The 115,343-nt window shown below is 63.5% G+C and carries 93 protein-coding genes, 1 other RNA gene and 2 pseudogenes (2 of these 96 cut by a window edge); 64 read left to right on the forward strand and 32 right to left on the reverse strand.

The window, feature by feature from the left end:
- From AC07FD_RS12440 to AC07FD_RS12465, 6 genes are all read right to left on the reverse strand, one after another.
- On the reverse strand, window positions 1-6 hold the 5' portion of the coding sequence (locus tag AC07FD_RS12440; RefSeq protein ID WP_477226931.1) for a sulfate ABC transporter substrate-binding protein. 1,023 nt of this gene lie to the left of the window's left edge; 6 of the gene's 1,029 nt are visible here — the first part of the coding sequence; the start codon lies at window positions 4-6; the stop codon falls past the left edge of the window.
- Between the two features lie 223 nt (window positions 7-229).
- On the reverse strand, window positions 230-1,333 hold the full coding sequence (locus tag AC07FD_RS12445) for a TIGR03032 family protein (protein ID WP_478350099.1): 1,104 nt from the start codon (window positions 1,331-1,333) through the stop codon (window positions 230-232).
- Window positions 1,334-1,413: 80 nt separating this feature from the next.
- Window positions 1,414-5,703: a beta strand repeat-containing protein gene (locus AC07FD_RS12450; protein WP_478350100.1), complete on the reverse strand. Its 4,290-nt coding sequence runs from the start codon at window positions 5,701-5,703 to the stop codon at window positions 1,414-1,416.
- Between the two features lie 167 nt (window positions 5,704-5,870).
- A complete protein-coding gene (locus tag AC07FD_RS12455; RefSeq protein WP_478350101.1) occupies window positions 5,871-6,593 on the reverse strand; it encodes a M15 family metallopeptidase in 723 nt (240 codons plus the stop codon).
- Between the two features lie 18 nt (window positions 6,594-6,611).
- A complete protein-coding gene (gene pbpC, locus AC07FD_RS12460) occupies window positions 6,612-8,702 on the reverse strand; it encodes a penicillin-binding protein 1C (protein ID WP_478350102.1) in 2,091 nt (696 codons plus the stop codon).
- A 108-nt stretch (window positions 8,703-8,810) separates the two neighbouring features.
- The gene (locus AC07FD_RS12465) at window positions 8,811-14,291 is read right to left on the reverse strand and encodes an alpha-2-macroglobulin family protein (protein ID WP_478350103.1); all 5,481 of its coding nucleotides are present in this window, start codon (window positions 14,289-14,291) and stop codon (window positions 8,811-8,813) included.
- A 272-nt stretch (window positions 14,292-14,563) separates the two neighbouring features.
- Here AC07FD_RS12465 and AC07FD_RS12470 point away from each other — a divergent pair, with 272 nt between their 5' ends.
- The 6 genes from AC07FD_RS12470 (at window position 14,564) to AC07FD_RS12495 (ending at window position 29,146) form a co-directional block, all read left to right on the forward strand.
- Window positions 14,564-16,492 carry an autotransporter assembly complex protein TamA gene (locus AC07FD_RS12470; RefSeq protein ID WP_478350104.1) on the forward strand — a complete coding sequence of 643 codons (1,929 nt, stop codon included), beginning with the start codon at window positions 14,564-14,566 and terminating at the stop codon, window positions 16,490-16,492.
- A 3-nt stretch (window positions 16,493-16,495) separates the two neighbouring features.
- Window positions 16,496-22,552 carry a translocation/assembly module TamB domain-containing protein gene (locus AC07FD_RS12475; RefSeq protein ID WP_478350105.1) on the forward strand — a complete coding sequence of 2,019 codons (6,057 nt, stop codon included), beginning with the start codon at window positions 16,496-16,498 and terminating at the stop codon, window positions 22,550-22,552.
- 264 nt (window positions 22,553-22,816) lie between these two features.
- Window positions 22,817-24,469: an ABC transporter substrate-binding protein gene (locus AC07FD_RS12480; protein WP_478350106.1), complete on the forward strand. Its 1,653-nt coding sequence runs from the start codon at window positions 22,817-22,819 to the stop codon at window positions 24,467-24,469.
- 219 nt (window positions 24,470-24,688) lie between these two features.
- Window positions 24,689-25,723 (forward strand): ABC transporter permease, encoded by a 1,035-nt coding sequence (locus tag AC07FD_RS12485; protein ID WP_478350107.1) that lies wholly within the window; start codon window positions 24,689-24,691, stop codon window positions 25,721-25,723.
- Between the two features lie 12 nt (window positions 25,724-25,735).
- On the forward strand, window positions 25,736-26,893 hold the full coding sequence (locus AC07FD_RS12490; protein WP_184874997.1) for an ABC transporter permease: 1,158 nt from the start codon (window positions 25,736-25,738) through the stop codon (window positions 26,891-26,893).
- Between the two features lie 60 nt (window positions 26,894-26,953).
- Window positions 26,954-29,146, forward strand: a complete 2,193-nt coding sequence (locus AC07FD_RS12495; RefSeq protein ID WP_478350108.1) for a dipeptide ABC transporter ATP-binding protein — start codon at window positions 26,954-26,956, stop codon at window positions 29,144-29,146.
- Window positions 29,147-29,180: 34 nt separating this feature from the next.
- Here the strand turns inward: AC07FD_RS12495 and AC07FD_RS12500 are convergent, their stop codons facing one another.
- Window positions 29,181-29,771, reverse strand: coding sequence for a transglycosylase SLT domain-containing protein (locus AC07FD_RS12500; protein WP_478350109.1), 591 nt, complete (start codon window positions 29,769-29,771; stop codon window positions 29,181-29,183).
- A 217-nt stretch (window positions 29,772-29,988) separates the two neighbouring features.
- On the opposite strand from AC07FD_RS12500, the gene AC07FD_RS12505 reads away from it, so the two are divergent.
- Both AC07FD_RS12505 and AC07FD_RS12510 read left to right on the forward strand, forming a co-directional pair.
- Window positions 29,989-31,527 (forward strand): trimethylamine methyltransferase family protein, encoded by a 1,539-nt coding sequence (locus AC07FD_RS12505; RefSeq protein ID WP_478350110.1) that lies wholly within the window; start codon window positions 29,989-29,991, stop codon window positions 31,525-31,527.
- A gap of 57 nt (window positions 31,528-31,584) precedes the next feature.
- Window positions 31,585-34,011, forward strand: coding sequence for a GcvT family protein (locus AC07FD_RS12510; RefSeq protein ID WP_478350111.1), 2,427 nt, complete (start codon window positions 31,585-31,587; stop codon window positions 34,009-34,011).
- A gap of 103 nt (window positions 34,012-34,114) precedes the next feature.
- On the opposite strand, the pseudogene AC07FD_RS12515 reads toward AC07FD_RS12510, so the two are convergent.
- Window positions 34,115-34,506 (reverse strand): annotated as a pseudogene (locus AC07FD_RS12515) (DoxX family protein).
- A gap of 205 nt (window positions 34,507-34,711) precedes the next feature.
- Between AC07FD_RS12515 and AC07FD_RS12520 the strand changes: the two are divergent.
- Window positions 34,712-35,200, forward strand: a complete 489-nt coding sequence (locus AC07FD_RS12520) for a hypothetical protein (RefSeq protein WP_478350112.1) — start codon at window positions 34,712-34,714, stop codon at window positions 35,198-35,200.
- 81 nt (window positions 35,201-35,281) lie between these two features.
- Here AC07FD_RS12520 and AC07FD_RS12525 read toward each other — a convergent pair whose 3' ends face one another.
- Window positions 35,282-36,058, reverse strand: coding sequence for a VOC family protein (locus tag AC07FD_RS12525; RefSeq protein WP_478350113.1), 777 nt, complete (start codon window positions 36,056-36,058; stop codon window positions 35,282-35,284).
- A 174-nt stretch (window positions 36,059-36,232) separates the two neighbouring features.
- Between AC07FD_RS12525 and AC07FD_RS12530 the strand changes: the two are divergent.
- From AC07FD_RS12530 to otsB, 10 genes and pseudogenes are all read left to right on the forward strand, one after another.
- Window positions 36,233-36,959 (forward strand): annotated as a pseudogene (locus AC07FD_RS12530) (gamma-glutamylcyclotransferase).
- Between the two features lie 119 nt (window positions 36,960-37,078).
- Window positions 37,079-38,434, forward strand: a complete 1,356-nt coding sequence (locus AC07FD_RS12535; RefSeq protein WP_478350114.1) for an NAD(P)-dependent oxidoreductase — start codon at window positions 37,079-37,081, stop codon at window positions 38,432-38,434.
- Between the two features lie 4 nt (window positions 38,435-38,438).
- The gene (locus tag AC07FD_RS12540; protein WP_478350115.1) at window positions 38,439-39,281 is read left to right on the forward strand and encodes a class I SAM-dependent methyltransferase; all 843 of its coding nucleotides are present in this window, start codon (window positions 38,439-38,441) and stop codon (window positions 39,279-39,281) included.
- A gap of 12 nt (window positions 39,282-39,293) precedes the next feature.
- Window positions 39,294-40,607, forward strand: a complete 1,314-nt coding sequence (gene preA, locus AC07FD_RS12545) for an NAD-dependent dihydropyrimidine dehydrogenase subunit PreA (RefSeq protein WP_478350116.1) — start codon at window positions 39,294-39,296, stop codon at window positions 40,605-40,607.
- 110 nt (window positions 40,608-40,717) lie between these two features.
- Complete coding sequence (locus AC07FD_RS12550; RefSeq protein ID WP_478350117.1) at window positions 40,718-41,236, forward strand: RrF2 family transcriptional regulator; 519 nt, start codon at window positions 40,718-40,720, stop codon at window positions 41,234-41,236.
- Window positions 41,237-41,247: 11 nt separating this feature from the next.
- Window positions 41,248-41,706 (forward strand): carboxymuconolactone decarboxylase family protein, encoded by a 459-nt coding sequence (locus AC07FD_RS12555; protein WP_478350118.1) that lies wholly within the window; start codon window positions 41,248-41,250, stop codon window positions 41,704-41,706.
- 194 nt (window positions 41,707-41,900) lie between these two features.
- Entirely contained in the window at window positions 41,901-42,962 is a 1,062-nt protein-coding gene (locus AC07FD_RS12560) for a glycosyltransferase family 4 protein (protein WP_478350119.1), read from the forward strand.
- A 50-nt stretch (window positions 42,963-43,012) separates the two neighbouring features.
- A complete protein-coding gene (locus tag AC07FD_RS12565; protein WP_478350120.1) occupies window positions 43,013-45,175 on the forward strand; it encodes an amylo-alpha-1,6-glucosidase in 2,163 nt (720 codons plus the stop codon).
- 146 nt (window positions 45,176-45,321) lie between these two features.
- Window positions 45,322-47,103, forward strand: a complete 1,782-nt coding sequence (locus AC07FD_RS12570; RefSeq protein ID WP_478350121.1) for an alpha,alpha-trehalose-phosphate synthase (UDP-forming) — start codon at window positions 45,322-45,324, stop codon at window positions 47,101-47,103.
- Entirely contained in the window at window positions 47,100-47,840 is a 741-nt protein-coding gene (gene otsB, locus AC07FD_RS12575) for a trehalose-phosphatase (protein ID WP_478350122.1), read from the forward strand. Before AC07FD_RS12570 ends, otsB begins: the two co-directional genes overlap by 4 nt.
- A 41-nt stretch (window positions 47,841-47,881) precedes the next feature.
- Here the strand turns inward: otsB and AC07FD_RS12580 are convergent, their stop codons facing one another.
- On the reverse strand, window positions 47,882-48,604 hold the full coding sequence (locus tag AC07FD_RS12580) for an SDR family oxidoreductase (RefSeq protein ID WP_478350123.1): 723 nt from the start codon (window positions 48,602-48,604) through the stop codon (window positions 47,882-47,884).
- The gene (locus AC07FD_RS12585) at window positions 48,601-49,446 is read right to left on the reverse strand and encodes an SDR family NAD(P)-dependent oxidoreductase (protein WP_478350124.1); all 846 of its coding nucleotides are present in this window, start codon (window positions 49,444-49,446) and stop codon (window positions 48,601-48,603) included. Before AC07FD_RS12585 ends, AC07FD_RS12580 begins: the two co-directional genes overlap by 4 nt.
- A gap of 103 nt (window positions 49,447-49,549) precedes the next feature.
- Between AC07FD_RS12585 and AC07FD_RS12590 the strand changes: the two genes are divergently transcribed.
- Window positions 49,550-50,437 carry a helix-turn-helix transcriptional regulator gene (locus AC07FD_RS12590; protein ID WP_478350125.1) on the forward strand — a complete coding sequence of 296 codons (888 nt, stop codon included), beginning with the start codon at window positions 49,550-49,552 and terminating at the stop codon, window positions 50,435-50,437.
- Between the two features lie 13 nt (window positions 50,438-50,450).
- Here AC07FD_RS12590 and AC07FD_RS12595 read toward each other — a convergent pair whose 3' ends face one another.
- Window positions 50,451-51,086, reverse strand: a complete 636-nt coding sequence (locus AC07FD_RS12595; protein WP_478350126.1) for a TetR family transcriptional regulator C-terminal domain-containing protein — start codon at window positions 51,084-51,086, stop codon at window positions 50,451-50,453.
- A 242-nt stretch (window positions 51,087-51,328) separates the two neighbouring features.
- Between AC07FD_RS12595 and aptA the strand changes: the two genes are divergently transcribed.
- The 6 genes from aptA to AC07FD_RS12625 all read left to right on the forward strand — a co-directional run bounded on the left by aptA (window position 51,329) and on the right by AC07FD_RS12625 (window position 56,683).
- Window positions 51,329-52,657 carry an omega-aminotransferase AptA gene (aptA, locus tag AC07FD_RS12600; RefSeq protein ID WP_478350127.1) on the forward strand — a complete coding sequence of 443 codons (1,329 nt, stop codon included), beginning with the start codon at window positions 51,329-51,331 and terminating at the stop codon, window positions 52,655-52,657.
- 70 nt (window positions 52,658-52,727) lie between these two features.
- Window positions 52,728-53,978 (forward strand): Zn-dependent hydrolase, encoded by a 1,251-nt coding sequence (locus AC07FD_RS12605; RefSeq protein ID WP_478350191.1) that lies wholly within the window; start codon window positions 52,728-52,730, stop codon window positions 53,976-53,978.
- Entirely contained in the window at window positions 53,975-54,424 is a 450-nt protein-coding gene (locus AC07FD_RS12610) for a contact-dependent growth inhibition system immunity protein (RefSeq protein ID WP_478350128.1), read from the forward strand. The genes AC07FD_RS12605 and AC07FD_RS12610 overlap by 4 nt, the downstream gene beginning before the upstream one ends.
- Window positions 54,425-54,457: 33 nt before the next feature.
- On the forward strand, window positions 54,458-55,909 hold the full coding sequence (gene hydA, locus AC07FD_RS12615) for a dihydropyrimidinase (RefSeq protein WP_478350129.1): 1,452 nt from the start codon (window positions 54,458-54,460) through the stop codon (window positions 55,907-55,909).
- 2 nt (window positions 55,910-55,911) lie between these two features.
- Entirely contained in the window at window positions 55,912-56,283 is a 372-nt protein-coding gene (locus tag AC07FD_RS12620) for a hypothetical protein (protein ID WP_478350130.1), read from the forward strand.
- 22 nt (window positions 56,284-56,305) lie between these two features.
- The gene (locus tag AC07FD_RS12625) at window positions 56,306-56,683 is read left to right on the forward strand and encodes a hypothetical protein (RefSeq protein ID WP_478350131.1); all 378 of its coding nucleotides are present in this window, start codon (window positions 56,306-56,308) and stop codon (window positions 56,681-56,683) included.
- 20 nt (window positions 56,684-56,703) lie between these two features.
- Here the strand turns inward: AC07FD_RS12625 and AC07FD_RS12630 are convergent, their stop codons facing one another.
- On the reverse strand, window positions 56,704-57,102 hold the full coding sequence (locus tag AC07FD_RS12630; RefSeq protein WP_478350132.1) for a cupin domain-containing protein: 399 nt from the start codon (window positions 57,100-57,102) through the stop codon (window positions 56,704-56,706).
- Between the two features lie 146 nt (window positions 57,103-57,248).
- Here AC07FD_RS12630 and AC07FD_RS12635 point away from each other — a divergent pair, with 146 nt between their 5' ends.
- The 4 genes from AC07FD_RS12635 to AC07FD_RS12650 are packed head-to-tail and all read left to right on the forward strand — an operon-like array spanning window position 57,249 to window position 61,095.
- Window positions 57,249-58,040, forward strand: a complete 792-nt coding sequence (locus AC07FD_RS12635) for an ABC transporter ATP-binding protein (protein ID WP_457152353.1) — start codon at window positions 57,249-57,251, stop codon at window positions 58,038-58,040.
- A 13-nt stretch (window positions 58,041-58,053) separates the two neighbouring features.
- A complete protein-coding gene (locus AC07FD_RS12640; RefSeq protein ID WP_478350133.1) occupies window positions 58,054-58,932 on the forward strand; it encodes an ABC transporter permease in 879 nt (292 codons plus the stop codon).
- Entirely contained in the window at window positions 58,929-60,083 is a 1,155-nt protein-coding gene (locus tag AC07FD_RS12645) for an ABC transporter permease (RefSeq protein WP_478350134.1), read from the forward strand. The genes AC07FD_RS12640 and AC07FD_RS12645 overlap by 4 nt, the downstream gene beginning before the upstream one ends.
- 40 nt (window positions 60,084-60,123) lie before the next feature.
- Complete coding sequence (locus tag AC07FD_RS12650) at window positions 60,124-61,095, forward strand: ABC transporter substrate-binding protein (RefSeq protein WP_457152356.1); 972 nt, start codon at window positions 60,124-60,126, stop codon at window positions 61,093-61,095.
- A gap of 151 nt (window positions 61,096-61,246) precedes the next feature.
- Here AC07FD_RS12650 and AC07FD_RS12655 read toward each other — a convergent pair whose 3' ends face one another.
- Complete coding sequence (locus AC07FD_RS12655) at window positions 61,247-61,705, reverse strand: Lrp/AsnC family transcriptional regulator (protein ID WP_478350135.1); 459 nt, start codon at window positions 61,703-61,705, stop codon at window positions 61,247-61,249.
- A gap of 124 nt (window positions 61,706-61,829) precedes the next feature.
- Between AC07FD_RS12655 and AC07FD_RS12660 the strand changes: the two genes are divergently transcribed.
- Both AC07FD_RS12660 and AC07FD_RS12665 read left to right on the forward strand, forming a co-directional pair.
- Window positions 61,830-63,113, forward strand: a complete 1,284-nt coding sequence (locus AC07FD_RS12660; RefSeq protein ID WP_478350136.1) for a cystathionine gamma-synthase family protein — start codon at window positions 61,830-61,832, stop codon at window positions 63,111-63,113.
- Window positions 63,114-63,322: 209 nt separating this feature from the next.
- Window positions 63,323-63,763, forward strand: coding sequence for a CHRD domain-containing protein (locus AC07FD_RS12665; protein ID WP_478350137.1), 441 nt, complete (start codon window positions 63,323-63,325; stop codon window positions 63,761-63,763).
- Between the two features lie 116 nt (window positions 63,764-63,879).
- Here the strand turns inward: AC07FD_RS12665 and AC07FD_RS12670 are convergent, their stop codons facing one another.
- The 3 genes from AC07FD_RS12670 to AC07FD_RS12680 all read right to left on the reverse strand — a co-directional run bounded on the left by AC07FD_RS12670 (window position 63,880) and on the right by AC07FD_RS12680 (window position 67,749).
- Window positions 63,880-65,529 carry a thiamine pyrophosphate-binding protein gene (locus tag AC07FD_RS12670; protein ID WP_478350138.1) on the reverse strand — a complete coding sequence of 550 codons (1,650 nt, stop codon included), beginning with the start codon at window positions 65,527-65,529 and terminating at the stop codon, window positions 63,880-63,882.
- Window positions 65,526-66,701 carry a CaiB/BaiF CoA transferase family protein gene (locus tag AC07FD_RS12675; protein ID WP_478350139.1) on the reverse strand — a complete coding sequence of 392 codons (1,176 nt, stop codon included), beginning with the start codon at window positions 66,699-66,701 and terminating at the stop codon, window positions 65,526-65,528. The genes AC07FD_RS12670 and AC07FD_RS12675 overlap by 4 nt, the downstream gene beginning before the upstream one ends.
- Window positions 66,702-66,816: 115 nt before the next feature.
- A complete protein-coding gene (locus AC07FD_RS12680; RefSeq protein WP_478350140.1) occupies window positions 66,817-67,749 on the reverse strand; it encodes an alpha/beta fold hydrolase in 933 nt (310 codons plus the stop codon).
- A 190-nt stretch (window positions 67,750-67,939) separates the two neighbouring features.
- Between AC07FD_RS12680 and AC07FD_RS12685 the strand changes: the two genes are divergently transcribed.
- Window positions 67,940-68,947, forward strand: coding sequence for a ribonuclease T2 family protein (locus tag AC07FD_RS12685; protein ID WP_478350141.1), 1,008 nt, complete (start codon window positions 67,940-67,942; stop codon window positions 68,945-68,947).
- Between the two features lie 86 nt (window positions 68,948-69,033).
- Complete coding sequence (locus AC07FD_RS12690) at window positions 69,034-69,648, forward strand: hypothetical protein (protein WP_478350142.1); 615 nt, start codon at window positions 69,034-69,036, stop codon at window positions 69,646-69,648.
- Window positions 69,649-69,657: 9 nt separating this feature from the next.
- Here the strand turns inward: AC07FD_RS12690 and AC07FD_RS12695 are convergent, their stop codons facing one another.
- Window positions 69,658-70,944, reverse strand: coding sequence for a GGDEF domain-containing protein (locus tag AC07FD_RS12695; RefSeq protein ID WP_478350192.1), 1,287 nt, complete (start codon window positions 70,942-70,944; stop codon window positions 69,658-69,660).
- A 253-nt stretch (window positions 70,945-71,197) separates the two neighbouring features.
- Between AC07FD_RS12695 and ettA the strand changes: the two genes are divergently transcribed.
- The 5 genes from ettA (at window position 71,198) to AC07FD_RS12720 (ending at window position 75,918) form a co-directional block, all read left to right on the forward strand.
- Window positions 71,198-72,847, forward strand: a complete 1,650-nt coding sequence (gene ettA / locus AC07FD_RS12700; protein WP_478350143.1) for an energy-dependent translational throttle protein EttA — start codon at window positions 71,198-71,200, stop codon at window positions 72,845-72,847.
- A 43-nt stretch (window positions 72,848-72,890) separates the two neighbouring features.
- A complete protein-coding gene (gene tam, locus AC07FD_RS12705; protein WP_478350144.1) occupies window positions 72,891-73,658 on the forward strand; it encodes a trans-aconitate 2-methyltransferase in 768 nt (255 codons plus the stop codon).
- A gap of 102 nt (window positions 73,659-73,760) precedes the next feature.
- Window positions 73,761-74,096, forward strand: coding sequence for a hypothetical protein (locus AC07FD_RS12710; RefSeq protein ID WP_477301980.1), 336 nt, complete (start codon window positions 73,761-73,763; stop codon window positions 74,094-74,096).
- A gap of 109 nt (window positions 74,097-74,205) precedes the next feature.
- On the forward strand, window positions 74,206-75,327 hold the full coding sequence (locus tag AC07FD_RS12715) for a beta-ketoacyl-ACP synthase III (protein WP_478350145.1): 1,122 nt from the start codon (window positions 74,206-74,208) through the stop codon (window positions 75,325-75,327).
- A 174-nt stretch (window positions 75,328-75,501) separates the two neighbouring features.
- Window positions 75,502-75,918, forward strand: a complete 417-nt coding sequence (locus AC07FD_RS12720; RefSeq protein WP_478350193.1) for a GFA family protein — start codon at window positions 75,502-75,504, stop codon at window positions 75,916-75,918.
- 8 nt (window positions 75,919-75,926) lie between these two features.
- On the opposite strand, the gene AC07FD_RS12725 is transcribed toward AC07FD_RS12720, so the two are convergent.
- The 3 genes from AC07FD_RS12725 to AC07FD_RS12735 all read right to left on the reverse strand — a co-directional run bounded on the left by AC07FD_RS12725 (window position 75,927) and on the right by AC07FD_RS12735 (window position 77,474).
- Window positions 75,927-76,505 carry a methyltransferase family protein gene (locus AC07FD_RS12725; RefSeq protein ID WP_478350146.1) on the reverse strand — a complete coding sequence of 193 codons (579 nt, stop codon included), beginning with the start codon at window positions 76,503-76,505 and terminating at the stop codon, window positions 75,927-75,929.
- 118 nt (window positions 76,506-76,623) lie between these two features.
- Window positions 76,624-77,022 (reverse strand): VOC family protein, encoded by a 399-nt coding sequence (locus AC07FD_RS12730; RefSeq protein ID WP_478350147.1) that lies wholly within the window; start codon window positions 77,020-77,022, stop codon window positions 76,624-76,626.
- A gap of 29 nt (window positions 77,023-77,051) precedes the next feature.
- The gene (locus tag AC07FD_RS12735) at window positions 77,052-77,474 is read right to left on the reverse strand and encodes a tautomerase family protein (RefSeq protein ID WP_478350148.1); all 423 of its coding nucleotides are present in this window, start codon (window positions 77,472-77,474) and stop codon (window positions 77,052-77,054) included.
- Window positions 77,475-77,599: 125 nt separating this feature from the next.
- Between AC07FD_RS12735 and AC07FD_RS12740 the strand changes: the two genes are divergently transcribed.
- Window positions 77,600-78,241, forward strand: a complete 642-nt coding sequence (locus AC07FD_RS12740; protein WP_478350149.1) for a TetR/AcrR family transcriptional regulator — start codon at window positions 77,600-77,602, stop codon at window positions 78,239-78,241.
- 5 nt (window positions 78,242-78,246) lie between these two features.
- Window positions 78,247-78,864: an MOSC domain-containing protein gene (locus tag AC07FD_RS12745; RefSeq protein WP_478350150.1), complete on the forward strand. Its 618-nt coding sequence runs from the start codon at window positions 78,247-78,249 to the stop codon at window positions 78,862-78,864.
- 77 nt (window positions 78,865-78,941) lie between these two features.
- Here AC07FD_RS12745 and AC07FD_RS12750 read toward each other — a convergent pair whose 3' ends face one another.
- Window positions 78,942-79,781 (reverse strand): SDR family oxidoreductase, encoded by an 840-nt coding sequence (locus tag AC07FD_RS12750; RefSeq protein WP_478350151.1) that lies wholly within the window; start codon window positions 79,779-79,781, stop codon window positions 78,942-78,944.
- A 132-nt stretch (window positions 79,782-79,913) separates the two neighbouring features.
- Window positions 79,914-80,876, reverse strand: a complete 963-nt coding sequence (locus AC07FD_RS12755) for a D-amino acid aminotransferase (RefSeq protein ID WP_478350152.1) — start codon at window positions 80,874-80,876, stop codon at window positions 79,914-79,916.
- A gap of 157 nt (window positions 80,877-81,033) precedes the next feature.
- On the opposite strand from AC07FD_RS12755, the gene AC07FD_RS12760 reads away from it, so the two are divergent.
- Window positions 81,034-81,537, forward strand: a complete 504-nt coding sequence (locus AC07FD_RS12760; RefSeq protein WP_478350153.1) for a hypothetical protein — start codon at window positions 81,034-81,036, stop codon at window positions 81,535-81,537.
- Between the two features lie 12 nt (window positions 81,538-81,549).
- Here AC07FD_RS12760 and AC07FD_RS12765 read toward each other — a convergent pair whose 3' ends face one another.
- Both AC07FD_RS12765 and tsaA read right to left on the reverse strand, forming a co-directional pair.
- Complete coding sequence (locus AC07FD_RS12765; protein WP_478350154.1) at window positions 81,550-81,867, reverse strand: DUF2293 domain-containing protein; 318 nt, start codon at window positions 81,865-81,867, stop codon at window positions 81,550-81,552.
- Window positions 81,864-82,403: a tRNA (N6-threonylcarbamoyladenosine(37)-N6)-methyltransferase TrmO gene (gene tsaA / locus AC07FD_RS12770; protein WP_478350155.1), complete on the reverse strand. Its 540-nt coding sequence runs from the start codon at window positions 82,401-82,403 to the stop codon at window positions 81,864-81,866. Before tsaA ends, AC07FD_RS12765 begins: the two co-directional genes overlap by 4 nt.
- A 130-nt stretch (window positions 82,404-82,533) precedes the next feature.
- Here tsaA and AC07FD_RS12775 point away from each other — a divergent pair, with 130 nt between their 5' ends.
- Window positions 82,534-83,541 (forward strand): ArsR/SmtB family transcription factor, encoded by a 1,008-nt coding sequence (locus AC07FD_RS12775; protein ID WP_478350156.1) that lies wholly within the window; start codon window positions 82,534-82,536, stop codon window positions 83,539-83,541.
- On the forward strand, window positions 83,541-84,458 hold the full coding sequence (metF, locus tag AC07FD_RS12780; RefSeq protein ID WP_478350157.1) for a methylenetetrahydrofolate reductase [NAD(P)H]: 918 nt from the start codon (window positions 83,541-83,543) through the stop codon (window positions 84,456-84,458). Before AC07FD_RS12775 ends, metF begins: the two co-directional genes overlap by 1 nt.
- A 427-nt stretch (window positions 84,459-84,885) precedes the next feature.
- On the opposite strand, the gene AC07FD_RS12785 is transcribed toward metF, so the two are convergent.
- Window positions 84,886-85,803: a DMT family transporter gene (locus AC07FD_RS12785; protein WP_478350158.1), complete on the reverse strand. Its 918-nt coding sequence runs from the start codon at window positions 85,801-85,803 to the stop codon at window positions 84,886-84,888.
- A 309-nt stretch (window positions 85,804-86,112) separates the two neighbouring features.
- On the opposite strand from AC07FD_RS12785, the gene AC07FD_RS12790 reads away from it, so the two are divergent.
- Complete coding sequence (locus tag AC07FD_RS12790; RefSeq protein ID WP_478350159.1) at window positions 86,113-87,333, forward strand: alanine racemase; 1,221 nt, start codon at window positions 86,113-86,115, stop codon at window positions 87,331-87,333.
- Between the two features lie 159 nt (window positions 87,334-87,492).
- Here AC07FD_RS12790 and AC07FD_RS12795 read toward each other — a convergent pair whose 3' ends face one another.
- A complete protein-coding gene (locus tag AC07FD_RS12795; RefSeq protein WP_478350160.1) occupies window positions 87,493-88,671 on the reverse strand; it encodes a lytic murein transglycosylase in 1,179 nt (392 codons plus the stop codon).
- A gap of 181 nt (window positions 88,672-88,852) precedes the next feature.
- The gene (locus AC07FD_RS12800; RefSeq protein ID WP_478350161.1) at window positions 88,853-89,656 is read right to left on the reverse strand and encodes a glycoside hydrolase family 25 protein; all 804 of its coding nucleotides are present in this window, start codon (window positions 89,654-89,656) and stop codon (window positions 88,853-88,855) included.
- A 283-nt stretch (window positions 89,657-89,939) separates the two neighbouring features.
- Between AC07FD_RS12800 and AC07FD_RS12805 the strand changes: the two genes are divergently transcribed.
- Window positions 89,940-91,319, forward strand: coding sequence for a serine hydrolase domain-containing protein (locus AC07FD_RS12805; protein WP_478350162.1), 1,380 nt, complete (start codon window positions 89,940-89,942; stop codon window positions 91,317-91,319).
- Here the strand turns inward: AC07FD_RS12805 and AC07FD_RS12810 are convergent.
- From AC07FD_RS12810 to AC07FD_RS12820, 3 genes are read right to left on the reverse strand one after another with little or no spacing between them, the layout of a single operon-like run.
- On the reverse strand, window positions 91,311-91,988 hold the full coding sequence (locus tag AC07FD_RS12810) for a class I SAM-dependent methyltransferase (RefSeq protein WP_478350163.1): 678 nt from the start codon (window positions 91,986-91,988) through the stop codon (window positions 91,311-91,313). The genes AC07FD_RS12805 and AC07FD_RS12810 overlap by 9 nt on opposite strands.
- A complete protein-coding gene (locus tag AC07FD_RS12815) occupies window positions 91,985-93,283 on the reverse strand; it encodes a BtaA family protein (protein WP_478350164.1) in 1,299 nt (432 codons plus the stop codon). The genes AC07FD_RS12810 and AC07FD_RS12815 overlap by 4 nt, the downstream gene beginning before the upstream one ends.
- Before the next feature lie 31 nt (window positions 93,284-93,314).
- Window positions 93,315-96,938 carry a hydantoinase B/oxoprolinase family protein gene (locus AC07FD_RS12820; RefSeq protein WP_478350165.1) on the reverse strand — a complete coding sequence of 1,208 codons (3,624 nt, stop codon included), beginning with the start codon at window positions 96,936-96,938 and terminating at the stop codon, window positions 93,315-93,317.
- A 191-nt stretch (window positions 96,939-97,129) separates the two neighbouring features.
- Between AC07FD_RS12820 and AC07FD_RS12825 the strand changes: the two genes are divergently transcribed.
- From AC07FD_RS12825 to AC07FD_RS12855, 7 genes are all read left to right on the forward strand, one after another.
- Window positions 97,130-97,390 carry a hypothetical protein gene (locus AC07FD_RS12825; protein ID WP_109668284.1) on the forward strand — a complete coding sequence of 87 codons (261 nt, stop codon included), beginning with the start codon at window positions 97,130-97,132 and terminating at the stop codon, window positions 97,388-97,390.
- A 175-nt stretch (window positions 97,391-97,565) separates the two neighbouring features.
- Window positions 97,566-98,285 (forward strand): TerB family tellurite resistance protein, encoded by a 720-nt coding sequence (locus AC07FD_RS12830; RefSeq protein WP_477302015.1) that lies wholly within the window; start codon window positions 97,566-97,568, stop codon window positions 98,283-98,285.
- A complete protein-coding gene (locus AC07FD_RS12835; protein WP_478350166.1) occupies window positions 98,282-99,031 on the forward strand; it encodes an N-acetylmuramoyl-L-alanine amidase in 750 nt (249 codons plus the stop codon). Before AC07FD_RS12830 ends, AC07FD_RS12835 begins: the two co-directional genes overlap by 4 nt.
- Window positions 99,032-99,243: 212 nt before the next feature.
- On the forward strand, window positions 99,244-99,924 hold the full coding sequence (locus AC07FD_RS12840) for a lytic transglycosylase domain-containing protein (RefSeq protein ID WP_478350167.1): 681 nt from the start codon (window positions 99,244-99,246) through the stop codon (window positions 99,922-99,924).
- An 80-nt stretch (window positions 99,925-100,004) separates the two neighbouring features.
- Window positions 100,005-100,404: RNase P RNA component class A (gene rnpB / locus AC07FD_RS12845), an RNA gene on the forward strand.
- 171 nt (window positions 100,405-100,575) lie between these two features.
- Window positions 100,576-100,851, forward strand: a complete 276-nt coding sequence (locus AC07FD_RS12850; protein WP_136618205.1) for a type II toxin-antitoxin system ParD family antitoxin — start codon at window positions 100,576-100,578, stop codon at window positions 100,849-100,851.
- Entirely contained in the window at window positions 100,848-101,150 is a 303-nt protein-coding gene (locus AC07FD_RS12855; RefSeq protein ID WP_478350168.1) for a type II toxin-antitoxin system RelE/ParE family toxin, read from the forward strand. Before AC07FD_RS12850 ends, AC07FD_RS12855 begins: the two co-directional genes overlap by 4 nt.
- Window positions 101,151-101,162: 12 nt before the next feature.
- Here AC07FD_RS12855 and AC07FD_RS12860 read toward each other — a convergent pair whose 3' ends face one another.
- The gene (locus tag AC07FD_RS12860) at window positions 101,163-102,278 is read right to left on the reverse strand and encodes a cystathionine gamma-lyase (RefSeq protein WP_478350169.1); all 1,116 of its coding nucleotides are present in this window, start codon (window positions 102,276-102,278) and stop codon (window positions 101,163-101,165) included.
- A gap of 409 nt (window positions 102,279-102,687) precedes the next feature.
- Here AC07FD_RS12860 and mraZ point away from each other — a divergent pair, with 409 nt between their 5' ends.
- The 11 genes in view from mraZ to murC are tightly spaced (at most 54 nt apart) and all read left to right on the forward strand, a layout consistent with a single transcriptional unit that may run on beyond the window.
- Window positions 102,688-103,146: a division/cell wall cluster transcriptional repressor MraZ gene (gene mraZ / locus AC07FD_RS12865; RefSeq protein WP_478350170.1), complete on the forward strand. Its 459-nt coding sequence runs from the start codon at window positions 102,688-102,690 to the stop codon at window positions 103,144-103,146.
- Window positions 103,143-104,159 carry a 16S rRNA (cytosine(1402)-N(4))-methyltransferase RsmH gene (gene rsmH / locus AC07FD_RS12870; RefSeq protein ID WP_478350171.1) on the forward strand — a complete coding sequence of 339 codons (1,017 nt, stop codon included), beginning with the start codon at window positions 103,143-103,145 and terminating at the stop codon, window positions 104,157-104,159. The genes mraZ and rsmH overlap by 4 nt, the downstream gene beginning before the upstream one ends.
- Before the next feature lie 4 nt (window positions 104,160-104,163).
- The gene (ftsL, locus tag AC07FD_RS12875; RefSeq protein ID WP_478350172.1) at window positions 104,164-104,559 is read left to right on the forward strand and encodes a cell division protein FtsL; all 396 of its coding nucleotides are present in this window, start codon (window positions 104,164-104,166) and stop codon (window positions 104,557-104,559) included.
- Window positions 104,556-106,265: a peptidoglycan D,D-transpeptidase FtsI family protein gene (locus tag AC07FD_RS12880; protein WP_478350173.1), complete on the forward strand. Its 1,710-nt coding sequence runs from the start codon at window positions 104,556-104,558 to the stop codon at window positions 106,263-106,265. The genes ftsL and AC07FD_RS12880 overlap by 4 nt, the downstream gene beginning before the upstream one ends.
- Window positions 106,266-106,319: 54 nt before the next feature.
- Window positions 106,320-107,768, forward strand: a complete 1,449-nt coding sequence (locus AC07FD_RS12885) for a UDP-N-acetylmuramoyl-L-alanyl-D-glutamate--2,6-diaminopimelate ligase (RefSeq protein WP_478350174.1) — start codon at window positions 106,320-106,322, stop codon at window positions 107,766-107,768.
- Window positions 107,765-109,195, forward strand: a complete 1,431-nt coding sequence (locus tag AC07FD_RS12890) for a UDP-N-acetylmuramoylalanyl-D-glutamyl-2,6-diaminopimelate--D-alanyl-D-alanine ligase (RefSeq protein WP_478350175.1) — start codon at window positions 107,765-107,767, stop codon at window positions 109,193-109,195. The genes AC07FD_RS12885 and AC07FD_RS12890 overlap by 4 nt, the downstream gene beginning before the upstream one ends.
- A 19-nt stretch (window positions 109,196-109,214) precedes the next feature.
- Complete coding sequence (mraY, locus tag AC07FD_RS12895) at window positions 109,215-110,297, forward strand: phospho-N-acetylmuramoyl-pentapeptide-transferase (RefSeq protein WP_023765130.1); 1,083 nt, start codon at window positions 109,215-109,217, stop codon at window positions 110,295-110,297.
- An 8-nt stretch (window positions 110,298-110,305) separates the two neighbouring features.
- Window positions 110,306-111,706 carry a UDP-N-acetylmuramoyl-L-alanine--D-glutamate ligase gene (gene murD, locus AC07FD_RS12900; protein WP_478350176.1) on the forward strand — a complete coding sequence of 467 codons (1,401 nt, stop codon included), beginning with the start codon at window positions 110,306-110,308 and terminating at the stop codon, window positions 111,704-111,706.
- Window positions 111,706-112,857 (forward strand): putative lipid II flippase FtsW, encoded by a 1,152-nt coding sequence (gene ftsW / locus AC07FD_RS12905; protein ID WP_478350177.1) that lies wholly within the window; start codon window positions 111,706-111,708, stop codon window positions 112,855-112,857. The genes murD and ftsW overlap by 1 nt, the downstream gene beginning before the upstream one ends.
- A 1-nt stretch (window position 112,858) precedes the next feature.
- A complete protein-coding gene (gene murG, locus AC07FD_RS12910; RefSeq protein WP_478350178.1) occupies window positions 112,859-113,986 on the forward strand; it encodes an undecaprenyldiphospho-muramoylpentapeptide beta-N-acetylglucosaminyltransferase in 1,128 nt (375 codons plus the stop codon).
- On the forward strand, window positions 113,983-115,343 hold the 5' portion of the coding sequence (gene murC, locus AC07FD_RS12915; RefSeq protein WP_478350179.1) for a UDP-N-acetylmuramate--L-alanine ligase. Its footprint extends 46 nt past the window's final position; 1,361 of the gene's 1,407 nt are visible here — the first part of the coding sequence; it begins with the start codon at window positions 113,983-113,985; its stop codon lies off the right edge, out of view. Before murG ends, murC begins: the two co-directional genes overlap by 4 nt.

The raw sequence follows: 115,343 nt of genomic DNA on the forward strand, positions 1-115,343 counted from the left end.
GGTCATTTCCGCCTCCGTTGAACCGGCGCCAAATCTACCGAATTGATAGAAATTAGATGCATTCAATGTTGCCTTTTTTGGCCCCCTGAAGAAAATGTTCGACGATATTTCGCTGTGCGGAGAAATTTCTTCCTCATGGCTGCACTGAGCGAACTGCGAGCCTGCCTGACGTTTGATCTAGGCTTTGGACCGGCCGGGACAAGGACTTCGCCTGCCGGGCCCGATTCGCTCAACCTTCGCTGTCGATGGTGATCAGCGAAGCCATGTTCGGGCTGTTGAGCGGCACCGATGAGGGACAGCGGCAGCCCGCAATGACGGCGACGTCAAACAACTCGGTGATGTGTCCCTTCAACTCGATCCACTCGGCTATGCCGCCGGTATGCAGGTCGATGATGTAGAGCGCGCAGCGCGGCTCGGCGTCGCGCGTCTGCAGATTGTCTTGTAGCGGCAAGTCCTTGAACAGGCCGTCGCGCGGCAACGACGTGGTGACGATGGCAAAGCGGCCATGAAAGCTCAGGCCGCGCAGGAAGCCGGGGCAAAAGGCGATGTTCTGCCGATGTCCGGTTGCTGGATCGACACGGACCAGGAAGCCGCGGCCGGAATCGAGCACCCACAGCGCACCGTCATGGACGCGCGGCGAATGCGGCATCGACAGATCGTCGACCACCACTCTGTCCTCGGTGATGTCGATGATCATGCCGCCTTCCCAGCGGCGGTCGCGCCAGCCGCCGACAGAGTCCGACCGACTGATCGCGCTGACATAGCGGGCGCGCCCGTTCTGCATGGCGAGACCATTAAGATGACAGCGGTCCTCAGGCACCAGCTTGCTGATGAAGGAGGGCTTCCACAACGGCCGGAAGGAATGCGTCGGGCTCAGCGTCGCCAGGCAAGAGAACTTGGTGTTGATGAACACGATCTGCCCGTCTTCGCGCACGGCCAGTTCATGGATGTCGAGATCGCCTGTGTAAGAAGCGGCGCGCGGCATATACATGCGGTCGTAAATGGCGTTGGCGACCTGGTCGGGTCCGAGGATGTTTTCCAGCCGCCACACCGCCGTGTCGGAAGCTAGGATGATGCGCTGCCCGGCAACGGTCACGCCCATGGCCCTGACGAAACTGGTCTGGTGGATCGAGGCCTTCCTGTCGCCGGTAAGGCCGACCAGGAACAATTGCCCGGTCTGGTAGGAGGTGAAGGCCAGCGAGCACTGCGCCGTCTCCATCCAGCTGATGAAGCCGCGCGACAGCGAGACGTTGGTCTGCTGTTCGGCCGGGCTGGGAGACGCGGCTTCGGGTGGTTTCGCCGGGGCCTCGTCAGTGGCCTTGGATGTGCTCACGCTTGCTCCATGGGTGGACCTGGTCATGACTACGCCGGCCGCGAGGGCCGGCGCAAGAAGTTCAGATGCGATCCGCTGGACTACCAGCCGTAACGGAGTGCCGCGCCAATGGAGCCGGCGCTGTAGTTGTCACCGAAGCGGACGCTGCCGCGGACTACGCCGGACCAGTTGCTGGCGCTGGCCACGTTGACGCCGACACCGACCTCACCGAACGTGCCGTTGCCGGCACTGTCGGTGGCCGAGAAGGCGCTGCCGGGGAAGTTGATGTCGACGGTGTTGCTGTCGCCGAAATGGTTCCAGACACTCAGCGTCAGGTCCGGACTGACGGTCATGCCGTTCATCTGCATATCGGTGCCGATGCGCACGCCGATCCTGGCGCGGCCGCTGCTGCCGTTCTGGAAGTCGATGTCGCCGCCAAACAGCGATGCCGCATCCATATTGGTGCGGACCCATTCCAGGCTGGCTTGCGGCTCGATGAAGCCCCAGCCCATGGCGACGCGGTAGCCGGCGTCGAGGCGCGCGCCGATATTGGTGGCGTTGGTGCTCGCCTTGCCGCCGACGTCGTTGATGTCGACATCGAGGAAGTCGGCCTTGACGAGGCCGTCGAGGTAGAAGCCGCCATTCAGGTAGGTGGCATAGGCGCCGACCGTGCCGCCCTTGTAGTCCCAGCTGTCGTCCGTCGCCTTGAAGTCGAGCCTGGAGGTGACGTAGCCGCCCATGACGCCGAACAGTATATCGCCGCCGGCGACACCTTCGAGCCCCATGTCGATGCCGCCGAGGAAGGCGCTGGTGCGCTGCTTGCGATCGAGGTTGAGGGTCTCGGCCTGCAGCGAGACCGGATCGGTGAAACTGGCGCTGCTGTCGCGATTTGACCAATCGCCGGACGCCCGCGCCCAGAGGCCGCCCATGCGCGCGGCGAGTTTTTCCTCCGGCATATCCGCATTGTGGACGCCACTTTCCTGCGTGCGCAGATCCGCCATGCGGTCCTGCCAGAAGCCGGTCGTATCCAGCCACACATCCTGTGCCCCGGTCACGCCGGCAGGCAGTTCGAAACCGGCATTGTCAAGCCCGATGGAACGCAGGCCGTGTGTGTTGCCCTGCAGGAACAGGCCGTAGGTGAAGAAGCCGGCATTGACGGGACCAGCCAGATCGAAATCGCTGTCGGCGGTTGTTCCGGTCACCGTGACCACGGGGATGAAGACCGCCGGCGCGCCGGCGCCGACGACATTCACGACCAAACCGGTATGACCGGACGAATTGCCGCCGATCGTCAGAGTGTCGGCAACGCCGGTGGTAAAGTTGGCGTCGACGCCGAGCTTCGAATTGCCCTGGCCGGTGAAGTTGCCGCTGGTGATCAGCTTGTCGCCGGCCACGCCATCGATCATCGTCGTCAGGCCGGCTCCGGAGCCCAGGCTGCCGTTGACGAAGCTATCGAGGCCGATGAAGCTGACGGTGCCCGGTGGAGAGCCAAAGAAGCTGCCCGATGCGTAGAGGGTGCCGCCGTTGTTGAGCGTATCGCTGCCGGCACCGAATTTGCTGTCGGTGAATGCCCTGAAGACGCCGGTGTCATTGACGTTCATGACATTGCCGGCGTCGCTCAATTCGACGCGGCCGGCAATCACGCCGGCATCGTCGATCTTGGTTGTTCCGGTGGTCGACTTGATGGCCAGGTTGTTGTTGGCGCCGACAAAGCCGGACGTGCCGATGGTGACCGTGGAACCGCCGGTCGAACTGACCTGCAGGCCGCCAAGCTCGCCGCTGATCTTGCCATCGTTGGTGACGAGGATCGTGCTCGATGTGCTGGTCGCGCCAGCGATTGCGCCGAAGCCCACGCTGCTGAACAGCTCCGCATTGTTTCCGGTGTTGCCGATGACGATGTTGCTGCCGGCGCCGCTCGTGTAGGCAGCCAGCCCGGCAACGCCGCCCTTGGCATTGACGGATGCCGAATTGGCGACGGCAACGCTGCTGTTGTCGCCAATGGACTTGGCATAGAGGCCTTCGCCGGCCGTCGAGACGATGTCGCCACTGTTGGTGACGCTGATGGTGCCTCCGGCTCCGTAAGTGCCGGCGGCAATACCCTTGCCCCCCGATTTGATGACGGCGGCATTGGTAATGTTGATCGCGCCGCCATCGTCGGGATTGGAAATGCCCGGGTCGGACGGATCCTTGTTGCCGGCCTGTGCAAAGATGCCCGACGCATAGCTTCCTGTCGTGGTTATCGTGCCGCCAGCCTTGTTGCTGATGACGATGCTGCCGTTGCTGGTGGCCGGGAAAAGGGGGCCCTGGCAGCCGCAGGTGCCATAGAGGTTGGCGATCGCGGTGATGCCGTTCGCACCGACGCCGATGGTTGTGATCGTGCCACTGTTGGTGACGCTGATCTGGCCGTTGTCGCCATTGATATTGGCGGCGATGCCGGACGAACGACCGTTCGTCGAGGTGCTGTCGCCGGTCTTGATGGCGCCGCTGTTGTCGACGGTAACCATGCCGCCGTCGCCGTAGGCCTGGGCGAATATGCCTTCGGAATTCGCGGCCGTGGTGATGCTGGCGCTGTTGGTGACCGAAATGTGCACGTTGCTGGCCGAGGAATAGGTTCCCGAGGCCTGGATGCCCGTCGCGTTAGGACCGCCGGCGGTCGTGTCGATGGCGCCGCTGTTGGTGATATCGATGGCTATGTCGTTGCCAATGGCAACAGCCAGGATGCCGTAGGAACCGTTGTCGCCCAGTTTTCCGGCTGTGATCGCGGCCGAGTTTGAAACCGTTATGTCGCCGCCATTGCCATAGGTGATGGCGGCGATGCCGGTGTGGCCGGAACTTATCGTGGCGGCATTGGTAATAGTGATGGTGCCGCCATTGTCAGGGTCGGTATTGCCGTTGCTCCCTGCCAGCGCGAAGATGCCGAACGTACCGGTGCTGGTGTCGATGGTGCCGCCGGCCTTGTTGTCGATGACAATGCTGTCGCCGCTGCTGCCATAGGAAATGGCGACCGCCGTAATACCATTCGCGTTCGGATCCGTGGTTGTGATCGCCCCGCTGTTGGTGACGCTGATCTGGCTGCTGTCGCCGTAGACGTTGGCGACGATACCGAGCGAGCCGGCGTTGATGGTGCCGCTGTTGTCGATGGTGACCGTGGCGCCGGTGCCATAGGAGCGGGCGAGGATGCCTTCGGAATAGGCGCCAGTGGTGATGCTGGCTGTGTTGGTCACTGAAATGTGCGCATTGCTGTAATCGTAGTAGCCAGCCGTGGCCTCGATGCCGACAGATCGGTGACCGCCGGCGGTCGTGTCGATGGCACCACCATTGGTGATGGTGATAGTCGCGTCACTGCCGTAGGCGACAGCCAAAATGCAGTCGGAGGCATTGGCGCCGCTTGTGCCGGCTGTGATATTGCCCTTGTTGTCGATGGTGATGTTGCCGCCTGCGCCATAGGTGAAGCTGGCGATGCCGATATTGCCGGCAGTGACGGTGGCGGCGTTGGTGATCTTGACCGTGCCGCCATGGTCCGGATTGCCGGCCTTGGCGAGGATGCCATCGGCGCCGGCGCCCGTCGTGGTGATGATTGCCTTGTTGCCGATGACGATGCTGCCATTGTCGCCATTGTAGTAGTTGGCGATCGCCGAGATACCCGAAGCGGTGTCGCCGATCGTGCTGATGGCGCCACTGTTGGCGATGTTGATCTGGCTGTTGTCGCCGTCGACGGTGGCGAATATGCCGGACGATGTGCCGCTCTGGGAGGCACTGGCGCCGGTCTGGATGACGCCACTGTTGTTGATCGTCACGACGTTGTTGGACCCGTAGCTGGCGTTGGCATAGATGCCCTCGGCGTTGGGGCCTGCGGTCAGGTTGCCTGAATTGGTGATGGTGATGTGGGTGTCGCTGCTGAAAACGGTGCCGCTCGTGGCGGCGTCGGTCGCCTTGATGCTGTCGCTGTACGAGTTGATGGTGTCGGTGTTGTTGATGGTGATGTCAGCGCCAATGCCGTTGGTGCCGGCATAGATGCCGCGCGCGCCGGTAGACTGTGAGAAAGTCGGCCCCGGAATGAGTGAAGTCGAAATCGTGGTCAGCAGCCCGCTGTTGGTTATGTCGACGATGTTGCCATTGCCGGTGGTCACAATGCCGATGGCGTTGTCGCCAGCCACGGTTGCCGTGCGTGCGACGGTGTTGGTGCACGAGATCGGCGTTGCAGCACCGTTGACCGTGATCGGCGAGGGCGAGGCCGGCTGCGTGCAGTTTGCCGCGAATGACGGGGAGGCGGAGAGCGCCACCAGCGTCGAGCCGAGCGCCGTGCCCAAAAGCAGCGAGCGGCGACGCTTTGGACATAGTTGAACGACGTCGCGCACGAACACGACGTCAAAACCCGACGTAAAACCCATTGGAAGCCCTCCAGCGGCCATGCGTATCCTTGCGGAAGGGAATTGCAATTCGAGTCTGCGCGATTTCAGGGCAATCACTAGTGACGGGCAATTTAAGTTGTATTTATACAACAACTTGTTGAAGTATCAGTTCGCTGAACAGCAGTTCCACCGGTTTGGTGGCTGTCTCACCTGGCGGTCACGGGAAAGTCGAATCGCTGCTTGGCGAACGGTTCATTTGCCAGCGTGAAATGCCACCATTCGCGGGCATAGTTTTTGAAGCCGCCGGTGCGCATGGCATCGAGAAGCATCTTGCGGTTTACCGCGGCTTCGCTGGCGAGCCTGCGGTGGGCGGTCTCGCTTATCGGGTCAAAGCAGTCGAAGCCGGTGCCGAAATCGAGCATGTCGGCATCGACGGCGCCGCAGGCCGGTTTCGGCGCGGATCTTCTGTCGGCTCGCGCAATGGCGACATCGATCGTCGAGCCGCGGGAATGGCTGGATAGTTCACCGACATAGCCCTTGGCGATGAGGTCGCCGCGCTTGACCCGCGGATACCATTGCGGATCGGGCGGCCCACCCTCTCGCGTCCATTGCCCCATGTCGGCGACGGCACGGGCAGGGCGGTAGCAGTCGAACACGACCAGCGTCAGGCCATTGGCGGCAATCGCCTTCTGGACGCCGGAAAGCGCCTTGGCCGCCTGCTCGGTGAGGATGCAGGCCGGCGCTTCATAACCGTTCACCCTGCGGTGCAGGAAATTGCCCGATCCGGCGTAACGGATGTCCTGGCGGATCGAAGGGTCGATGTCGGTGAGGTGAACAAAGCCGGCGGGCAGGGTGTCGGCATGTGTCGGCAGAGCGAAAGCCGCCACCATCAGCGCGCAAAAGCCAATGCACTGAATCGCCTGGCGCATTCTATTCAAGGAACGCTTTCACTCGACGAACACTTTCACGCTGGCTGCGCGTCCAGCGGCATCGATCACGGTCAGGGTCGAGTAGCCGGCACCGTCCGGCTGCCAGGTTGCGGTTCGGCGGCGGTCGATGCCGGTGAGCGGCTTGCCGTTGGCCAGCCAGCGGAACGGCGCCCGGCCGCCCTGCAGCTTCAGCACCAGCGGCGAGGCATCAGCTGAGTTGGTGCCGAGGTCGACGCGGGCACCGTCCGGCGGAAAGATTATGGTCGGCGCGGGTTCGGTCGGTGTCGCCTGCACCAGGCCGTCCGACCCAGCGCCGAAGCGGGCGAGCGTCACCGGCAGGTCCTCGCGTTTGGGGCTGAAGACGCCGGGCGGCTTGCCCGGCAATGGCACGGTGACCAGACCCGAACGAACAAAGCCCTCGAACAGGATGGGGGCGGCCGAGACGTAGCCGGAGAGGCCGGGAACCGCGCCGGCGTCGGGACGGCCGACCCAGACGCCCAGCACGTAGCGGCCGTCGAAGCCAACCGACCAGGCGTCGCGATAGCCATAGGAGGTGCCGGTCTTGTAGGCGATGCCGCGTTGCAAGGCACCCTCGGGCGGCTTGACGCCCGACAGGATGTCAATGATCTGCCAATTGGCCTGACCGTCGAGGATGGTGGCGGTGGTGCGCTCAGCATTGGCCGGCTCGGTGCCGTCATGCAGCGTGTGCGTCTTGCCGCCATTGGCGAGGCCTGTGTAGAGCTGGACGAGATCGCGCAGCGACACACCGACGCCGCCGAGGCCGATGGCCAGGCCCGGCGCCTCGTTGACCGGCAGCGTGGGGCTCACCCCAGCCTGGCGGAAGCGCGCCATCAGCCTCGTTGGTCCGACTGCGTCCAGCACGCGGATCGCCGGCACGTTGAGCGACAGCTGCAGCGCCTGGCGGATGCTGACGTCGCCCTGGTAGCCCATGTCGAAATTCTTCGGCCGGTAGCCGGAGAAATCGACCGGGCTGTCGTCGATCAGCGTTTCCTGCGCCACCAGGCCCTGCTCGAAGGCAAGTCCATAGATAAAAGGCTTCAGCGTCGAGCCGGGCGAGCGGACGATCTTGGTCATGTCGATCCAGCCGGAGCGGCTGGCATCGAAGAAATTGGCCGAGCCGACCTCGCCGAGAATGTCGCCGGTGCGGGCGTCGGCCAGCACCATTGCAACGGAGAGGCGAGGCCCTAATTTGGTGGCGGCGTCCCTGGCGACCTGCTCCAGCCCTTCCTGGACGCTCTTGCGGATCGTCAGCTGCACGGGCTGGCCGGGCACGGCCTTAGGCAGCATCGCATAGGCGGCGTGCGCGGCGAGCGCCGGCAAGGTGCGGCGCAGGCCTGACACATCGTCGAGGGCCGCGCGCGCGGCCTCGCGCTCGCCGAGCAGGCCGGAGGAGACCATGCGGGTCAGCACCCGGTCGCGCGCGGCGTGGGCGATCTGCAGGTTGCGGTCGGGCCGGCGCTTTTCCGGCAGCTGCGGCAAGGCAACCAGCAGGGCGGCTTCCGAAACAGTGAGCCGCTTCGGCTCCTTGCCGAAATAGGCGAGCGAGGCGGCGCGAACGCCTTCCAGATTGCCGCCATACGGCGCCAGCGTCAGGTAGCGTTCGAGGATCTCGCGCTTGGACAGCCGGCGCTCGATCTGGATGGCACGCAGCATCTGCTTGATCTTGGAGCCGAGGCTGCGGCTTTCGCGCGGCTCGATCAGCCGGGCGAGCTGCATCGACAGGGTCGAGCCGCCGGAGACGATATGGCCGCTTGTGGCGAACTGGCCGGCGGCTCGGGCTAGCGCCAGCACGTCGACGCCCTCATGGTCCCAGAAGCGCTTGTCCTCATAGGTGACCAGCATATCGACGAACTGCTTGTCGACCTGGTCGAGCCTGGTTTCGAGCCGCCAATAACCGTCCGGCGTGGCGAAGGCACGCAACAGCTGGCCGTCGCGGTCCTGGACTTCCGTCGAGACCGTGAGCTCGGCCGGCAGCGGCGGCGGAAAGGCGCGGTCGAGTTCCCAGAGGGAGGCGACGGAAAGGGCAAGGATGCCGGCGCAGGAAGCTGCGGAGATGGCTGCCCGGCGCAGGACTTTTCTCGAGAGCATGGCGCTGCCCCTCATCCGCCTGCCGGCACCTTCTCCCCGTCTGGTGACGGGGAGAAGGGGGCTGTCGCGAGCGCCATCGTTCTGTTCATGATCGCCACCACCGGCGACTTACGGCGCCTTGACCTCCATCATGCCGGTGGCCGTGCGGGCCGAATATTGCGGCCGGTACATATCCTCCACCGTCGCCGCCGGATGGGCGTAGGTGCCCGGTGTCACCGCGCGCACGACATAGGCCAGCGTGATGTTGCGGTCGCCGTCGCCGTCATTGGGGTTGAACGCCGCGACGAAACGGTCGTCGCGGAATTCGAGATGGGTGGCGTCGGTCTGGGCGAGCCAGGAGAAGTTCGACAATTGCGCACTGGAGACCAGACCCGGATTGTCGATCTCGAAGCCTGCCGGCAACAAGTCGGTGATCAGGAGGCGCGAAGGCCAGCGGTTCTGCTCGTAGATCTTGAGCACAACGACATAGCGTTCGTTCTGCGTCGCCTCAGTGACGTTGGCTTCGGTGCCATCGAGCTTGTAGTAGGTTCGGCCGATGGTGAAGCCGTCGCCGCTGGCCGGCAGCGGCTGGATCGGCGACGCCACGGCGGTGACGACGGCCTGCAGCGGGGTCTTGCCGGTGTTGGCGATGGCGAGCGGGCTGTCGACCAGGTCGCTGCCGTTGATCTGGTTGGAATAACCGCCTGAATGCGGCGCGCCATTGACGGTCAGCGTGATCGAATCATTGCCTTCCTTCAATGCGCGGGCCGCCAGCAGCATCCAGGATTCGTCCTGGGTGGTGGTCCAATCGGCTTCGGCGCGTTCTTTCGTCACCAGCTTGATAAGCTCCGGTACGATCGTCGGCACCGGCTTCGATTCCGCCGCCAGCGCCAGCATCGCCGCGCCGTCACGCAGCGGCGAGCCATAGTCGGAGCGGTAGTAGTCATAGTCGGTTGTCGCCTTGGAGAGCTGGAGCGCAGTCTTGAACGTCGCTTCAGCGCGCGGCGTGTCGCCGTAGAGCGCCAGGCTCGCCGCCAGCTGGGCAACCGCCATCGGGCTCGAGAAAGCCTCGAGCTGGGTGTCGGCATAATAGCGCAGGTCGCCGATCGAGGCCTTCTTGTTGCGGGCCAGGACGTAGAGGGCGTAGGCGATCTCGCTGCCACGGTCCTGTACGCTCTGGTCGTACCCGAGCGAGTTCTGCAAGTTGCTCAGCGCCTGGTTCATCGCCAGGCTCGGCACGTCGTATTTCTGCTCGCGCGCCCTGGTCAGGAAGTCGGTGACATAGGCGTCGAGCCAGAGGTCGCCGGAGCCCGGACCCCACAGGCCGAAGCTGCCGGCAGAGGCCTGGTAGCTCAGAACCTTGTAGATGGCATCCTGGATGCGGCCGTGCAGGTCAGGGTCACTGGCCATGCCGATGCCGGACGCCAATTCATTGACGTAGAGAAGCGGCAAGGCGCGGCTGGTGGTCTGCTCGGCGCAGCCATAGGGGTAGCGGTCAAGCGTCATCAAAAGCGACGGCACGTCGAAGGCTGCGGCCTGCGAAACGCCGACGCTGACGGAAGCGCCGTCGAGCAGGCTTGCCGCCAGGAGCTCCTTGTCGACGCGCAACGCGCCGCCATTGCCCTTGAGGTCGACGACCAGGCGGGTGGAAACCGGCAATTGCGCTGGACGCACCGGCACGTACAGCGTCTGTTCGACAGCGGTGCCGTCGGCATGGGCAAGCTTGATGGTGATCGAGGCATTGCCCGCCGTCTGTGCGATCAGCGGCACGGTCAGTGTCTGCCGCTTGCCCTTGGCCAGCGTCAGCTTCTCAGGCAGAGGCTTGTCGCCGGTCGACAGGTCGCCGGTCGTGTTTATCGACAGCGCATAGTCACCGGCCGGGCCATCGGTGTCGGCGACATCGAGGCGCATGACTGCGGCGTCGCCAGGCGCCAGGAAGCGCGGCAGGCCGGCGGTGATGACCACCGGATCACGCACGATGACGTCGGACTGGGCATGGCCGACCGCTTCCTTGGTCCAGGCGACAGCCATGACGCGCACGGTGCCGTTGAACTGCGGAATGTCGAAGTCGATCCGCGCCTTGCCGTCGGCGTCGAGCTGAACCGGACCAGAGAAGAAGGCGACCAGCTTTTCGGTCGGCGGGCTGCCTTGCGTCTGCATGTTGGCGCCGTCGCCGCCGGTCCTGAGCTTGCCGGTGTTGCCCAGCGAGCCGTCGATCAGGCGGCCGTAGAGGTCGCGGATTTCCATGCCCAGCATGCGCTGGCCGAAGAACCAGTTTTCCGGATCAGGCGCCTTGTAATTGGTCAGATTGAGGATACCGACATCGACGGCGGCAACCATGACGTAGGCGTTGCTGCCCGGCTGTACGCCGGCCACCGCTACCGGGATCGACAGCTGCTGGCGCGGCATGGTCTTGTCCGGCGGCGTCAAGGTTATCGCGAGCTTCTTCGAGCCCGGATCGACCTTCAGCCATTTCACGCCGATGGCGCGGGCCGGCATGCGCGATTCCTGCGCATCACCAGGCCGGAACAGGGTCGCCGTGACATAGGCGCCGGCGCCCCAGTCGTCTCCGACCGGGATGTCGACGGTGCTGCCGCCGGCCGGCACGGTTGCCGTGACGGTCTTCAACAGCTTGTCCGAGCCGATGTTGATCAGGAGTTCGCCGGCAAAATGCGGCGAGACCTTGAGCTTGGCCACTTCGCCGGCGGCATAGGTGTCCTTGTCGAGGGCGATCTCGAGGCCGTCAGGCGTTTCGGTGGTGGTCGAGGAGACGTACCAGCCGGCGTCGAACTCGTAGCTGGTCGCCGGTCCCTCGGGATCCGATGTCTCGACCTCGAGGCGGTATTGGCCCCAGTCGACCGGCACGGAGACCGTAGCGTCGCCGTCGGCGCTGAGGTCGACCTGGCCGTTGGCGATCGACTTGGTGAAGGTGACCGGCTCGTAGTTCCAGGAGTTGTTGGAGCGGTACCACTGGTAATTGCGTTCGACCTTGACCAGCGTCCATTGGGCGCCTTTCAGCGCCTCACGTTTGCCGTCGGGATCGACAGCGATCAGGCTGAACTTCGCCGTGCCGCCTTGCGGCACTTCATTGTCGGCGAAATCCGGACGGATGCCGATCATATGGCCTTGCGGGCGGATGCCGATGTTGAGCGAACGCTCGATGGCACGGCCACCGGTTTCGCGCATCCTGACCGTCACCTTGGCGTCGACCAGCTTGGTGGTCGAGGGCAGTTGCTCGACGGAGACCGGGAAGGTCGCCTTGCCGTCATCGCCAACCACCGGCAGATCGGTGAGAGGGGTGACCGTGGGTTCGGCCGACTGCTCATCGGCGAGGCCGAAGGAGAAGCCCTGGAAACGGTCCCAATCGCGGGACGTCGACAGCGTCAGCTCGCCTTCCAGCGCCACGCCCGCTGCCGGCGCGCCGTAGAGGAAGCGGCCGTCAATGTTGATGTTGGAAGTTTCGCCCTGTGCGATCTCCTGCTTGTCGGCCTTCATGTCGAATTCGATGCGATCCGGCACGAAATCCTCGACCAGGAACATCTGGCTGGCGACCGCCGGCTGCTTGGGATCGGTGTAGATCGACACCGACCAGGTGCCGCGCATGGCGTTGGGCTCGAGCGGCAGGTCGACGGCGTGGCCGCCGGCCGATGCGCCGTCGCTGACGATGCGGCGGTCCTCGACGCCATCGGGACGCGAGAAGATGAAGGTCAGCGGCAGGTTCTCGACCGCCTTGGCGGCGCCGTCGCGGGCAAGGGCCGCGACATGAACATCCTCGCCGGCGCGGTAGATGCCGCGCTCGGTCCAGGCATAGACGTCGAGCGCGCCGGGCGCCGCGCGTCCGGTGACGCCGCGGTCGGACAGGTCGAAGCCTGCCCGGCCGATGTCGAGGAAGACGAAATCATTGTCGCCCTGCTTCCCCATCAGCACGGCCGGCACCATGCCGCCGTCGCCACGCGTCAGGCCGGGGTTGAAGACGGCGTGGCCGTCGGCATCCGTGGTCGCGGTGCCGAGAACCTCGTTGTTGCGGGCAACCAGCGTCAGTTCGGCGCCTGAGATAGGCTTGGCGCTGCCCAGCGAACGGGCAAAGACATTGAGCCCGTCCTGGCCGGTATAGGTCGACAGGCCGATGTCGGAGACGACGAACCATTGCGTGGCCATCGAATTGTAGTCGTCGCTCTTGTCGTTGACGGCCTGGGCGGTCAGCACATAGACGCCGGGTTTGCGTTGCGGCAACGCCTCGTCGACCGGGAAGGAGGTGGTGACCTCCTTGTTCAGATCATTGGCGATGTCGAGCTGGCCTTGCCAGACCGGCTCGCCCATCTGCTCGGAAATGTTGGAGATGTCATAGCTGTCGAGCTGGTGGAGGAACTGATAGCCCGAAAGAAGCTGCGCCAGCGAACGGTCGCCGATACGGTAGAGCTTCATCTCGGCCGCGTTCATGTTGACGGTGACGACCGGAATGCCGCGGCGCGCGCCAGCCGGCAGCACGAAGCTGTCGCCGGTGAAGCGGGCCGAGGGCGCCCGGTCCTGCACATAGATCGACAGCACCACGGGGGCGGCGGTCACCTCGCCGATGGCGGCCGGCAGGCCGGCGCGGAAGGTGACCTCGTAATGCTGGCCGTGCTCCAGACCTTCGACGCAGATCTGCTTGTCCTTGGCGTCGACGCCCTTGGGAGGCGCGTTGTCGACGGTGACGAACTGTGCATAGTCGACGCCGGTCTTGACCAGATCCTCGGAGAATTGTGCGCAGATGCGCGGCGCGCTGGTGTCGGCATCGACCGTGTGGTCGATGACGCGGAAACCCTTGCGGGCCTTCAGATCGGCATAGTCGGCTTGGACCGCCGGCGAGGCGACCAGCGCAAGGCTGGCTTCATAGGCCTGCAGGGCTGGGCGGTATAGATCGCGCTTGTCGAGGCCGTTGCCGAGCAGCGCCAGCACTTCGGCGCGCGTCTTGGTGGTGCGCGAGAGCTTGTAGGCGTTGAAGGCGGCCGAGGTGCCGTTTGCCGGCAAAGTGGAAGCCTCGGACGTGTTGGCGGCAGGCTGCACGGCCAGCGTTTCGCGCGCCAGGGCGAGCCAGAGCTGGCCATCATCGGGCATGACGGACACGGCACCTTCATATCTCAGCATGGCGGAGCGGTGATCGCCGGTAAGCACGGACTGTTCGGCGGCATTCGTCAGCGCCGTCAGCCCTTCCGTCGGCTTGACATAGGCCGGACCCAACAGCTTGTTGCGGTATTGCTGGGCCTGATCGGCCATCCAGTTGGGGAAGAAGGCAAGTTCCGGCGGCGCGCCGATGTCGGGGTCGCCATCGATGTTGACGACCTTGCCGGCGACCGCACCGTTGAACGGCTTCATCTGATTGTAGTCGGATTTGAGGAAACACCATTTGGCCTTGGTGTTGTAGGTGAAGGCGCGGCAGGCCGGATCACCCAGACATGTCGTCTTGCACTGGTCGAGCGTGACATTCTGGTCGGACCTGAGATCAAAGCCGAAATAATCGGAATTGTCCGATGTCGCGATTCGCCGGGCTTCAGCCGCCTGCGCGACACCATTCCAGGCAAAAAAGAGAAGAATCAGGATCGACAGACCACGAGCCGCGCGCATTGCCATTACACCCTCCCAGACACTGCTGACGTCCAGGCATGATCAAGCATCAGTCATGCTTGTCAACACAAGGACGCGGCAGGGTTCCGCCTGCCAACGGTTTCCTTTCCGGCCGATCGCCGGTAGTAGCTCCATAGGACAGGGGATCACGCTTTCTTGCGGCGACGCAGAAGGTGTGAATTCCAAGCCCGTCCTATTTCAGACAATTGGATTGTGGCCCCTTTACGAGCGCTTCAGAACTTCATTCCAATTTTAGGTTTTCATTCTAGGTTGTCTTAATGCCGGCGCATGAAGAGCAGATGTCAGGAGGTACCGCGCCAGGGCGTGTGCTTTCGCGCGCCCTGCTTTTGGTCATGATCTGCTCAACCGCGCTTGTCGCCGAGGCCGGAAATGCTGCTGCTTTCGAGCTTTTCGGCATCAAGCTGTGGGGATCGTCGAAAGACGAGGACGCCGACATCGTCGACCCCCTGCGCTATGCCGTCACCATTTCCGCGCCCGATGCCGACAAGGATCTCGTCAAGAAGCTCGAAAATGCCTCGGCCCTGAAAAGTGACGAGGAACGCCCGGTTTCCGGCTCGCTCGGGCTGATGGCCAAGGCGCGTAGCGACCGTGAGCAGCTGGTTGCGGCGCTCTATGCCGATGCCCGCTATGAAGGCGTCGTCACCATCACAATCGACGGCAAGCCGCTCGACGATTTGCCCCCCGATGCCGAATTCAAGGGCCCGCAACCGGTACCGGTGGTCATCGATATCGCCAGCGGGCCGAAATTCACTCTCGGCAATGTCCGGTTGGAGGGTGACGCGGCGGGGCTGATGAGCGCCGATTATGGCCTGATCGCCGGCGGCGACGCTGGATCCGGCGCCGTGCTCAAGGCCGAGGCGCTGATCGTGCGGGCGCTGAAGCAGGAGGGCAGGCCGCTGGCCAAGGTGACCGACCGCCAGATCGTCGCCGACCATGCCACCTCGACGCTCGATGTGACGCTGACGGTCGCCGCCGGGCCGGTCGCCGGCTATGGCGACACCACGGTGGAAGGCACCGAGGAGGTCGATCGCGACTTCACCGAATACATGACCGGCCTCAAGCGCGGCCGGCAATACTCGCCCGACGAGATCAGCGATGCGCGCGACCGGTTGCTGGCGCTTGAGGTGTTCAACAGCGTGACGTTCAAGGAAGCCGACAAGCTCGATGCCGACGGCAACATCCCGATCGGCGTCCAGGTCAGCGAGCGCAAGCCACGCTATTTCGGTGTCGGCGGCACCTTCTCCAACACCGAGGGACTCGGCCTGGAGGGCTATTGGGGCCACCGCAACCTGTTTGGCCGGGCCGAAAAGCTGCGCATCGACGGGGCCATCAGCGGTATCGGCAGCAACGACCTCAGCGAGCTCAACTACAATGCCGGCATCATGTTCGAAAAACCGGGCGTGATCGGGCCGGAGTCAAAGTTCTTCGCCAGCTTCAAGACCGTGCTCGAGCATCCGGACGCCTATGACCATTTCTCGGTGAAAGGCAGCACCGGCCTGTCCTACGAACTGACCAAGAAGCAGACGGTTTCGGCGGAAGTGTCGCTCGACTATTCGCGAATCCACGATGCTTTCGGCAAGCACAAATATCTGATCGCCAGCATTCCGCTGCAATATGTCTACGATAACCGTGACAACCGGCTGAACCCGACCGGCGGGTTCCGGGTGCTGGCCTATGCCGAGCCGAGCTATGACATTCTGAGCGGTGCGGCCTTCCTCAAGCTGAAGGGCGAGGGTTCGGCCTATCAGTCGCTGGATTCGGCTTCGAAGTTCGTGCTGGCCGAACGTGTCGCCGTCGGCTCGATCGTCGGCACCAGCCTTGAAAATGTACCAGCCGACCGGCGTTTCTATTCCGGCGGCGGCGGTTCGGTGCGCGGCTATGCCTACCAGGGCATCGGTCCCAAGGATTTCACCGGCCAGCCGATCGGCGGTCTGTCCTTCTTCGAGACCTCGGTCGAAATGCGCATCGCCATCACCGACACGATCGGCATCGTGCCGTTCGTCGATGCCGGCACGGTGTCGACCAAATCGGTGCCCAATTTCTCCGACGTCAAGGTCGGCGCCGGTGTCGGCTTGCGCTATGTCACGCCATTCGGGCCGCTGCGCATCGACGCGGCCGTGCCGCTCAATCGCGATCCAGACGATCCGCATTTCGGCATCTATGCCGGTATCGGACAGGCGTTCTGAGCGATGAAGATATTCAGGCGCATCCTTCGCATTGTCCTCTACACGCTGCTCATCGCTGTCGCCGGGGCGATCGGCGCGCTGGTGGTGCTGACCAAGACCGAGCGTGGACGCGACAATCTTGCCGGCATCATTTCGCGGCTGGCCTCGAGCGATGACCGCAAGATCACCGTCAGCGGCATCGACGGCATCTGGTCGGGTGCGCTCAGCGTCGACCATGTCGTGCTGGAAGACCGTGAGGGCGCCTGGCTGGTGGCGCGCAAGGTCGCCGTCGACTGGTCGCCGCTGGCGCTGCTGTCGAAAAGCTTCAGTGCCCAGCGCATCGCCGCCGGGCGCATCGAACTGGCCCGGTTGCCTGTGGCCAGCACCCAGCCGGCGCAGAGTGGCGGCACGACGACGCTGCCGGTCTCGCTTGACATCAAGCAGATCGACCTTCCCGAAATCGCGCTCGGCCAGGATCTGGCCGGCAGCGGCATCGCCGAACTTGCCGCCAAAGGCATGCTCAAGATCGACGCCGCGCCGCTGGCGGTAGAGACGACGCTCAACGTCACCCGCCATGACGGCAAGCAAGGCAATGTCGACGCCAAAGTCCATTTCGCGCCAGCCGACAACAAGCTCGACCTCGATCTGAAGGCATCGGAGCCGGCGGGCGGCATCATCGCCAACCTGCTCAATCTGCCTGATACGCCGCCGGTCGACATCATTGTCTCGGGGACCGGCCCGCTGGCCAACTGGAGCGGCATCGGGACCTTCGTTGTCGACGGCCAGATCGTCACCCAGCTCACCGGGCGCCATCAACTGACCGACAAGGGCAATCACATCGAGGCCAAGGGCGACGGTGATTTCGCGCGCTTCCTGCCGGAGAATTTGAAGCCGCTGTTTGCCGGCAAGACCAGCTTCGATGTCGCCGGCACCGCCACATCGGCCGGCGGCGTCAGCGTCGACCGCGCCAGCATCGACAGCGATGCGGTGCACGGCACCGCATCCGGCATCGTCGATCCTGCCGGTGCCAGCGATCTCGCGGTCGAACTCGCCGCCAAGGGCCCGCCTGTGGTGATCAGCGTCGGCAGCAAGGCGCAGCCAATCACGCTGGCGATCAACAACGCCACCGCACGCGCGTTCGGCGACGGCAAGACACCGATCATCGACATCGGCGCCTCCTTCGTTTCGATCGTCGCCGGCGGCACGCGGTTGGACGATCTGGCGGCGCAGATCCATTCGGACGGCTTCGATATCCAGAATCGCGCCGGGCCGGTCACCGTCAAGCTGGCGGCGGGTGGCCTCAAAACCGACGTGGCGACACTCGCGCCGCTGGTAACCGGCAAGGTCAATGTCGATCTGGCCGGATCGGTCAGCAAGGATGCCATTGCCATCGATGAGGGCACGTTGCGCTCCGACGCGGTCAACGCCTCGCTGACCGCCACGGTTGCACTTGCCGACCTGTCGATGCAGCTCAAAATGAATGCCGATGCCGTGGCGACGGCCTTGCCGCCGCAGATCGCCTCAGTGCTCGGCGCCCGGGTGAAATTCTCGGCCGCGGCGACGCGCGATCCGCAGGGATCCTTTGCCGCCAACTCGATCTCACTCACCTCCGGCACGCTCAGCGCCAGCGGCACCGCCAGCGCGCAAGGCACCGACATCCAGGCCGATATCAAGGGCAAGCTGGGCGACGTTTCGGTGCTGTCGCCGATGGTTGGCGTGCCGGTGGCCGGCGGCGTCGATTTTGCACTGTCGGCAAGCGGCGCCAGGACGGCGCCGGATTTCACGGTCTCCGCCGACAGCGACAGCCTGACGGCCTCGGGCCGCACGGTGAAGAGCATAAAGCTGACGGCAAGCGGCAAGGCCGACATTGCCAGCCCCTCCGCCAATGTCTCGCTGACCGGTTCCGTCAACGACCAGCCGCTCGACATCAAGGCGGCGCTGGTGACCAGCGAAGGCAAGCGTTCGATCAATGGGTTCCTGGTTTCGCTTGGCGACAACAAGGTCTCGGGCGACCTCGCGCTGGATGACAAATTCATGCCCTTGGGCACGCTGACGCTCGCCGCGCCTGCTATCGACCAATTGGCCGCGCTCGCCGGCCAGGCGGTGACGGGCGACATCGACGGCACCATCCGCTTCGCCAGGGATGGCGACGCGCCCTCGGTGGCTATCGACGCCAAGAGCACGGCGATCGCGCGCGGCGAAGTGACGGCCAAGGCAATCACCGTCAATGCGCTGATTGCCGATTATCTCAAGGCGCCGGCGATCGCCGGTTCAATCAAGGCCGACAGCGTCACCTCCGGAACCACGGAAATCGGCGGCATTGGCGTCGACCTGGAGCGCGATGGCGACTGGACCAATTTTACCGGTGGCGCCACCATATCGGGCATTCCGGCGACCGCTGCCGGCCGGGTCAAGATCGCGGACGGGACGACCAGCATCGAGATCGCTTCGGGTGAAGCCACGGTTCGCGGCATCAAGGCCGCGATCGCGCAGCCATCGACGTTGAGCATTGCCAATGGCACGACTAGCATCGAAAAACTGGCGCTCGATGTCGGCGGCGGTTCGGTGACGCTGTCCGGCACCGCCGGCCAGGCGCTCGATCTGGCGGCACAATTTTCGGCACTGCCGGCAGCACTCGCCAATGATTTTTCGCCGGGTCTCGATGCCGTGGGCACCCTCGGTGGTACCACTGAAGTGACCGGGTCGCCATCTGCGCCCGAGGTTCGGTTCGACGCACAACTGGCCGGCGTCGAAACCAGCCAGACCCGGCAGGCGGAGCTCGGTCCGCTCGCCGTCGATGCTGCCGGCAGCTACACCGTGGCCGGCGGCGTCGTGCTCGATCATGCGACGCTCACAGGCGACAAGATTTCCGGCAAGGCGGCGGGCACCCTCAACCCGAACGGCGCCAGCGATTTTGCCCTCGATCTCGCCTCGACCGGAACCAGCCTGCCGCTGACGCTGGGCAGCGCGGAAAGCCCGATCAAGCTCGAACTGCAGGCACTGTCGGTAAAGGCAGCGGGGCAGGGTACGCAGCCGCGGCTCGATATTTCGGCGGCGCTGCCCTCGGTCGCCACCAAGCTGACCAAGGTCGAAGGCGTCGCTGTCGCCCTGCATTCCGATGCTTTCGATCTGAAGGCCCGGACAGGGCCGATCTCCGGTACCGTGTCGGCCGACCAGATTGGCCTCGACAACCCAACCATCGCGCCGCTGATCGCCGGCAAGGTCACGGCCAAGGTTGCCGGCAGCCTCGCCACGGACGCCATCACCATCGATAGCGGCTCGGTGACGAGCGATGCGCTGAACAGCGACTTTAGTGGCCGGGTATCGCTGGCCGACGGCGCCATCGAGCTCAACTTGAAAGCCGACGCAGCCTCGGCGGCGCTGCCGGCGGCGGTGCGCGGCGTGCTTGCCGAACGCGCGGAACTGAGTGCTGCGCTGAAGCGCGATGCGTCGGGCAATGTCAATGTCGACGGATTGAAGCTGGTCTCCGGTGCACTGACTGCCGAGGGACAGGCCAGCCTTGCCGACAACAAAGTCGCCGCCGACATCAAGGGCGCGCTCAGCGACATCTCGCTGCTTTCGAAAGACGCCGAGGGCGCCATCGGCTTCGCCCTGAACGCACAGGGCCCGGCGACCGCGCCCGATCTGTCGCTGACTGTCGATAGCGATCGGCTTTTGGTAGCCGCGCGCGAGATCGCCGGGCTGAAGCTCACCGCCACCGGCAAGGCCGATGCCGCCAATCCGGCGGCGAATGTGCAACTCACCGGCAATGTCGCCGGCCAGGCACTGCAAGGCAGTGCGGTGCTGGCGACGGCGGATGGCAAAAGCGCCATCAACGGCCTGCTGCTGTCGCTTGGCAAGAACAGGATCTCCGGCGATCTGGCGCTGGACGAGAAGTTCGTGCCGGTCGGCACCATCGCGCTCGACCTGCCAGATATTGGCCCACTGGCGGCACTTGTGCTGGAAAAGGCGGAAGGCGACGTGCGCGGCACCATAGCCTTTTCCAAGAACGGCACCGCGCCGCAAGTCGCTATCAAGGCGGCGACGGGGTCGATCTCGCGCGGCGATTTGCAGGCGAAGGCCGTTTCCGTCGATGCGCTCATCGCCAATTATCTCGCGGCTCCGGTGATTTCCGGCAAGATCCTCGCCGACACCGTCAATTCCGGTGGAACCGTGATCAGCGGCATCAATGTGGATTTGAAGCGCGATGGCGACTGGACCGGCTTTTCCGGTGGCGCCACGGTCAAAGGCATCCCGGCGCAGGCCGCTGGCCGGGTGAGAGTGGCCAGCGGCACGACCACCATCGAGCTTGCTTCCGGCCAAGCCACGGTCAAGGGCATCAAGGCGGCCATAGCCAAGGCCTCGACCGTCAGCATTGCCAATGGCACGACGACGCTGGATCGGCTGGTGCTCAACCTGGGTGGCGGTACGGCGACGGTGACCGGCAAGGTCGGCACGGCGCTCGACATCAACGCCGCGCTGGCGCGGGTGCCGATGTCGCTCGCCAACAGTTTCTCGCCGGGCCTCGATGCCGCCGGTTCGATCTCGGGCACAGCGAAGGTGACGGGTGCGCCGGCGAGCCCTGCAGTTGCCTTCAACATCGACGCGGCCGGCGTGCAGACGTCGCAGACCCGGGGTGCGGGTGTCGGTGCGGTGAGTGTTTCTTCGTCCGGCACCTTTGCCGCCAACAAGCTGACCTTCAACGCCAATGTCAGCGATGGAGCCGGCCTTGGCCTCAAGGGCGGCGGCACTGTGACGACGGCAGGTACGCCGGCGCTGGTCCTCGATTTCAATGGCGCCGTGCCCTTCGGCCTGCTCAGCCAGAAGCTTGCCGCGCAGGGGCTGTCGCTGTCTGGAACCGCCAATGTCAATGTGCAGGTTCGCGGTCCCGCGACATCGCCTGTCATCGGCGGCTCGGTCAGCACCTCCGGCGCGCGCCTGGTCGACGCGCGCTCGGGCCTCGCGGTCAACGATATCGCCGCCGACGTATCAATCGCCGGCGGCGTCGCCAGGATCAACCGGCTGACCGGCACGCTGTCGACGCGCGGCAGCCTGTCGGCCAGCGGCACGGTCGGCATCAACCCGGCGCAAGGGTTTCCGGCCGATCTGTCGATCAAGCTTGTCGACGGCCGTTATACGGACGGTCGTGTGGTAACTGCCAATCTCGGCGGCGACCTGACGATCAAGGGGCCGCTGACCTCCGCACCGGTGATTGCCGGCACCATCAATCTCGCCAAGACGGTGATCACGGTTCCAGACAGGCTGCCAGGTTCGCTTTCGGCACTCGACGTCAAGCACAAGAATGCACCGGGTGCCGTGCGGGCGCAGGACAAGGCGCTGCGCCCGCCGACGACCAGTGGTGGCGGTGGCGGCGGCAGCGGCCTCGTCCTCGATGTCACGGTCAACGCGCCGAACCAGATATTCATCCAGGGCAGGGGCGTCGATGCCGAACTCGGCGGCTCGCTCCGGCTGACCGGCCCGGCTTCGTCGCCGCAAGCGGTCGGCACCTTCACCCTGCAGCGCGGGCGGCTATCGATTCTCGGCAAGCGGCTGACCTTCACCGAAGGCACGGTCGGCTTCTCCGGCTCGCTGGTGCCTTACCTTAATTTGACTGCGACAACGACGACGACCTCCACCACCGTCACCATCGTGGTGTCGGGCGAGGCGACCAATCCGAAATTCACCTTCTCCTCGGTGCCGGCGCTGCCCGAGGACGAGGTGCTGGCGCAGCTGATCTTCGGGCGCTCGATGTCCAACCTGTCGCCGCTGCAGATCGCCCAGCTCGCCGAAGCGGCCGGGCAACTGGCCGGGGTCGGCGGCTCGACGTCGCTGCTTGAAAACCTGCGCAGCGCGATCGGCGTCGACGATCTCGACGTCACCACCGACGACCAGGGCGGCACGGCGGTTTCGGCGGGCAAGTATCTGAACGATCGCACCTACGTGACGATCCAGAAAGGCGACAAGCCCGGTTCCGGCAAGGCGACCATCGACCTCAATGTCGGGCGCGGCGTCAAACTGCGCGGCGAGGCCAATGATGCCGGCGAGGCCAAGGGCGGCATCTTCTACGAGAAAGAATACTGATATTTCGACGGGCTTTTGGCCCCATGATGGCCCAAGGCTGGCGCTGTCCGGCCTTCAGTAAATGTCTCAGTTTATTCGACTATCGAGATTCCAGAGGAATCCGTCGGGCAGTAGCAAATTTGCGCCAAGACTGTCGTTATCACGCGAACCGCCCGCTTTCCAAAGTTGCACATTCGCTAACATGTTCCAATCCATACCGGCTTTGACATCATGGCCTGGATGCGGAATGTTAAAAGGCGGAAAGCCAACAATGGGAGTTAAGTCATGACGATTTATAAGAGTAACGGCGATCGCGTTCCCGATCACATCGTGGCCATGGCCGAAGACGCCAAGGCAGGCAAGGTGGATCGCCGCGAATTCCTGGCCATGGCCAGCGTGTTCGGCGCGTCGACGGCAATGGCTTACGGCTTGCTCGGCCTCGCCGACCCGACGCCGGCGAAGGCCGAAGAGGTAAAAGGCAAGAAGGGCGGCACGCTGAAGATCGCCCAGTGGATCAAAGATCCGAAGGACCCGCGCAAGTCCGACTGGTCGGAAATCGCCAACGCCGAGCGCCAGGCGCTCGAGCCGCTGGTCAAGTACACAACCGAATACACGTTCCGCCCCTATCTGCTCGAGAGCTGGGACGTCAACGACGACGCCACCCAGTACACGCTGCATGTGCGCAAGGACGTGACCTGGTCGAACGGCGACCCCTTCACCGCCGACGATGTCATCTTCAATCTGAAGCGCTGGGCCGACAAGAAGGCCGAAGGCAATTCGATGCCCGGCCGTCTCGGCTCGCTGGTCAAGGACGACAAGCTCGACGAAAGCGCCGTCACCAAATCTGATGACCACACGATCGTGCTGAAGCTCGGCAAGCCCGATATCGCGCTCATCCCGAACATGTGCGACTATCCCGGCCTGATCGTCCACAAGAGCTTCGATGAGAAGGGCGGCGATTTCAAATCCTGCCCGATCGGCACCGGCCCGTTCGAGCTCGTCTCCTATGACGTCGGTCAGAAGGTCGTCTACAAGCGCCGCGCCGACGACAAGTGGTGGGACGGCGAAGTGTTCCTCGATGGCCTGGAATTCATCGACTACGGCACCGATCCGGCAGCCATGGTCAGCGCTTTCGAAGCCGGCGAAGTCCACACCAATTTCGAGACCTCGGCCGACTATGTGTCGATCCTCGACGGCATGGACCTGGTCAAGTCGGAAATCGTCACCGCCTCGACCATCGTTTGCCGCAGCAACGTCAACAACAAGCCCTATGGCGACCAGAAGGTGCGCAACGCGTTGCAGCTTGCGGTCGACAACAATGTCGTTCTTCAGCTCGGCTACGGCAATGCCGGCACCGTTGCCGAAAACCATCATGTCTGCCAGATTCACCCGGAATATTATGAACTTGCGAAGGTCGCCCGCGATCCGGCCAAGGCAAAGGCGATGATGGCGGAGGCAGGCCAGGCCGACTTCGAGCACGAGCTGATCACCGTCGACGAGGACTGGCACAAGAACACCGGCGATGCGATCGCCGCCCAGATGCGCGACGCCGGCCTCAAGGTGAAGCGCACCGTGTTGCCTGGCTCGACGTTCTGGAACGACTGGACAAAGTATCCGCTGTCGATGACCAACTGGAACATGCGGCCGCTTGGCGTCCAGGTGCTTGCGATCGGCTATCGCACAGGCGAGGCCTGGAACGAGACTGCCTGGTCGAACCCCGACTGGGACGCCAAGCTCAATGCAGCGCTCGCCGTTGCCGACGCCGCCAAGCGCAAGGACTTGATGAAGGACATCGAGCGGATCCTGCAGGATTCCGGCATCATCATCCAGCCGTACTGGCGCAAGCTCTACAGCCATTCGGTCAAGGCCGTGCAGAACTACAAGATGCATCCGACCTTCGAGCGCGACTACGGCAAGGTCTGGCTCGACCAAGCTTGATCATCGGGAAAGGGGCGTCAGTCCCTTTCCCTCGCTCTTTGCATCATTCGCCCCTGATGGTCCGCGCTTTTAAAAAAAGTTGCGGACTCCCAGGCAAGGTCATGCAACAAAACAGGGTTGATCGCATCCGAAGGCCTGTTTGACAGCCAGCCTCGCCGGTGACGGCAGGGTTGGCTTTCATAGCCGGCTAAAACCCCAACCCATCGGCAGGGGACCGCCATGCTTTCTTTCGTTATCAGGCGCCTTGGCACCATGGCATTGACGATGCTGTGCCTGACCATGGTCGTCTTCTTCCTGATCAACCTCGAACCCAATCTGAAGAAGCTGGCGATCAGTCAGACCGAAATGCATACGTCTGCCGAACAGCTCGAAAATTGGCTGGTCAACCATGGCTACCGGCAGAACTTCTTCGTCCGCTATGGGCAGTGGCTGGGCGTCGTGCCCAAGCAGCCGGTGACCGACCCGGCGACCGGCAAGCCGGCGCAGCGTTTCTCCTTCTGCAACGATCCGGTCGTGTCGACTTTCGCCGGTGTTCTCGAGGGCGATTTCGGCTGTTCGACCAAGTTCAAGGCAAACGTCGCGTCGAAACTGTTTCCCGCCCTTGGCTCCACTGGCATCCTGATGTTCTGGGTGCTGGCGGTGATGGTGCCGATCTCGCTGCTGATCGGCATTCTGGCCGGTATGCGCGAGGGGTCGCGAACCGACCGCGTGCTGTCAGTAGCCTCGATCGCATCGACGGCAACACCCGAATATGTGTCGGGCGTCATCTTCACCGTCATCTTCGCCTCATGGCTTGGCTGGCTGAACGGCTCGGCGGCTTCGGCCAGCCAGGGCATCACCTTCTACAATTTCACGCTGCCAGTGATGACGCTGGCGATCTACGGCATCGGCTACATCGCCCGCATGACGCGCGCCTCGATGGTCGAGGTGATGACGCAGCAATATATCCGTACCGCCCGATTGAAGGGGCTCTCCTTCGGCAGCGTCGTGGTGAAGCACGCGCTGCGCAATGCGTTGATCGCGCCGTTCACGGTCATCATGCTGCAGTTTCCCTGGCTGCTCACCGGTGTCGTCATCGTCGAGGTGATGTTCCGCTACCAGGGCTTCGGCTACACGCTGGTCGAGGCGGCCGGCAACAACGACATCGACCTGCTGCTCGGCTGCTCGCTGGTTTCGGTGTTCATCGTCTTGATCACGCAGCTCATTTCCGATGTCGGCTACGCGTTTCTCAATCCGCGTATCAGAGTTCAGTAGGGGGCGAAGCGGATGCCGGTTCAATACATCAGTGCCTTCACCGTCGTTCTCGAAGTGCTGTCGCGCTTCTGGCCGGTCTGGATCGCGCTCCTAATCGTCATGGGAGCGAGCTTCGCCTACAAGAAGAAGCTGGCGCTCTACGGCCAGCTGTTCGACAGTGGCGTCGGTATCGTCGGCGTCGGCATCTGCCTGTTCTGGCTGTTCACGGCGATCTTCGCCGCAACCATCTCGCCTTTCGATCCGTTGGCCCAGGTCCCCATCATGAAGGACGTGTTGCCGGGCGCCATCGAGCCGCAATCGGGGCTGACCTATCTGTTCGGCGGCGACAAGCTGGCGCGCGACGTGTTTTCGCGCATGGTCTATGGCAGCCAGATCGTGCTGATCATCGCGCCTGCCGCGACTGGCTTCGCGCTGATGGTCGGCATTACGCTCGGCCTGCCGGCCGGCTACTATGGCGGCAAGATCGACACCGTCCTGTCATTCCTGGCCAATCTGGTGCTGGCCTTCCCGGTGATCCTGCTGTTCTACCTGCTGGTGACGCCGGGCATCATGGACACCCCGATCCCCTATGCTATGGCCGGCGTGTTCTTCCTGTTTCCGATCATCTTCTTCAGCGTGCTGTTCTGGACGCGCTACAAGAACCGGCCCGACCGGCTCTATATCCTGCTCGGCATCACCCTGATCGTCGGTGGCTGGATCTATGCCGGCCTGGTGTTCGACGCCGATCCGCTGAAGATCGTGCACATCGACCCCAACCAGCTCAACATCTTCGTGGCGGTGGTGTTCGCCTCCAGCCCCGGCGTGTTCCGCATCGTGCGCGGCCTGGTGATGGACATCAAGACGCGCGACTATGTGGCGGCGGCACAGACGCGCGGTGAATCGCCCTGGTACATCATGCTGTGGGAGATCCTGCCCAATGCACGCGGGCCGCTGATCGTCGATGCCTGCCTGCGCATCGGGTACACCACCATCCTGCTCGGCACGCTCGGTTATTTCGGCCTTGGCCTGGCGCCGGAAAGCCCTGACTGGGGTACTGCGATCAAGGACGCCAGCCGGCTGCTGCGCTCCTTCATCCACCCGGCACTGCCGCCGACGATCGCACTGATGTCGTTCGTGCTGGGCTTGAACCTGTTGGCCGACTCGCTGCGCGAACAATCGATGAAAGACTGATGGACGGATCTTCAACCCCAAGAGCGAAGAGCCGGCCTGAAACAAGGATTGGAGCGACCCATGAATGAGGCAGTTCGAAATCCCGCCGAGCCAACCAAGGGGCCCATCATCGAGATCGAGAACCTGTCGATCTCCTTCTTCACCCGCAAGGGCGAGATCCCGGCCGTCATGGATTTTTCCTGCACGGTCATGCCGGGTGAGGCGATGGGCATCGTGGGCGAATCCGGCTGCGGCAAGTCGACCGTGTCGCTCGGCATCATGCGCGACCTCTCCAACATCGGGAAGATCGTCGGCGGCAAGATCAAGTTCCAGGGCAAGGACATGGGCGAGCTCTCCGATGAGGAGCTGCGCGCCATCCGCGGCAACAAGATCGCCATGATCTATCAGGAGCCGATGGCGAGCCTCAATCCGGCGATGAAGGTCGGCCAGCAATTGATGGAAGTGCCGCTGATCCACGACAAGGTGTCGAAGGAAGAGGCCTATAAACGCGCGCTCGAAATGGTGCGCTCGGTCAAGCTGCCCGATCCCGAGCGCATGATGCGCTCCTATCCGCACCAGCTCTCCGGCGGCCAGCAGCAGCGTATCGTCATTGCCATGGCGCTGCTGTCGAAGCCGGCGCTGCTTTTGCTTGACGAGCCGACGACGGCGCTCGACGTGACGGTGGAAGCGGGCATCGTCGATCTGGTCAAAGGGCTCGGCGAGAAGTTCGGCACGTCGATGATCTTCGTGTCGCACAATCTCGGCCTGATCCTGGAAACCTGCGACCGCATCACGGTGATGTATTCGGGCGAGGCGGTGGAGACCGGCAAGATCAGGGACGTGTTCGACCGCATGCGCCATCCCTACACGCAAGGGCTGTTCCGCTCGATCCCGCTGCCGGGCGCCGACAAGAACTCGCGGCCACTGATTGCCATTCCAGGACAGCTGCCGCTGCCGCATGAGCGGCCCAAGGGCTGCAATTTCGGCCCACGCTGCCACCATTTCGTCGAGGGCGTCTGCAACGCCGCCGAAATCCCGATGATCGAGGTCGCGGGGCACGAAGGCCATTTCTCGCGGTGCGTGCGTTTCAACGAGATCGACTGGGAGGCTCTGCCGCCCGGCGCCAAGAAGGTCAATGAGCGCGTCGTGCCTGGCGCGCCGGTACTCAAGATCGAGGATTTGAGAAAATACTACAAGGTCGGCGGCAGCGAGGTGTTCGGTTCGAGCGAGGGCCGCGTCGTCAAGGCCAACGAGACGATCTCGTTCATGGCGCGCGAATCCGAGACCGTTGCCATCGTCGGCGAATCCGGCTGCGGAAAGTCGACACTGGCCAAGGTGCTGCTCGGGCTTGAGACCGCGAGCTCCGGCAGCGTGACCCTGGGCAACAAGGAAATCCAGTCGACCGGCATAGAGAAGCGCAGTGTCGACACCGTGTCGTCGATCCAGATGGTGTTCCAGAATCCGTTCGACACGCTCAACCCCAGCCACTCGGTAGGGTCGCAGATCATCCGCACGCTGGAGAAATTCAACGTCGGCAAGACGGTTGCCGACCGCCGCAAGCGCATGCTGGAACTGCTCGACCTGGTGAAGCTGCCGCGGGCGTTCGAGACCCGCAAGCCGCGCCAGCTGTCCGGCGGCCAGAAGCAGCGCATCGGCGTGGCGCGCGCCTTTGCCGGCGACGCCAAGGTGGTGGTGGCCGACGAGCCGGTGTCGGCGCTCGACGTGTCCGTGCAGGCGGCGGTGACCGAACTCTTGATGGACATCCAGCGCAAGAACAAGACGACGATGCTGTTCATCAGCCACGATCTGTCGGTCGTGCGCTACATCGCTGACCGTGTCGTCGTGATGTATCTCGGCTACATCGTCGAGCAAGGCACGACCGACCAGATCTTCGCGCCGCCCTATCACCCCTATACCGAGGCGCTGCTGTCGGCGATCCCGATCGCCGACACCAGCGTGGTGAAGCGGCACATCGTGCTGGAGGGCGACATTCCTTCGGCGATGAACCCGCCGTCGGGCTGTCCGTTCCAGACACGCTGCGGCTACAAGAAACTTGTGCCGGACAATCTGTGCGAGACCAAAGTGCCGCCGGTCAAGAACCTGGGCGACGGCCATATGAGCCTGTGCTGGCTGGCGGACGACGTGCTGGCCAAGATGGAGCCGGTGATCAAGTTCGACAAGGAACACGCCGCGCATGAGGGCGTGCCGGAAGACGCGCCGCATGTTTCGGAGACGCCCGCGCCCAAGCCTCCACGCGGCAAAAAGCCGAACTGACGGGCGCGCAGTCGGAGTTAGCGCAGCGGCGCGTTCAGTTGCCGCACTGGCCCAGCTGCTGCGCATAGTCCCGCGCCATCTTTTCGGTGGCCCTCGCATAGCCCTGGACACCGGCATCGCCGCGGTCGCCGCGGCCATAGGCGGTCCAGCCGAGATAGTAGGCGAGATAGAGATTGTAGGTGTCGTTGCGGGCGACACCATAGCTGTCTGCCGTCTTGGAGTGATACCAGCCGACGAAATCGACCGCGTCGGCAAATTTGGTCCGCCGCGCCGCCCAGTTGCCAGTCTCTCTCTGATATTGCGACCAGGTGCCGTCCAGCGCCTGCGAGAAGCCGGTGGCCGACGAGACGTGTTTCCATGGAATGAAGCCGAGCAGCTTGGTGCGCGGCGGCCGAGCGTTGCTCTTGAAGCCGGATTCCTTGCGCACCGTCGCCATCAGCACGGGGACCGGCACGCCGTATTTCTGCTGCGTGCGCTCGGCGGCCGACTGCCAGTTGTCGAACCAGCCATCGTTCTGGTCGAAGACGGCGCAAACATTGTTGATATGACTGGGCGCCGTGGCGCAGGCCGAAAGCGCCAGCAGCACGCAAACCGCACCAATTTTACTAAAACTCGAACTACGCATTGGAGGAGCAATAGGGCGAAAACATAAAAGGAATCTTGCGACGTTCGTTAATGCCTCACCGGCGTAGCCGTTCGACAAAATCCAGTACCAATAACACGACGCATTTTGTCGCTTTTCCTAAACAGATACTGCAGAAATGCCGCCGTGGCTAAAATCACGCCCGCAGGCGGCGTATTTCTGACAGCTTCCCCGGTTTGCCGGGGCTTTGATGTCATGCATGAACGAACCAAGACGCAAGCGCGGCGCCGAGCGCACCAGCAACAGGGGGCCATCGGCCATCCCGCAATTGCCGCTCCGGCGCGTGACCAATCCCTATCCGCCAATGGCAATGCTCTCGGCCGACCAGATCGAGCAGATCCATCAGGCGTCGATGCACATATTGGAGAATTTCGGCATCGAGGTGATGAGCCCGCGCGCGCTATCGCTGTTCGAGAAGGCCGGCGCCAGCGTCGATCATGCCTCGGCGAATGTCCGCATCGATCGCGGCCTCGTCGCCGAGGCGCTGAAGACCACGCAGTCCAGCTATGTGCTGACGCCGCGCAATCCGGCCAACGCCATTTATCTCGGCGGCAACACCATCAATTTCACGCTCGTCGCCGGGCCGCCCAATGTGCATGACATGGAACGCGGCCGCCGCGCCGGCAATCTGCGCGACTATTCCGACCTCACCCGGCTGGCGCAGCACTTCAACTGCATCCACATGCTGGGCAACCAGGTCTGCGCACCGGTGGAGCTGCCGGCCAATTCCCGCCATCTCGACACCTACTTCACCAATCTGACGCTGACCGACAAGAGCTTCCATGTCTCGGCGATCGGCCGCGGCAGGGCGCTGGACGGCATCGAGATGATGGCGATTGCGCGCGGTCTGACGCTGGACCAGATGCGCGACGATCCAGGAATCACCACCATCATCTCGGTCAACTCGCCGCGCCGCTTTGACGAGATGATGGCCGAGGGGCTGATGACCATGGCCGAGTTCGGCCAGTCGGTGGCGGTGACGCCGTTCACGCTGATGGGGGCGATGAGCCCGGTGACGCTGGCCGGCGCGCTGGCGCAACAGAATGCCGAAGCGCTGTTCGGGGTGGTGCTGACGCAGTTGGTGCGCCCCGGTGCGCCGGTAATGTATGGCGCCTTCACTTCCAATGTCGACATGAAGTCGGGCGCGCCGGCCTTCGGCACGCCTGAGAATACCAAGGCCAACATCGCGTCGGGGCAGTTGGCGCGACGCTACAATCTGCCCTACCGCACCACCCCGGGTTCCGCCTCCAACGCCGCCGATGCGCAGGGCGCGTATGAGACGCTGATGGCGCTGTGGGGAGCGGTGCTCGGCCATGGCAATCTCGTCTATCATGCTGCCGGCTGGCAGGAGGGCGGACTGACAGCGTCGTTCGAGAAGCTCATCATCGATGTCGAGATGATCCAGCATATGATGGAGTTCCTGCGCCCGATCGAGGTCAACGAGGCGGAGCTTGCCGTCGAGGCTTTGGGCGCGGTGCCGACCGGCGGCCATTTCTTCGGCGAGCCGCATACGCTCGTGCGTTACGCCACCGCCTTCTACCAGCCGATGCTGTCCAACTGGCAGAACTACGAAGCCTGGCAGGAGGCCGGCGGTCTCGACGCCACGGCGCGGGCGACGCGGCTGTGGAAGAAGGCGCTCGAGGACTATGTCGAGCCGGTGATGGATGTCGCCGTGCGCGAGGCGCTCGAGGCCTACACGGCCAAGCGGCGCGAAGCGATCGGGCAGGGCGAGCCGTGATGCCTCCCGTTTCGATTTATCTCACTCATCCAACACACTGATATCAGAGAAAAATCCATGAAATCGCATGCAAAGGTCGTGGTCATTGGCGGCGGCGTCGTCGGGTGCTCCGTACTGTTCCATCTTGCCCGTCATGGCTGGACCGACGTGGTGCTTCTGGAGCGCGACGAGCTAACCTCAGGCTCGACCTGGCACGCGGCCGGCGGCATGCACACGATCAATGGCGACCCCAACGTCGCCAAGCTGCAGAAATACACGATCAACCTCTACAAGGAGATCGAGGAGCTTTCCGGCCAGGCGACCGGCGTGCACCTGACCGGCGGTGTGCTTCTGGCGGCGACCGAGGCGCGGCTGGACTGGCTGCGCGGCGTCGTCGCCAAGGGGCGCTATCTCGGCATCGAGCTTGAGGAGATCTCGCCCAGCGAGGCGGCCGAACTGATGCCGCTGCTCGATCCCAAGCAGTTCGTCGGCGCTGTCAGAAACAAGGAGGACGGCCATCTCGATCCGTCGGGGGTGACCCATGCCTATGCCAAGGCGGCGCGCAAACTCGGCGCCGAGGTCGAGCGCTTCACCAAGGTCGAGGACATCGTGCGGCGCGCCGATGGGATGTGGCGCGTCATCACCAACAAGGGCGAGGTGGTGGCCGAGCATGTCGTCAATGCCGGCGGCCTGTGGGCGCGCGAGGTCGGCCGCATGGTCGGGCTCGAACTGCCGGTGCTGGCGATGGAGCACATGTACCTGATCACCGAGAACATGCCGGAGGTCGCCGCCTGGAACGCCAAGACCGGCACGGAGATCATCCACGCGGTCGATTTCGACGGCGAGCTCTATCTGCGCCAGGAGCGCGGTGGCATGCTGATGGGCACCTATGAGAAGGCCAATAAGCCGTGGTCCGAGTTCCAGACGCCGTGGAATTTCGGCCATGAATTGCTGGCGCCGGACATCGACCGCATCGCGCCGTCGCTCGAGGTCGGCTTTCGGCATTTCCCGGCGTTCCAGAACACTGGCATCAAGCAGATCATCAACGGCCCCTTCACCTTCGCGCCGGACGGCAACCCGCTGGTCGGGCCGGTGCGCGGCCTGCCGGGTTTCTGGGTCGCCTGCGGCGTCATGGCCGGCTTCAGCCAAGGCGGCGGCGTCGGCCTGGCGCTGTCCAACTGGATGATCGAGGGCGATCCCGGCGCCGACATCTGGGCGATGGACGTCGCGCGCTATGGCGACTGGGCGACGATGGCCTACACCAACGCCAAGGTGCGCGAGAACTATTCCAGGCGCTTTTCGATCCGCTTCCCCAATGAGGAATTGCCCGCCGGACGGCCGCTGAAGACGACACCGGTCTATGACCTGCTGTCGGCCAAGGGCGCTCAATGGGGCGTCGCCTATGGGCTCGAGGTGCCGCTCTGGTATGCGCCCGAAGGCGTCAAGGACGAGTTCTCGTGGCGCCGCTCGAGCGATTTCACCCAGGTCGCCAGGGAGGTTGCGACCGTTCGCGACGGCGTCGGCCTGTCAGAGATTTCGAGCTTCGCCAAATACAAGGTGGCGGGCGAGGGGGCGGCCGCCTGGCTCGACCGGATGCTCGCCTGCAAGCTGCCCAGGCCCGGCCGCATGACGCTGGCGCCGATGCTGAAGGATGACGGCAAGCTGATCGGCGACTTTACGCTGGCCAATCTCGGCAGCGAAGGCTGGTTCCTCGCCGGCTCCGGCATCGCCGAGCAATACCATATGCGCTGGTTCGAGAAGCACCTGCCTGGTGATGGTTCGGTTCGCATCGAGGCGCTGGGGCCAAAACTCACCGGCCTGGCGATCGCCGGGCCGAGAGCGCGCGAAGTGCTGGCTAAGGTCAGCCGCGCGGATGTCTCCAACGCCGCGTTTCCCTTCATGGCGGTTGCAAAAATGGACATCGGCATGGCGCCTTGCCTGGTCGGCCGCGTCAGCTACACGGGCGACCTCGGCTACGAGATCTGGGTGGCGCCGGAGTATCAGCGCGCTGCTTTCCAGGCCCTGATGGCAGCCGGCGAGGAATTCGGCATCGGCCTGTTCGGCTCGCGGGCGCTGAACGCGCTGCGGCTGGAGAAGAACTACGGCTCATGGGCGCGCGAGTACCGGCCGATCTATGGGCCGCTGGAAGCCGGTCTCGACCGCTTCGTTGCCTACAGCAAGGATGCGGACTTCATCGGCAAGACCGCGGCACTGGCCGAGCGCAAGCAGGGCGGCAAGCTGCGCCTGCGCGCCTTCATCGTCAATGCCGCCGACGCCGATGTCATCGGCGACGAGCCGATCTGGTTCGACGGCGCGGTGCGTGGCTGGGTGACTTCGGGTGGCTACGCGCATCACTCGAAACAATCCGTCGCCGTCGGCTATGTGCCGAAGGAGATCGCCGACGAGAGCGACGGCTTCGAGATCGAGCTTTTGGGCAAGCGGCATGCGGCGCGCGTGCAGGCGGCGCCACTGTTCGATGCCAATTTCGAGCGCATGCGCGCCTGAAGCGCTTCGGCTTCGCCGCTGCGCTTCAGATTCTATTTTTATGCATGTCGTCATCCCAAAACCGCTGGGCGTGGGCGACATGCATCGGGCGGATGGTTGAGCGTCAGGCGCTACGGCGGTTGTCCAGCGCAAAAGCGCCGGCGCCGGCAAACACCAGATAGAGGAAGATAAAGCAGAACGAGATCGCCAAATCTCCGCCGTTGTTGATGGGGAAGAAGTCGCGCGGCATGTGCGCCATGAAATAGGCGATCGCCATTTCGCCAGCCAGCAGGAACGCGACCGGGCGGGTGAACAGCCCCAGCGCCAGCAGGATGCCGCCGGCGAATTCGAGAATTCCAGCGGCGAGTGTCAGCCCGGTAAGGGTATGGGGTTGGTCGCTTATGGGAAAATTGAACAATTTCTGGCTGCCGTGCTCGATGAACTGCAGCGCCGTCATGATGCGCAGCACCCCAAGGCCTGCGGCTGATACTTTGCGAGGCTTTCGAAAAGCTTCATAAATGGCTCCATTTGTCGCTTCCCGACCGGCCATAGATTGTCGCTGGGTAACGGACCATTCACTTCCCATGGCATGCCATCAACAATCGGTGATTGGAAATTTTCCCCGGTTTGACCTTTCATACTGTTCTCGTATGGGTTGCATTTGTATCGCTAGGGTTGTATCCGTAATATGGACATTCCGAACAGGTGGGTTCCCTTGGTTATGAAAAAAGTTGTCATCAGCCTATTCGCAATCCTTGCAGGGACCAGCTTCGCCATGGCCGAGGATGCCGGCTGCGAGGCCTTCAAATGGCCAGTGACGCGGGAACAGGCGTTGTTTGCCGCAGCGCCTGCAACGCCGTCCGGAGCGACGCTGGTGGTGGGTGCTGCTGCGGATCTGGCACTGGTGCCGGCGGAGAAAGCCGGTTTTGCGCTGCCGCCCGAACATGCCCCCGCATCAGGCACGTTCGGTGCCGTCGCCAGCGTCGAGGTGCCGGCCGAGGGCGCCATTCAGATAAGTCTGTCAGGCGAGGCCTGGATCGATGTCATTCAGGACGGCCACGCCATGAAGTCAGTGGGCTATAGCGGTGTGAAAACCTGCCCCGGCATCCGCAAGAGCGTGCGTTTCAAGCTTGCGGCCGGCCCGGCCACCGTCCAGTTCAGCGGCGCGAAAAAGGCAGACCTGAAGGTCGCTGTGCTGACGCCCGAGTAATTCTCAAAGAGCGCCAGAGTCAGCGAGACAGCGCCCCTCTGTCCAGATGGACAGAGGGGCGGAGAAACCGGGCCTGGCCTCTTACCGTACCGGCGCCATCAATGCGAAATGGGCGCTTTGCGGGTCCTGGCATTGCACGATCCAGCTGCCGCCGGGGACCTCCATCGGGCCCATCAGGATCTTGCCACCATTATCGGTCACGCGTTTGGCCGACGCGTCGATGGCCGGAACGTTGAAGTAGAACTGCCAGACCGGGACTGGGACCTGCTGCGGCTTGTTCATGATGCCGCCACCGGATTCGGGGCCGGCTGTGAAGGTCTGGTAGGTGCCCATCGGGCCCATGTCGAAATCGCCGGCATTGGCCCAGCCGAACTGGTCGGAATAGAAATCGAACGCGGCCTTCCAGTCCGATGTGTAGAGCTCGTGCCAGCCGATATGGCCTGGGGTGCTGGCCGGCACGATGGGCTGGTCCGGGCCGTTCGGCTGCAGGAACATGAAGGTCGCGCCTTGCGGATCGGCGACGACGGCAAAGCGGCCGACGCCCGGAATGTCGTCGGGCTTGCGGTGAACCGCACCGCCGGCTGTCTCCAGCGATGCCGTTGCGGCATCGACATCTTTTGTATGGATATAGCCGAGCCAGGCCGGCGGCATGCCCATCTTGGCGGCGTCCTCGGGCATCGTCATCAGCCCGCCTACGCCACGCTCGCCGACATTCATGACGATATAGCGCGGCATGCCGGGGGCCTTGTCGAAGGGCTGCGCAGTCCAGCCGACAACCTTGGTGTAGAACGCCTCGGCGGCGTCGAGATCTGTGGTCAACAATTCGTACCAGAAAAAGGGCATCGGGGTTTTTGGCATGGTCGGTCTCCTCACCGGTCGGGCATCGATCGTCGGTCGATCCATCCTAGGACGATCTTCGCGACGGAAACCCGACAATCGCGCAAACAAGAATGTCGGTCTAGGACAAGCGTTCCCGGGGTTGCGCGCCCACAGGTTTTCGATTTCTCTTGCGGTGGAGAGGGATGTCGTTTCATGCGCCGGATGTCGCTCACGCCTGAGCTTGTCGCACTGTGCCATCGGGAGGAGGCCGATCCCGGCCCTGACCCGAGCTGGACGGAGCTGAAAGACGAGGATTTCCGGCCCCTTGCCTTGCGGCTGTCCGATGAAGCCGACGAGAGGCCGCTATGGGTGTTCGCCTATGGGTCGCTGATCTGGAAGCCGGAGTTCGAGTCGGTCGAGCAGCAACTCGCCACGGCCTTTGGCTGGCACCGCTCCTTCTGCCTCGACATGGTGCGTTGGCGCGGCAGCGCCGAGCAGCCGGGGCTGATGATGGCGCTCGAGCGGGGTGGACGGTGCAACGGCGTCATCTATCGCTTGCCGGAAGGCGAAAAACCGGCCCAGATCGAACGGCTGCTGCGGCGCGAGATCAGCGACCACGAAAGTATCGACACGGTCAGGTGGCTGCCGGTGCATACGGCACAAGGGTCGCTGCGCGCGCTTGGCTTCTGGGTTGGCGTGAAGGGCAAGGGGAACGTCGCTGAAGCAGCCGCTGGACAGGGTGGCGAGCGTGCTGGCCAGAGCTTGCGGGCACATCGGATCCGGCGCCGAATATCTCTACAACACGGTCAGTCATCTCGAAGCGTTCGGCATCCACGACCGCAATCTGTGGCGGTTGCAGGAACTGGTTGCGGACGAGGTCCGGGCTATCCATGGCCATGCTGTCGAGCCCAGCCATTCGCTCGCACTGCAAACGCCATAACATGAGTAAAAATATCATGTTTTATCCAGCCTTTTCAGGGCCTTGCGCCGAAAATTGACCAATTGATAAAAAAATAAAACGTGCTAGCCTTCCCCAAAACAAAACATGGGGAACTGACGATGCCAGAAGGCCAGTTCAAGGAAGGCATTGCCGGCGGCCGGCTCCAAGCCGACCAGTATGCGGACAATTTTTCCGACCTGCACCCGCCGCTCGATCACCACGAGGCGCTAGTCGAATCCGACCGCTGCTATTTCTGCTACGACGCGCCGTGCATGAATGCATGCCCGACCTCGATCGACATTCCGCTGTTCATCCGCCAGATATCGACCGGTAATCCTATCGGTTCGGCCAAGACGATCTTCGACCAGAACATTCTGGGCGGCATGTGCGCCCGCGTCTGCCCGACCGAGACGCTGTGCGAAGAGGTTTGCGTGCGCGAGGTGGCAGAAGGCAAGCCGGTCCAGATCGGCCGCCTGCAGCGCTATGCCACCGATGTCGCGATGAGCGAGAACAAGCAGTTTTACCAACGCGCCACTGCGACCGGCAAGACGGTTGCCGTGGTCGGGGCAGGGCCGGCAGGCCTCGCGGCCGCACACCGGCTCGCCCGCCATGGCCATGACGTGACCATCCTGGAAGCGCGGCCGAAGGCCGGCGGGCTCAACGAATACGGCATCGCCGCCTACAAGAGCGTCGACAATTTCGCCCAGGCCGAAGTCGACTATGTCACCGCCATCGGCGGCATCGACATCCAGAACGGCAAGGCGCTTAGCCGCGACTACCAGCTGTCCGACCTGATACGCAACTATGATGCGGTGTTTCTCGGCATGGGGCTTGGCGGCGTCAAGGCGCTGCGCGCCGATGGCGAGGATGCCGACGGAGTAACCAATGCGGTCGAGTTTATTGCCGAGCTGCGCCAGGCCAGTGATCTCGCCAGCCTGCCGGTCGGCCGGCGTGTCGTCGTCATCGGCGGCGGCATGACGGCGATCGACGCGGCGGTGCAGTCGAAGCTGCTCGGCGCCGAGGAAGTGACGATCTGCTACCGGCGCGGCCACGAGCAGATGAACGCCTCCGGGTTCGAACAGGATCTGGCCGCCGCCAACGGCGTCACCATCCGCCACTGGCTGCAGCCGAAGCGGGTGATTGCCGAAGGCGGCAAGGTATCGGCCATCGAACTCGAATACACCGCCATGAACGGCGAACAGCTTGCAGGCACCGGCGAGAGGCTGACACTGGTCGCAGACCAGGTGTTCAAGGCGATCGGCCAGAGTTTCGTGCCGGCCGCGCTTAACGGCAGCGGTGCCGAGATCGAGCTCGAAGCCGGACGCATCAAGGTCGATGCGGAAGGCCGCACCTCGCTCGCGAAGGTCTGGGCCGGAGGCGACTGCATCTTCGGCGGCGACGACCTCACCGTTTCGGCCGTGGCGCAAGGCCGCGACGCGGCGGAGAGCATCCACAGGAGCCTCGCTCAGGGATAGGATCATGGCCACGGTGGACCCGGGCATCGCCCGTCACTATGACATATCGGGCCTGGAGGAGCGGATCATTGCCGCGCTCGCCGATAGCGGCGTGGACGTTGCCAATCTGCGTGCAAGCGACCTTGAAGCGGTCGACGAATTTCACATTGGCGGCGTGGCCGCGACCATGGCACTCGTCGGGCAGATGGGTCTGAAGCCGGGGACAATGCTTCTCGACATCGGGTCTGGTGTCGGCGGGCCGGCCCGCTTTGTCGCCAACAATGTTGGCGCCGATGTTACCGGCATCGACCTCACGCAAAGCTATGTCGATATCGCGGTTAGCCTGTCCGAGCGAACCGGGATGGCGGGCAAGACGCGGTTCGTGCAAGGCAGTGCGCTGGACATGCCATTTGCGGATGCCAGCTTCGATGCGGCGGTCATCCTGCATGTCGGCATGAACCTCCCTGACAAACCGGGACTGATGAGCGAGGCTGCTCGCGTGCTGCGGCCGGGCGGCGTTTTCGCCGTCTATGATGTGATGCGGCTGAAGGACGGCGTGCTGACCTATCCGCTGCCATGGGCGTCTGATGAAACCATGTCCTTCGTTGCCACCCCGGACGACTATCGCTCGGCGGCCGTCGCCGCCGGGTTCTCCGTGATCGCCGAGCGGCCGCGCGGCGCCTTTGCCATCGAGTTCTTTGCCACGATGCGTGCGCGCCTGGCAGCCGCGCAAGCAGAAGGCAGCAAGCCGCCGCCCGGCGTTGGCCTCGTCATGGGCGACGACGCCCGCACCAAGATCGCCAATCTCACCGCCGCACTTGAAGGCGGCATTCTTGCACCCGTCGAACTGCTCCTTCGTCTCGGTTGAAAGGGACCTGTCATGGCAGACATCCGCAATAATTTCGTCGGCATCAAATCGCCCAATCCGTTCTGGCTGGCCTCGGCGCCGCCGACCGACAAAGCCTACAACGTCATCCGTGCCTTCAAGGCCGGCTGGGGCGGCGTTGTCTGGAAGACGCTTGGCGAGGAAGGCCCGCCGGTGGTCAACGTCAACGGCCCGCGCTACGGCGCGATCTGGGGCGCCGACCGACGATTGCTCGGTCTCAACAACATCGAGTTGATCACCGACCGCGACCTACAGGTCAATCTGCGCGAGATCAAGCAGGTCAAGAAGGACTGGCCCGACCGCGCCATTGTCGTCTCGCTGATGGTGCCTTGCGTCGAGGATAGCTGGAAGGCGATCCTGCCAGTGGTCGAGGAGACGGAAGCTGATGGCATCGAGCTCAATTTCGGCTGTCCGCACGGCATGTCGGAACGCGGCATGGGTGCCGCCGTCGGCCAGGTGCCGGAATACATCGAAATGGTGGTGCGCTGGTGCAAGGCCAACACCCGCATGCCGGTCATCACCAAGCTGACGCCCAACATCACCGACGTGCGCAAGCCCGCGCGCGCCGCGCTTGCCGGCGGCACCGACGCGGTGTCCCTGATCAACACCATCAATTCGATCACCGGCGTCGACCTCGACAGTTTCGCGCCGCAGCCGACCATCGACGGCAAGGGTTCGCATGGCGGCTATTGCGGCCCGGCGGTGAAGCCCATCGCCATGAACATGGTGGCCGAGATCGCGCGCGATCCCGAAACCCACGGCTTGCCGATCTCCGGCATCGGCGGCATCACCACCTGGCGCGACGCGGCCGAATTCATGGCGCTCGGCGCCGGCAATGTGCAGGTCTGCACGGCGGCGATGACCTATGGCTTCAAGATCGTGCAGGAGATGATCGCCGGTCTCGAAAACTGGATGGACGAGAAGGGGCATGCCTCGCTCGACGACATTGTCGGCCGCGCCACGCCCAACGTCACCGACTGGCAGTACCTCAACCTCAACTTTGTCGCCAAGGCCCGTATCGACCAGGACGCCTGCATCAAATGCGGCCGCTGCCACATCGCCTGCGAGGACACGTCGCACCAGGCGATTACCAGCATGGTCGATGGCAAGAGGCATTTCGAGGTGATCGAGGCCGAGTGCGTCGGATGTAATCTATGCGTCAATGTCTGCCCGGTCGAAAATTGCATCACCATGGAGCCGCTGGCGGCAGGCGCAATGGATCAGCGCACCGGCAAGCCGGTGTCGCCGATCTATGCCAACTGGACGACGCACCCGAACAACCCGATGGCCAAGGTGGCGGCGGAGTAGGGGCAGCCATTCGTCGAAAAAGCGGCGTCTTCGGGCGCCGTTTTTCATTTTTTCTATTGAAGATATAAATTATCCACGATAACAGTTATCCATGAATGGAGATCGACACAATGAAGCTGGGCGAGGGCGTTGAAGCAGCCATCCACTGCGCCGCCATGCTGGCCGGCGTTGAGGGCGAAGCGACGATGCCGGGCGCTGCACTGGCGGAGGCCTTTGGCTTGTCGCCGAGCTACCTCCTGAAACATCTCAACATGCTGAGCGCTGCGCGCATCCTGGAATCATTGCCGGGACCGGCCGGCGGCTACCGGCTGGCGCGGCCAGCCGCGCGCATAACGCTGCTCGATATCGTGCTGGCGGTCGAAGGGCGCGAACCGGCCTTCCGTTGCGGCGAAATCCGCCGCAACGGTCCGACCAGGCTAGATGCCTCGGCTTATGTCAAACCCTGCGGCATCAATATCGCGATGCTGAAGGCCGAGAAGGCCTACCGCGCCGCACTCGCCGAGGCAAAGCTGTCCGACATCGTGGCGGAATACGTGACCGATGCCGATCCGCGTTCGGTCGCTGCCGGCTGCGCCTTCGTGGCGCGCCACCTGCGGCCGCAGAAATCCAGTTCAACCAAGCAAGCGTAAAGGACATCAAGATGAAACAGAGGCTGCAATTTTTCGCCAAGGCGCCGGAGGTCATGAAGGCGGTGTCGGCGCTCAACAAGGCGGTCGACGAATGCGGGCTCGAGGTGAGCCTGCTGCACCTGATCAAATTGCGGGCATCGCAGATCAATAGCTGCTCGTTCTGCGTCGAGATGCATAGCCGCGAGGCCAGACGCGACGGCGAGACCGAGCAACGGCTTTATCTGGTTTCGGCCTGGAAGGAATCGCCGCTGTTTTCCGAGCGTGAGCGCGCCGCCTTCGCCTGGACCGAGGCCGTTACCCTGATCGCTGACAATGGCGTGTCGGACGAACTCTATGCAAAGACGCTCGAGCATTTCTCGGAGGAGGAACTGGTCAAGCTGTCCGTCGCGCTCGGCATGATCAACACCTGGAACCGGCTCTGCATCCCGTTCCAGGCCATTCACCCGATGCCGGCGGCCAAGGCTGCCTGATTGTCCACTTTTTGTTTGGAGCGCCGTCGTGGAGGCGGCGCTCCAATATAGTTTGCGGCGGCCTTGAGGGCCGCTGCCATTGCCCGGGTGGGCGGTTCCATGGTGACTGCGGCCCGACGGCATCGATCTTAAATCGGAACCAACCGGCCGTTGACGCATTTCGCACCTGTATGCCGAGCATGCCGGGACGAAGTATGAAAATTGCCCATGTCGCGCCGCTTTATGAATCGGTGCCGCCCAGACTTTATGGTGGCACCGAACGCATCGTCTCGTATCTGACCGAAGCGCTGGTCGACCTGGGCCATGAGGTGACGCTGTTCGCCAGTGGCGACAGCCAGACCTGCGCGAAGCTGGTCGCCGGGCGGGAATGCGCGCTTCGGCTCGATCCGCGCCCGCTGAAATCCGAGATCGCGGCCCATCTTTCGATGCTTGCCGAGGTGCGGAAACGGGCACGGGAGTTCGACGTCATCCACTTCCACCTCAGCCACTTCCTGCACTTTTCCTTCTTCGAGGACATGGCGGAGCGGACGGTGACGACGCCGCATGGCAGGCTGGATTATGTCGACCTGGCGCCGGCCTATGAGCGGTTCCCGCGCTTTCCGATGATTTCCATTTCGCACAGCCAGAAGGCGGGCCTTGCCAGGGCCAACTGGTTGGCGACGATCCACCACGGGCTGCCGACCAGTATCTACGAGCCGATTTTCGAGACGAAGGCGCAAGAACCCTATCTTGCCTTCCTCGGCCGGTTTTCACGCGACAAGCGCCCGGATCGTGCCATCGAGATCGCCTTGCGCTCGGGGCTCAAGCTGAAGCTGGCGGCAAAGATCGGCGACGACGACCGAGCCTATTTCCACGAGGTGGTCGAACCTTTGATCGACGGCGATCGTATCGACTATGTCGGCGAGATCGAGGAGGACAAGAAGGCGGAATTTCTCGGCAACGCGGCCGGCCTGCTGTTTCCGATCGACTGGCCGGAGCCGTTCGGCTTGGCCCCCATCGAGGCAATGGCCTGCGGCACGCCGGTGATCGCCTGGAATTGCGGTGCGCTGCCCGAGATCATCGACCAGGGCGTCACCGGCTTTATCGCGGATTCGATGGATGGCGCCGTCGCCGCTGTGCCGGACTTGCTGCAGCTCGACAGGCGAAAGGTGAGAGCCGTTTTCGAAAAGCGGTTTTCCGCCAGAAGAATGGCCGGCGATTACCTGGCCGCCTATGCGCGGCTGATCGGTGCCCCGGCCGAAGCGAGGGCGTCGTGAGCAGCGACGTGCTCGAGCGGCGGGAACGAAACGACAGGGACCTGTGACGAATGACCCAACTCGATGAGCGCCAGCTCGATCCCGCCGTCGCGCTTGCCTCGCTCGACGCGACCGCGCCTCGTGAGCCGCACCGGCTGTTCGCGCTCAAGCAGGGCGACTGCTTTGCGGTTGCCGATGCCTATGGCGACATACGCGGCGCCGGCGACGGTTTCTTCCGCGACGACACACGGGTGCTCTCCGAATTCCGGCTGACCGTCGGCGGCAGGCAGACATCGTTGCTTGGCGCCTCGCTCAGCCAGGACAATGTCTTGTTCACCACCAACCTGACCAATCTGCCGATGCTCAGCGCCAGCGGTCGCGACATTCCGCAGGGCGCAATTCACGTCGAACGCGTCCGGCTGCTCTGGCAGGACAGACTGTTCGAACGCATCACCCTTTCCAACTACAGTCGGGAGACCTCGACGATCGGCGTTTCCCTGCATTTTGCCGCCGATTTCCGTGACATGTTCGAAGTGCGCGGCTCGACACGGCTGCGGCGCGGTATGACGCATGTGGCCGAGATGGATGCGACATCCGTCCTGCTGCGCTACGACGGCTTGGACGGGTTGGCGCGCGCATCGGCGATATCATTCTCGCAGGCGCCCGATCAACTGACAGCCGACCGCGCCGATTTCCTGCTCGCCGTCGCCAAGCGCAGCAGCAAGGTGCTCTATGTCGAGGTCGGTTCCGAGGTGGCGGATGCGCCCGATCGCGACCGTTTCCGCGCCGCCGCCGCCCGGGCCCGCTTTGGCATGCGGGCCAAGCGCCGCCATGGCGCGACGGTGCACAGTTCCGGTCGCGTCTTCAACGACTGGGTCGAGCGCGCCCGCGCCGATGTCGCGCTGCTGACCACCGAGCTTGCGACCGGACCTTATCCCTATGCCGGCATCCCCTGGTTTTCGACGGCGTTCGGCCGTGACGGCGTCATCTCGGCGCTGCAGATGCTCTGGCTAAATCCCGGCCTGGCGCGTGGCGTGCTGGCCTTCCTGGCCCAGCATCAGGCGACGGAGACGTCACCGTTCAGCGATTCGCAGCCGGGCAAGATCATGCACGAGACCCGCAAGGGCGAGATGGCGGCGCTGCGGGAGCTTCCATTCGGCCGCTACTATGGCGGCGTCGATACGACGCCGCTCTATATCCATCTCGCCTGTGCCTATGCAGATCGTACCGGCGACATGGCGTTCATCGACAGCCTGTGGCCGTCGCTGTGCGCGGCGGCCGAATGGACGGAGGAGGCGGGCCGCGAGACCGGATTCGTGACCTACCAGCGGGCTGCCGAGTCCGGCCTCGCCAACCAGGGCTGGAAGGACAGCTTCGATTCCGTCTTTCATGCCGATGGCCGTATCCCCAAGGGTCCGATCGCGCTGGTCGAGGTGCAAGGCTATGTCTTTGCCGCCTTCCGGGGGCTGGCGGCGCTTGCCCGTCGCCGTGGCGAGGACGAGAGAGCCGACCACTGGGACGGTCTCGCCGAGGCCATGCGAGCCGCGGTGGAACGCGATTTCTGGCTCGACGACCTCGGCTTCTATGCCCTTGCGATCGACGGTGCCGGCGAGGCCTGCAAGGTGCGAACCTCGAATGCGGGCCATCTCCTCCTTGTCGGGCTTCCCGAGCCGGCGCGGGCGCAAATGGTCGCCGATCAGCTGCTTTCCGCCTCCTTCCATTCCGGCTGGGGGCTGAGGACGCTTGCCGACGATGCCGTGTTCTTCAACCCGATGTCGTACCACAATGGCTCGATCTGGCCGCATGACACCGCCATGTGCGGCGCCGGCCTGGCGCGCTATGGCGAGCGCGACAGCGTGGTGCGCCTGATGAGCGGCACGTTCGAATCCGCTGTCCATTTCAACATGCGGCTGCCCGAACTGTTCTGCGGTTTTACCCGCGCACCGGGCGAAGCACCGATCGCCTATCCCGTCGCTTGCCTACCGCAAGCGTGGTCGGCGGGGTCCGCTTTCATGCTGATGCAGGCCTGCCTCGGCCTGGAAATCGATGGCTGGGACGGCGAAATCCGCGTCACCCGTCCGAGGCTGCCGATCGGCATCGACACACTCACGCTTCGGCATCTGGGCGTCGGCGAAAGGGTGGTCGATCTCACGTTCCAGCGTGTCGGCGACCGGGTCGTCGCCTTCCTCGCCGACCGGCATGAAGGCCTTGTGCCGCTCATCGTCAGAACATGATCCGATCCAGATTGGCTGGAACCGATCGCTGCCTTGTGCGTTGCACAATACAGGTCCGGGCGCCGACCAGGTTGCCGGCGGACAGTTTCGAGTCGGAAACACGAACAAAAAGGCCGCCGAACGGCCTGAGGTGAGTTGGCATTCCAATGACAGATTATGGTGCGGACCTGCTCTGGGTTCTGATCCTCGCGAGCCTTTGTCTTTCCGCTCTTGCCGTTTTCTTCTCCATATCGCGGCAACGCCGCAGCCACCCTCCAACGGTTGCACATCCAGCCGGCGAGGACGTGGCCGCGGAAGCGGCGCGCAAGGTGATACGGGAGTTCGAAAAGAACGGCCAATCAGCCGATGCCGCCCTGGTGACGTGGTCGCCCGAGACATTGCGTAAGATCCTGGCCGACGATCTGCCCGATGCGCAGGTCATCGTGGTCTCCAACCGCGAACCGTACATCCACAACGTCAGAGGCAATGGCGTGGAACTGCTCGTGCCGGCCAGCGGGCTGGTTTCGGCGCTGGAGCCGATCACCCGCGCCTGCGCTGGCACCTGGATAGCCTATGGCGGCGGCACCGCAGACCGTCTCATGGTCGACGAGGACGACCGGGTCCAGGTGCCGCCCGGCAATCCGTCCTACACGCTGCGCCGGGTCTGGCTGACGGAGGAGGAGCATCAGGGCTACTATCTCGGCTTTGCCAATGAGGGCCTGTGGCCGCTTTGCCATATCGCCTTCACCCGGCCGATCTTTCGCGCCTCGGACTGGGAGGCCTATGAAGCCGTAAACCGGAAGTTCGCCGATACGGTGGTGGCCGAAGCACGCAACGAGCGACCGATCGTGCTGGTCCAGGACTACCACTTCGCGCTGCTGCCGCGGATGATCCGCGAGCGTCTGCCCGAGGCAATCGTCATCACCTTCTGGCACATCCCGTGGCCGAACTCGGAAGTCTACAGCATCTGTCCATGGCGTGAGCGGATCCTCGAAGGACTACTCGGCAGCTCGATCATCGGTTTCCACACCCAGTTCCATGCCAACAATTTCACCGAGAGTGTCGATCGCTTCCTGGAAAGCCGCATCGAGCGGGCGGATGCGGCCATCTCCTATGGCGGGCAGACGACGCTGGTGCACGCCTATCCCATCTCGATAGAGTGGCCGGCGGACCTTCTGGCAAGATTGCCTGATGTCGATGACTGCCGCGCCCGCCTGCGTGCCAGGTTCGGATTGAAAGCGGATGTGAAGCTGGGCGTCGGCGTCGAACGTCTCGACTACACCAAGGGCATCCTGGATCGCTTTCAAGCGCTGGACGAATTGTTCAAGCGATCCCCGGAATGGATCGGAAAACTGGTCTTTCTGCAGATCGCGGCACCCAGCCGCGGCACGCTCCCGGTCTACAAGCAGCTCCACGACGAATGCCACCGTTATGCCGAAGAGCTGAACGAGCGCTATGGCAGCGACGGCTACAGGCCGGTGATCATGGTGGCCGAACATCACACGCAGGAGCAGGTTTATGAGATCTATCGTGCCGCCGACATCTGCATGGTCACCAGCCTGCATGACGGCATGAACCTGGTCGCAAAGGAATTCGTTGCGGCGCGCAACGACGAACAGGGCGTCTTGATGCTCAGCACATTCGCCGGAGCCTCGCGCGAATTGCTGGAGGCACTGATCGTCAACCCCTACGATGCCGCCATGATGAGCGAGGCGCTGCTGCAGGCGCTGACGATGACGCCGGATGAGCAGCGCGAGCGCATGCGGCCGATGCGGCAGATGGTCCACGATAACAACGTTTATCGCTGGGCCGGCAGCATGCTTCTGGACGCGGCGCGCTTGCGCAAGCGCGGTGACGTCGATCGGGCAACCGGCACTGGCGACCGACAGCCTCCGAGCGCCGACAATGTCGTTTCCATGTTCGAGCGCAAACGGCTGGCAATGTCATGAGCGAGACTCTGCGAAAGCCACAGACTTTGCTGGCCGGCGAATGGGCGCTGTTCCTCGACATCGACGGCACCCTGCTGGAACATGCGGAACACCCGGACGCCGTCTCGGTCAGCGCCGAGCTTCGCTCTTTGCTGCAAGGCCTGGATCACAAGTTAAACGGGGCATTGGCTGTTATCACGGGCCGCTCGGTTGCGGCCGTGGATCAGCTTTTTCAGCCTTTGAAGCTGCGCGCGGCCGGGCTTTATGGCCTGGAACACAGGCTCCTGCCGGATGACCAAGTCGAAGTCGCTGGAGAGCCGGCGGATATTGCGGCCCTTGCCGACGAGATTGAGGCCGAGCTCGGTCGTGGGCAAGCCTATATCGAACGCAAGGGCCGGGTGCTGGCCATCCACACGCGCGCTGCCCCGCATTTGCTTCCGCGCGCGACGCAGCTTGTCGAGCAGGCGCTGGCCAGCCTGCCCGAGGGCTACCGGGTGGTTGCCGGCAATGCCGGCGTGGAACTGTTGCCGCTCGAGGCAGCCAAGGGTGCCGCGATCCGGCGGTTCATGGGCATAGCGCCCTTCACAGGCCGCCGCCCGGTCTTCCTGGGCGACGACACGCCAGACGAAAACGGCTTCGAAGCCGTCAACGATGCCGGCGGCATATCGATACGGGTCAAACCACCCGCGCATACCGCCGCACGGTACGGCCTTGACGGCGTTGCAGAAACGCTCGCCTGGCTGAGGGGTCAACTTTAGATCCAGCCGAGGGGCGCAACCGGGGCTTGGGGCGATGTGGATCAAGCCGCAAATCGCAGGCCGCCGTCGCAGGTCAGCACCTGACCGGTCATGAAGCCGTTGGAGACGAGAAAGGCAATTGCGTCGGCGACGTCGTCGGCGCGGCCGATGCGGCCGACCGGGGTCTTGCCGGCATATTCGGCAAAGAGCGCCTGCCGCTGCTCCTCGGCCAGAAAATCCCACCACGGCGTGTCGATGACGCCAGGCGCCACGACATTGACGCGCAGCGGCCTCAGCTCCACGGCCAGGATCGGCACGACGGTCAAAAGCATGCCGTTGATGGCGGCGATCCCGGCGACGCCCGGCGTCGCGAGCTGAGCCGATACTGCCGATGTGAAGGTGGCCGATCCGCTCTTGTTCAGCGTAGGCAAGGCGGCCTGCAGGCATGACAGTTGCGGGCGGACTTTCTCGTCGACGCCGCTGCCAATGTCGGTCAGGTCAAGCGTCTGGAAGGGGCCAAGGCCCTTGCCGCCGCTTGCCGCCAGGACTAGGTGGTCGAAGGGGCCGAGGCGTTCGAAGAACTGGCTGACTTCGTCCGGCTTCGAGGCATCGAACGCAGCCTTCTCGACGGCCCCGCCGAGGCTCTTCCACGCGCCGTTGAGCCTATCCTGGTTGCGCCCTGTGATGGTCACCTTCATGCCGGGGCCTACCAGCTTGCGCGCCGTCGCCAGGCCGATGCCGGACGAGCCGCCGATGACGACGGTGTGCTGGATTGTCGTGGTCATGAATGCTGTTCCTTCGATGTTGGGGAGGCGAGGCCGACGAGGTCGAGGCTCAAGGCTCGCAACTGTTGTCTTGCCTTGGCGTCGTAGGCCTTGGCGTCGGCGCGGGATTCCCGCAGGCCGTCGAAATAGAGGCCGCTCAGTCCTTCCAGCGCCGATGAAGTCGCAAGATTGAGGATAGCGTCGGCACCGGTTTCGACCGAAATCCATGGGGTGACGCCTGCCTGGCGGACCATGGTGGTGTCCATGTAGCTGGCCGGATGCAGCGCGTTGACGGTAACGCCTGTCCCTTTCAGCTCCTGCGCAAGGCCGACGGTGAACAGGATCTGCGCCAGCTTGCTCTGGCAATAGGCGCGCACGCCGTCGTAGCTGCGGGTCAGCATGACATCGCCGAAGTCGATCGCCTGCTGCCCGGCCGAGGCAACATTGACGATGCGCGCCGGCGCGCTCGCCTTGAGCAATGGCAGAAGTTCCGATGTCAGCAGGAAACCGGCGAGATAGTTGACGGCAAAGCGCAGTTCGTAGCCGTCGGCGCTGACCTGCCTTTTGGCACCTTGGCCTGCGGTGCCGATGCCGGCATTGTTGATGAGGATGTCGAGCCGGTCCGTCCTGGCGCGCACGGCTTCGGCGAGGCCGCGCACCTCCGCCAGCGAGGAGAGGTCGGCGACCAGCAACTCGGCCTTGCCGCCGGCGGCTTCGATGTCGGCGACGGTCGCCTTACCGCGCGTCGCATCGCGGCCATGCACCAGCACACGCGCGCCGCCAGCGCCAAGCCTTTGCGCCACCACGCGGCCGACGCCGTCGGTCGACCCGGTGACGAGGATTGTCTTGCCTTTGAGTTCCATGTCCAGAGCCTCCATTCTGTTGCTCTGAACGGAAGATGGGACAGCCGGCGCGCGTCAAACAGTTCAAACTTTATCCTGGTATCAATACTGCTATAATAGCATGATGGAAACCCAACCCCACTCCGCCACCACGCACTCCGCCGAAGACAGCCGCCGGCGCGAGCTGGGCGCTTTCCTGCGCTCGCGCCGCGAAAGGCTGACGCCATCGGCCACCGGCATTGCCACCGGTCTCAGGCGGCGCACGCCCGGGCTGCGGCGCGAGGAGGTGGCGATGATCGCCGGCGTCGGCACCACCTGGTACACATGGCTGGAGCAGGGGCGGGAGGTCAGGCCCTCGGTCGAGGTGCTGACGGCGCTTGCCGAGGCGCTGCGCCTCGACGCCGCCGAAAAACAGCATCTGTTCATCCTCGCCGGCCGCCAGCAACCGGAGCGTCGCTCCGTGGCGCCGGAAAAGGTCGACGGCCCTTTGCTGCACATGCTGCAAAGCCTGGTGCTGCAGCCGGCCTATGTCGTCGGTCGGCGCTGGGACGTGCTGGCCTGGAACCCGGCGGCGGTGGCGGTGTTCGGCGACTATGGTCTGCTGGATGGGGATGCCCGCAACATCGTCCACATGGTCTTCACCAATCCGCACCACCGGCGGCTGCTCGTCGACTGGGAGCAACTGGCGCGCATCGTGCTGGCCTCGTTCCGGGCCGCAAGCGCCAGATATGTCGGCGATCCGGATTTCGAGCGGCTGATCGAGTTGATGACGCGCTCGAGCCCGGAATTTCGCGCCTGGTGGCCACAGCGCGACGTCGCGCACCGATTGTCGGGTGTGAAGCATGTCAGGCACCCGAGCGCGGGCGCCATGACGTTCGAGCATATGAGCCTGTCGGTCGGCGAGGGCTCCGACATGAAGCTGATCGTCTACACGCCGCTTGCCGAGCAGAACTCGATCGCAAAGCTGCAGACATTGCTGGATGCGCTGCCGGCCGAACGGCGCAGCGCCTGATAAGCGCCGAAAGTTAGTTTTTCGGCTTCAGCCCGTCGAGGAACAATTGCTCCAGAAAACGGGCGGCATCCTCGAAACGGCCATCGCCGCCGCGGTCGGGGCCGAGCACGGCTCGGACCTGGACGTCGAAATCGGCATAGTGCTGCGTCGTTGCCCAGATCGAGAAGATCAGATGCCAGGGGTCGGTCCTGGCGATCTTGCCGGCGCGCATCCAGCTCTTGATGACGGCGGCCTTTTCATCGACCAGCGTTTTCAGTTCACCCGCCAGCAGCGGCATGATGCGCGGCGCCCCTTGCAGGATCTCGTTGGCGAACAGCCGGCTCTCGCGCGGAAAATCGCGTGCCATTTCGAGCTTGCGCCTGATGTAGTTACGCAATTCGGTCATGGGATCGCCGATGTCGTCCAGCTCGCGCAGCGGTGCCAGCCAAGTATCGAGCAGGCGCTGCATCAGCGTCTCGTGGATGTCCTCCTTGCGGCGGAAATAATAAAGCAGGTTCGGCTTCGACATGCCGGCGGCTTCGGCGATCTGGTCGATGGTCGAGCCGCGAAAGCCGTTGGTGGAGAAAACCTCGAGCGCCGCCTCCAGGATGAGTTCGCGCTTTTCCTGCTGGATGCGGGTGCGGCGAGGGGCGTTCGTGCTGGTGGTCACCGTTGCCAGCCCTCGCTTTGCCAAACCTCGCGTTCAAGGTCATCTGGACCAATTCTCTGGACCAGTTTTTCCTTGGCCTGTGGAACGCACTTCAGGTGCCGCATTTCCGCTAGTAATCCCTTGACCGCCGACAGGGCGGTGCTAACGTTTGTCCAATCGGTCAAAAATTTGCGTAGCACGAAATCGCAACGAAGACCAAGCGTTGGGCGCACCGAAACAAGTTACAAGGGGAAGTCTTGGTCATGTCCAACCGGCTGAAAGTCACGCCGAACGATCTCAGTGCATTCTGGATGCCGTTCACGGCAAACCGGCAGTTCAAGCAGGCGCCGCGCATGATGGTGTCCGCCAAGGACATGCATTACACCACCAGCGATGGCCGCAAGGTGCTGGACGGCACCGCGGGTCTGTGGTGCGTCAATGCCGGCCACTGCCGGCCGAAGATCACCGAGGCCATTCAGCATCAGGCCGCCGAGCTTGACTACGCGCCGGCCTTCCAGATGGGCCATCCGATCGTCTTCGAACTGGCCAACCGCTTGGTAGACCTCGCGCCCAAGGGCATGGACCATGTCTTCTTCACCAATTCCGGCTCGGAATCGGTCGAAACGGCGCTCAAGGTGGCGATCGCCTATCACCGCGCCAAGGGCGAGGGCTCGCGCACCCGTCTGATCGGCCGCGAGCGCGGCTATCACGGCGTCAATTTCGGCGGCATCTCGGTCGGCGGCATCGTCTCCAATCGCAAGATGTTCGGCACGCTGCTCGGCGGCGTCGACCACATGGCGCACACGCATCTGCCCGAGAAGAACGCCTTCACCAAAGGTGTGCCGGAGCATGGCGCGGAACTGGCCAACGAGCTGGAGCGCATCGTCGCCCTGCATGATGCCTCGACCATCGCCGCCGTCATTGTCGAGCCGGTCGCCGGTTCCACCGGTGTGATCCTGCCGCCCAAGGGCTATCTGCAGAAGCTGCGCGAAATCTGCACCAAGCACGGCATCCTTTTGATCTTCGACGAGGTCATCACCGGCTTCGGTCGTCTCGGCACGCCGTTCGCCGCCGACTATTTCGGCGTCACGCCCGACATCATGACCACCGCCAAGGGCGTCTCCAACGGCGTCATCCCGATGGGCGCGGTGTTCGTGAAGAAGGAAATCCACGACGCCTTCATGACCGGCCCCGAGCACATGATCGAGTTCTTCCACGGCTACACCTATTCGGGCAATCCGATCGCCTGCGCGGCGGCCTTGGGCACGCTTGATACCTACAAGGAAGAGGGCCTGCTCACCCGTGGCGAGGAACTGGCGCCCTATTGGGAAGACGCACTGCATTCGCTGAAGGGCGAGCCGAACGTCATCGATATCAGAAACATCGGCCTGATCGGCGCGATCGAGCTGGCGCCGATCGCCGGCCAGCCGACCAAGCGGGCCTTCTCGGCCTTCGTCAAGGCGTTCGAGCGCGGCGCGCTGATCCGCACCACCGGCGACATCATCGCGCTGTCGCCGCCGCTGATCATCACCAAGGGCCAGATCAACGAATTGATCGACCACGTGCGGGATGTTCTGCGCTCGATAGACTAATCTGCCTATACCTGGACGGGTGGCGACGGGAACCGCCGCCCGCCCAGGACACGAAATGAGAGGACTTGGAATGGCCGCACCCGGCGAGAATCTGCGAATCAATTCAGACCGTTTGTGGGATTCGATAATGGAGATGGCGAAGATCGGCCCCGGTATTGCCGGCGGCAACAATCGCCAGACCGTGACCGACGAAGATGGCGAGGGCCGGCATCTGTTCAAGCGCTGGTGCGATGCGGCCGGGCTCGACATGGGCGTCGACGAGATGGGCACGATGTTTGCCCGCCGCGAAGGCGCCGATCCCAGCCTGCCGCCGGTCTATGTCGGCAGCCATCTCGATACGCAGCCGACCGGCGGCAAGTATGACGGCGTGCTCGGCGTGCTGGGCGGGCTTGAGGTGGTGCGCTCGCTCAACGATCTCGGCATCAAGACCAAACATCCGATCGTCGTCACCAACTGGACGAATGAGGAAGGCGCACGCTTTGCCCCGGCAATGATGGCATCCGGCGTGTTTGCCGGTGTGCTCGACCAGGCCGACGTCTATGAGCATACAGACAAACAGGGCAAGAAATTCGGCGATGAGCTTGAACGCATCGGCTGGAAGGGCACCGAGAAGGTCGGCGACCGCAAGATCCATGCCTTCTTCGAACTCCATATCGAGCAGGGACCGATCCTTGAGGACGAGGGCATCGACATCGGTGTCGTCACCCACGGGCAAGGGCTGAAGTGGCTGCAGGTGACGCTGACCGGCAAGGAGGCGCATACCGGATCGACGCCAATGCCGAAGCGCCGCAATGCCGGACTCGGCATGGCGCGTGTGATCGAACTGGTGCACGAGATCGCCATGGACTACCAGCCCGACGCCGTCGGCGCGGTCGGCCACATGGAGGTGTTTCCCAACTCGCGCAACATCATCGCCGGCCGCACCGTCTTCACCATCGACATCCGCTCGCCCGAAAAGGAAGTGCTGGATGCGATGGACGGCCGCATCCGCGAAGGCATCGACACGATCTGCGAGGCGCTCGACATCCAGTACAAGATCGAGCAGGTCGGCGCTTTCGACCCGGTCACCTTCGACGCCGGCTGCGTCAAGGCGATCCGCGATGCCGCCGAACGCCTCGGCTATACGCACCGCAACATCGTCTCCGGCGCCGGCCACGATGCCTGCTGGATCAATCGCGTTGCGCCGACCGCGATGGTGATGTGCCCTTGCGTCGACGGGCTCAGCCACAACGAGGCCGAGGACGTCTCCAAGGAATGGGCGTCGGCTGGTGCCGACGTGCTGTTCCATGCCGTGGTGGAGACGGCGGAGATCGTCGGGTGAAGCCTCGGCGCAACCTGGACGAGGATCGAACGCTCAATGTGCTGTTGGGCTGGAAGGCGGATCAGCCGCCGTATCCAACATCTCTTGTTGAACTGGCCAGCATCGCCCTAGCGACGCCTCTGCGGGACCTTACCCGGGAGCAGGTAAGACTCCTGGTCAGCCAAGGATTCGGACTGGAATTTGTGGTTCCGAAAGCGATATCCATTCTGGCTGAAAATCCGCTGATCGGAGTGACGTTCTACGACGGCGATCTGCTTATGAGCTGCCTCAAGATTTCACAGGAGTTCTGGATGGAAAACCAAGGTCTGTGGATGGAGCTTGACGGGATTTTGCGGTCGCTTGATCAAACCATGTCAGACATCGGCAAGCACCGACCACAATTCGAGTCCGCCTGGGAGGTTTGGAACAGTCAAGACGCAATCAGGTCGAGTTCGAAGAACGTCTAGGCCTGCTAGCATGAACATACTGGGGAACAAGACATGACCAAAGTCATCAAGAACGGCACCATCGTCACTGCCGATCGCACCTGGAAGGCCGATGTGCTGGTCAAGCACGGCAAGATCGTCGCCATCGGTTCGGACCTGCATGGCGACCACGAATTCGATGCCACCGGCTGCTATGTCATGCCGGGCGGCATCGATCCGCATACCCATCTCGAAATGCCGTTCATGGGCACCTATTCGGCCGATGATTTCGAATCCGGCACACGCGCGGCGCTCGCCGGTGGCACCACGATGGTGGTCGATTTCTGCCTGCCGGCACCGCAGCAGTCGCTGCTGGAAGCCTTGCAGATGTGGGACAATAAGACCTCGAAGGCGTCCTGCGACTACTCCTTCCACATGGCGATCACCTGGTGGGGCAAGCAGGTGTTCGACGAGATGGCCACCGTCGTCGACAAGGGCATCACGTCGTTCAAGCATTTCATGGCCTACAAGGGCGCGCTGATGGTCGATGACGACGAGATGTATGCGTCGTTCCAGCGTTGCGCCGACCTTGGCGCGCTGCCGCTGGTGCATGCCGAGAATGGCGATGTGGTTGCAGCCCTGTCACAGAAGTTGCTTGCGGCCGGCAACAATGGCCCCGAGGGTCATGCCTATTCGCGGCCACCGGAAGTGGAAGGCGAGGCGACCAACCGCGCCATCATGATCGCCGATATGGCGGGCGTGCCGCTCTATGTCGTGCATGTCTCCTGCGAGCAGAGCCACGAGGCGATCCGCCGGGCGCGGCAGAAGGGCATGCGGGTGTTCGGCGAGCCGCTGATCCAGCACCTGACGCTCGACGAGAGCGAGTATTTCAACAAGGACTGGGACCATGCGGCGCGCCGCGTCATGAGCCCGCCTTTCCGCAACAAATTGCACCAGGATTCGCTGTGGGCCGGCCTGCAGGCGGGTTCGTTGCAGGTGGTGGCGACCGACCATTGCGCCTTTACGACGCAGCAGAAGCGCAACGGCGTCGGCGATTTCACCAAGATTCCGAACGGCACCGGCGGGCTAGAGGATCGCATGCCGGTGCTGTGGACCACCGGCGTCAACACCGGCCGGCTGACGATGAACGAGTTCGTCGCCGTGACCTCGACCAACATCGCCAAGATCCTCAACATGTACCCGAAGAAGGGCGCCATCGTCGAAGGCGCTGACGCCGACATCGTCGTCTGGGATCCGAAGCGCAAGAAGAAGATCTCGTCGAAGAAGCAGCAATCTGTCATCGACTACAATGTCTTCGAAGGATTCGAGGTGACCGGCCTGCCGCGCTTCGTGTTCTCGCGCGGCGAATTGTCGATCCAGGAGACCGAGGTCAAGGCCAAGCCGGGGCACGGCGAGTTCGTGGCCCGCGAGCCGAACGCGGCGGTCAACCGGGCGCTGTCGACGTGGAAGGAAATTTCAGCGCCGCGCAAGGTCGAACGCACCGGCATCCCGGCGACCGGGGTTTGAGCTTGGCGCGCTCGGCCGCGCCCATCTCGTTGGTCCTGGCGGCAGTTGTCGCTGGCCCGGCAGCAGCGAGCGGCGTGCTGGCCGGCTCCTGGGGCAATGATGTTGGCTGCGCCGGCGTCAAGGCCGGCTATCAGGACAGCGATGCCTATATCGTGCTGACCGCCGAGGGCATCGAGACCTATGGCAGCGGCTGCCGGTTCGCGCAGCGGCTGACGTCGGTGCTGGGCGCCCAATCGCTGACTTCGACCTGTTCCGCCGAGGGCGAGGCGGGGACGACGATCGAAACCGTCGTGGTCACCAACAAGGGGGAGGATGGTTTCTTCGTCACCATTCCTGGCCTCGAGGAAATGGGGCCGCTGCAATCATGTTCGTGACGTTGGGCCTTGGGGGATGAGCATGCGTGGTTTTCGCCTGTCAGTTGCGATCGTTCTCGTGCTGGCTGCCGGTCAAGCTTCGGCGGCAGGCATCGATCTGTCCAAGCCCTACGGCAACAAGTCCGGCTGCATCAACAAGAACGGCCAGGAAGTCTATGCCGAGGACATGCTGCTGCTGACGGACACGGATCTGGTCACCGTGGCCAGCGCCTGCACCTTCACCGACAAGCAGGCGAAATCAGACGGTTCGCTGACCATCAAGGCGCAATGCGAGGCGGAAGGCGAGGATGGGCAGTCGCCGACAGAGTTCACCGTCAAGCAAAGCCCCAAGAGCGCCAAGAAGCTGGTGATCACCGATGCGGACGGCAATGTCATGGGGGAAGTCTCCCGGTGCCGATGACGATCAAGTTCCCATCGGCTTCAAGCGACCAGCGCATCCAGTTCCGGCAGCAGGACGACGCTTTCCTGTTCGTTGGGATCGGTGCGGGCAATGACGGCGGAAGACGGGGTGCCGCTGAGATTGGCCGGCAGATGCGGCACGCCGGCCGGAATGTAGAAGAGGTCGCCGGCCTTGACGACGATATGATGCTCCAGCCGGTCGCCGTACCAGGTATGGACCTCGCCGGAGAGCACATAGATCGCCGTTTCATGGCTCTCGTGCATGTGCGCCTTAGCGCGGGCGCCGGGCGGCATGGTCAGCATATGCATACAGATGCCGGAGGAGCCGACGGTTTCAGCGGCGATGCCGGCGAAATAGGTCAATCCCTGCTTGCCTTCATAAGTGGTTTCAGGGCGGATAAGATGACAAGTGGGCGACATCGGGGAAACTCCGGGCGTCGATTGAGTGGGACAAAATTAGTGGGACTGCGGCCAATGGGACAGGGGCGAGTGGAAAACAACATCGCGATAAAAGCAATCGGATTCCGGTCGGCGCCGCAGTGGCGGGAACAGGCAGGCAGCAAGCGATGACGGGGATTTCGCCAGCCGTCGTCGCGGCAAGCCAACTCGGACTGACCTTCCAGACCAATGATGGACCGGTGCAGGCGCTGTCCAATGTCGACCTGACCATCGGCAAGGGTGAGTTCGTCTCCTTCATCGGGCCGTCGGGCTGCGGCAAGACCACCTTGCTGCGCGTCATCGCCGATCTGGAGAAGCCAACCTCGGGGACGATTTCGGTCAACGGCATGACGCCCGAACAGGCGCGTGAGAAACGCGCCTATGGCTATGTCTTCCAGGCCGCGGCGCTGTTTCCGTGGCGCACCATCGAGCGCAATGTCGGGCTGCCGCTGGAGATCATGGGCTTGTCCAAGGCGGAGCAGGCGGAGCGCATCAATCGCACACTCGACCTCGTCAACCTCTCAGGTTTCGAGAAGAAATATCCCTGGCAGCTTTCTGGCGGCATGCAGCAGCGCGCGTCAATCGCCCGGGCCCTGGCCTTCGACGCCGACCTTCTGTTGATGGACGAGCCATTCGGCGCGCTGGACGAGATCGTGCGCGACCACCTCAACAAGCAATTGCTGGAACTGTGGGGACGCACCAACAAAACCATCTGCTTCGTCACCCATTCCATTCCCGAAGCCGTGTATCTGTCGACACGCATCGTCGTCATGTCGCCACGTCCGGGCCGCGTTACTGATGTCATCGAATCGACGCTGCCGAAGGAGCGGCCGCTCCACATCCGCGAGACGCCGGAATTCCTGGCGATCGCAGCCCGCGTCCGGGATGGTCTGCGGGCAGGGCACAGCTATGAAGATTGAGTTGGTGCCCTAGATGGACAGCTTCCGCGACAAGCTCATCCCGGTGACCTCGATCCTCGCTGGCGTGGTCGTGCTCTGGTACGTTTTCGCCGTTATCCTCAACACGCCGTTCCAGCGCGATCTCGACCGGCGCGCCGGTGAAACCCCTGCCTTGAGCGAATTCATCGGCAAGACGCTGTCGCAGCCGAAGCCGACGCTGCCGGCGCCACATCAGGTGGCGGTCAATTTCTTCGAGAACACCTTTCTGCGCCCCGTCACGTCGAGCCGCAGCCTCGTCTACAATGCCTGGGTGACACTGTCGTCGACGCTGCTTGGCTTTGCTTTCGGCACGGGGCTCGGCATTATCATCGCCGTCGGCATCGTGCATGTGGCGACGCTAGACCGCAGCCTGATGCCGTGGATCATCGCCTCGCAGACCATTCCCATCCTGGCGGTGGCGCCGATGATCATCGTCGTGCTGGCGGCGGTCGGCATCACCGGGCTCATCCCGAAGGCGATGATCTCGACCTATCTGTCGTTCTTTCCGGTGACCGTGGGCATGGTGAAGGGCCTGCGCTCGCCGGAGATCATGCATCTCGACCTGATGCACACCTACAATGCCAGCGCCTCGCAGACCTTCTGGAAGTTGCGCGTGCCGGCCTCGGTGCCGTTCCTGTTCACATCGATGAAGGTGGCCGTGGCGGCGAGCCTGGTCGGTGCCATCGTCGGCGAACTGCCGACAGGTGCTGTCGCGGGGATCGGCGCCAAGCTTCTGGCCGGCGCCTATTACAGCCAGTCCATCGACATCTGGTCGGCGCTGGTCGCCGGTTCGGTGGTGGCCGCACTTCTGGTCATGGTGGTCGGCATTGCCGGGCGCATCGTCGACCGCGCCATGGGCGGGAGGCCGGCATGAACTGGCTGAAACCCTCGTGGCAAGCGGTGCTCGCCATCGCGCTGTGCCTGATCGCCGTGGCGCTCGGCGCGATGTCGAAGCCGGAAGCGGCAGCGCTTGCCGACCCGGCAGTCAGCTTCAACTACCCCTATCTCACAACGAAGGGCTTGATCTTCGGCCTGGCCGTGCTCGCGGCGCTGATCTCGATGACCAGGATTCCGCCCCTTGCAGAGGCGGTGGTGCTGTTTGTCGGCGCCCACCTCGTTGCCTGGCTGCTGATATCAGGCATTACAGGTTTCGAAGGTACGGCTCTGGCGCCGTACTTCCTGCTGCTCACGGCTGCCTGGCTGCTCGGCTGGCGCTGCGTCGCCGTCCTTTCGGGGCTTCGCCCGATGGCGAACTGGGCCCGGAGCGCGCTGCGCCTGATCATCCCTGCCATTTTCGGCGCCTGGATCCTGATCATCTGGGAAGCCGTGACGCGGGGCGCCGGCATTCCCTTCATCCTTTTGCCGCCGCCAAGCGCCATCGGCGCGCGCATCGCCAGCTCGCTGCCGGTGCTCGGCGCCGATGTCCGGCAGACGATCTTCAAGGCAGTGATCTTCGGTTATGTCGTGGGCAGCGGTGCAGGTTTCATCACCGCGATCCTCGCCGATCGCGTGCCGTTCCTGCGCCGCGGGCTCTTGCCGATCGGCAACATGGTCTCGGCGCTGCCGATCATCGGCGTCGCCCCGATCATGGTCATGTGGTTCGGCTTCGACTGGCAGTCCAAGGCGGCCGTCGTCATCATCATGACCTTCTTCCCGATGCTGGTGAACACGGTGGCTGGGCTCGCCGCGTCCGGCCATATGGAGCGCGACCTGATGCGCACCTACGCGTCGGGCTACTGGCAGACGCTGCTGAAGCTCCGGCTGCCGGCAGCGGCGCCCTTCATCTTCAACGCGCTGAAGATCAACTCGACGCTGGCGCTGATCGGCGCCATCGTTGCCGAGTTCTTCGGTACGCCTGTCGTCGGCATGGGCTTCCGCATCTCGACCGAGGTCGGGCGGATGAACATCGACATGGTCTGGGCCGAAATCGCAGTTGCAGCACTTGCGGGTTCGGTCTTTTATGGCGCGGTCGCTCTTGTCGAAAGAGCCGTCACGTTTTGGCATCCCTCTGTCCGTGGTGGATAGGGCGGTGGGTTTAAGGGTACTAACTTCAGAGGGTAAAAAGATGAAAAGACTGATTATTCCTGTTCTGGCCGGCGCGATGTCGCTAGCCGCGTTCCAGGCAATGGCCGCCGACAAGGTGACGTTGCAGCTGAAATGGGTCACGCAGGCCCAGTTTGCCGGCTACTATGTTGCCAAGGCCAAGGGTTTCTACGAGGCCGAAGGTCTCGACGTCGACATCAAGCCGGGCGGTCCCGACATTGCGCCCGAGCAGGTGATCGCCGGCGGTGGCGCCGACGTCATCGTCGACTGGATGGGCGGTGCGCTGGCCGCTCGTGAAAAGGGCGTGCCGCTGGTCAACATCGCCCAGCCGTTCAAGAAGGCCGGCATGGAGCTGGTTTGCCCGAAGGATGGCCCGATCAAGACCGAAGCCGACTTCAAGGGCCACACGCTCGGCGTCTGGTTCTTCGGCAATGAATATCCGTTCTACGCCTGGATGAACAAGCTCGGCCTTAAGACCGAAGGCGGCCCTGATGGCGTCACCGTTCTGAAGCAGAGCTTTGACGTGCAGCCGCTGATCCAGAAGCAGGCCGACTGCATCTCGGTCATGACCTACAACGAGTACTGGCAGCTGATCGACGCCGGCTACAAGCCGGAACAGCTGACCGTGTTCAACTATTCGGCGATGGGCAACGACCTGCTCGAGGACGGGCTCTATGCGTCGGAAGACAAGCTCAAGGATCCGGCGTTCGAGGACAAGATGGTGCGTTTCGTGCGCGCCTCGATGAAGGGCTGGAAATACGCGATCGACAACAATGACGAGGCCGCAGGCATCGTCATGGACGGTGGCGGCCAGGACGAGAACCACCAGAAGCGGATGATGAGCGAAGTCGCCAAGCTGATCGACAATGCCGACGGCAAGCTCGATCCGGCGACCTACGAGCGCACCGCCAAGGCGCTGCTCGACCAGAAGATCATCACCAAGGAGCCGAAAGGCGCCTACACCACCGCCATCACCGACAAGGCGGTCAAGTAAGCCTAGATCGGTTCAGCATTTCAGGGAGACGCCGAACCGATCTATCTCCTTGTTTCTACGCAATTCCGGACGGAAAACCGTTGCCCACTTTTCCTGGAATTGCTTTAGCCGGCAACATCTCGATCTCGAGAACGGCGCCTCTGGCCAAGTGTCAGAGGCGCCGTTCCTTTATGGTGTTCATGACGAAGCTGGTCTCGATCGAGGCGACGCATTTCAGCCGCGCGATCTTTTCCTTGATGAAGCGCTCGTACTGTTCGAGGCTGCCCGTCACCACCTTCAGCACATAGTCGCGCGAACCGGTGACGAGGTGGCATTCCAGCACTTCTTCCCAGCCGCGGATCGCGTCCTCGAACATGACGATCTCGTCTTCGTTCTGACGGCTGAGCCGGATGGTGGCGATGGCGACCATGCTCCAGCCGAAGGCGGCCGGATCGACCAGCGTGGTGTAGCCTCTGATGACGCCGGTCTCCTCCAGCCGCCGCACCCGCCTCAGACAGGGCGACGGCGACAGGCCTATCCGTTCGGCAAGCTCGTTGTTGGTGATGCGGGCGTCGGCCTGCAGTTCCTGCAGAATCCTGCGGTCGAAATCATCGGCTATCTTTTGCTGCACTTTCGGCCTCTCCCGGCAATTTGTTGCGAGGATGCAGCCATGTGCGCCCAAAAATAGCAAGGACTGCGCGATGGGGATCGCATAAATTGCCGTGCGACACTCCTCGAAGAAGCAGGAAAAAGCCATGCCCGCGCCACGCCCGTCGAAAACCCATATCGGCAACCACAAGCTCCATCCGGAGACGCTGATGCTGAGCTATGGCTTCGATCCGCAGCTTTCGGAGGGCGCGGTCAAGCCACCGGTGTTCCTGACCTCGACATTCGTGTTCAAGTCGGCGGAAGAGGGACGCGACTTCTTCGACTACACGTCCGGCCGCAAGGAGCCGCCGAGCGGTACGGCGTCCGGTCTGGTCTATTCGCGCTTCAACCATCCCAACAGTGAGATCGTCGAGGACCGGCTCGCGATCTATGAGGGGACGGACGCCTGCATCCTGTTTTCGTCAGGCATGTCGGCGATCGCGACGACACTTCTCGCCTATGCTCGTCCGGGCGACGTCATCCTGCATTCGCAGCCGCTCTATGGCGGCACCGAGACGCTCTTGACGCGCACGCTTTCCGGCTTCGGTATCGGTGCTGTCGGCTTCGCGGACGGCGTCGACGAGACCGCCGTGCGCGCGGTAGCCGACGCTGCAGTCGCGAAGGGCCGTGTCTCGGTCATCCTGATCGAGACGCCGTCAAATCCCACCAACAGCCTGGTCGACATCGCGCTGATGCGCAAGATCGCCGACGAAATCGGCGCGAGCCAGGGGTCGGCGCCGATCATCGTCTGCGACAACACGCTGCTTGGTCCGGTGTTCCAGAGGCCCATCGAACACGGCGCCGATGTGTCCGTCTATTCGCTGACCAAATATGTCGGCGGCCATTCCGACCTGATCGCGGGCGCCGCCATGGGCAGCAAGGCGGTCACCAAGCCGATCAAGGCGCTGCGCGGCGCGATCGGCACGCAGCTCGACCCGCATTCCTGCTGGATGCTTGGCCGTTCGCTGGAGACGCTGTCGATCCGCATGGAGCGGGCGAACGACAATGCGCGCATGGTCGCTGAATTCCTGCGCGATCATGCCAAGGTCGAAAAGGTGCATTACCTGCCGTTCCTGGGCGAGGACACGCCAGCGGGCCGCGCCTACCGGGCACAATGCAGTGGCGCCGGCTCGACATTTTCCTTCGACATACGCGGTGGACAGAAGGCGGCTTTCGCCTTTCTCAACGGCCTGCAGATATTCAAGCTGGCGGTGAGCCTTGGCGGAACGGAATCGCTGGCCAGCCACCCCGCGGCCATGACCCATTCGGGCATTCCCTTCGACGTGCGCCAACGCATCGGCGTACTGGAGACCACGGTCAGGCTGTCAATCGGTGTCGAGCATCCGGACGATCTGATCGCCGACCTGACCCAGGCGCTGGCGACGGTCTGAACCGTTCTCCGGAGCGCCTCGGCAGCGAGGCGGAGGCGCCGTCGCGGCTTTGAGTTGGATAATCGCAGGAGGGGCGGGCAACCGCCTTTCTTTTACGGTCGTCATCACATATGCGTGCGCCGAGGATACTTTTGGCCGGTAGATCGTTGTGGTGATGTATCCATGCGCTGGGGGGCCGCAGGGTGTTGCATCCAACGGAGGTTTCTAAAATGCGCATGCAGTCCTTTTCGCCGATCGTTTCGGCACTTGCCGTCACTGTTTCTATCTTCCTTGTCTCGCCGGCCTTGGCCGACACGGAAAAGTTCACTGCGACGCTCGATGGCGGCCAGCAGAGCCCGCCCGTCACCACGAAGGGCAAAGGCACGGCCACTCTCACGTTCGACACGGCCAAGAAGAAGCTCAGCTGGAACGTCAAATATTCCGGTCTCAGCGGGCCGGCGACGGCCGCGCACATTCACGGCCCGGCGGCGATGGGTGAAAACGCCGGACCCGTCATCCCGTTCAAAAAGCTCAAGAGCCCGATCAGGGGATCGGAGACGCTGACCGATGCGCAGGCGGCTGACCTCGAGGCCGGCAAATATTACGTCAACGTCCACACCGCCGCCAACAAGGACGGCGAGATCCGCGGCCAGATCGAAAAGGCGAAGTAGGATAACGTCGCCCCGGGGACTGGGGACTGAATTACCCCGAAGTTATTAAGACATCGTCCCCCTCTGTCCGGCAGGATGGAGGGGGCGCGAAACTGTTCGACCTATGCCGTTGGTGCTCAGGCCCTGTCGCGGATCTGGGTCATCGTCCGGCTTGGCGTTATCGCCTCGGGGTCGAGCCTGATCTCGACGATCGCCGGCTTGCCGCTGGCGCGGGCACGCTCGAAGGCGGAAGCGAAATCCGCGGTCTTCTCCACAGTCTCGCCATGGCCGCCATAGGCGCGGGCCAAGGCCGCAAAGTCGGGGTTCTTGAGATCCGTGGCAACGACGCGGCCGGGATATTCGCGCTCCTGATGCATGCGGATGGTGCCGTAAATGCCATTGTTGACGACGACGACGATGATCGGCAGGTCATACTGGACGGCGGTGGCGAACTCCTGCCCGTTCATCAGGAAGCAGCCGTCGCCGGCAAAGGCGACCACCATGCGATCCGGAAACAGCCCTTTGGCGGCGACCGCGGCAGGGGTGCCATAGCCCATCGAGCCTGACGTCGGGGCTGCCTGCGTGGCAAAGCGGCGGGAGCGGTGGAAGCGATGCACCCAGGTGGCGTAATTGCCGGCGCCGTTGGTGAGGATGGCGTCGTCGGGCAACACCTTTTCAAGGTAGTTCATGATCGGCCCCATCTGGACCGGGCCGGGACCGCTTTCGGGCGGCGTCGACCAGTCGAGATAGGCCGCATGCAGCTTTGGCGTCTCGGCTGCCCAGACGGGTGCGGCGGCCGGCCTGCGCTTGGCGAAGGCTTGAACGAAGGCCGAAGGCGAGGCGTTGATCGCCAGTGTCGGCCGGTAGACACGGCCGAGTTCGCCGGCATCGGCATGGATATGGACCAGCGTCTGGTCGGGGTAGGGGCTTTTCAGCAGCGTGTAGTCGGACGACGGCATTTCGCCCATACGGCCGCCGATCAGCAGCACGAGGTCGGCCTGCTTGATCGCTGTGGCCAGCTTCGGATTGATGCCGATGCCGACATCGCCGGCATAGTTCGGATGCAGATGATCAAAAAGCATCTGGCGGCGGAAGGAACAGCCGACCGGCAGCGACCAGGCCTCGGCGATCGTGCGCATCTGCGCCACGGCCTCGGTATCCCAGCGCGTGCCGCCGAGGATGACGAATGGCCGCTTGGCCTTGGCTAGCAATGCCTCCAGCGCGTCGAGTTCGGCTTCGCCGGGCCGGGTTTCGACCGGTGTGTGCGGCAAGGTGATGGGCGCTTCGACGACGCTGGTCAGCATGTCTTCCGGCAGCGAGATGACCACCGGGCCGGGACGGCCCGATGTCGCCACCGCGAAGGCGCGGGTGATGAATTCCGGGATGCGCGAAGCGTCATCGATCTCGACCACCCATTTGGCGATGTCGCCGAAGAAGCGCTTGTAGTCGACTTCCTGGAAGGCCTCGCGCTCCTTGGCGTGGCTGGCGACCTGGCCGATGAACAGGATGACGGGAACCGAATCCTGCATGGCGATATGGATGCCGGCGGACGCATTGGTGGCGCCGGGCCCGCGGGTGACGAAGCAGATGCCGGGCTTGCCGGTCAGGCGGCCATGGCAATCGGCCATCATGGCGGCGCCGCCTTCCTGGCGGCATACGATGGTACTGATCGCCGAATCGTGCAGCGCGTCGAGCACCGCCAGGTAGGATTCTCCGGGCACGCAATAGATGCGGTCGGTGCCGTTGGCTTCGAGCGCGTCGACGATCAGTTGTCCGCCAGTCTTCATTGTCCAGACTTCTCCAGTTCGGCAAGGATTTCTTGCGTGTGCTCGCCAAGGCGCGGCGAGGGACGCTCATAGACGAGCGGCGTGCCGGACATCACCATCGGTGCGCGCACCGATGGCAGAAGATTGCCATGGCCGTCGTCAAGGTCGAGCCGCATGCCGCGCGCGATCGTCTGCGGGTCGGCAAACATCTGGCCGATCGTGTTGATCGGGCTCGCCGGCACGCTTGCTTCTTCCAGCTTTGCCAGCAGCGGGTCGCGATCAAAGATCTTCAGCGCCTCGATCATGTGCTCGCGCAGCTTGACCCGGTTGGTGACGCGGGCAGGGTTGGTGGCGAAGTCGGGATTTGCGGGCAAATCGTCGAGCCCGACGGCGGCACAGAATTTAACGAACTGGCCGTCATTGCCGACCGCCAGGATGATGTGACCATCCCTGACCGGGACCACCTCGTAAGGCGCGATGTTCATATGCGCATTGCCCATCTGCACCGGCGACTTGCCGGAAACGAGATAGTTGAGGTTCTGGTTGCCGAGCGCCGAGATCTGGGTGTCGAAAAGCGCCATGTCGATATGCTGGCCGTCACCGGTCTGTTCGGCATGGCGCAATGCCGCCTGGATGGCGATGACCGAATAAAGGCCGGTGAAGATGTCGGAGATGGCGACGCCGGCCTTTTGCGGCTCGCGGCCGACCTCGCCGGTGATCGACATCATGCCGGCCATTGCCTGGATGATGAAATCATAGCCGGCGCGCGGCGCGTAGGGACCATCCTGGCCGAAGCCGGTGATCGAGCAGTAGACGAGGCGAGGGTTGATCGTCTTCAGGCTGTCGTAATCGAGGCCATATTTCTTGAGGCCGCCGAGCTTGAAGTTCTCGATCAGCACGTCCGACTTCGCGACCAGCCGGCGCACCGTCTCGGCACCCTCGGGCGTCGAGAAGTCGATGGCGACGGAGCGCTTGCCGCGATTGCAGGAGTGGTAATAGGCGGCCGACAGGTTCTCGCCGTCCTTGCCCATGACGAAGGGCGGGCCCCATTTGCGGGTATCGTCGCCGCCGTCGGGGCTCTCGACCTTGATGACATCGGCGCCGAGATCGGCAAGCAATTGCCCGGCCCAAGGTCCGGCAAGGATGCGGGCGAGTTCGACGACGCGGACGCCTTTCAGTGGGGGTTCGGCCATAAATCACCGTGGTTGATCGAAAGCAGAGCCTCTACCAAGCCCGGCGGTGGCTGTCACGGCCCTTGCGATGGGCCAAGGTGCCAGTTCGACGCGGATTCGCACCGCTTTGGCCGGGTTATTGTTCTAGCACGCCGTTGGCCCAGGCCGCGAAATCGTCCATGATGCTGTTGCGGTTGATCTCGTTCAGGCTTTCGTGGCGGGTGTCGGCGTAAATCTTTGAAACCAGATTCGAAAACCCCATCATGCGCATGCGATTGGCAAGATGGGTGATCCCTTTGCCGTAGTCCGAGGCGGGATCCTTCTCGCCACCGACGACGCTGACTGGGAGATCGCGCCTGATGCCGGCAAAGCCGGCGTCCCTGCCACCATTCAGCGCCATGCCGACGACGTCGCGCCACATCGACACCGACGCGTCCCAACCGCAGAGCGGATCGGCGATGTATTTCGCCACCTCAGCCTCGTCGCGCGACAGCCAGTCGAACAGCGTGCGGTGATTGGGCACGGCCTTGCCCCAGGCCCGGAAGGTGAGTTTCGGCAGCAGGCGCGAGGGGACATCCGAGCCCAACCGCATCCGTTCCCAGCCGAGAATGCCCAGGGCCAGCTGGCCAAGTAGGCCAGCTGAGAAGTTGCCGTTCCAGATCGCGGCCGCATGAACGCGTGGCGAGTGGCGCAACAGGAAATTCAGCGCCACGGATGCACCCATCGAATGGCCAAAGAGGATGACCGGCAGGTTCGGCTGTTCGCGGGCGATGAGATCATGGACGGCGCCGACATCGGCGATCACCTTGGCGGAGCCATCCTGGTCGGCGAATTTGCCGAGTGGCGCATCGGGCGCCTTGGTGGCGCCATGGCCGCGATGGTCGTGGACATAGACGTGGTATCCGCGCGGGCCAAGAAAATCGGCGAAGCGGGCATAGCGCGCGGCGTGCTCTGCCAGCCCGTGATTGATCTGCACGACGGCCCGCGGCCTGCCATCGGCCTGCCTGACGAAGAGATTGAGGTCGGCACCCGTCGGCGAGCGAACCACGCGCTGCTGGCTGAATGACATGCCGCTCGGTCTCCTGGTTCTGACCGCCATCGTGGCGCCGGCTTTGTTTGCGCCGGCACCGGTTTTGCGTCAATCCGCCGTGCCAGACTTTCCGCGACGATGTTTCTTGCCTTTGGCCAGCAAAATATCGCAATTCTGACATGGAGACAGCTTCAGTCTGTCGCCCACTTTTCTTCAGCCGGGGATTCCTATGCGCATTGGTGTTGTTTTCGGATTGGCCATGCTGGCGGCCTCGCTGGCCGGTGCGGCGCGTGCCGACGTCAAGATGAGGGGCACCTTCGTCGCCGATGCGGCCTGTCCGGCAACGCAAGCCATCAAGAACGGCAAGAATCCGGGCAATGTGTCGACCGATGCCGGACAAAGCTACCAGCTGCTTGCCGGCAACAAGGATGCACCGACGCATTATCTCATCCTGGTGCCGGGCGCCGATCCGGAGCGCCGCTGGGTGAAGGTCAGCTGCGGCCATGTCTCCGGCAGCAGCGCCGCGACAGTGCCGGCAGCACCTGGTGGGCAAGGCAAGCCGGCGGCGTCAGGAAAGCCTGAATATGTCTTCGCGCTCAGCTGGCAGCCGGCCTTCTGCGAGACCAAGTCGAGCAAGACCGAATGCAAGGCGCAGAGCGCTGGCGATTTCGACGCCACGCATTTCACCTTGCACGGGCTGTGGCCGCAGCCGAACGGCAATTTCTATTGCCAGGCGACAGCGAGCGACAAGGCCAATGACAATCCGGCCCACTGGAAGGACCTGCCACCGGTCAATCTGGATGCCAGCACCCGCACGGAACTCGACCAGGTGATGCCGGGTACCGCTTCCCATCTCGAGCGGCATGAATGGATCAAGCACGGCACCTGCTACGGCAAGAGCCAGCAGGACTATTTCTCCGACGCGCTCAATTTGATGCGCGCGGTGAACAACTCGCCGGTGCGCGATCTCTTTGCCAAGAACATCGGCGGCAAGCTGACGGCGGACCAGATCCGTGGCGCCTTCGATAGCGCCTTTGGCGCTGGGGCAGGGGACCGGGTGCGCGTCTCCTGCGTCATCGATCCGTCCAGCGGGAGGCGGCTGATCGGCGAACTGACGCTCGGCCTTGCCGGCCCGATCGGCCCCGACAGCTCGCTCAAGGACCTCCTGCTGGCTTCGGTGCCGACCAACAAGGCCGGCTGCCCGACCGGCACCGTCGACGCGATCGGGTTCCAGTAAGCACTGGCTGAACGCCGACGCCGGACTGTCGCCTTGCCGCGTCGTGGTGCTATTCTGCGCCGAGCATCATTCGGACGGGGGTCTCAATGGATGGCATGACGAGCAGCGCGCTGGCGCGGCTAGCCTTCTGGGCCAAGGGCACGGTCGCGATCAGCGACGGGCGCATGGAATGGCCGGGTTTTTCCTATACCGATGCCGAATGGGCGCGCATGCGGACGCTCTCCGAACCGATCGGCGCCGGTACCTACCAGCTGTTCACCATCGTCAATGCGGTGATCTTCATCACCATTGCTGCGCTCGGCATTTTCGGCATCTTTCTGCCGCTGGCGACAGTGCTGTTTCCCATACCGGCCGAGACCAGTGCGCTGAAGTTTTCGCTGCTGCTGGCGGTCTGCGCCTTCCTCATCATCGGCCTTGGCCTGCCGATCTCGGTGCGACTTTCGGCAGTGCTGGTGGCCAGCAACGCGGTGCGTGCGGCGCTTATCGCCGCGCCCGGCGACGAGGCGCTGGCGTCAAGAGTGTCCTGGCAGATCAACCGCATCATGCTGATCATATGCGGCCTGCTGGTGCCAGGCATACTGCTGTTCATAGCCTATGACATCGAAGCCGGACCGATCATCACCGTACTGAAATGGCTGGCGATCGCGCTGATGGCGGTCTCCACCGTGGCCGGTATCCGGTGGCAGAAAAAGTCGCCGTAAGCGTCACGACTAGATTTGCGCGGATTTGGTCCATGCAACGGCGGCGTCGGCCTCGTAGCCGTCCGGCTCGCCGACAACGCGATCGCGCCCGGTCGACTTGGCCTTGTAGAGACGCTGGTCGGCAAGCGCGAACAGATCGGCAAGGCAGCGCGTCGTTTCGCTGACGCTGGAGACGCCGGCGCTGACGGTCAGGTCGAAGCGGCTGGTGTTGGCGGAGGCCTTGACCGCATAGCGGATGCTCTCGCCGAACAGCCTGGCGACCGGGTGCGGACGCGAAATGAGGATGGCGAATTCCTCACCACCGATCCGGAACACCTTGTCTTCCGCACTTGCCGCCTCGCCAAGCAGGGCGGCAACGGCTTTCAGCACCTTGTCGCCTTCGGCATGGCCGAAACGGTCGTTGATCGACTTGAAATGGTCGACATCGATGATCAGCAGGCTGAGCGGCTTCGCCGTTCGCAGGCTGACCTGGACGGCGGCTTCACCATCACTGTCGAAGCGGCCCCTGTGCAGCAGGCCGGTCAGGCCATCACGGCCGACATGTTCGATCAGCGCTTCGTAGCGCTCGCGATAGGTCAGCGTGTCGAAGATGTCGGTCAGTCCGCGCGGTAGCGCGATCTGGCGTTCTTCGAACCATCTGAGATAGGCGACGAGCATGGTGCTGTAGGTCAGCGCCGCGACCATCTTGGCAAACCAGCCGCCGAAAAACACCGCGATCGGCGCGCCGGCGACGAAATGCAGCGCGGTGAAGAACCCTGCCTGGTCGAAGGTGAGCACGCAGGCGACCGAAATCAGGATGCGCGCGAACTGTGCCTTGCGCAGGTATCGCCCGAGCTTTTCATAAAGCAGGATGATCAGGATGGCGTCGACGAACAGCAGCGTCGTGCCCCACACCATCAGCCAGCCCATCTCGTCGATGAAGCCGATGTCGGGAAGCCTGCCGTCGGGAAGCGGGGCGATGGCGTGCAGACGCAACAGCAGCACCAGCCCGATCATCAGCGCATTGCCAAGCAGCAGACCATAGATCGGCTGACGGACGGTGGCGGCGTCCTCCTTCATGTAGAGCAGCAAGAGTATGACCAGCTTGCCCGAAAACAGCACCGCCGAGCCCGGCGAAACCATGCCGAACGGCAAGGCGACGTAGAACACGCTGGCGAGATAGGTCTCGAGGAAGTGCATGACGCCGAGCGCGCAGATAAAGACGCCGAGGCCGATGCGTTTCCTGAAGCGGAAAAGCGTTACCATGACGCTGAAGTAGACAACCGCTTCGGCAAGGAGCAGGAAACTGTTCAGCAACGCCGTCGACCCGATCTTTCTCCCGAATCGCAAAGCAGCGATTCCACCGCGATTCTGTTTTGACGCGGAAGGATTAACCGGAGCTTTCATCGCGCCCGGCGACCGGCGGAAAACTTCACCGGTTGGCGGACACTTCCGCGTGTGACCGGCTCGAAGCGGCAAAAGCGATTGCCGTTCGTCGCCGCATCGCCTACATAGCGGCCAACCTCCATTCAATTCGGCAAATCAATCAGTTTTTTCAGGGAAAGCGCGCGTGGCACGCCAGTTCATCTATCACATGGCCGGCCTCAACAAGGCCTATGGCACCAAGAAGGTGCTCGAGAATGTCCATCTCTCCTTTTATCCCGACGCCAAGATTGGCATCCTCGGCCCCAACGGTTCGGGCAAGTCGACCATCCTCAAGATCATGGCCGGGCTCGACAAGGAGTGGAACGGCGAGGCGTGGCTGGCCGAAGGCGCCACCGTCGGCTACCTGGCGCAGGAGCCGGCGCTGGATCCGAACAAGACGGTGTTCGAGAACGTCATGGAAGGCGTCGCCGCCAAGACCGCCGTCATCGAACGCTACAACGAACTGATGATGAACTATTCCGACGAGACGGCCGACGAGTCGGCCAAGCTCCAGGACGAGATGGACAGGCTGAACCTGTGGGATCTCGAACAGCAGGTCGAGATGGCGATGGAAGCGCTGGGCTGCCCGCCCAAGGATTCGGAAGTCACCAAGCTGTCGGGTGGTGAGCGCCGCCGCGTGGCGCTCTGCCAGCTCTTGCTGCGCCAGCCCGACCTGCTGCTGCTCGACGAACCGACCAACCATCTCGACGCCGAAACCACGGCGTGGCTGGAAAAGCATCTGCGCGCCTATCCGGGCGCCGTGATGATCATCACCCACGATCGCTACTTCCTCGACAATGTCACCGGCTGGATCCTCGAACTCGACCGCGGCCGCGGCATTCCCTACGAGGGCAACTACACCAAATATCTCGAAGCCAAGGCCAAGCGACTCAAGCAGGAAGGCCGCGAGGACGACGCCCGCCAGCGCGCCATCGGCCGCGAGCGCGAGTGGATCCAGTCCAGCCCGAAAGCCCGCCAGACCAAGTCCAAGGCGCGTATCCAGGCGTTCCAGGATCTGTTGGATGCCGCCGACAGGCGGCGTCCAAGCGATACGCAGATCGTCATTCCGCATGGCGAGCGGCTCGGCAATGTGGTGATCGAGGCGGAAGGCCTGTCGAAGGGCTTTGGTGACACGCTGTTGATCGACGGGCTGGAATTCAAGCTGCCGCCCGGCGGCATCGTTGGCGTCATCGGCCCGAACGGCGCCGGCAAAACGACGCTGTTCCGCATGATCACCGGCCAGGAAAAGCCGGATGCCGGCACCGTCCGCGTCGGCGAGACGGTCAAGCTCGGCTATGTCGACCAGAGCCGCGATGCGCTCGATCCGTCAAAGACGGTTTGGGAAGAGATTTCTGGCGGCGCCGAAGTCGTCAAGCTCGGCAAGTTCGAAGCCAACACGCGCGCCTATTGCGCGTCGTTCAACTTCCGGGGGGGCGACCAGCAGCAGAAGGTCGGCAACCTCTCCGGCGGCCAGCGCAACCGCGTGCACCTGGCCAAGATGCTGAAGACCGGCGGCAACGTGCTGCTGCTCGACGAACCGACCAACGACCTCGATACGGAAACGCTGGCGGCGCTCGAAGACGCGCTGGAAAATTTTGGCGGCTGCGCGGTTATCATCTCGCACGATCGTATGTTCCTCGACCGCCTGGCGACACACATCCTCGCCTTCGAGGGTGACAGCCATGTCGAATGGTTCGAGGGCAATTTCGAGGATTACGAGCAGGACAAGATCCGCCGCCTCGGGCCGGATGCCGTCAACCCGCACCGCATGACCTACAAGAGGCTGACGCGATAAGGTTTTTTGGGCGGCGAATTCTCAAGCGACATGAGGAGCTCACATGGCTGATTGGTCCGCCGCCCAATATCTGAAATTCGAGGACGAGCGCACGCGACCCGCGCGTGATCTCGCGGCGCAGGTACCGGTGGATTTCCCACGCCGGGTCGTCGACATCGGATGCGGTCCTGGCAACTCGACCGAGTTGCTTGTCGAGCGCTGGCCGGATGCGCAGGTGAGCGGCTTCGACACGTCGCCCGACATGATCGAGAAGGCGAGGGCGCGCCTGCCTGACGTCACCTTTGATCTGGCAGATGCCTCCAACTGGCAGCCGGGGGTGCCGGTCGATGTGATCTTCGCCAATGCGGTCTTCCAGTGGCTGCCGCAACATCCGGCGGTCTTCCAGCGGCTGATGGGTTTTTTGGCCCCGGGCGGCGCGCTGGCCATTCAGATGCCCGACAATATGGGCGAGGACTCGCATCGCCTGATGCGGGCGACCGCGGCCGAAATGCCGTTTGCCGACAAGATCAAGGGTGCGGCGCGCGCTCCGCTGCCGTCGGTTTCGTTCTATTATGATCTGTTGTCGCCGCTCAGCGATCGGCTGGACATCTGGCACACCATCTACAACCATCCGCTTGCCGACGCAGAGGCGATCGTTGAATGGGTGAAATCGACCGGGTTGAAACCGTTCCTCGATCCGCTCGAGGCGGACGAGCGCAAAATGTTCCTCGACAGCTACACGGCCAAGATCGCCAGGGCCTATCCGAAGACGGCTAACGGCAAGGTGCTTTTGCGTTTTCCACGCATCTTCATCGTCGCCAAACGGGCTTGATTATCCACGTTGCGACGAGCCAATTGCGGCCGCTTGACCCGGTTTCTTCACCGTGCGCATTTCATCGCGTTGGGTCACGATGGCCCGTGGCAGGGGTGGGTGATGACACTGAAAAAGATGCTTTTCGGCGGCGGCGTGTGCGCGGCAGTGCTTCTGGCGTTCTCGATCTCGGCGGAGGCTAAGCGGGCGCGTTGCTATACCAGCGATGACGGCTATTTCTCATGCAGCTACAGGGCGATCGACGACGCGGGCAGCTTCCGCATCTCGGCGCCGGGCTACCCGACCTATGTCCTGGAGATCGACGGGCCGGGCTTTGCCTATGGCTATGTCAATCTCGGCCGCCGCAATGTGCCGCTGCCGGGACAGTTCGTGCGCAGTCGCGACGACGGCGCCTGCTGGAACAACCCGCAGACCAACACCAAGCTGTGCGCCTGGTGAAGTTAGATTTAAGCCGGCGTAAACCGCCTCGGTGAGAAAAGTGTTGCGCCCGAGCGTTTCGGCGCCCACATGAAGCCCGCAACGCCTGCGGATGGGACGGACTGGACACATGCATCGCGTCATCATCAGCGGCATTGGCGTTGAAATCCCCGAACCCAAGATCACCAATGAAGAACTGGTCGCCAGCTTCAATGCCTGGGTCGACATGGAGAACGCGCGCCGCCAGGGCACCGACGAGGCGCCGCTGGCGAAATCGGACAGCGACTTCATCGTCCACGCCTCGGGCGTACGCACACGCCACGTGATCGAGCGCGAAGGCATTCTCGACCCGACCCGCATGGCGCCGCGCATTCCGGCACGGGCCGATGACGCGCTGTCGCTTCAGGCCGAGTTCGGCATTGCCTCGGCGCGAAAGGCTCTCGACCATGCCGGGCTGAAGCCGTCCGATATCGACCTGGTGATCTGCTCGGCCTCGCATCACCAGCGGCCCTATCCGGCGATCGCCATCGAAATGCAGGCGGCGCTTGGCACCAAGGGCGCCGGATTCGACATGGGGCTCGGCTGCTCTTCAGCCGCAGCCGCTTTGCACATCGCCGTCAACCTGGTGCGGTCTGGCGCGCACAAGCGCATTCTGGTGACGACGCCCGAGATCATCACCGGCCATCTCAATTTTCGCGACCGGCAGACGCATTTCATCTTCGGCGACGCCTCGGTGTCGATGGTGGTCGAAGGGCTGGCGCAGGGCGAGAAGCGGCCGGGGCGCTTCGAGGTGCTGGACACGCGCACCTGGACGCAGATGTCGAACAACATCCGCACCAATCTGGGCTACCACACTCGCACCGCCCAGGACGATCCCTACATGATCAATCTGGAGGGGAATCTGATCAAGCAGGTCGGCAACAAGGTGTTCAAGGAAGTCACCGTCGCCGGCCACAAGTTCATCGTCGAATTCCTGGCCGAGCACGGGCTGACGCCGCAGGCGGTCCGGCGCTTCTGGCTGCATCAGGCCAATGCGCGCATGAACGCCATGATCCTGAAACTGTCGTTCGGTCACGAGGTCGACCACGACCGCGCGCCGATGGTGCTGGAGCGGCTCGGCAACACGGCGGGCGCCGGCGCCATCGTCGCGCTGTCGGAGAACCACGCCGACATGAAGCCCGGTGATTTCGGCCTGATCTGCGCCTTTGGCGCGGGGTATTCGATCGGCGGCGCGCTTCTCAGAATGCTCTGATTCAGGATATTGATTCAAGGTGATGCGCGCCTGCGAAGGCCCTGCGCATCCCGATGTCCACGCACCCAGCCGGCCGCTTCGCGCTGTCTTCTCCAGCCTGACCTGACTCTGAAAAACTCCCGACGTTCGGGAGCGTCTTGGTTTGAAATCAACACGGAAAAGGAGGCTTTCCCAATGACTGATGCCCGATGCAGCTGCGGCGCTCTCACCCTGGCGCTTTCAGGACCACCAAGATTGGTTGTCGCCTGTCATTGTCTCGACTGCCAACGCAGGACCGGCGCGCCATTTGGCGTCGGCGCCTTTTATCCGATCGACGCCGTTGCCATCTCCGGAACCGCGAAAGAGTTTACCCGCGATGCAGCAAGCGGCGGCAAGGTCCACACCTACTTTTGCCCGAACTGCGGATCGACCATCTATTGGAAAGCCGACAACCTGCCGTCTTTGATCGGCGTTGCGGTCGGCGCGCTGGCAGACCCGAACTACCCGCCCCCCGTCAGGTCGGTTTTTGAGCAGTCGAAACATGATTGGGTTCAAATCGATGGCGCTGTCGAACACTTCCAGCAAAGCAGTGCGGCAGAGACATCAAGGTGATACGGCGCTTACCTGCCGTATCGAGCTGGCGCGAACGGCACCAGCATCGGCACCTGCCTGGCATAGTTGTCATAGGCGCTGCCCAGTTCGCCGCGCATGAAGTGTTCTTCGAGTTTTGCCTTCGTCACGATGCCGATGATGAGCAAAGCGGTTCCGACAATGCCCCAGACCGTACCTTTTGCCGCCATGGTGGCCAGGATCGCCACCAGCAGTCCGGTGTAGATCGGATGCCGGACCAGCCTATAGGGGCCGGTATCGACGACGTGGTGCCCGGCCTTGGCGGCAATGGTGCCTGACCACAGCCTGCCGAGATGCAGGCGCGCCCACCAGGCAAAGGCGATGCCGATGGCGATCAGGACGACACAGATCCATGCCTCGGCGAGGGTAGGCATCCACAACCTGAGGCGGCCTTCATAGCCATGCGCTGGAATGAACAGCAACGCCGCGCCGACCAGCCAGAGAATCCGATAGCGAACCTCCACCCTGAACCCGGCGCGTTTCTGGGCAGGATCGGCCCAGAGCGCGGCGGCGGCCCAGGTCACCACCCAGATGAGCCAAAGCAGCGCGATTGCTGTCCCGGAACGCATGAGAACCTCCGCAGACTTGGTCTGGCGTCACCATGAAGCCGGCACGGCGCGGCAGCAATGCGGCGTTGCCTGGACTGGTTCCAATTTCAGGTAAGAAGATCGTGATCCGCGCTGGACCTCATTCATTGGGACAACTGAACATCCATTGCACGCCAAAGGCGTCGACCAGCATGCCGAAGCTGGTTCCCCAATATTGCCGCGCCAGGGGGACGGTGATCCGGCCGCCCGCGGCCATGCGGGCGAAAAGCTCCCGCATCGCCGACAGGCTGTCGAATTCCAGGCAAAGGGCGGCGCCTCTCATCGGCTCGGCATCGTCATTGTCCGAGGCATGAAACAACACGCCCGGGCCTTCGAACCGCGCATGCAACACCTTTCCGCGCATGGCTGCGGTTCGCACCGGCATGGTGTTGTCGCCCCAGCGCAGCAGGATCGTTGCCTGGCCAAGACCGCACTGTTCATAGAAGGCCAGTGCCGGCTCGCAATTGGTGGTGAAGAACAGCGAAGGGGAGAGCCGCATCGGTTCGCTCCTGTTCGTCGCGGCCGAAATCACTGCGCGGCGGCGGTTGCGGCAGCGACAAGTGCCTCGCCTGAATATTGCCGGCTGCCGATACCCCAGCCGCCGTCGGGCGCATTGACGATGTTGATCCAGGTGTTTTCAGGCCGGTGGCCGGGTACGCAGAGCGCGGCGACAATCCCGGCGGCCTCGGTGATGAAGGCATTTCGGGCTTCGATCGAACCAAGGCCGATGTTCGGCAACTTCAGCTCGACCATAACGACCGGCCGATTGGCGCCACCGGCATAAATGCGATGCAGCGGCAGGACGTGGACCGTGCCGCCGACAATCGCTGTGAAGCACGCATTGCCGGTGGCGCCGGAGGCTTCGATGAGGGCGGCGCTGAGACGCGGCAGGATCTCGCGCTCTCCCGCCGGGGTCAGTACGCCTTCGGGCGCGGTCACGGTGATTGGCATTTGGCTCTCCTTTTTCGCAGGTTTCCATGGTCTTGCCGGCGGACATGTCTTCCGGCTTGCCATGTTTCGTATCAATTGTTACGTTACGCGGAGAAGGCGAGTCAACAGGTTTCGTATCGATCACTATGGATAATTTGGAAAAGCCTCGGGGCGGCCGGCCGCGCGCGTTCGACCTCGACCGGGCGCTGGATGCGGCGATGCATCTGTTTTGGGAGCATGGCTATGAGGCAACGTCGCTGGCCATGCTGCGTGAGGCGATGGGGCTGACGCCGCCGCAGATATACAACGCCTTCACCGACAAGGAGAGTTTGTTCCGCAAGGCGCTGACGCGCTACCACCAAACAGAGATCGGCTTTGCGCTGGAGGCGCTGAGCGCGCCGGTGCCGACGGGGGAGGCGATCCGGCGGTTGCTGCTCGGCGCGGCGGAGGCCTATTCCAGGCCCGGCAAGCCGGGTGGCTGCCTGTTCGTCAGCGGTGCGCTGGCGGCCTCGCCGCAGGCGCAAGGCATTGCGGATGAACTCAGGGCCTATCGCAAGGCAAGTGAAGCGGCGATCGCCGAGCGGCTGGCGAAGGGTCGGGCAATGGGTGACCTGCCGAAAGGTGTCTCCGTCGAAGGCTTCGCCAAATACCTGGCGGGCGTCATGAACGGCATGTCGATCCAGGCGCGCGACGGCGCTTCGGTCGAAGAATTGCGCACTTTGGCCCAAACCGCTCTTGCGGCCTTGCCGGCCGAAGGGCAAAAACAGGGCGCATCATCCAAGGAATGAAGCCGATGCTGGATCTGTTCCCCGAGGCTGAAAAGCCGATCGAAATCGTCCCGGCGCGTAAGCTGGTGGCCAAAGTGGCGGCGCTTTACGTCGCGCCTGCGGATCATTTCGAGACGCGCCCGGTCGATGCGTTGCGGCTGGGCTTCGATGGCATATCAGGTGATTTCCACGCTGGCGCGACGCGGCGCTCGGGCGGGCGCGAATCCTGGTATCCGCGCGGCACCGAAATGCGCAATGAGCGGCAATTGTCTGTCGTGGCGGCGGACGAACTGGCCATCGTCGCCGAACGCATGGGCCTTGCCGAGATCAAGCCTGAGTGGATCGGCGCCAACCTTTTGATCGAGGGTGTGCCGCATCTGTCGATGCTGCCGGCCGGCACGCTGTTGTTCTTCAAGGACGGCGTGACCATCAAGGTCGACGCGCAGAACGGACCATGCCGCATCGCCGGGCGATCGATCGCCGAACATGTCGGCATGGCCGACGTTGAAGCCGGCGCGCTGCTGTTCCCGAAATCGGCGAAGCGCCTGCGCGGCGTTGTCGCCTGGGTCGAGAAGCCGGGAACGATCAAGGCCGGCGAGGAGATATCGGTGCGCGTGCCGGAGCAGTGGATCTATCAGAGCTAGGCTCTCGCCCGCACCGGAATGCTGCATAGGGCAGGGCTACGCCGCCGGGGCGGCGTAGCGATATCTCCGAACTGGCCTCAGGCCTTGCGGTTTTTCTTCGCGCCCTGCGCCATGATGGACACGTCGTCCCACTTTTCCCAGGTGGCGATGCGGTTGGCGTATTCCTGCTTGATCATCGGCAGGCCGCCATCGCCGAAGAACACGCGCAGCGGCGGCTCGGCGGCATCGACAATGGCCAGCATCGCCGGTCCGGTGGCCTCGGGATCGCCGGCGACGGAGTTGGCGCGGCGCTCGGCCATCTTGGCGCGGGCGGGCGCGTAGGCCTCGATCGGTTTGGAAACCTTGGCCGACGGGCCGGCCCAGTCGGTGGAGAAACCGCCGGGTTCGACCAGCGTCACGTGGATGCCGAATTCCGCGACCTCGATGCCGAGCGACTGGCTGAAGGCCTCCAGCGCCCATTTCGAGGCGTGGTAGAGGCCGAGCGAGGCAAAGGCATTGACGCCGCCGATCGACGAGATCTGGATGATGTGGCCGGAGCGCTGCGCCCGCATGGTCGGCAGCGCGGCCTGGGTGACCCACAGGGCGCCGAAGACATTGGTTTCGATCTGGTCGCGGGCTTCCTGTTCGCTGACTTCCTCGATGGCGCCGAAATGGCCATAGCCGGCATTGTTGATGACGATATCGAGCCGGCCAAAGCGCTTGTGCGCCTCGGCTATCGCGGCGTCGACGGCTTTCTTGTCGGTGACGTCGAGCTTTATCGCGGCAATATTGTCGCCGTACTTCTCGACGAGATCGGCAAGCGTGCCGGCATCGCGGGCGGTCGCCGCGACGCGATCGCCACGGGCGAGTGCGGCCTCGGCCCAGACGCGTCCAAAGCCCTTCGACGATCCGGTGATGAACCAAACCCTGTTTGTCATGATGTGGAGTCCTTGCCCCTGCGGGCGTGATTTCGGGTGAAAGCGGAGGCTTCTCCTCTTTTGGGCATATACGGACAATCCGGCGTTTTTCCAGAGGCGAAGGATATCTTTTTGAACGGACCGCCTTGTTGATCAGGGGTACTGCACCGGGCTCGACCATGCCGGGTCGTCGTGCTTTTGCCAATAGAGCGTCATCAGGCGGTTGGTGATCGGGCCGACGTTGCCGTTCGCGATCGGGTCGCCGTCGATCTCCGTCACCGGCATGATGCCCCCGGCGGTCGAGGTGATGAAGACCTCGTCAGCTTCGCGCAAAGCGGCGACACTGACGTCGGTCGCGACGGCGGCGAGACCTTGTTCGGCGCAGAGATCGAAGACGGTGCGCCGGGTGATGCCGGGCAGCACGCCAATGGCCGGCGTCGACAGTTTGCCGTTCTTGACGCAGAAGACATTGAAGCCCGGGCCTTCCGCGACATTGCCGTTGAAATCGAGAATCAGCGCGGTCTCGGCGCCGCGGTCAAAGGCGTCGTAGAGGCCGCGCACCAGATCGAGCCAGTGGTAGTTCTTGATCGCGGGGTCGATCGAGGCCGGCGGGATGCGCACCTTGTCGCTGATGGCGACACGCAGGCCGCGCTGCAACTGCTCGGCATTGGCGACCGAGCCGAACGGCACCGCGAACGCCATGAAGCGGTTGACCGCCTGCCGTGGGTCGCGGCTGAAGGTCGGTGAGGCGCCGCGCGTACACAGCATTTCGACATAGGCGCTGCGATGTCCCGACAACGCCACGCAATTGTGCAGGATTTCGGTCACGCCTTCACGGTCGAAGGGGATCGTCATGCGCAGCTTTTCCAGCCCGCCGAAGAAGCGGTCGAGATGCAGGTCGAGGCGGAAGAAGCGGCCGTTCCAGACATGCACGGTGTCGTAGGTAGCGTCGGAATGCAGAAAACCCCAGTCCAACACCGAGACCTTGGCTTGCGACATCGGCAGGTACTGGCCGTCGAGGAAGGCAACCCCGTCGGGATAGGAATGCGGGTCGACGGGGCGGTCGCTGACCGTCGGCAGTGGCTTTGCATCCTGTCTTGCGATTGTCTGGCTCATCGGGGACGTCCTCTCGCGCAAGGCAGGATCGGCAGGCTATCGGCGCCACGCGGAAGGCATAGAGCCAGCCGACAGGTGCTGTTCGTCCTCGATGCCGATCCGGCCGATACATTGGACTGGACTTGCCCTATGTTGCGGGCTCTGACCGGGAGGGGACATGGGCAGGTTCGGGACCGTCATCACAGCCATGATGATTATTGTCGCCACAGGCCAAGCGAGTGCGCAATGCGCGCGCGAAGGCGAGGAATTGTGCCAGAGCGGCCAGACCTTTCGCTGCGAGAAAACCGGCAGCGAATTGACGCCGATCTTCCAGAACGTGCCTTGCGCGGTGAATGTGCCGACGCTGAGCGGCACCTGGGTCGGCAGCGGCCATCAAAGCCCGGCCGGGGCCACCGGCGCCGACTGGTCGATCACCATGACGATCAATGAAGGCGGTGCGTCGATCGACTATCCGTCACTTGGCTGCGGCGGATCCCTGTCCCAGACGTCCAGGGACGAGACATCAGCGGAATACCATGAGAGTATCACTTACGGTCAGGACAAGTGCATCGACGGCGGCAACATCACCGTCAGGTTTTTCAAGGGAAATCTGTCCTGGACATGGACCGGCCAGGCGGACGGCCAGCCCTACAATGCGGTCGCCGTGTTGACGCGGCAATAACAGGCCACTGCCTCATTCCTCCTCGTCGTCGGCGTCAAGCAGGCGTGTCGCGCGCCAGCGGGTGAGCATCATGTTGGTCTGCTCGATGACGAAGAAACGCGCCGAGTCGCGGTCATAGCCTTCGCCCAGCAGTTTTTCATAATCGGTGTGCACGTGGCGGATGTGGGCAATGGTCGCCAACCACACGGCGATGGTCGGCGGCAACGTCTTCATGTGAACCGAACCGGCATCCGCACGGATCTTCTCCATGTCGGCATAGGGCGCAAGCGGCAGCAGTGCTGTCAGCGCCTTGGCGATGGCGCGGCGGCGTCCCGTCGGCGCTGCTTTCATCGCCGAATCCGATTGGGCTCGTCGCGCCCTTCGATGGTCGCCTCGGCGAAGGCATCGGTCGAGGCGAAGTAGGGTTTTATGTCGATGACCGGCGTGCCGTCGAGCACGTCAATGGCGTCGAGATCGAGGCGGCCCGTGCTGATGTCGAGCCCGACCAGCCTGGCCACATGCACGCCGACCGGGTTCGGCCGGGCAGGGGAGCGCAGGCCGAATACGCCTTTTGCTTCAGCCGCATGGCGAGGTTTCTGCACAATCAGAGTCCGCGGCGCATGGTGCAGCCAGGACAGGATGATGATGTGGCTGGCGCGCTCCAACCCCTGCAGGCCGCTGCGATAGGGTGCATCGATGGTCAGCACCGCGGCCTGACCGGTCTCGCGCGCGGCGCGCATGTTCTTGGGGCAGGTCTCCCGTGTCGTCCATGGCGAGGTGATGCGGCCGATGAAGACGATGCCGCCGTCGGCTGGCATCAGTGCCGGATCGTTTTCCAGCTTCTGCTCGCCGTCGCGCGCCTCGAACATCTCACGCGGTCCGGTCATTCCGCCCTCGCATCTGTTTGGTCGGGATCACGCAAGCGGCATTTTCTTGTCCGGAAGCGACATAGCGCTTGCAAGGATGCGAAAATCGACATAAACATATGTTTATATCTTTTTCAAAGAGAATACTCTGATGCATGTCTCGCTCGACACCATGGTGGACACATTGAAGGCGGCGGCCGAATCCAGCCGCCTGCGCATATTGGCACTGTTGTCGCGCGGCGACCTCACCGTTTCCGATCTTACCGAAATTCTCGGTCAATCGCAGCCGCGCGTTTCGCGGCACCTCAAGCTACTGCTGGAGGCCGGGCTGATCGGCCGCTACCAGGAAGGGTCGTGGGCCTTCTTTCGCCTGTCTGATGCGGATTCCGCGCGCGACTTCGTCATGGGGCTGGTTTCCAGCATTCGCGGCGCCGACCCGCAGGTCGAGCGCGATCTCGAGCGGCTGGGCTCGGTCAAACGCAAGCGGCAGGACCGGGCAGCCGAGTATTTTTCCGTGAATGCGGCAAGCTGGGACCATATCCGCTCGCTGCATGTGCCGGACCGCGCCGTCGAGGCCGCGATGCTGAAGCTGGTCGGCAAGCGGCCGTTCCAGTCCATGCTGGACCTCGGCACCGGCACCGGGCGGCTGCTCGAAATCTTCTCGCCGCTATACCGGCGCGGTGTCGGCATCGACATGTCGCGCGAGATGCTGACTGTGGCGCGTGCCAATCTCGACAAGGCAGGCGTTTCGAATGCTCAGGTGCGGCAGGGCGATATCTTCGCGCCGCCGGTCGAGCGCGACGCCTTCGATCTCGTCACCATCCACCAGGTGCTGCACTATCTCGACGATCCCGCGCGCGCCATCCACGAGGCGGCGCGGCTTTTGCGGCCGGCCGGGCGGCTGGTCATCGTCGACTTCGCGCCGCACACGCTGGAATTCCTGCGCGACGAACACGCGCATATGCGGCTCGGCTTTTCCGACCGGCAGATCGCCGACTGGTTTGCGGAAGCCGGCCTCGATCTCGAGGACAGCCAGGAGTTCGAGCCGCGCGGCGGCAACGAAGCCAGGCTCACTGTAAAGCTCTGGCTTGGGCGCGACCGCCGCCTGCTGATCGCCGACCCTTCCAACGACACAAGGCAGATAAGGGAAATTGCCTGATGAACCAGTTCCGCTTTTCCCGCCGCCCCGACATTGGCGACAAGGTCAGGGTTTCCTTCGAGTTCTTCCCGCCCAAGACCGACGAGATGGAGGCGAGGCTGTGGGACACGGTCACCCGGCTGGAGCCGCTGAAGCCGAAATTCGTCTCGGTGACCTATGGCGCCGGCGGCTCGACGCGTGAGCGCACTGCCCGCACGGTGAAGCGCATCCTGACGGAAACCGTTATTCCGGCCGCGGCGCATCTGACCTGCGTCGGTGCAACGCGCGACGAGGTCGACGCGGTCATCCAGGATTACAAGTCGATCGGCATCAACCGATTCGTTGCGCTGCGCGGCGACCCGGCCTCGGGTGTCGGCGAACCCTATCGCCCGCATCCCGGTGGCTACGAGAATGGTGCGGAACTTGTCGCCGGACTCAAGAAGATCGCGGATTTCGACATCTCCGTCGCGGCTTATCCGGAAAAGCATCCGCAAAGCCCCGATTTCGCCACCGACATCGAGATGCTGAAACGCAAGGTCGACAATGGTGCGACGCGCGCCATCACCCAGTTCTTCTTCGACAATGATCTCTACGAGCGCTATGTCGAGCGCGTCCGCCGCGCCGGCATCTACATCCCCATCGTGCCGGGCATCCAACCGGTTCACAGTTTCAAGCAGGTCGCAAACTTCTCCGCGAGGGCCGGCGCGCATGTGCCCGGCTGGCTGGCGGAGCGGTTCGAGGGCCTTGACCGAGATCCGCAGACGCACGCGCTGGTGGCGTCGGCGGTGGCGGCCGAACAGGTCATGGACCTGGTCGAGCGCGGGGTCGGGGATTTCCATTTTTATACGATGAATCGAGCCGATCTGGTTTTTGCCATCTGCCACATGATCGGCATCCGCTCACACGAAGCCGAGGCGACGGGTTCGGCTGCGGCTTAGAGCAATTCCCCGTTCGGAATTGCGTCAAACAAAGAGCTTCCGAAATGCAAAAAGGCCGGGTAAAAACCCGGCCTTTTTCGATGGTTTTGACTATGTGGTGCTGGTCTTCCCCGTCTTGGCGGGTCAGGGAAGAAAGCCCATAATGAGGGCTCCGATGAAGGCGAACGCAGCACAGATCATCAATGCGTTGATAGGCCTCGTAAGTCCCATGACATAGCCTCCTCTTAAAGAGCTATGTCCGAGAGTCTAGGTTCATTTGTGCCACAGGCAAGCGGAAAATGTGCTGCATTGCGACGTAATTGCTAAATTTGCGACCCGCCTTTTGCCGTTAGGCATTGAAACTCTTCGGCAAAAACCCGCTTCAGACCTGTGAATAAAATGTGGCGGCGATGTGTCACTATCGTGTCATGGCAGCGCTACCGCGGCGCTAACGCCTTCCGAACAGCCGTCCGTCGATAGTGACGAGGCCAAGTGCGATCAGCACCACGCCGCCGATTTCGAACAGTTCAAGCCGTTCGCCGAGGAACAGGAAGCCGAGCAGCATGGCGCTGGCCGGCACGATGAGCGTGACCAGCGAGGCATTGGTGGCGCCGGCCGAGGCGACGAGGTTGAAATAAAGGATGTAGGCGAAGGCGGTGGACAAAAGCGCCAGCGCCAGCACGGCGACCCAGACCGGAGGTGAGGCTGAGAACAGGCCCGCCGGACCATAGGTGAAGAACACGATCGGGATCATGATGATGGTCGAGGCGGTCAATTGTCCCGTGGCGATGACCGGCGATGGCACGCCCTTGAAGCGGCGGGCGACCATCAGCGCCACGCCATAGGACAGCGACGCGCCGATCAGCGCGAATTTGGCCCAGACCGGGCCGCCGAGCCCGGCAAGCAGGCCGGGGCCGATCATCACCGCCGTGCCGGCGACACCGAGCGCAATGCCGGCCAGCTTGTTCCAGGACAGTTTTTCGTCTGATGTCAGCGCGTTGGCGAGGATCAAAGTCCAGAACGGTGTCGTTGCGTTGAGCACCGAAGCGACGCCCGCGCCAAGCTGGGTTTGGCCGGCGAAGATCAGCGAGAAGGGGATGACATTGTTTGTGAACGCCAGCAGGAAGAACAGGCCAGCATGGGGAAGCGCGAGGCGGAAAGACGGTCCGCGAATGGCGAGATAGAGCTGCAGCGCGATCGCCGCGATGGCGACGCGAAACAGCACCAGCACCAGCGGATGAAGTTCCGCCACCGCGATGCGGGCAAAGAAGAACGAGCCGCCCCAGATCGCACCGAGCAGCAGGAGCTGTCCCCAGTCCTTGAGCACCATCGGCCCGCGTGGCGCTGATGTCGCGGCCATTGCCATGTCAATCGTCCTCCCCAGACGGCCTGAATGCCAGCCGGTCAGCCAGAACGCATATCGGGTCTGGCGACAAGGGCCACCCGAAACCTGACTGATGGCAAACACTGCCACTTGGATCTAGCGCAGCTGCGTCAGTGCCACGAGACACAGAATTGTTTTCATTGCAGCGCCGCGCGTCCTGGGACGCGCAAAGGACGCTGCAAGACTCATATCTGGCGCATGATCCTTTCCGAAAGTCGAAATCGACTTTCGGGGTCATGCGCTAGCCGCTAGCTTGGATTAATTGTGCGCAGCCGAGATGAGGATTCGTCCATGCAGCGATTCGAGAATGTCCGCGAGGCGGCACTGGCGCTTCGCCCGGACGATCCAGTCTATTGCTTCCGCCCGCAGGTGCTGATGGCGGATGCCAGGCAGTTCATGGGCATGTTCCCCGGCAAGACCGCCTATGCGGTCAAGACCAATGGCGAGCCGATCGTACTCAAGGCGCTGGTCGAGGCCGGCGTCACCGCTTTCGACGTCGCCTCGCCCGGCGAGTTCGCCGCCGTGCGCGCGGTCTCACCCGATGCCGAGATGCTCTACATGCATCCGGTCAAGGCGCAGTCGGACATCAAGCTGGCACTGGAGAAGTACGCCATCCGTGTCATTTCGCTCGACCATGAGGACGAGATCACCAAGCTGACACGGGTGGTGCGGGCGCTCGACATCGATCCGGGCGCGATAGCCGTGTTCGTGCGGGTGCAGACCAAGGGGCTTGCCGCCTACGAACTGTCGAAGAAGTTCGGCGCCGGGCCGGCCTATGCGGTCGATCTGGCGGAGCGGCTGAACCGCACTGGCTACAAGGTCGGCCTGTGTTTCCATGTCGGCAGCCAGATCGAGGATCCCGATACCTATGAGCGGGCGCTGGCCTCAGCCAACTGGGTGCGCAACCGCCTGACCTTCGACATTGCCGGGCTCGATGTCGGCGGCGGCTTTCCGGCCGAGTATGGGCATGATCCCAACCGCAAGCACATCGAGATGCCGTCGCTCGGTCAGATCATGTCGCGGCTTTCCGGCGACCTGAAGGAGTACCAGTTCGACCAGATACCGCTGGTTGCCGAGCCCGGCAGGGTGATTGTGGCGCGCTGCCTGTCGCTGATCGTGCGGGTGCTCTTGCGCAAGGGCAAGCGGCTCTACATCAATGACGGCATCTGGGCGTCGCTGTCGGACTCCTGGACCGGCAAGATCACGCTGCCGGCGCGTTTCATCCCCGATCCGGCGATCCGCTCGCGCAATGGCGAGGAAAAGAACATCGTGCCGTTCAAGGTCTGCGGCGCGACCTGCGATTCCGTCGATATCCTGTCAAGGCCGTTCTGGCTGCCGGAAACGGTCGACACCGGCGACTGGATCGAGATTGGCCATATCGGCGCCTATTCGTTGTCGCTCAGAACCCGCTTCAACGGCTTCTACCCCGACACCTTCGTCGAGGTGACGACGCCGTTCGACGAAGGCGACGCGCCGGTGGGGTTCGCGAGTTTGGAGACGATGGCTGATTAGTGAGTGGTGAGTAGTGAGTAGTGAGTAGTGAGTAGTGAGTAGTGAGTAGTGAGTAGTGAGTAGTGAGTAGTGAGTAGTGAGTAGTGAGTAGTGAGTAGTGAGTAGTGGTGCGCGGCTCTTGAGGCCCTCACTAATGACTATTCACTACTGACTACTCACTTACAACTTCGCCAAAAGCTCCGGTGTCGGCCAGCCGTCCACCGGCAGGCCAAGGCGCGTCTGCTCCTTGCGGATCGCTTCGCGGGTGTTGGTGCCGAGGATGCCGTCGACCGTGCCGACATCGTAGCCCCTGGCTTCCAGTTTCGTCTGCAGCGCCTTCATCTGCTCATTGTCGAGGCCGGTCTCGGGATTGCGCGGATCGAACTGTGGTGCGCCCGCCAGCCTGGCGGCGAGGTTGGCAGCGGTCAGCGCGTAGGTGAAGGACTGGTTCCATTCGAGATAGACGTCGAAATTGTCGTAGGTGAGGAAGGCTGGCCCCTTGCGGCCCATGGGCAGCGCGAGGCCCGCTTTCAGGCCGTTGTCGACCAATGGTGCACCGCTGGGGTAGGTGACGCCCCATTGCGCCCACTGCGTCAGCGGCAATTTGTTGGTGCGCCCGGTCTGGTCCCACGGCATGTCGTCGGGCACGCGGACTTCCTGGATCCAGGGTTCGTCACGTTTCCAGCCGCGCGACAGCACCTTGTTGGCGGTGGTCATGATCACATCGGGCACGCTGCCGCGCAGGTCGACCTTGCCGTCGCCATCGCCGTCGACGCCGCGCGCCACATAGTCGGAAGGCAGGATCTGCGTCTGGCCGATCTCGCCGGCCCAGGCACCCCTGACATCGGCCGGCACCACACCGCGATCGATCAATTCCAGAAGCGGCACCATCTGGGGCCGGAACAGTTGCGGGCGGCGGCAATCATGGGACAGCGTCACCAGGGCGCTCAGCGTGTGGAAATCGCCCTGCACGGCGCCGAAATCGGTCTCCAGCGCCCAGAAGGCGGCGATGATCGGTGCCTGGACGCCGAATTGCTGGTCGGCACGAGCGAAGACATCGGCGTATTTCTTCAGGTTCGCCGCGCCCTGCTTCAGCCGGTAGGCCGCGATCATGCGGTTGGAAAATTCGATGAAGGTCTGGGTGAAAACGCCCTGGGCGCGGTCGCGTGCCAGAACCTTGTCGTCGATGGTGGCATCCTCCAGCGCGTCGAGACCCACGGCACCGACACCGGCAGCCTTGGCTTCCGCCGCCACGCCCTGCTTCCAGACTTCGAAGTCGCCGCCACATTCCTGCGCCATCGCCGGCAAGGCCGTGGCGCACAAGAATAGCGCCGCGAGGGCTTGGGACCGCAGTCGCATCAGCTTCCTTTCGAACGAATGAGGGCATTTGTCGTGCCCCCCACGGAAGCCCAACGCCCTGAATTACCGGCGGTTGCACTCTTTGCCGCCGGCTGTGTCGAAAGCAGGCGGCAGGCCCGGTGTCAACGGTGTTCTGCCGCAGGCCCTTGTTTCGGGCGGCTTCGCTGCCGTTGAACCGGTGTCAACGGGTGTTCTGCCGCAACCACTTGTTCCACGCGGCCTCACTGCCGTTGAAGACGTTGATGTCGGACTTGCCGGTCATGCCCGGAACTATGCCGGTTCCGGTGTATTGCCAGAACGTGAAGGGGTGACTGCCGTATTTTTCGCGCGGGTGGCCGGCGACGGAACGCAGCCAGTAGGGATAGCCGCGGAAGGTCGATAGCTGGTTGTCGTCGAAGAAGTCGACCGAGGTGTAGATGATCGGCTTCTTGCCATAGTGCCGTTCGACGATTTCGAGGAAGGTGGTCATCTCCGCGCGCACCGTGGCGGCATCGGGACGCAACCTGCAGGTTGGCGACTTCGGGTTCCACTCCATGTCGAGGACCGGCGGCATCGCCGAGCGGTCGACCGGGACGTTCTGGATGAACCAGCGCGCCTGCTGGGCGGCGGGCGTGCAGAAGTAGAAGAAGTGGTAGCCCGCGCGCGGAACGCCGGCGGCTTTCGTGCGGGCCCAGTGTTCGTTGAAATATTCATCGAAGCGGTCACCGCCCTCGGTCGCCTTGATGAAGGCGAAGGAGATGCCGCTGGCCTTGGCAGCCGGCCAGTCGACCGACGTCTGATATTTGGACACATCGGTGCCGTGGACGGCATAGTTCCACGGCGCGCCGCTGTCCCATTCATGCGGCTTGGAATCGGCGAAGCGCGGCGCGCGCACGGCAACCGTCGTCGGGCTACTGGACGCAGACGGCGACAGCGGCGAGAGATCGTCCACCGTCGAGCAGGCGCTAAGCAGCGTCAGCATGATGAGGCCCGCAAGACGGCGCATCGCAACTCCCGAGCCGGATTCAGCCGGTCGCTGATGGGTCTGTGCATTGATGGCCGGCGCTTGGTCTGGCCCCCGACGAGCGATCGCCCCACAGCATCGCCCGGTATCTTCGTTGTCGTGCATGTCGTTGTCCCAAAACCGCTGCGCAGTTTTGGGCGACATGCATTGATCGCCGAACATGGTTGATATCAGGTTGACGGCGCTCGACAAGCACTGCGATTTGCGGAAGCAATGGCGGCAAATCGATGACATAAGCGTCAGGCAGGGGCCTGGGAGGAAACAAATGCGGATCGTCGCCAAGATCGTCAAATGGCTGCTTGGCCTGGTCGTGCTGGCGATCGCCGCGCTCTTTGCCTGGCTTTACATCGCACCGCCGGAATTGATCCGTGTCGGCTCGGGCTATTCGGCCAAGATCGTCTGCTCGAACGTCTTCATCGCCGGTCGCGACGCCAATGAGGTGCTCGCGGTCGACGTGCAGGCGCCTGGGCACCCGCTGCTGCGGCTGATGCGGGTCTCGGTGGACAAGAACAGGGGAACGGTCTCGGCGAGCCTGCTCGGCTTCCTTGGCAAGAGCCTCGCCGTCGCCCGTGACGGGCTGGGCTGCGCTTCGGTTCCCGATGGCAATGTCGGCAAGACGCGACGGACGGCGGTCTATGTCGAACCGTCGGCGGTCAGCCAGGACGCGCTGTGGCCGGAGGGCGAGCGGGTCGAGCCATCACAGGACCCGGTGATTGCCAAGCTGCTCGACGATGCGGCGCTGACCGGCACCGGCATGCGCGCGGTGGTGGTGGTCAAGAATGGCCGCGTCGTCGCCGAGCGCTATGGCACGGGCTTCTCGGCAAAGACGCCGATGCTCGGCTGGTCGATGACCAAGACGGTGAACGCGGCGATCGTCGGCACGCTGGTCAAGGACGGCAAGATGGCGGTCGACAACAAAGGCCTGTTCGCGCCATGGAAGGCGGACGGCCGCGCCGCGATCAGCCTTGCCGACATGATGGCGATGTCGAGTGGACTGGAGTTCAACGAGGACTATGGCGACGTCGCCGACGTCACGCGCATGCTCTACCTCGAACCCGACATGGCGGGCTTCGCCGAAGCCAAGCCGCTGGCGGCCGAGGTCGGCAAGGTGTTTTCCTATTCGAGCGGCACGGCGGTGATGCTGTCACGCCTCTGGCAGGACGCGATCGGCGACAAGGGCAAGGCGCTGACGTGGCCGCGAACGGCGCTGTTCGAGCCGCTCGGCATGCACAGCGCGGTGCTCGAGACCGATGAACAGGGCACCTTCGTCGGCTCGTCCTATCTCTATGCCACGGCGCGTGACTGGGCCCGCTTCGGCCAGTTCCTGCTGCAACGTGGCGTGTGGAACGACAACCAGGTGCTGCCGGCCGGCTTCGTCGACTGGATGCGGGAGCCGACGCCCGCCTCGAAAGTCTACGGCAAGGGCCAGTTGTGGATCGAGGCACCGGGCGACGAGAAAAAGCCCGGCGCTGGCGTGGCGGCGGGCCTGCCCAAGGACACCTATTGGATGGAAGGCCATGACGGGCAGACGGTCACCATCATTCCCTCGGAGCAACTGGTGGTGGTGCGGCTCGGGCTGACGCCGGCCAAGCTCGGCTACCGTCCGCAGACGATGATCGGGGCTCTGGTGACGGCGCTACACTAGTTTTTGTGGACGCGGCCCGATAACGGCGAGCCAGGCATAGCCGCGATAAAGTGTGCGGAAACGGAAGCTTGCGCCGGTTCGCCGAGATTCCGATTCCAGCACCTCGCGCAGGGTCGAGCGCGGCGCGACGTGGAACTTTTTGAGCCAGCCGCGCAGCACCATCCGGAACCAGCCTGGCAGGCCTTCCTGCTGGCCGAAATCGACGACGTGCAGCGAACCATTCGGTGACAGCGCGGCAAGTGCCGCCGACACCGTCTTTTCCCAGCCGGGGATCATCGACAGCGAATAGGACACGAAGATGCGGTCGAACCGCTCGACGCCATAAAGCGTGCCGGCATCGAAATCAGTGGCGTCGCCCCTTGCCAGCATGACGCGGCCGGACAAGCCTTCACGGGCAATCGCGGCGCCGGCCGTCTCCAGCATTTCGGCCGAAATGTCGAGGCCGAACAAGCGTGCGTCGGGATAGCGGCGCGCAGCAAGAATTATGTTGCGGCCGGTGCCGCAGCCGAGTTCAAGCACGGTGCCGCCAGCCGGTACGTCGAGCCCCGAGATCATCAGGTCGCGACCGAGCAGGTAGTATTTGCGGGTCAGGTCATAGATGTGGCGCTGCCAGCGATAGACGCCGTCCATCAGTTCGGCATGGTTGGCCGGCAGTTCGGTCGTGCTCATGCGGCACGCTTCACGTAGAGGTGGAAGCCGCCATAGATGGCCGAACGGTCGCGGGCCGAGAATTCGCGCGAAGCCTCGTCCTGATAGTTCCACTGGTCGAGCAACGAACTGGAGACCCGGCCGGGCAACAGGCTGGGCTCGGCGGCGGTACGGAAGATGACGCGGGCGCCGGCCGACGCGGTGCGGGTGATTTCCGACCATAGCGCATTGAGCTGGTCATCGGTCATCCAGTCCTGCGCATCGAGCAGGATGAAGCGGTCGACCGCGCCGGCATCCTTGCCGGCTAGGAACTCGATCAGATTGGCATGGTGGACGGCAACGCGGTCGACATTGCCGCGGATGGTCTCGTAATTCTGCTTTTCGAGATAGGCGGGCAGGGCAGCCTCGCCGGGGTTCGGATAGCGGCGGGCAAAAGCCTGCCAGGCGAAGTAGTTGTTCACCAGCGGAAAATCGCAAGCGAGCTTTTCCAGCCGGGCCTTGAGCACACTGGCCATGGTGCCGTCACCTGACGTGATCAGCGAATCGTACTGCGCCGGCGGAATGCCGAGGCCGAACAGCGAGGCTTTGCGCGATGTCGCCCATTTCAGCAGCGGCTTGTCGAAGACTGGCGCCAGTTCCTCGTTGAAGAAGCGGCGCTGCTCGCCGATGTTGCGGGCCTGCATGATGCCGGCAGGATCGACGCCGAAGAACTTTGCCGTGCGATGGCCCATGGCGATGAACAGGCCGAGCAGGCCGGTCTGGTAGAAATTGCGATCGAAGACAGCGATGCGCCGGCGGCCGCGCCAGTTGCGGCGCTCCCAGTAGTGACGGCTGACCGGGTCCAAATGCGGCGCGATGAAACGGTTGTAGGCTTGCGAATTGTGGCTGGTGTCGGCGGCGCCGAAGAAGCGAAACAGGTCGCCCTGCGAAGGCAGGTGGCGCACTGCCTCCAGCTTCATGCGGTTCAACGCGATATGCGCGGCGTTGAGGTCGACGGCGTCAATTTGTGCCGGCGAACGGGTTAGGTAGGCGAGGATGTTGCAGCCGCCCGAGGCGATGGTGACGACGCGGTGACCCTGGCCGAGCTGCATCGCCTCCATGTCTACATCGGGGTCCTCCCAGATCTGCGGGTAGACGAGGCCGGAAAACAGGAAGGCGAACAGCCGCTCCGAAATGCCGGCTTTCGACAGCGGGCGGTTCTGGTAGACGGCCTTTCCGACTTCCTTGCCGCGGCGAAAAACCAGATCTGCGGAAACGTCCGTCATGGCAAGGTGATTCCCCATTTGCTTTGGCGCAAGCGGGTAGCGCAGGGTCATGACAGGCCGGTGACAGCCTGTTGACGCAAGTTCAGGCCTTGCCAAACCCGCCCGGCGTCGGCGTCGTCAGGATGACGGCGTCGCCGGCCTGAAGCACGGTCTGGTCGCAGGCCTTCAGCACGTCGATCGCACCGTCCTTGCGGCGGACCTTGGTCGAGCCGACTTCGCCGTCGCCGCCACCGTCCAAGCCTTGCGGCGGACGGTTGCGATGCGACGACAGGATCGCGCATTCCATCTTCTCGAGAAAGCGGATGGTGCGCTTGGTGCCGTCGCCGGCGCTCCATCTGCCCTTGCCGCCGGAACCTTCCCGAATGTGGAAATCCTCGAGCAGCACAGGAAAGCGCAGTTCCAGCACTTCCGGGTCTGTGAGGCGCGAATTGGTCATGTGGGTGTGGACGCCGGAAGTGCCGGCAAAGCCGCGGCCGGAGTTCATTTGGCCGGCGGGTGAGCCGGAACAGATCGTCTCGTAGTACTGGTACTGCTTGTTGCCGAAGGTCAGGTTGTTCATGGTTCCCTGCGCATTGGCCATGGCGCCCATGGCGCCGAACAGCGCGTTGGTGACGTGTTGCGAGGTCTCGACATTGCCGGCCACGACGGCGGCAGGGTAGGCGGGCTTGAGCATGCAGCCGTCGGGAATGATGATGTTGATTGGCCGCAGGCAGCCGGCATTCATCGGGATCATGTCCTCGACCATGACGCGGAAGGCATAGAGGACCGCCGCGCGGGCGACCGGCTCGGGCGCATTGAAATTGTTTTTCATGACCGGCGACGTGCCGGTGAAGTCGACAGTCGCCTCGCGCCTTTGCCGATCCACCGTGATCTTCACCTTGATGAGCTGGCCGGTATCGGTCGGATATTCATATTCGGAAGCGTCCGGCAGCCGCTCCAGCACGCGGCGCACGCTCTCGGCGGCGTTGTCCTGGACATGGCCCATATAGGCTTCGACGACATCGAGGCCGAAATGCGCGACCATCTTGTGGAGTTCGGCGACGCCTTTCTCGTTGGCAGCGATCTGCGCCTTGAGGTCGGCGATGTTCTGATGCGGATTGCGGGCCGGCCACCGGTGTTCGGTAAGCAGCGTTTCCAGTTCCTTCTCGCGGAAGCGGCCGCGATCGACGATGCGGAAATTGTCGAACAGCACGCCTTCCTCGTCGACCGTGGTTGCGAGTGGCGTCATCGAGCCGGGCGCCGTGCCGCCGATATCGGCGTGGTGGCCACGCGAGGCGGCCCAAAACAGGATTTTCTGCTGGGCGTCGTCGAAAACCGGCGTCACCACGGTGATATCGGGCAGATGGGTGCCGCCATTGTAGGGGGAGTTGAGGGCAAAGACGTCGCCGGGGTGGATGTCGCCGGAATTCAACCGGATGATGGTTTCGACCGAACGATCCATGGAGCCAAGATGCACCGGCATGTGCGGCGCATTGGCGACCAGCGCGCCGTTGTGGTCGAAGACGGCGCAGGAGAAATCCAGCCGCTCCTTGATGTTGACGGAATAGGCGGTGTTCTGCAGCGTCACGCCCATCTGCTCGGCGATCGACATGAACAGATTGTTGAAGACTTCCAGCATCACCGGATCGGCCTCGGTGCCGAGCGCTGCCTGCCGCTGCTTCTCCTCGACGCGGCGCAACAGCACATGGTTCTTGGCGGTGATCTTGGCCTGCCAGCCCGGCTCGACGACGATCGTCTGGTTCGGCTCGATGATCAGCGCAGGGCCGGCAATTCTATGCCCGGGCTTGAGCCCTTCGCGGCGAATGATGCCGGCGTCGCGCCAGATGCCGTCGGAAAAGATTTTTCCAACCTCCGAAGGATTTGCGGCGATATCTTCGAGCGCTGAATCGCTTTCGTCGCGTCCCGTGCCGCCGGTGTCTGTGCCTTCGACGCCGACCGTCTCGACGATCATAGGTTTGTTGTCATAGACGAAACCGAACTGCGCCTTGTGGGCAATTTCGAAATCGCGCTTGGCCTTGAAAATCGAGTCTTCCTCGAAATTCACCGGCAGTGTCGTGTCGGTGCCGTCATATCGAATGTGCAGTATCGGCTTTGCGGCAACCATGTCCTCGGCGATGCCTTGCACTGCGAATTCGGCGATGACGGCCTTTTTCAAGGTGGCGATCAGGTTGCCGATCTCGGTTCTGGACTCTTCCGCCAGCGGCTTCAGCAGCGCCTGCTGGCGCGAGGCAAAAACCGAGGACAGGCCAATGCCATAGGCCGACAGCAGGCCGGAAAAGGGATGAATCAGCACCGCTTCCATGCCGAGCGCGTCGGCAACCAGGCAAGCATGCTGGCCGCCGGCGCCGCCGAAGCAATTGAGCAGATATTCGGTGACGTCGTAGCCGCGCTGGACGGAAATCTTCTTGATGGCACTGGCCATGTTTTCCACGGCGATGGTGACGAACCCTTCGGCGACAGCCTCCGGCGTGCGGCCATCGCCGATTTCGGCGGCCAGTGCGGTAAATTTTTCGCGCACCGTCTCGACGTCGAGCGGCTGATCCTGGGCGGGACCAAATATCCTCGGAAAGAAATCGGGCTGCAGCTTGCCCAGCATGACATTGGCGTCGGTGACGGCCAGCGGTCCGCCGCGGCGATAGGCGGCCGGGCCGGGGTTGGCGCCGGCGGAATCGGGTCCGGCGCGGAAACGGCCGGCCTCGTAGTGTAGGATCGAGCCGCCGCCGGCGGCGACAGTGTGGATGCGCATCATCGGCGCGCGGATGCGCACGCCGGCGACCTCGGTGTCGAAGGCACGCTCATACTCGCCATCAAAGTGGGCGACATCAGTGGAGGTGCCGCCCATATCGAAACCGATGACCTTGCCGAAGCCGGCAAGCTTCGCCGTCTCGACCATGCCGACAACGCCGCCCGCTGGCCCGGATAGCAACGCGTCCTTGCCCTGGAACATGTCGGCGGCGGTCAGGCCGCCAGAGGACATCATGAACATGAGGTGGGGAGATTGGCCGGGCGCCGCGCCCAATTCCCCAGCCACCTTCTGCACATATCTCGACAGGATCGGCGACAGATAGGCGTCGACCACGGCGGTGTCGCCGCGGCCGACCAGCTTGATCAGCGGCGACACCTCATGGCTGACGGAAACCTGGCCGAAGCCGAGCTTTCGGCAGACCTTTGCCACCGCCTTCTCGTGGTCGGGATATTTCCAGGCATGCATGAAGACGATGGCGACGGCGTCGATGCCATCGGCTTTCGCCTGCTCGATCGCTGGCCGGCAAGCGGCGATGTCGAGCAGCCGTTCGATGCTGCCGTCGGCGCGCACGCGCTCGTCGATCTCGATGACGCGCTCATAGAGCTGTTCTGGAAGGATGATCTCCTTGGCGAAGATGTCCGGCCGCGCCTGATAGGCGATCTTCAGCGCGTCGCGAAACCCCTTGGTGATGAGCAGCAGAACCCGGTCGCCCTTGCGCTCCAGAAGGGCGTTGGTGGCGACGGTGGTGCCCATCCTGATGTCGCCGATCAGGCCCGGCGGGATTGCGCCGCCGGAGGACAGGCCGAGAAGGTCGCGAATGCCCTGGATGGCGGCATCGGCATAGGCTTCGGGATTTTCGGAGAGAAGTTTGCGCGGATGCAGCCCGCCTTGCGGGTCGCGGCCGATGACGTCGGTGAAGGTGCCGCCGCGATCGATCCAGAAATCCCACGTCGCGGTCATGACAGCACCCAGCAGTTTCAGTTCGATTTGTTCAACACATCCTGTTAGTTCGCCGTTGTCTGACGGGCAATCGCAAACGGGCCAGATGATGTTACATATGGAAACGCAACGTTACGAAACTCATGGCCGTCTGATGCATTTCCCCTTCGACCGTTCACCGCAACGTGAACGTGTAGTGAAGGAGAGATGTTATGAAAAAGCTCATTCTTGCGTCCGTTTCCGCTTTGGCGTTGCTCGGCGTTGCTGCCTGTAGCGACAGCGGCACGGACAACACCACCACCCAGAGCACCAATCCGCCGGCCGCCGAGCAGCCGATGAAGCCGGCGACGCCGGAAGCCACGCCGCCGGCCGCAACGCCTCCGGCAACCGATAACTCGACCACGAAGAGCATCACACCCGAGAAGCCTGCCGAGCCGGCTCCGGCAACACCAGCTCCTGCGCCCGCGCAGTAGTCAGCAAAGCAGTACTCGTGTGATGATTGAGGAAGGCCGGCTTGTGCGCCGGCCTTTCTCATATTGTCCGCGCCCCGTGGCTACATCCCCTTCGGCGCCACAGCGACCGGTTGCGCCAAGGCTGCGGCACTGTCCCGGCTTGATAGCAAGGGGCCGTGGCCCTAAGAAGCAGGCCATGTCGATTTGGGATCGCCTTGGCGAGTTCATCACGCGCGTTTCATCCTCAACCTCGTCGGGCGTTGCCGACGTCGTGGAGGCCGTGCGCACGGTTTTCTCCGGCGACGCTGACCTGCGCCGGCGTGTCGCCTTCTCGGTGGCGATGATCGCGCTGTCGGCCAAGATGGCCAAGGCCGATGGTATCGTGACCCAGGACGAGGTGCGCGCGTTCCAGGAAATATTCGAGGTACCGCCGAAGGAGACGCGCAATGTGGCGCGGCTGTTCGATCTCGCCCAGCGCGACGTCGCCGGTTTCGAAACCTATGCCGAGCGGATGGCGCAACTGTGCGGCTCGGGCCATTCCAACTGCGTGATGCTGGAAGACATACTCGACGGTCTGTTCCACATCGCCAAGGCCGATGGGCTGGTGCATGAGCGCGAAGGCCACTTCCTGCATCGTATCGCCGAGATTTTCCGCATCGACGAGGCCCATTACGAGAGCATCATGGCGCGGCACGTCAATCTCGGCGCCGGTGATCCCTATGTTGTGCTCGGCATCGAACGCGGCAAGCCGTTCGAAGAGGTCAGGAAGCGTTATCGCAAGCTGGTCTCCGACAATCATCCGGACCGGCTGATCGCGCGCGGCCTGCCGCAGGAGTTCATCAAGATCGCAACGACCCGGGTGGCGGCGATCAACGCCGCCTATGAGATGATCGAGCGGGGCCTGCGGCACGCATGAGCGGCTTCCTGCCCGACGAGCCTAGCGCCGAGGTCAGGGTATCGCCGAATTTTGGTCCGCGGCGCGACACGCTCAGGCCCGACATGATCGTGCTGCATTACACTGGAATGGCGACCGGCGCCGAAGCATGGCTGTGCGATCCGGCCAGCGAGGTCTCGTCGCACTATCTTGTGCATGAGAATGGCGACATCGTGCAGATGGTCAGGGAAAGCGATCGCGCCTGGCACGCCGGCAAGAGCTCGTGGTTCGGACGCGCCGACATCAATTCCTGTTCGATAGGCATCGAGATCGTCAATCCGGGACATTCGCTGGGCTATCCCGGTTTTCCCAGACGGCAGATCGATGCGGTGATCGGCTTGTGCGCCGGGATCGCAGGTCGGCACTCGATTGCTGCCGAGCGGGTGCTGGCGCATTCCGACGTGGCGCCGGGGCGCAAGATCGATCCGGGCGAGAAGTTTCCATGGCGGACGCTGTTTGCAGCCGGCGTCGGCCATCTCGTGGCGGCCGCACCCGTCAGGCGAGGGGCCGTGCTCAAGACCGGAGAGACCGGCGCCGATGTCGAGGCGTTGCAGTCGATGCTGGCGCTCTATGGCTATGGCGTCGAGATATCCGGCATTTTCGACCGGCAGACAGAGATTGTAGTCGAAGCGTTTCAGCGACATTTCCGGCCGCGCAAAGTGGATGGTGTTGCCGATGGCTCGACACAGCGGACGCTAGAAAGGCTGCTTGCTTCCGTAAGGTCTTGACCACGGGGGAAGCCGCTCCCAAAGTGCTCTTTCCAGTCCTTAAGTTACAAGCTGTCACTCAAAGTGACTTGCCTGGCCTTGTTTGGCACCAATTCGAGCTTCAAACGGCTGGCGTGCAAGGTGTCGGACCCCCCAGCCCCCCTGGATGTTCCGATATTGATTAAGCGTTGCTGCGTGAACACCTTCACGCGGTTCAGACAGAACAGGATCACATGCAGAAATTGACCGTTTTAACGGCAGCTGTTGCTGCCGGCGTAATGACTTTTGCCTTCGGTGCCGCGAATGCCAGTCCTCGGGCTGATCAAGGGCTCGTCGCGGTATCCGCAAAACCCAGCAAGGCAGGCCATGATGCCAAGGCCACGAAACGGTCTTCCGTGAAAATGGAAAAGGCAAGTTTTGCCAAGCCGAAGAAATCCGCCAAAAGGCAGACGAAGCGCGGCCGCAAGACATTGGACATGGCGACAACGGCGTCGATCGGCCTCAGGAACGTGGCTGCGTCGACGGCAGCAGTGGCCGGCGGCGGTCAGTATTCGGCGATCGTCGCGCGCTATGCCGCGAGCTACGGCGTACCGGTTTCGCTCGCTCACGCAGTCATCAGCATCGAGAGCAACTACCGGCCGAACATGGTCGGCAGCGCCGGCGAGATCGGCCTGATGCAGATCAAGCCGGCGACGGCACGGATGATGGGCTACAACGGTTCGGCAAAGGGCCTCTTCGACCCCGACACCAACATCAAATACGGCATGAAGTACCTCGCCATGGCGCAGGATCTCGGCGGCGGCACCACCTGCGGCACGATCTTGAAATATAACGCCGGCCATGCCGCAACGCGGATGAACCCGGTGTCGGCCGCCTATTGCAGCAAGGTCAAGGTGCAGATGGCGGCGCTTTAGCCGACTGGTTGCGTGGAGCCGGCCGGAGCGGCCGGCTTTTTCGTTTGCGTTTTCGAGCGTGAACCCCTTTATACGCCTTGCCAGCTGGCCGGGCGGCCGCACCCGCAACAGCCGAAAGGCCGCGGGTGAGGAAAGTCCGGGCTCCATGGAGACACGGTGCCGGTTAATGGCCGGCGGGGGCGACCCCAGGGAAAGTGCCACAGAAAGCAAACCGCCACGATCTAATCGGGGCAAGGGTGAAAGGGTGGGGTAAGAGCCCACCGCGCGACTGGCAACAGGAGCGGCACGGTAAACCCCACCGGGAGCAAGACCGAATAGGGGCGGTGCGAGGGGAAACCCTCGAGGGCTGTTTCCGGCTCACCGTCCGGGTAGGTTGCGTGAGGCGCATGGCAACATGCGCCCAAGATGAATGGCCGCCACGTTCTCGCCTCGCAAGGGGCGAGGGCCATACAGAACCCGGCTTACAGGCCAGCTGGCAATTCTCTCCACGACATCGAAAGAAGTCTTTGAGATCAGCAGGTTGCGCCCTCGGGCGCGCCTGCCGATTCAAGCTGTTCAGCTACTTACCCTCGAAAGCGGGGAGCCTACCTGTTGCTTGAAGCTGGTGCGATTAAATCGTACCATGGGTCAGAATGGCATCAGGAGCCTATCATGGGACAGGTCGACAAACGCAGCATCACGCTGTCGCCGGAACTGGCGCAGGCGGTGGATGACGTGGTCGCGGCCGGCGAATACGCATCGGCGAGCGAGGTGATCCGCGATGCGCTCCGGCAATGGAAGGACCGGCGCGATCTGCATGGCTACACGGTCGAGGAGTTGCGCAAGCTGGTCCAGGAGGGGATCGACAGCGGGCCGGGACGATTTGCATCGATGGATGAAATCAAGGCTGAGGCGCGGAGACGCTTGCGATCTGACGACGCAGCATGAATTTGCTGCCCATCGTTCGGAACGCACGCACGGAAGACGACCTGATCGCAATCTGGCTTCATATTGCACACGATAGCGAGGTTGCAGCCGACCGGTTACTCGATCGCATCGAGGCACGGTGGCAGCAACTGGCTACCTATCCCTTCTCAGGCGCGCCGCGCGACGATATCTCGCCCGGCATCCGTCATTTGGTGGTCGGCGATTACCTCACTCTGTACCGGGTCGGTGACGACGCGATCGAAATCATCCGCGTGCTGCACGGCAAATGCAAGATCGAAGCCGACGACCTCGGTTCATGATCGACGCCCCGGTCAGCCGCTGATCTTGTCCAGCGACGCCTCGATCGCCTTCCAGAGCTCTTCCACCGGCTCACAACCGACCGAGAGGCGAACGAAACCGGCGGCAACCGCATCGCCTCTCTTAGATCGGCGTTCGGCGGAGCTATGGACGCCGCCAAAGGATGTTGCGGCCTGCATCAGATCGCAGTTGTTGATGAAATCCTCGGCCTTGTCTTCAGAGGCAAGCTCGAAAGAGATGAGAAAGCCGAAGCGCTCCATCTGGGCGCGGGCAAGGTTGTGCGATGGGTCGCTCTCCAGTCCGGGAAAACGCAGGCCGCTGATTGCCGGGTGGCCCTTCAGCCGCCGTGCGATCACTTCCGCTGAAGAGCACATGCGGTCGAAGCGCACATCCAGCGTTTCGAGGCCGCGATGCACCAGCCATGCCTCGAACGGTCCGGGAATACTGCCGGAGGTTTCGCGCCAACCGGTCACGGCGGCGATGATATCGGCATTGCGGCTGGCGACATGGCCGAACAGCACGTCGGAATGGCCGTTGGGCGCCTTGGTGTCGGCGGCAACGACTATATCGGCGCCATGGTCGAGCGGGCGCTGGCCGAAGGGCGTCATGGTGGTGTTGTCCACGGCAAGGAGCGCACCGGCCAGGTGAGCGGTTTTTGCAACGGCCGCGATATCGCAGATGTCCAGTCCCGGGTTGGCTGGCGTTTCGACGAAGGCAAGGCGGTAACCTTCGAAGCCACCGTCGAGGAAGGTCGATGTCGGCCTCATATCGTAGGTGACGCCAAACGGCTTCAGGAAGCGATCGGCCAGAGCCCTTGTCGTGTGGTAGCCGTCCGAAGGCAGCAGGATACGATCACCACCCTTGAGCAGGCCGAAAAACAACGAACAGATTGCAGCCATCCCGGACGGAAAGGCGACGCAGGGTGCACCTTCCAGATGCGCCAGCATATGCTCGACCGCGTCCCAGGTCGGGTTGCTGAAGCGGCCATACTCATCGAAACCGTTGGCGTCGCCGGGGGTGTGATAGATCGCGGCCATGGTCAGCGGCAGCGGGATCGGATCACCCTTGGCGAACCCCCTGTCGCGCAGATGGGGAAGTGCCGCAGCGCGTTCGTTCGCTGTTTCAGACATCGATTCTCAGACCCTCTTGGTGACCGACGAGATGCGGCGAGACGCTATGCCGGGCGGTGGCTTGCGGCAAGGCGCGTCCGGTTGGGCCAGGCGGGTCTAAACGCTTCGTTAGGCTTAATGGACCATAAAGACGAGACGTGCCGTCAAGGCTGCTCTCATTGGTCGCGGCGCGCGTGTTTGTGAAGCCATTCCCGTTGACGCCCATAGTGCCCCATGATATCCCATTTCGATACTCAAGCCTTCGTTCCGCGTCAGGGTAAAGCGTACGCCAATCGGGCAGCCGCGGCGGCTGTGCGTTTGCCGGTCTTTGCCCGTATGGACGAGGTGGGTTCGGGTCAGGGGACGCGCCGCGGCGGCACGTGCGACAAGATGGAGAGGGGTGCGGCGGCGCAAGCGGCTGTGACGTTTAATGGACCGGTTTCTGTCAAATACGGTGAGCAGGATCGATGCGAAGGGGCGGGTTTCCGTTCCGGCGCATTTCCGTGCCGTCGTGCAGAAGCGCGGCTATTCGGAGCTCTATGGGCTGCGCTGCCTCGACCAGCCGGCGATGGATGTCGGGGGGCTCGACCTGCTCGACCGCTACGAGGAGCGCATCGCGCTCGAAGATCCCTTCCTGCAGACGGCGGACGACATGTCGTTCTTCTGCCATGGCGATGGGGCCTTCCTGAAGGTCGACCAGGACGGCCGCATCACGTTGAGCGATTTCATTCGCGAGCATACCGGCATTTCGGCGGAGGTGGCCTTTGTCGGGCGCGGCAATTTCTTTCAGATCTGGGAGCCGGGACGGCTAGCTGCCTATGGGGCGCAGGCGCGTGCCCGGCTTTTGCAGCTTCGGCAGGGGACGAAGCCTGGGGAGCGACTGGAATGACGGTGGGCCACGGCGATGACCTTCACGCCGTTGGCGGATCGGCCCGCCACATTCCGGTCCTCCTTGGCGAAGTGCTCGAAGCGCTGGCGCCGGCGGAGGGCGAGATCATCATCGACGGCACGTTCGGCGCCGGCGGCTACACCAAGGCCATTCTGGCGACGGGCGCTTCCGTCGTGGCGATCGACCGCGATCCGGATGCCATCGCGGCCGGGCGCGATCTCGAGGCGCAATCCGGCGGCCGATTGAGGTTGGTGCAGGCGCCGTTCTCGACGCTGGACGAGCATGTCGAGAGCGCCGACGGCGTCGTGCTCGACATCGGCGTGTCCTCGATGCAGCTCGACCAGGCCGAACGCGGGTTCTCGTTCCGTGCCGACGGGCCGCTCGACATGCGCATGGCGCAAGCGGGCCTTAGCGCCGCCGATGTCGTCAATTCCTTCAAGCCGGGCGATCTCGCCCGCATCTTCGGGTTCCTCGGCGAGGAGCGTCACGCCGGCCGTATTGCCCGCATGATCGAGGCTCGCCGTGAAAAGCGGCCGTTCGAGCGCACGCTGGAGCTCGCGGACGCCATCGAGACACATGTCGGCCGCGCGCCAAAGGACAAGATCCATCCGGCCACGCGCGTCTTCCAGGCGTTGCGCATCTTCGTCAATGACGAGCTTGGCGAACTGGCGAAGGCCTTGTTGGCCGCCGAACGCGCGCTGAAGCCGGGCGGGCGGCTCGCCGTGGTGACGTTCCATTCGCTGGAAGACCGCATCGTCAAGCGCTTCATCGCCGATCGCGCCGACGCCGTGACCGGCTCGCGCCATATGCCCGAGGCACAGACGCGCACCGCGACCTTCCGCAAGGCGGGCGGCGGCGTGACTGCAGGCGACGCCGAGGTCGCGGCCAACCCGCGGGCCCGTTCGGCCCGGCTGCGCGCGGCCATCCGCACCGAGGCACCGGCCCGCAACAGCGACTTTTCGATTTTCGGCCTTCCAAAACTTCCCGGCATCGACCGGTCGGGGGAGAGGTAAGCACGTGTTTCGTACCAGCGACATCGTCCTGATCGCCGTCATGGTTTCGGCGGCGGCCCTTACCTACAAGACCAAGCGCGAGGCCGAGGAACAATTGGCGGCGGTGCAGAAGATCCATGAGCAGATCCGCTATGAGGAGGACACGATCGACCTGCTCAAGGCCGATTGGAGCCTGCTCACCCAGCCGTCGCGGCTGCAGAAGCTGGCCGACCTCTACAAGTCGCAGCTCGAACTCCAGCCGGTCAGCGCCCGCCAGATCGTCGGTATCGGCGACCTGCCGGCCAAAGCCCTGGACATTCAGGACATTCTCAAAGGACGCGAGGGCGGTATGGCCGACAATTCCGACAAAGCGCCCCCAGACGGCAAGGATCCCGTTGTGACCGGAGGCATCGCCCAATGATCGGCAAACTGCTGAAGCGCAGCACCAAGGCCGGTGAAGGCGGATCGATCGTGGTCGAGGGCGCCCGCAAGGCGACCGGTGGCAAGGGCAGGACGCGCATCGTGATGACGATGGCGGTGTTCTTCGGCATCTTCGCGACCATTTCCGGGCGGCTGGTCTATCTCGGCTTCCAGACCCCCGACATGTCGGGCGGCCCGCAGAGCCGGGTAACCGCGTCGCGGCCCGACATTGTCGATCGCAACGGCGAAGTGCTGGCGACGGACATCAAGACGGCCTCGCTGTTTGCCGAACCGCGGCGCATCGTCGATGCCGACGAGGCGATCGAGAAGCTGTCGACGGTGCTGCCCGAGATCGACTACGAGCAGACCTACCACAAGCTCAAAAGCGGCGCCGGCTTCGTCTGGCTGCAGCGGCAGCTGACGCCCAAGCAGCAGTCCGATATCATGCAGCTCGGCATTCCCGGCTTCGGCTTCCGCACCGAAAAGCGCCGTTTCTATCCGAGCGGCGAGACCTCGTCCTACGTTGTCGGGCTCACCAACATCGACAACCAGGGCATCTCCGGCATGGAGAAATATGTCGATGAGCAGGGCCTGAGCGACTTGCAGGCATCCGGCCTGGCGGTCGCCAAGGATCTGAAGCCGGTGAAGCTTTCGATCGATCTGCGCGTCCAGCATGTGGTGCGCGACGAGATCGCCGCCGGCCTGGAGCGCTATCGCGCCATGGGCGCTGGCGCCGTTGTGCTCAACGTCAAGACTGGCGAAGTGGTGGCAATGGCCTCGGTGCCGGATTTCGATCCGAACAATCCCTACAATGCACAGGAGAAGGACCGGTTGAATCGGATGTCGGCGGGGCTCTATGAGATGGGCTCGACCTTCAAGAGCTTCACCTCGGCCATGGCGCTCGATTCCGGCAAGGCGACGATGGCGAGCCGCTTCGACGCTTCGCATCCAATCCGGGTCGGCCATCAGGCCATTCACGATTTCCACGGCAAGAACCGTGTGCTGTCGTTGCCGGAGGTGTTCCTCTATTCGTCCAATATCGGGTCGGCCAGGGAGGCCGAGATGGTCGGCATCGAGGGGCACCGCGAATTCCTGCATCGCCTTGGAATTTTGGACAAGATGCAGACCGAACTGCCGGAAGTCGCTCGGCCGACTGAACCGAAGGTCTGGAAACAGGTCAATTCGTTCACCATCGCTTTCGGCCATGGCGTGTCGACGACGCCACTGCAAGCGGCTGTCGGCTGCGCGGCGCTGATGAATGGCGGCTTCCTGATGAACCCTACCTTCCTGGTCCGCACACAGGCAGAAGCGATGGCGGTGGCCAAGAAAGTGGTCAGCGAAAAGACGGTCGATGGCATGCGCTACCTCTATACGCTCAACGCCGAGAAGGGCTCGGCCAGAAACGCCAGAGTCCCCGGCTACCGCGTTGGCGGAAAGACCGGAACCGCCGAGAAGGTCATCAATGGCCGCTACTCGAAGGAATTGAATTTCAATACCTTCGTCGCCGCCTTCCCGATGGACGATCCGCAATACCTCGTGTTTACGATTGCCGACGCCCCGCACCCGGAAAAGCCCGGCATGACAGACGTCGCGGCCGCGAATGCGGGGGTTATCGCCGGTAATATCATCAAGCGTTCAGCGGCCATGCTTGGCGTGAAGCCAGATTTCAGCCATGAAAATGGTGCAACGCTGGTTTCCTATCAGTGATTCTTAGGGCGCGCCGGCAACTGCGCGCTATTTTGTTGTGGTGAACGGGACTCGATGAAGCTCAGAGATCTAGCCGGTATCCTGCCAGTCGAAGGAACAGCTTCCGCCGATCTGGAGGTTACCGGGATTTCGTCGGATTCCCGCCAGGTAAAGCCCGGCGTCGTCTTCTTCGCGCTCGCCGGTACCAAGGCGGATGGCGCCACCTATGCCGCCGACGCTGCCCAGCGTGGCGCCGCCGCAATCGTAGCAGGCAGCGCCATCGCCGGGTTGCCGGTTCCAGTGCTGGCGGTCGATGATCCGCGCCTGGCGCTGGCGCTAAGCGCGGCCCGCTATTTCGGCAAGCAGCCTGAGACCATGGTCGCGGTGACCGGCACCAGCGGCAAGACATCGGTCGCCGCCTTCACCAGGCAGATCTGGGAGCAGGCCGGCTATGCCGCCGCTTCGATCGGCACCACCGGCGTGGTGGCGCCGGGTCGCAACGAGTATGGCTCGCTGACGACACCCGATCCGGTCGCCTTGCACCAGCTGCTCAAGGAATTGGCGGATGCCGGCGTCACCCACGCCTCGATGGAAGCCTCCAGCCATGGGCTCGACCAGCGCCGCCTCGACGGCGTCAAGCTGGCGGCGGGCGGCTTCACCAATCTCGGCCGCGACCATATGGACTATCATCCGACCGTCGAGGACTACCACCGCGCCAAATTGCGCCTGTTCGACACGTTGCTGCCGAAAGGCGCGCCGGCCGTCATTTTCGCCGACGATCCGTGGTCGGCGCCGACGATCCAGGCGGCGCAGGCTGCCGGGCTCGACGTGCTGACGGTGGGCCGCCATGGCGATTTCCTCAAGCTGAAGCGGGTCGAGCACGAGCGCCATCGCCAGCGCGCCGAGGTCGAGGCCGGCGGCGTGCTCTACGAGGTCGATCTGCCGCTCGCCGGCGATTTCCAGATTTCGAACGCGCTGGTTTCCGCGGGGCTTGCCATTTCCACTGGAACACCTGTCGCCAAGGCCTTGATGGCATTGGAGAAACTGAAGGGCGCGCCGGGCCGGCTCGACCTTGTCGGCACCACCACCAACGGCGCGCCGGTCTATGTCGACTACGCTCACAAGCCCGATGCGCTGGAAAACGTGCTGGCCTCGGTGCGCCCGTTCACCACCGGTCGCGTCATCGTCGTGTTCGGCTGCGGCGGCGACCGCGACCGCGGCAAGCGGCCGATCATGGGCGAGATCGCGACGCGGCTCGCCGATGTCGTCATCGTCACCGACGACAATCCGCGCTCGGAAGTGCCGGAAACGATCCGCGCCGCCATTCTTGCCGCCGCGCCAGGCGCCATCGAAATCGGCGACCGGCGCCGGGCGATCCATGAGGCGGTCGCCATGCTGCATGCCGGCGACACGCTGATCGTGGCCGGCAAGGGCCACGAGGAAGGTCAGACGATCGGCACCGAAACGCTGCATTTCTCCGATCATGAGGAAGTCCGCGCGGCGCTGCGGGAGCGTGCCGCATGAGCTTGCTGTGGACCTCCGAGGCGCTGGTTGCCGGCATGGACGGGCGGCCGCTCGGGCCGATGCCGGAAGGCATATCCGGTATTTCGATCGACAGCCGCAGCCTGCATCCGGGCGACGCCTTCTTCGCCATCAAGGGCGAGGTGATGGACGGCCATGACTTCGCCACTGCCGCCATCAAGGCCGGCGCCGGCGTGCTGGTGGTGGCGGAAGGCAAGCTGCCGTCGCTCGGTCGGCTGACGGCACCGATCATCGTCGTCGAAGACGTGCTGGTGGCACTTGAGAAGCTTGGTGTCGCCGCGCGCGCCCGCTCCGAGGCCAAGATCATCGCGGTGACCGGTTCGGCCGGCAAGACGACCACCAAGGAAGCGCTGCGCCACGTGCTGTCGGCCGTCGGCAAGGTGCATGCCTCGGCGCAGTCGTTCAACAACCATTGGGGCGTGCCGCTGACGCTGGCGCGCATGCCGGTCGATTGCGACTATGCCGTGTTCGAAATCGGTATGAACCATCCCGACGAAATCCGGCCGCTGGTCAAAATGGTGAGGCCGCATGTCGCCATCGTCACCATGGTCGCAGCGGCGCATCTTGGCTTCTTCCGCAATCTCGACGAGATCGCCAAGGCCAAGGCCGAGATTTTCCAAGGCCTGGAGCCTGACGGCGCGGCCGTCCTCAACCGCGACGACGCACGCTGGAAGCTTCTGGACAAGATGGCGCATGCCGCCGGGGTCGAGCACGTGTACGGCTTCGGCGAGAATGCGCGCTCGACCTTCAAGCTGGTCAAATGCGAACTCCATGCCGACCATTCCGACATCACCGCCAGGATCGGCGGCCACGAGGTGACGGCCCGGGTCGGTGCGCCCGGCCGCCACATGGTGCAGAACGTGCTGGCGGTGCTGGGTGCGGCGCATCTGGTCGGCGCCGATCTCGACAGAGCGGCGTTGGCGCTGGCCGATCTTACGGCCGAGCGCGGGCGCGGCAAGCGCCATGTGCTGCGCCACCCCGGCGGGCCGATCACGCTGATCGACGAGAGTTACAATGCCAACCCGGCGTCAATGGGCGCTGCCATGGCGCTGCTCAACGCGACGCCGGTGACAGGCGAGGGGCGCCGCATCGCCGTGCTCGGTGACATGCTGGAACTCGGCGACCATTCGGCCAAGCTGCATGCCGCCCTTGCCGATCTCATCGTCGGCTCAGGGACGCAGACAGTCTTTCTCGGCGGGCCGGAAATGCGGGCGCTGGCCGAGAGGCTGCCAGGCGAGATCGAGACGGAATACCGCGCCGGCGTCGAGGAACTGAAGCCGGTGCTGCTTGCCGCGCTGAAGCCGGGCGACGTGGTGATGATCAAATCGTCGAAGGGCATCGGTTTTGCAAAACTGGTCGATGCGCTGCTGGGCAAGTTCCCGGCTCAATCGACAAGCAAACAGACCTAGGTCGGGGGACGATAAGCACATGTTCACACTGCTCGTCGATTTTGCGGACAAGATCTCGGTCTTCAATGTCTTCCGCTACATCACCTTCCGCACCGGCGGGGCGCTGATCACGTCGGCACTCATCGTCTTCATCTTCGGACCGACCATCATCAATTCGCTGCGGTTGCGGCAAGGCAAGGGCCAGCCGATCCGCGCCGACGGGCCGCAGACGCATTTCAAGAAAGCCGGTACCCCGACCATGGGCGGGCTGATGATCCTGTCGGGCATCATCGGGTCGTCGCTGCTATGGGCGAACCTGTCGAGCATCTATGTCTGGGTGGTGCTGCTGGTGACGCTGGGCTTCGGCTCGATCGGCTTCTACGACGACTATCTGAAGGTGACCAAGCAGTCGCATCTCGGCTTTTCCGGCAAGGCACGGCTGGCGCTCGAATTCGTCATTGCCGGCATCGCCGCCTGGGTGATCATGCACAACGGCCAGGCGCCGTTCTCGTCGTCGCTGACATTCCCCTTCGCCAAGGAATTCATCATCAATCTCGGCTGGTTCTTCATCCCGTTCTCCTGCTTCGTCATCGTCGGCGCCGGCAATGCGGTGAACCTGACCGACGGCCTCGACGGGCTGGCGATCGTGCCGATCATGATCGCGGCGGCGTCCTTCGGCGTCATCGCCTATCTCTCCGGCAACGCCGTGTTCGCAGAATATCTGCAGATCCATTTCGTGCCCGGCACCGGCGAACTGGCGGTCGTGCTCGGCGCTGTCATCGGCGCCGGCCTCGGCTTCCTCTGGTTCAATGCGCCGCCGGCGGCGATCTTCATGGGCGACACCGGCTCGCTGGCCATGGGCGGCCTGATCGGTACGGTTGCCGTCGCCACCAAGCATGAGATCGTGCTGGTCATCGTAGGCGGGTTGTTCGTCGTCGAAATCCTGTCGGTCATCATCCAGGTCGGCTACTTCAAGATGACCGGCAAGCGGGTGTTCCTGATGGCGCCGATCCACCATCATTTCGAAAAGCTCGGCTGGACCGAAAGCCAGGTGGTGATCCGCTTCTGGATCATCGCCGTCATCCTGGCGCTGGTCGGCCTGTCCACCCTGAAGCTGAGATAGGAGGCCGCTTGATCCCCGCCGCATCCTTCGCAGGCAAACGCGTTTCGCTCTTCGGGCTTGGTGGCTCGGGGATCGCGACGGCGCGCGCGCTGATCGCCGGCGGGGCGGACGTGCTGGCCTGGGACGACAACCCCGAAAGCGTTGCCAAGGCGGCGGCGGACGGCATCGCAACCAGCGATTTGCGCGGCGCCGACTGGGCAAAGTTCTCGGCTTTCGTGCTGTCGCCGGGCGTGCCGCTGACGCATCCCAAGCCGCATTGGACGGTGGAACTGGCGCGTGGTTCCGGCGTCGAGATCATTGGCGACATCGAGCTTTTCTGCCGTGAGCGGATGCTGGCCGCGCCTGCAGCGCCGTTCATCGCCATCACCGGCACCAACGGCAAGTCGACGACGACCGCATTGACCGCTCATATCCTCAAAGCGGCGGGTCGCGACACCCAGATGGGCGGCAATATCGGCCGCGCGGTGATGACGCTCGATCCGCCCGAGCCCAATCGGCATTATGTCGTCGAATGCTCGTCGTACCAGATCGATCTCGCGCCCTCGATCAACCCGACGGCCGGCATCCTGCTCAATTTGACGCCGGACCATCTCGATCGGCACGGCACCATGCAGCACTACGCCTCGATCAAGGAACGGCTGGTGGCCGGCAGCGAGACTGCGATCATCGGCATCGACGATTCCTGGTGCGCTCAGATCGCGGAGCGGCTGGAGCGGGCAGGGCGGCATGTCATCCGCATTTCCAAGCGCTTGCCGCTGACCGACGGCTATTTCGCCGACGGCGGCAATCTGATGGAGGCGGTGCACGGCCGCTACAGCCGCGTCGCTTTCCTCGAAGGCATCGGCTCGCTGCGCGGCCAGCACAATGCGCAAAACGCGTTGGCGGCGGTCGCTGCTTGCCTCAAGGTCGGGCTGGACCTTGGCGAAATCCAATCCGGACTGGAAAGTTTTCCCGGCCTTGCGCACCGCATGGAGCAGGTCGGCCGCAAGGATCATGTGCTGTTCGTCAACGATTCCAAGGCGACCAATGCCGACGCGGCGGCACCGGCTTTGTCGAGCTTTCCGCGCATCTATTGGATCGCCGGCGGCCTGCCCAAGGAGGGCGGCATCGAGCCGCTGCGCGGCTTCTTCCCGCGCATCGCCAAGGCCTATCTGATCGGCGAGGCGGCGCCCGTCTTTTCGGCGACACTGGGCGAGGCCGTGCCCTACGAAATATCGGGCACGCTGGCCGCTGCGGTCGAACATGCCGCGCATGATGCGGCTCAAGACGATGCGAGCGAAGTGGTGGTGCTGTTGTCGCCGGCCTGCGCCAGTTTCGACCAGTTCAAGAATTTCGAAGTCCGCGGCGAAGCCTTCAGGCAAGCTGCGAATGCTATCGAGGGTGTGAAACCCATCGGAGGGGCACGATAATGCAGAGCCGTCTCGATAAAAGTCCGGTTGCAACCTGGTGGTGGACGATCGATCGCTGGTTCCTGGCGGCGTTCCTGTCGCTGATGGGGCTCGGCATCGTGCTGTCCTTCGCCGCCAGCCCGGCGGTGGCCGAACGCATCGGCCTCGACAGCTTCCATTTTGCCACCAGGCAGATCATCTTCACCGTGCCGGCGCTCGGCGTGATGCTGGCGGTGTCCTTCCTCGAATCCCGGCAGATCCGGCGCTTGGCGCTGATCATGCTGTGCCTGATGCTGGTGCTGATGGTGGCGGTGCTCTACATCGGCGTAGAAGTGAAGGGCGCGCGCCGTTGGGTGTCGCTAGCCGGCCTGTCGATCCAGCCGTCGGAATTCCTCAAACCCGCCTTCGTCATCATGTGCGCCTGGCTATTTGCCGAACACAAGCGCCAGCCCGACATTCCGGGCAATCTGTTTGCCATGCTGCTGCTGGCGCTGGTCGTCTCGCTGCTGGTGGCGCAGCCGGATCTCGGCCAGACCATGCTGGTGACCGGCACCTGGGGTGTGATGTTCTTCATGGCCGGGCTGCCATGGCTATGGATCATCGCGCTAGGTGGTGCGGGCGTCGGCGGCGTGTTCGCCGCCTATTCGGTGTTTCCGCACGTCGCCTTGCGCATTGACAAGTTCCTCACCGGCGAAGGCGACACGTTCCAGGTCGACATGGGCCGCGAGGCGCTGATCAATGGCGGCTGGTTCGGCGTTGGGCCGGGCGAGGGCACCGTCAAGCGGGTCATCCCGGACAGCCATGCCGACTTTGTCTTTTCGGTCGCCGGCGAGGAATTCGGGTTGATCATGTGCTTCTTCATCATGTCGATTTTCGCCTTCATCGTGCTGCGCGGCCTCAACACGGCGCTGAAGGAACATGACGACTTCACCCGCTATGCGGTCGGCGGGTTGGTTACGGTTTTCGGCCTGCAGGCCGTCATCAACATGTGCGTCAACCTGCAGCTGGTGCCTGCCAAGGGCATGACGCTGCCTTTCATCTCCTATGGCGGCTCCTCTCAGATCGCCATCGCCATCTCTATGGGCATGGTGCTGGCGCTGACGCGCAAACGGCCCGAAAAGCGCAAGCAGATGGGCTTTGCCCTGCCGCAACGCGCCTTGCCGGCGGAGTGATATGGCGAGAGGCGTCATCCTTCTCGCGGCAGGTGGAACCGGCGGGCATCTGTTTCCGGCCGAGGCGCTGGCGCATGAGCTGAACGAGCGCGGCTGGACGGTGCATCTGGCCACCGACGACCGCGCCGAGCGGTTCGCCGCCCATTTCCCGGCGGCCGCCATCCATCCGATCCAGTCGGCGACAATGGGCTCGAAGAATCCCATTGTCCTGCTTGGTTCCTTCTGGAAAATCTGGCGCGGTGTGCGCCAGGCCTCTGCTGTCATCGCCAGGATCAAGCCGGATGCGGTGGTCGGCTTTGGCGGCTACCCGACCTTGCCGCCGCTCTATGCGGCGACACGGCGCAAGGTGCCGACGCTGATCCATGAGCAGAACGCAGTGATGGGGCGCGCCAACCGGGCGCTGGCCGGGCGTGTCGACGCCATCGCCGGCGGCTTCCTGCCACAGGACGCCAGTGCCACCGGCGCCAAGACGGTGACGACAGGCAATCCGGTCCGGCCTCCCGTGCTGGAAGCGGCCAAGACGCCTTATGCGGCATCGACCGAGGAGCAGCCGTTCAGGCTGTTGGTGTTCGGCGGCAGCCAGGGCGCCCAGTTCTTTTCGGACGCGGTGCCGGCGGCCGTCGCGCTGCTTTCCGATGCGCAGCGCAAGCGGTTGCTGATCACGCAGCAGGCGCGCGCCGATGACGTGGCGCGGGTGAAGGCGGCCTATGCCGCACTTGGCGTCAATGTCGAAGTCTCGCCCTTCTTCACCGACATGGCGCAGCGCATTGCGGCGGCGCATCTGGTGGTCTCGCGCTCCGGCGCCTCGACCGTTTCGGAGATCGCCGTCATCGGCCGGCCGGCGCTGCTGGTGCCATATCCCTATGCGCTCGACCACGACCAGGCGGCGAACGCGGCGGCCCTTGCCGCCGCTGGCGGAGGCGAAGTGCACCCGCAATCCTCGCTTTCGCCCGAGCGCATCGCGGCCCTCATCGGCGGGCTGATGGACAGCCCCGAGCGGCTGGCGGCCATGGCGGCGGGAGCGAAATCGGCCGGCCGGCCCGACGCGGCACAGTTGCTCGCCGATCTGACAGAGGCTATTGCGTCCCAAAAAACCGTTTCAGACTTCAGGAAGGGGACGCACGCATGAAGATGCCGCAGACCATCGGCCTTGTGCATTTCATCGGTATTGGCGGCATCGGCATGAGCGGCATCGCCGAAGTGCTGCACAATCTCGGCTACAAGGTGCAGGGGTCCGACCAGGCCGACAGCGCCAATGTGCAGCGGCTGCGCGACAAGGGCATCGAATGCTTCGTCGGGCACCAGGCCGAAAATCTCGGCGATGCCGAGGTTGTCGTCGTTTCAACGGCGATCAAGAAAACCAACCCCGAACTGAAGGCCGCGCGCGAGAAGCTGCTGCCGATCGTGCGCCGTGCCGAGATGCTGGCCGAGCTGATGCGTTTTCGCCAGGCGGTGGCGATCGGCGGCACGCATGGCAAGACGACGACGACCTCGATGGTGGCGACCTTGCTCGAAGCCGGCGGGCTCGATCCGACCGTCATCAATGGCGGCATCATCAATGCCTATGGCACCAATGCGCGCATGGGCGATGGCGAATGGATGGTGGTCGAGGCCGACGAGAGCGACGGCACCTTCCTCAAGCTGCCGGCCGAGATCGCCGTCGTCACCAACATCGATCCCGAGCATCTCGACCACTATGGCAGCTTCGAAAAGGTGCGCGAGGCGTTCCGCCAGTTCGTCGAGAACGTGCCGTTCTACGGCTTCGGCGTGATGTGCACCGACCACCCGGAAGTACAGGCGCTGGTCGGCCGCATCGAGGACCGCCGCGTGATCACCTATGGCGAGAATGCGCAGGCCGATGTGCGCTTCACCAACCACCGCATGGCGGGTGCCATTTCGGAGTTCGATGTGGTGATCCGCAACCGCAAGAGCGGTGGCCAGACGACGATCGCCGGCCTGCGCCTGCCGATGCCCGGTCGCCACAACGTCTCCAACGCGACGGCGGCGATCGCTGTCGCGCATGAACTTGGCCTGTCCGCCGAGGCGATCAAGAAGGGCCTGTCGTCCTTCGCCGGCGTCAAACGCCGATTCACCCATACCGGTTCATGGAACGGCGTCGATGTGTTCGACGACTACGGCCATCATCCTGTCGAGATCTCGGCTGTGCTGAAGGCGGCGCGCAGCGCCACCAATGGCCGCGTCATCGCCATTGCCCAACCGCATCGCTTCACTCGGCTGCACGACCTGTTCAACGAGTTCTCCACCTGTTTCAACGACGCTGACACGGTGATGGTGGCGCCGGTCTACGCGGCCGGTGAAGAACCGATCGAAGGCGTGACCTCGGATGCGCTGGTGTCGCGCATCCGCGCCGGCGGCCATCGCGACGCACGCTACATCGAAGGTCCGGCAGCAATCGCGCCGATCGTCCGCGATCTGGCCAAGCCCGGCGACTTCGTCGTCTTCCTCGGCGCCGGCAACATCACCCA

This window comes from Mesorhizobium waitakense, from assembly GCF_056431085.1.

What these genes read in the sequence shown, in the direction of transcription:
- AC07FD_RS12650 (WP_457152356.1), top strand. Translation starts at nt 60,124, where the DNA reads ATGAAAAGACTGATTATTCCTGTTCTGGCCGGCGCGATGTCGCTAGCC.
- AC07FD_RS12815 (WP_478350164.1), bottom strand. Translation starts at nt 93,283, where the DNA reads ATGACCCTGCGCTACCCGCTTGCGCCAAAGCAAATGGGGAATCACCTT.
- AC07FD_RS12685 (WP_478350141.1), top strand. Translation starts at nt 67,940, where the DNA reads ATGCGCATTGGTGTTGTTTTCGGATTGGCCATGCTGGCGGCCTCGCTG.
- AC07FD_RS12755 (WP_478350152.1), bottom strand. Translation starts at nt 80,876, where the DNA reads ATGAGCCAGACAATCGCAAGACAGGATGCAAAGCCACTGCCGACGGTC.
- AC07FD_RS12645 (WP_478350134.1), top strand. Translation starts at nt 58,929, where the DNA reads ATGAACTGGCTGAAACCCTCGTGGCAAGCGGTGCTCGCCATCGCGCTG.
- AC07FD_RS12890 (WP_478350175.1), top strand. Translation starts at nt 107,765, where the DNA reads ATGAGCTTGCTGTGGACCTCCGAGGCGCTGGTTGCCGGCATGGACGGG.
- AC07FD_RS12680 (WP_478350140.1), bottom strand. Translation starts at nt 67,749, where the DNA reads ATGTCATTCAGCCAGCAGCGCGTGGTTCGCTCGCCGACGGGTGCCGAC.
- AC07FD_RS12580 (WP_478350123.1), bottom strand. Translation starts at nt 48,604, where the DNA reads ATGACCACGACAATCCAGCACACCGTCGTCATCGGCGGCTCGTCCGGC.
- AC07FD_RS12630 (WP_478350132.1), bottom strand. Translation starts at nt 57,102, where the DNA reads ATGTCGCCCACTTGTCATCTTATCCGCCCTGAAACCACTTATGAAGGC.
- AC07FD_RS12720 (WP_478350193.1), top strand. Translation starts at nt 75,502, where the DNA reads ATGACTGATGCCCGATGCAGCTGCGGCGCTCTCACCCTGGCGCTTTCA.
- hydA (WP_478350129.1), top strand. Translation starts at nt 54,458, where the DNA reads ATGACCAAAGTCATCAAGAACGGCACCATCGTCACTGCCGATCGCACC.
- AC07FD_RS12555 (WP_478350118.1), top strand. Translation starts at nt 41,248, where the DNA reads ATGAAACAGAGGCTGCAATTTTTCGCCAAGGCGCCGGAGGTCATGAAG.
- AC07FD_RS12725 (WP_478350146.1), bottom strand. Translation starts at nt 76,505, where the DNA reads ATGCGTTCCGGGACAGCAATCGCGCTGCTTTGGCTCATCTGGGTGGTG.
- AC07FD_RS12585 (WP_478350124.1), bottom strand. Translation starts at nt 49,446, where the DNA reads ATGGAACTCAAAGGCAAGACAATCCTCGTCACCGGGTCGACCGACGGC.
- AC07FD_RS12675 (WP_478350139.1), bottom strand. Translation starts at nt 66,701, where the DNA reads ATGGCCGAACCCCCACTGAAAGGCGTCCGCGTCGTCGAACTCGCCCGC.
- metF (WP_478350157.1), top strand. Translation starts at nt 83,541, where the DNA reads ATGAACCAGTTCCGCTTTTCCCGCCGCCCCGACATTGGCGACAAGGTC.
- AC07FD_RS12480 (WP_478350106.1), top strand. Translation starts at nt 22,817, where the DNA reads ATGACGATTTATAAGAGTAACGGCGATCGCGTTCCCGATCACATCGTG.
- mraZ (WP_478350170.1), top strand. Translation starts at nt 102,688, where the DNA reads ATGGACCGGTTTCTGTCAAATACGGTGAGCAGGATCGATGCGAAGGGG.
- AC07FD_RS12710 (WP_477301980.1), top strand. Translation starts at nt 73,761, where the DNA reads ATGACACTGAAAAAGATGCTTTTCGGCGGCGGCGTGTGCGCGGCAGTG.
- AC07FD_RS12560 (WP_478350119.1), top strand. Translation starts at nt 41,901, where the DNA reads ATGAAAATTGCCCATGTCGCGCCGCTTTATGAATCGGTGCCGCCCAGA.
- ftsW (WP_478350177.1), top strand. Translation starts at nt 111,706, where the DNA reads ATGCAGAGCCGTCTCGATAAAAGTCCGGTTGCAACCTGGTGGTGGACG.
- AC07FD_RS12850 (WP_136618205.1), top strand. Translation starts at nt 100,576, where the DNA reads ATGGGACAGGTCGACAAACGCAGCATCACGCTGTCGCCGGAACTGGCG.
- AC07FD_RS12775 (WP_478350156.1), top strand. Translation starts at nt 82,534, where the DNA reads ATGCATGTCTCGCTCGACACCATGGTGGACACATTGAAGGCGGCGGCC.
- AC07FD_RS12490 (WP_184874997.1), top strand. Translation starts at nt 25,736, where the DNA reads ATGCCGGTTCAATACATCAGTGCCTTCACCGTCGTTCTCGAAGTGCTG.
- AC07FD_RS12670 (WP_478350138.1), bottom strand. Translation starts at nt 65,529, where the DNA reads ATGAAGACTGGCGGACAACTGATCGTCGACGCGCTCGAAGCCAACGGC.
- AC07FD_RS12565 (WP_478350120.1), top strand. Translation starts at nt 43,013, where the DNA reads ATGACCCAACTCGATGAGCGCCAGCTCGATCCCGCCGTCGCGCTTGCC.
- preA (WP_478350116.1), top strand. Translation starts at nt 39,294, where the DNA reads ATGGCAGACATCCGCAATAATTTCGTCGGCATCAAATCGCCCAATCCG.
- AC07FD_RS12475 (WP_478350105.1), top strand. Translation starts at nt 16,496, where the DNA reads ATGAAGATATTCAGGCGCATCCTTCGCATTGTCCTCTACACGCTGCTC.
- AC07FD_RS12740 (WP_478350149.1), top strand. Translation starts at nt 77,600, where the DNA reads ATGGATAATTTGGAAAAGCCTCGGGGCGGCCGGCCGCGCGCGTTCGAC.
- AC07FD_RS12660 (WP_478350136.1), top strand. Translation starts at nt 61,830, where the DNA reads ATGCCCGCGCCACGCCCGTCGAAAACCCATATCGGCAACCACAAGCTC.
- murG (WP_478350178.1), top strand. Translation starts at nt 112,859, where the DNA reads ATGGCGAGAGGCGTCATCCTTCTCGCGGCAGGTGGAACCGGCGGGCAT.
- AC07FD_RS12760 (WP_478350153.1), top strand. Translation starts at nt 81,034, where the DNA reads ATGGGCAGGTTCGGGACCGTCATCACAGCCATGATGATTATTGTCGCC.
- AC07FD_RS12715 (WP_478350145.1), top strand. Translation starts at nt 74,206, where the DNA reads ATGCATCGCGTCATCATCAGCGGCATTGGCGTTGAAATCCCCGAACCC.
- AC07FD_RS12835 (WP_478350166.1), top strand. Translation starts at nt 98,282, where the DNA reads ATGAGCGGCTTCCTGCCCGACGAGCCTAGCGCCGAGGTCAGGGTATCG.
- tam (WP_478350144.1), top strand. Translation starts at nt 72,891, where the DNA reads ATGGCTGATTGGTCCGCCGCCCAATATCTGAAATTCGAGGACGAGCGC.
- AC07FD_RS12840 (WP_478350167.1), top strand. Translation starts at nt 99,244, where the DNA reads ATGCAGAAATTGACCGTTTTAACGGCAGCTGTTGCTGCCGGCGTAATG.
- AC07FD_RS12690 (WP_478350142.1), top strand. Translation starts at nt 69,034, where the DNA reads ATGGATGGCATGACGAGCAGCGCGCTGGCGCGGCTAGCCTTCTGGGCC.
- AC07FD_RS12455 (WP_478350101.1), bottom strand. Translation starts at nt 6,593, where the DNA reads ATGCGCCAGGCGATTCAGTGCATTGGCTTTTGCGCGCTGATGGTGGCG.
- AC07FD_RS12785 (WP_478350158.1), bottom strand. Translation starts at nt 85,803, where the DNA reads ATGGCAATGGCCGCGACATCAGCGCCACGCGGGCCGATGGTGCTCAAG.
- AC07FD_RS12465 (WP_478350103.1), bottom strand. Translation starts at nt 14,291, where the DNA reads ATGGCAATGCGCGCGGCTCGTGGTCTGTCGATCCTGATTCTTCTCTTT.
- AC07FD_RS12805 (WP_478350162.1), top strand. Translation starts at nt 89,940, where the DNA reads ATGCGGATCGTCGCCAAGATCGTCAAATGGCTGCTTGGCCTGGTCGTG.
- pbpC (WP_478350102.1), bottom strand. Translation starts at nt 8,702, where the DNA reads ATGCTCTCGAGAAAAGTCCTGCGCCGGGCAGCCATCTCCGCAGCTTCC.
- AC07FD_RS12570 (WP_478350121.1), top strand. Translation starts at nt 45,322, where the DNA reads ATGACAGATTATGGTGCGGACCTGCTCTGGGTTCTGATCCTCGCGAGC.
- AC07FD_RS12735 (WP_478350148.1), bottom strand. Translation starts at nt 77,474, where the DNA reads ATGCCAATCACCGTGACCGCGCCCGAAGGCGTACTGACCCCGGCGGGA.
- AC07FD_RS12880 (WP_478350173.1), top strand. Translation starts at nt 104,556, where the DNA reads ATGATCGGCAAACTGCTGAAGCGCAGCACCAAGGCCGGTGAAGGCGGA.
- otsB (WP_478350122.1), top strand. Translation starts at nt 47,100, where the DNA reads ATGAGCGAGACTCTGCGAAAGCCACAGACTTTGCTGGCCGGCGAATGG.
- AC07FD_RS12830 (WP_477302015.1), top strand. Translation starts at nt 97,566, where the DNA reads ATGTCGATTTGGGATCGCCTTGGCGAGTTCATCACGCGCGTTTCATCC.
- AC07FD_RS12590 (WP_478350125.1), top strand. Translation starts at nt 49,550, where the DNA reads ATGGAAACCCAACCCCACTCCGCCACCACGCACTCCGCCGAAGACAGC.
- AC07FD_RS12605 (WP_478350191.1), top strand. Translation starts at nt 52,728, where the DNA reads ATGGCCGCACCCGGCGAGAATCTGCGAATCAATTCAGACCGTTTGTGG.
- AC07FD_RS12470 (WP_478350104.1), top strand. Translation starts at nt 14,564, where the DNA reads ATGCCGGCGCATGAAGAGCAGATGTCAGGAGGTACCGCGCCAGGGCGT.
- AC07FD_RS12495 (WP_478350108.1), top strand. Translation starts at nt 26,954, where the DNA reads ATGAATGAGGCAGTTCGAAATCCCGCCGAGCCAACCAAGGGGCCCATC.
- AC07FD_RS12485 (WP_478350107.1), top strand. Translation starts at nt 24,689, where the DNA reads ATGCTTTCTTTCGTTATCAGGCGCCTTGGCACCATGGCATTGACGATG.
- AC07FD_RS12885 (WP_478350174.1), top strand. Translation starts at nt 106,320, where the DNA reads ATGAAGCTCAGAGATCTAGCCGGTATCCTGCCAGTCGAAGGAACAGCT.
- AC07FD_RS12730 (WP_478350147.1), bottom strand. Translation starts at nt 77,022, where the DNA reads ATGCGGCTCTCCCCTTCGCTGTTCTTCACCACCAATTGCGAGCCGGCA.
- rsmH (WP_478350171.1), top strand. Translation starts at nt 103,143, where the DNA reads ATGACGGTGGGCCACGGCGATGACCTTCACGCCGTTGGCGGATCGGCC.
- AC07FD_RS12745 (WP_478350150.1), top strand. Translation starts at nt 78,247, where the DNA reads ATGCTGGATCTGTTCCCCGAGGCTGAAAAGCCGATCGAAATCGTCCCG.
- aptA (WP_478350127.1), top strand. Translation starts at nt 51,329, where the DNA reads ATGTCCAACCGGCTGAAAGTCACGCCGAACGATCTCAGTGCATTCTGG.
- AC07FD_RS12790 (WP_478350159.1), top strand. Translation starts at nt 86,113, where the DNA reads ATGCAGCGATTCGAGAATGTCCGCGAGGCGGCACTGGCGCTTCGCCCG.
- AC07FD_RS12750 (WP_478350151.1), bottom strand. Translation starts at nt 79,781, where the DNA reads ATGACAAACAGGGTTTGGTTCATCACCGGATCGTCGAAGGGCTTTGGA.
- AC07FD_RS12525 (WP_478350113.1), bottom strand. Translation starts at nt 36,058, where the DNA reads ATGCCAAAAACCCCGATGCCCTTTTTCTGGTACGAATTGTTGACCACA.
- AC07FD_RS12820 (WP_478350165.1), bottom strand. Translation starts at nt 96,938, where the DNA reads ATGACCGCGACGTGGGATTTCTGGATCGATCGCGGCGGCACCTTCACC.
- AC07FD_RS12810 (WP_478350163.1), bottom strand. Translation starts at nt 91,988, where the DNA reads ATGAGCACGACCGAACTGCCGGCCAACCATGCCGAACTGATGGACGGC.
- AC07FD_RS12550 (WP_478350117.1), top strand. Translation starts at nt 40,718, where the DNA reads ATGAAGCTGGGCGAGGGCGTTGAAGCAGCCATCCACTGCGCCGCCATG.
- AC07FD_RS12500 (WP_478350109.1), bottom strand. Translation starts at nt 29,771, where the DNA reads ATGCGTAGTTCGAGTTTTAGTAAAATTGGTGCGGTTTGCGTGCTGCTG.
- AC07FD_RS12795 (WP_478350160.1), bottom strand. Translation starts at nt 88,671, where the DNA reads ATGCGACTGCGGTCCCAAGCCCTCGCGGCGCTATTCTTGTGCGCCACG.
- AC07FD_RS12520 (WP_478350112.1), top strand. Translation starts at nt 34,712, where the DNA reads ATGAAAAAAGTTGTCATCAGCCTATTCGCAATCCTTGCAGGGACCAGC.
- AC07FD_RS12860 (WP_478350169.1), bottom strand. Translation starts at nt 102,278, where the DNA reads ATGTCTGAAACAGCGAACGAACGCGCTGCGGCACTTCCCCATCTGCGC.
- AC07FD_RS12625 (WP_478350131.1), top strand. Translation starts at nt 56,306, where the DNA reads ATGCGTGGTTTTCGCCTGTCAGTTGCGATCGTTCTCGTGCTGGCTGCC.
- AC07FD_RS12510 (WP_478350111.1), top strand. Translation starts at nt 31,585, where the DNA reads ATGAAATCGCATGCAAAGGTCGTGGTCATTGGCGGCGGCGTCGTCGGG.
- AC07FD_RS12825 (WP_109668284.1), top strand. Translation starts at nt 97,130, where the DNA reads ATGAAAAAGCTCATTCTTGCGTCCGTTTCCGCTTTGGCGTTGCTCGGC.
- AC07FD_RS12765 (WP_478350154.1), bottom strand. Translation starts at nt 81,867, where the DNA reads ATGAAAGCAGCGCCGACGGGACGCCGCCGCGCCATCGCCAAGGCGCTG.
- AC07FD_RS12800 (WP_478350161.1), bottom strand. Translation starts at nt 89,656, where the DNA reads ATGCGCCGTCTTGCGGGCCTCATCATGCTGACGCTGCTTAGCGCCTGC.
- tsaA (WP_478350155.1), bottom strand. Translation starts at nt 82,403, where the DNA reads ATGACCGGACCGCGTGAGATGTTCGAGGCGCGCGACGGCGAGCAGAAG.
- AC07FD_RS12540 (WP_478350115.1), top strand. Translation starts at nt 38,439, where the DNA reads ATGGCCACGGTGGACCCGGGCATCGCCCGTCACTATGACATATCGGGC.
- AC07FD_RS12665 (WP_478350137.1), top strand. Translation starts at nt 63,323, where the DNA reads ATGCGCATGCAGTCCTTTTCGCCGATCGTTTCGGCACTTGCCGTCACT.
- AC07FD_RS12535 (WP_478350114.1), top strand. Translation starts at nt 37,079, where the DNA reads ATGCCAGAAGGCCAGTTCAAGGAAGGCATTGCCGGCGGCCGGCTCCAA.
- AC07FD_RS12855 (WP_478350168.1), top strand. Translation starts at nt 100,848, where the DNA reads ATGAATTTGCTGCCCATCGTTCGGAACGCACGCACGGAAGACGACCTG.
- AC07FD_RS12635 (WP_457152353.1), top strand. Translation starts at nt 57,249, where the DNA reads ATGACGGGGATTTCGCCAGCCGTCGTCGCGGCAAGCCAACTCGGACTG.
- AC07FD_RS12640 (WP_478350133.1), top strand. Translation starts at nt 58,054, where the DNA reads ATGGACAGCTTCCGCGACAAGCTCATCCCGGTGACCTCGATCCTCGCT.
- AC07FD_RS12450 (WP_478350100.1), bottom strand. Translation starts at nt 5,703, where the DNA reads ATGGGTTTTACGTCGGGTTTTGACGTCGTGTTCGTGCGCGACGTCGTT.
- AC07FD_RS12505 (WP_478350110.1), top strand. Translation starts at nt 29,989, where the DNA reads ATGAACGAACCAAGACGCAAGCGCGGCGCCGAGCGCACCAGCAACAGG.
- mraY (WP_023765130.1), top strand. Translation starts at nt 109,215, where the DNA reads ATGTTCACACTGCTCGTCGATTTTGCGGACAAGATCTCGGTCTTCAAT.